The sequence below is a fragment of the Shewanella sp. ALD9 genome, from assembly GCF_002836315.1.
Taxonomy (GTDB): domain Bacteria; phylum Pseudomonadota; class Gammaproteobacteria; order Enterobacterales; family Shewanellaceae; genus Shewanella.
In genome coordinates this window covers 115,343-230,685 of the sequence record NZ_PJCD01000001.1, presented here as the reverse complement: position 1 = coordinate 230,685, position 115,343 = coordinate 115,343, and the positions used below count along the sequence as shown (strand labels likewise).

The 115,343-nt window shown below is 42.6% G+C and carries 110 protein-coding genes and 3 pseudogenes (2 of these 113 running past the window's edge); 60 read left to right on the top strand and 53 right to left on the bottom strand.

The genetic code is table 11. The annotated features are described in order from the left end of the window. The 7 genes from CXF88_RS01130 to CXF88_RS01100 all read left to right on the top strand — a co-directional run. Positions 1 to 1,171, top strand: the end of a protein-coding gene (locus CXF88_RS01130; RefSeq protein ID WP_101084956.1) for an MMPL family transporter. It extends 1,238 nt beyond the left edge of the window; only the last 1,171 of its 2,409 coding nucleotides appear in the window; its start codon lies off the left edge, out of view; it ends in the stop codon at positions 1,169 to 1,171. Next, positions 1,161 to 2,429, top strand: a complete 1,269-nt coding sequence (locus CXF88_RS01125) for an NAD(P)/FAD-dependent oxidoreductase (protein ID WP_101084955.1) — start codon at positions 1,161 to 1,163, stop codon at positions 2,427 to 2,429. The genes CXF88_RS01130 and CXF88_RS01125 overlap by 11 nt, the downstream gene beginning before the upstream one ends. Then, on the top strand, positions 2,419 to 3,039 hold the full coding sequence (locus CXF88_RS01120; RefSeq protein WP_101084954.1) for a DUF3261 domain-containing protein: 621 nt from the start codon (positions 2,419 to 2,421) through the stop codon (positions 3,037 to 3,039). Before CXF88_RS01125 ends, CXF88_RS01120 begins: the two co-directional genes overlap by 11 nt. 90 nt (positions 3,040 to 3,129) lie before the next feature. Next, complete coding sequence (locus tag CXF88_RS01115) at positions 3,130 to 4,332, top strand: beta-ketoacyl-[acyl-carrier-protein] synthase family protein (protein ID WP_101084953.1); 1,203 nt, start codon at positions 3,130 to 3,132, stop codon at positions 4,330 to 4,332. Between the two features lie 4 nt (positions 4,333 to 4,336). Further along, positions 4,337 to 4,828, top strand: coding sequence for a hotdog family protein (locus CXF88_RS01110; protein ID WP_101084952.1), 492 nt, complete (start codon positions 4,337 to 4,339; stop codon positions 4,826 to 4,828). A gap of 63 nt (positions 4,829 to 4,891) precedes the next feature. Beyond that, positions 4,892 to 5,617, top strand: a complete 726-nt coding sequence (locus CXF88_RS01105; protein ID WP_011635828.1) for a 3-ketoacyl-ACP reductase FabG2 — start codon at positions 4,892 to 4,894, stop codon at positions 5,615 to 5,617. Then, a complete protein-coding gene (locus CXF88_RS01100; RefSeq protein WP_101084951.1) occupies positions 5,614 to 6,840 on the top strand; it encodes a beta-ketoacyl-ACP synthase in 1,227 nt (408 codons plus the stop codon). The genes CXF88_RS01105 and CXF88_RS01100 overlap by 4 nt, the downstream gene beginning before the upstream one ends. Before the next feature lie 67 nt (positions 6,841 to 6,907). Here CXF88_RS01100 and CXF88_RS01095 read toward each other — a convergent pair whose 3' ends face one another. From CXF88_RS01095 to CXF88_RS01070, 6 genes are all read right to left on the bottom strand, one after another. Then, the gene (locus CXF88_RS01095; RefSeq protein ID WP_101084950.1) at positions 6,908 to 8,410 is read right to left on the bottom strand and encodes a methyl-accepting chemotaxis protein; all 1,503 of its coding nucleotides are present in this window, start codon (positions 8,408 to 8,410) and stop codon (positions 6,908 to 6,910) included. Between the two features lie 8 nt (positions 8,411 to 8,418). Continuing rightward, a complete protein-coding gene (locus tag CXF88_RS01090) occupies positions 8,419 to 8,973 on the bottom strand; it encodes an SCO family protein (protein ID WP_157822755.1) in 555 nt (184 codons plus the stop codon). A 316-nt stretch (positions 8,974 to 9,289) separates the two neighbouring features. Then, positions 9,290 to 9,883, bottom strand: a complete 594-nt coding sequence (locus CXF88_RS01085) for an FMN-dependent NADH-azoreductase (RefSeq protein WP_101084948.1) — start codon at positions 9,881 to 9,883, stop codon at positions 9,290 to 9,292. 153 nt (positions 9,884 to 10,036) lie between these two features. After that, a complete protein-coding gene (locus tag CXF88_RS01080) occupies positions 10,037 to 10,531 on the bottom strand; it encodes a thioesterase domain-containing protein (RefSeq protein WP_101084947.1) in 495 nt (164 codons plus the stop codon). Between the two features lie 69 nt (positions 10,532 to 10,600). Further along, positions 10,601 to 11,038: a D-aminoacyl-tRNA deacylase gene (gene dtd, locus CXF88_RS01075; protein ID WP_101084946.1), complete on the bottom strand. Its 438-nt coding sequence runs from the start codon at positions 11,036 to 11,038 to the stop codon at positions 10,601 to 10,603. 150 nt (positions 11,039 to 11,188) lie between these two features. After that, a complete protein-coding gene (locus CXF88_RS01070) occupies positions 11,189 to 12,160 on the bottom strand; it encodes a virulence factor BrkB family protein (RefSeq protein ID WP_101084945.1) in 972 nt (323 codons plus the stop codon). A 105-nt stretch (positions 12,161 to 12,265) separates the two neighbouring features. Between CXF88_RS01070 and CXF88_RS01065 the strand changes: the two genes are divergently transcribed. Together CXF88_RS01065 and CXF88_RS01060 are read left to right on the top strand one after the other, a co-directional pair. Beyond that, the gene (locus CXF88_RS01065) at positions 12,266 to 12,490 is read left to right on the top strand and encodes a hypothetical protein (RefSeq protein ID WP_101084944.1); all 225 of its coding nucleotides are present in this window, start codon (positions 12,266 to 12,268) and stop codon (positions 12,488 to 12,490) included. A gap of 63 nt (positions 12,491 to 12,553) precedes the next feature. After that, a complete protein-coding gene (locus CXF88_RS01060; RefSeq protein ID WP_011635819.1) occupies positions 12,554 to 13,201 on the top strand; it encodes a DUF2959 domain-containing protein in 648 nt (215 codons plus the stop codon). Between the two features lie 114 nt (positions 13,202 to 13,315). On the opposite strand, the gene CXF88_RS01055 is transcribed toward CXF88_RS01060, so the two are convergent. The 3 genes from CXF88_RS01055 to glnA all read right to left on the bottom strand — a co-directional run bounded on the left by CXF88_RS01055 (position 13,316) and on the right by glnA (position 15,722). Next, the gene (locus CXF88_RS01055; RefSeq protein WP_101084943.1) at positions 13,316 to 13,786 is read right to left on the bottom strand and encodes an Lrp/AsnC family transcriptional regulator; all 471 of its coding nucleotides are present in this window, start codon (positions 13,784 to 13,786) and stop codon (positions 13,316 to 13,318) included. Positions 13,787 to 13,978: 192 nt separating this feature from the next. Beyond that, the gene (locus CXF88_RS01050; RefSeq protein WP_101084942.1) at positions 13,979 to 14,167 is read right to left on the bottom strand and encodes a hypothetical protein; all 189 of its coding nucleotides are present in this window, start codon (positions 14,165 to 14,167) and stop codon (positions 13,979 to 13,981) included. A gap of 145 nt (positions 14,168 to 14,312) precedes the next feature. Beyond that, positions 14,313 to 15,722 carry a glutamate--ammonia ligase gene (gene glnA / locus CXF88_RS01045; protein WP_101084941.1) on the bottom strand — a complete coding sequence of 470 codons (1,410 nt, stop codon included), beginning with the start codon at positions 15,720 to 15,722 and terminating at the stop codon, positions 14,313 to 14,315. Positions 15,723 to 16,202: 480 nt separating this feature from the next. Here glnA and typA point away from each other — a divergent pair, with 480 nt between their 5' ends. The 6 genes from typA to CXF88_RS01015 all read left to right on the top strand — a co-directional run bounded on the left by typA (position 16,203) and on the right by CXF88_RS01015 (position 23,455). Beyond that, the gene (typA, locus tag CXF88_RS01040) at positions 16,203 to 18,014 is read left to right on the top strand and encodes a translational GTPase TypA (RefSeq protein WP_101084940.1); all 1,812 of its coding nucleotides are present in this window, start codon (positions 16,203 to 16,205) and stop codon (positions 18,012 to 18,014) included. A 404-nt stretch (positions 18,015 to 18,418) separates the two neighbouring features. Then, a complete protein-coding gene (locus CXF88_RS01035; protein WP_011635813.1) occupies positions 18,419 to 18,730 on the top strand; it encodes a pyrimidine/purine nucleoside phosphorylase in 312 nt (103 codons plus the stop codon). A 130-nt stretch (positions 18,731 to 18,860) separates the two neighbouring features. After that, positions 18,861 to 19,385: a DUF4124 domain-containing protein gene (locus CXF88_RS01030; RefSeq protein ID WP_101084939.1), complete on the top strand. Its 525-nt coding sequence runs from the start codon at positions 18,861 to 18,863 to the stop codon at positions 19,383 to 19,385. Positions 19,386 to 19,524: 139 nt separating this feature from the next. Beyond that, positions 19,525 to 20,562, top strand: a complete 1,038-nt coding sequence (gene glnL / locus CXF88_RS01025) for a nitrogen regulation protein NR(II) (protein WP_101084938.1) — start codon at positions 19,525 to 19,527, stop codon at positions 20,560 to 20,562. A gap of 36 nt (positions 20,563 to 20,598) precedes the next feature. Continuing rightward, complete coding sequence (gene glnG / locus CXF88_RS01020) at positions 20,599 to 22,011, top strand: nitrogen regulation protein NR(I) (protein ID WP_101084937.1); 1,413 nt, start codon at positions 20,599 to 20,601, stop codon at positions 22,009 to 22,011. Positions 22,012 to 22,225: 214 nt separating this feature from the next. Beyond that, positions 22,226 to 23,455, top strand: coding sequence for a sensor domain-containing diguanylate cyclase (locus CXF88_RS01015; RefSeq protein WP_101084936.1), 1,230 nt, complete (start codon positions 22,226 to 22,228; stop codon positions 23,453 to 23,455). 116 nt (positions 23,456 to 23,571) lie between these two features. Here CXF88_RS01015 and CXF88_RS22035 read toward each other — a convergent pair whose 3' ends face one another. After that, a complete protein-coding gene (locus CXF88_RS22035) occupies positions 23,572 to 23,997 on the bottom strand; it encodes a hypothetical protein (protein ID WP_242445076.1) in 426 nt (141 codons plus the stop codon). Positions 23,998 to 24,012: 15 nt separating this feature from the next. Further along, positions 24,013 to 24,226 (bottom strand): annotated as a pseudogene (locus tag CXF88_RS22160) (GntP family permease); the annotation flags it as partial. 181 nt (positions 24,227 to 24,407) lie between these two features. On the opposite strand from CXF88_RS22160, the gene CXF88_RS01005 reads away from it, so the two are divergent. Further along, positions 24,408 to 24,920, top strand: coding sequence for a gluconokinase (locus CXF88_RS01005; protein WP_101084935.1), 513 nt, complete (start codon positions 24,408 to 24,410; stop codon positions 24,918 to 24,920). Positions 24,921 to 24,994: 74 nt separating this feature from the next. Here the strand turns inward: CXF88_RS01005 and CXF88_RS01000 are convergent, their stop codons facing one another. Further along, positions 24,995 to 25,864 (bottom strand): cation diffusion facilitator family transporter, encoded by an 870-nt coding sequence (locus CXF88_RS01000; protein WP_101084934.1) that lies wholly within the window; start codon positions 25,862 to 25,864, stop codon positions 24,995 to 24,997. A gap of 201 nt (positions 25,865 to 26,065) precedes the next feature. Then, entirely contained in the window at positions 26,066 to 26,557 is a 492-nt protein-coding gene (locus tag CXF88_RS00995) for a Spy/CpxP family protein refolding chaperone (RefSeq protein WP_101084933.1), read from the bottom strand. A 275-nt stretch (positions 26,558 to 26,832) separates the two neighbouring features. Between CXF88_RS00995 and CXF88_RS00990 the strand changes: the two genes are divergently transcribed. From CXF88_RS00990 to CXF88_RS00980, 3 genes are all read left to right on the top strand, one after another. Then, complete coding sequence (locus CXF88_RS00990) at positions 26,833 to 28,260, top strand: thioredoxin family protein (protein ID WP_242445075.1); 1,428 nt, start codon at positions 26,833 to 26,835, stop codon at positions 28,258 to 28,260. Between the two features lie 116 nt (positions 28,261 to 28,376). Further along, on the top strand, positions 28,377 to 29,063 hold the full coding sequence (locus CXF88_RS00985; protein WP_059745835.1) for a response regulator: 687 nt from the start codon (positions 28,377 to 28,379) through the stop codon (positions 29,061 to 29,063). Then, complete coding sequence (locus CXF88_RS00980) at positions 29,063 to 30,463, top strand: ATP-binding protein (RefSeq protein ID WP_101084931.1); 1,401 nt, start codon at positions 29,063 to 29,065, stop codon at positions 30,461 to 30,463. The genes CXF88_RS00985 and CXF88_RS00980 overlap by 1 nt, the downstream gene beginning before the upstream one ends. Positions 30,464 to 30,722: 259 nt before the next feature. Here the strand turns inward: CXF88_RS00980 and CXF88_RS00975 are convergent, their stop codons facing one another. Beyond that, positions 30,723 to 30,881: a YqaE/Pmp3 family membrane protein gene (locus CXF88_RS00975; protein WP_011635799.1), complete on the bottom strand. Its 159-nt coding sequence runs from the start codon at positions 30,879 to 30,881 to the stop codon at positions 30,723 to 30,725. A gap of 316 nt (positions 30,882 to 31,197) precedes the next feature. On the opposite strand from CXF88_RS00975, the gene CXF88_RS00970 reads away from it, so the two are divergent. The 3 genes from CXF88_RS00970 to CXF88_RS00960 all read left to right on the top strand — a co-directional run bounded on the left by CXF88_RS00970 (position 31,198) and on the right by CXF88_RS00960 (position 33,627). Continuing rightward, complete coding sequence (locus CXF88_RS00970) at positions 31,198 to 32,574, top strand: mechanosensitive ion channel family protein (protein ID WP_101084930.1); 1,377 nt, start codon at positions 31,198 to 31,200, stop codon at positions 32,572 to 32,574. A 250-nt stretch (positions 32,575 to 32,824) separates the two neighbouring features. Next, positions 32,825 to 33,289 (top strand): tRNA (uridine(34)/cytosine(34)/5-carboxymethylaminomethyluridine(34)-2'-O)-methyltransferase TrmL, encoded by a 465-nt coding sequence (gene trmL, locus CXF88_RS00965; RefSeq protein WP_059745837.1) that lies wholly within the window; start codon positions 32,825 to 32,827, stop codon positions 33,287 to 33,289. After that, positions 33,289 to 33,627: a DUF2956 domain-containing protein gene (locus CXF88_RS00960; RefSeq protein WP_101084929.1), complete on the top strand. Its 339-nt coding sequence runs from the start codon at positions 33,289 to 33,291 to the stop codon at positions 33,625 to 33,627. The genes trmL and CXF88_RS00960 overlap by 1 nt, the downstream gene beginning before the upstream one ends. A gap of 29 nt (positions 33,628 to 33,656) precedes the next feature. Here the strand turns inward: CXF88_RS00960 and CXF88_RS00955 are convergent, their stop codons facing one another. The 7 genes from CXF88_RS00955 to CXF88_RS00925 form a co-directional block, all read right to left on the bottom strand. Further along, positions 33,657 to 34,220: a hypothetical protein gene (locus CXF88_RS00955; protein WP_101084928.1), complete on the bottom strand. Its 564-nt coding sequence runs from the start codon at positions 34,218 to 34,220 to the stop codon at positions 33,657 to 33,659. Positions 34,221 to 34,475: 255 nt separating this feature from the next. Further along, on the bottom strand, positions 34,476 to 35,927 hold the full coding sequence (locus tag CXF88_RS00950; protein WP_101084927.1) for a pitrilysin family protein: 1,452 nt from the start codon (positions 35,925 to 35,927) through the stop codon (positions 34,476 to 34,478). Further along, on the bottom strand, positions 35,924 to 37,252 hold the full coding sequence (locus CXF88_RS00945) for a pitrilysin family protein (protein ID WP_101084926.1): 1,329 nt from the start codon (positions 37,250 to 37,252) through the stop codon (positions 35,924 to 35,926). The genes CXF88_RS00950 and CXF88_RS00945 overlap by 4 nt, the downstream gene beginning before the upstream one ends. Before the next feature lie 86 nt (positions 37,253 to 37,338). Further along, positions 37,339 to 38,646, bottom strand: coding sequence for an amidohydrolase (locus CXF88_RS00940; RefSeq protein WP_101084925.1), 1,308 nt, complete (start codon positions 38,644 to 38,646; stop codon positions 37,339 to 37,341). Positions 38,647 to 38,770: 124 nt separating this feature from the next. Then, a complete protein-coding gene (locus CXF88_RS00935; RefSeq protein ID WP_101084924.1) occupies positions 38,771 to 39,415 on the bottom strand; it encodes a class I SAM-dependent methyltransferase in 645 nt (214 codons plus the stop codon). Between the two features lie 43 nt (positions 39,416 to 39,458). Beyond that, complete coding sequence (locus CXF88_RS00930; protein WP_101084923.1) at positions 39,459 to 39,842, bottom strand: hypothetical protein; 384 nt, start codon at positions 39,840 to 39,842, stop codon at positions 39,459 to 39,461. Positions 39,843 to 39,847: 5 nt separating this feature from the next. Next, positions 39,848 to 40,459 (bottom strand): tRNA-uridine aminocarboxypropyltransferase, encoded by a 612-nt coding sequence (locus CXF88_RS00925; RefSeq protein ID WP_101084922.1) that lies wholly within the window; start codon positions 40,457 to 40,459, stop codon positions 39,848 to 39,850. A gap of 101 nt (positions 40,460 to 40,560) precedes the next feature. On the opposite strand from CXF88_RS00925, the gene CXF88_RS00920 reads away from it, so the two are divergent. Continuing rightward, positions 40,561 to 41,526 carry a putative porin gene (locus CXF88_RS00920; protein ID WP_157822754.1) on the top strand — a complete coding sequence of 322 codons (966 nt, stop codon included), beginning with the start codon at positions 40,561 to 40,563 and terminating at the stop codon, positions 41,524 to 41,526. 81 nt (positions 41,527 to 41,607) lie between these two features. On the opposite strand, the gene CXF88_RS00915 is transcribed toward CXF88_RS00920, so the two are convergent. Next, entirely contained in the window at positions 41,608 to 42,813 is a 1,206-nt protein-coding gene (locus CXF88_RS00915; RefSeq protein ID WP_101084920.1) for a multidrug effflux MFS transporter, read from the bottom strand. Between the two features lie 126 nt (positions 42,814 to 42,939). On the opposite strand from CXF88_RS00915, the gene CXF88_RS00910 reads away from it, so the two are divergent. The 4 genes from CXF88_RS00910 (at position 42,940) to CXF88_RS00895 (ending at position 46,015) form a co-directional block, all read left to right on the top strand. Next, on the top strand, positions 42,940 to 43,923 hold the full coding sequence (locus CXF88_RS00910) for a LysR family transcriptional regulator (protein WP_101084919.1): 984 nt from the start codon (positions 42,940 to 42,942) through the stop codon (positions 43,921 to 43,923). A gap of 121 nt (positions 43,924 to 44,044) precedes the next feature. Beyond that, a complete protein-coding gene (locus tag CXF88_RS00905) occupies positions 44,045 to 44,362 on the top strand; it encodes a hypothetical protein (RefSeq protein WP_101084918.1) in 318 nt (105 codons plus the stop codon). A gap of 329 nt (positions 44,363 to 44,691) precedes the next feature. Further along, positions 44,692 to 45,030, top strand: coding sequence for a hypothetical protein (locus tag CXF88_RS00900; RefSeq protein WP_101084917.1), 339 nt, complete (start codon positions 44,692 to 44,694; stop codon positions 45,028 to 45,030). A gap of 346 nt (positions 45,031 to 45,376) precedes the next feature. Further along, positions 45,377 to 46,015 carry an SDR family oxidoreductase gene (locus CXF88_RS00895; protein ID WP_101084916.1) on the top strand — a complete coding sequence of 213 codons (639 nt, stop codon included), beginning with the start codon at positions 45,377 to 45,379 and terminating at the stop codon, positions 46,013 to 46,015. Positions 46,016 to 46,325: 310 nt separating this feature from the next. Here CXF88_RS00895 and CXF88_RS00890 read toward each other — a convergent pair whose 3' ends face one another. The 5 genes from CXF88_RS00890 to CXF88_RS00870 all read right to left on the bottom strand — a co-directional run bounded on the left by CXF88_RS00890 (position 46,326) and on the right by CXF88_RS00870 (position 52,460). Further along, positions 46,326 to 46,736, bottom strand: a complete 411-nt coding sequence (locus tag CXF88_RS00890; RefSeq protein ID WP_157822753.1) for a hypothetical protein — start codon at positions 46,734 to 46,736, stop codon at positions 46,326 to 46,328. A gap of 371 nt (positions 46,737 to 47,107) precedes the next feature. Further along, positions 47,108 to 47,599 (bottom strand): signal peptidase II, encoded by a 492-nt coding sequence (gene lspA, locus CXF88_RS00885; protein WP_101084914.1) that lies wholly within the window; start codon positions 47,597 to 47,599, stop codon positions 47,108 to 47,110. A gap of 485 nt (positions 47,600 to 48,084) precedes the next feature. Beyond that, positions 48,085 to 49,932, bottom strand: a complete 1,848-nt coding sequence (locus CXF88_RS00880; RefSeq protein WP_101084913.1) for an SLC13 family permease — start codon at positions 49,930 to 49,932, stop codon at positions 48,085 to 48,087. A 258-nt stretch (positions 49,933 to 50,190) separates the two neighbouring features. Further along, a complete protein-coding gene (locus tag CXF88_RS00875) occupies positions 50,191 to 51,705 on the bottom strand; it encodes a tetratricopeptide repeat protein (protein WP_101084912.1) in 1,515 nt (504 codons plus the stop codon). Between the two features lie 32 nt (positions 51,706 to 51,737). Then, positions 51,738 to 52,460 (bottom strand): hypothetical protein, encoded by a 723-nt coding sequence (locus CXF88_RS00870; protein ID WP_101084911.1) that lies wholly within the window; start codon positions 52,458 to 52,460, stop codon positions 51,738 to 51,740. Between the two features lie 170 nt (positions 52,461 to 52,630). Here CXF88_RS00870 and CXF88_RS00865 point away from each other — a divergent pair, with 170 nt between their 5' ends. Together CXF88_RS00865 and CXF88_RS00860 are read left to right on the top strand one after the other, a co-directional pair. Then, positions 52,631 to 53,194: a DUF2780 domain-containing protein gene (locus tag CXF88_RS00865; protein WP_101084910.1), complete on the top strand. Its 564-nt coding sequence runs from the start codon at positions 52,631 to 52,633 to the stop codon at positions 53,192 to 53,194. A gap of 125 nt (positions 53,195 to 53,319) precedes the next feature. Beyond that, a complete protein-coding gene (locus CXF88_RS00860) occupies positions 53,320 to 53,769 on the top strand; it encodes a TerB family tellurite resistance protein (RefSeq protein ID WP_101084909.1) in 450 nt (149 codons plus the stop codon). Positions 53,770 to 53,780: 11 nt separating this feature from the next. Here the strand turns inward: CXF88_RS00860 and yjeH are convergent, their stop codons facing one another. Continuing rightward, on the bottom strand, positions 53,781 to 55,064 hold the full coding sequence (yjeH, locus tag CXF88_RS00855; RefSeq protein ID WP_101084908.1) for an L-methionine/branched-chain amino acid transporter: 1,284 nt from the start codon (positions 55,062 to 55,064) through the stop codon (positions 53,781 to 53,783). A gap of 173 nt (positions 55,065 to 55,237) precedes the next feature. Between yjeH and CXF88_RS00850 the strand changes: the two genes are divergently transcribed. After that, the gene (locus tag CXF88_RS00850) at positions 55,238 to 55,666 is read left to right on the top strand and encodes an Lrp/AsnC family transcriptional regulator (protein ID WP_101084907.1); all 429 of its coding nucleotides are present in this window, start codon (positions 55,238 to 55,240) and stop codon (positions 55,664 to 55,666) included. Positions 55,667 to 55,708: 42 nt separating this feature from the next. Here CXF88_RS00850 and CXF88_RS00845 read toward each other — a convergent pair whose 3' ends face one another. Then, a complete protein-coding gene (locus CXF88_RS00845; RefSeq protein WP_101084906.1) occupies positions 55,709 to 56,542 on the bottom strand; it encodes an HDOD domain-containing protein in 834 nt (277 codons plus the stop codon). A gap of 220 nt (positions 56,543 to 56,762) precedes the next feature. Here CXF88_RS00845 and menD point away from each other — a divergent pair, with 220 nt between their 5' ends. From menD to menE, 4 genes are read left to right on the top strand one after another with little or no spacing between them, the layout of a single operon-like run. Further along, positions 56,763 to 58,502 carry a 2-succinyl-5-enolpyruvyl-6-hydroxy-3-cyclohexene-1-carboxylic-acid synthase gene (gene menD, locus CXF88_RS00840; protein ID WP_101084905.1) on the top strand — a complete coding sequence of 580 codons (1,740 nt, stop codon included), beginning with the start codon at positions 56,763 to 56,765 and terminating at the stop codon, positions 58,500 to 58,502. Next, positions 58,484 to 59,314, top strand: a complete 831-nt coding sequence (menH, locus tag CXF88_RS00835) for a 2-succinyl-6-hydroxy-2,4-cyclohexadiene-1-carboxylate synthase (protein WP_101084904.1) — start codon at positions 58,484 to 58,486, stop codon at positions 59,312 to 59,314. Before menD ends, menH begins: the two co-directional genes overlap by 19 nt. Positions 59,315 to 59,316: 2 nt before the next feature. Continuing rightward, positions 59,317 to 60,411, top strand: a complete 1,095-nt coding sequence (gene menC / locus CXF88_RS00830) for an o-succinylbenzoate synthase (protein ID WP_101084903.1) — start codon at positions 59,317 to 59,319, stop codon at positions 60,409 to 60,411. Beyond that, positions 60,411 to 62,003 carry an o-succinylbenzoate--CoA ligase gene (gene menE / locus CXF88_RS00825; RefSeq protein WP_101084902.1) on the top strand — a complete coding sequence of 531 codons (1,593 nt, stop codon included), beginning with the start codon at positions 60,411 to 60,413 and terminating at the stop codon, positions 62,001 to 62,003. Before menC ends, menE begins: the two co-directional genes overlap by 1 nt. 256 nt (positions 62,004 to 62,259) lie before the next feature. Here the strand turns inward: menE and rpoH are convergent, their stop codons facing one another. The 4 genes from rpoH to ftsY form a co-directional block, all read right to left on the bottom strand. Continuing rightward, entirely contained in the window at positions 62,260 to 63,117 is an 858-nt protein-coding gene (rpoH, locus tag CXF88_RS00820) for an RNA polymerase sigma factor RpoH (RefSeq protein ID WP_011635768.1), read from the bottom strand. Positions 63,118 to 63,361: 244 nt separating this feature from the next. Next, positions 63,362 to 64,327: a permease-like cell division protein FtsX gene (ftsX, locus tag CXF88_RS00815; protein WP_101084901.1), complete on the bottom strand. Its 966-nt coding sequence runs from the start codon at positions 64,325 to 64,327 to the stop codon at positions 63,362 to 63,364. Further along, positions 64,324 to 65,013 carry a cell division ATP-binding protein FtsE gene (gene ftsE, locus CXF88_RS00810; RefSeq protein ID WP_101084900.1) on the bottom strand — a complete coding sequence of 230 codons (690 nt, stop codon included), beginning with the start codon at positions 65,011 to 65,013 and terminating at the stop codon, positions 64,324 to 64,326. The genes ftsX and ftsE overlap by 4 nt, the downstream gene beginning before the upstream one ends. 3 nt (positions 65,014 to 65,016) lie before the next feature. Next, positions 65,017 to 66,795, bottom strand: coding sequence for a signal recognition particle-docking protein FtsY (gene ftsY / locus CXF88_RS00805; RefSeq protein ID WP_101084899.1), 1,779 nt, complete (start codon positions 66,793 to 66,795; stop codon positions 65,017 to 65,019). Between the two features lie 181 nt (positions 66,796 to 66,976). Here ftsY and rsmD point away from each other — a divergent pair, with 181 nt between their 5' ends. Together rsmD and CXF88_RS00795 are read left to right on the top strand one after the other, a co-directional pair. Then, a complete protein-coding gene (gene rsmD, locus CXF88_RS00800; RefSeq protein WP_101084898.1) occupies positions 66,977 to 67,576 on the top strand; it encodes a 16S rRNA (guanine(966)-N(2))-methyltransferase RsmD in 600 nt (199 codons plus the stop codon). A 4-nt stretch (positions 67,577 to 67,580) separates the two neighbouring features. Next, positions 67,581 to 67,880, top strand: a complete 300-nt coding sequence (locus CXF88_RS00795) for a DUF1145 domain-containing protein (RefSeq protein WP_101084897.1) — start codon at positions 67,581 to 67,583, stop codon at positions 67,878 to 67,880. Positions 67,881 to 67,961: 81 nt separating this feature from the next. Here the strand turns inward: CXF88_RS00795 and CXF88_RS00790 are convergent, their stop codons facing one another. Continuing rightward, positions 67,962 to 68,525, bottom strand: a complete 564-nt coding sequence (locus CXF88_RS00790) for a NapC/NirT family cytochrome c (RefSeq protein ID WP_101084896.1) — start codon at positions 68,523 to 68,525, stop codon at positions 67,962 to 67,964. Positions 68,526 to 69,246: 721 nt separating this feature from the next. Here CXF88_RS00790 and CXF88_RS00785 point away from each other — a divergent pair. From CXF88_RS00785 to CXF88_RS00760, 6 genes and pseudogenes are all read left to right on the top strand, one after another. Then, positions 69,247 to 70,005, top strand: coding sequence for a PepSY domain-containing protein (locus CXF88_RS00785; RefSeq protein ID WP_101084895.1), 759 nt, complete (start codon positions 69,247 to 69,249; stop codon positions 70,003 to 70,005). Continuing rightward, positions 70,005 to 70,730, top strand: a complete 726-nt coding sequence (locus CXF88_RS00780; protein ID WP_101084894.1) for a PepSY domain-containing protein — start codon at positions 70,005 to 70,007, stop codon at positions 70,728 to 70,730. Before CXF88_RS00785 ends, CXF88_RS00780 begins: the two co-directional genes overlap by 1 nt. A 159-nt stretch (positions 70,731 to 70,889) precedes the next feature. Next, entirely contained in the window at positions 70,890 to 71,336 is a 447-nt protein-coding gene (locus CXF88_RS00775) for a CopL family metal-binding regulatory protein (protein WP_157822752.1), read from the top strand. Between the two features lie 105 nt (positions 71,337 to 71,441). Then, positions 71,442 to 71,657, top strand: a pseudogene (locus CXF88_RS00770) (heavy metal-binding domain-containing protein); the annotation flags it as partial. A 197-nt stretch (positions 71,658 to 71,854) separates the two neighbouring features. Further along, positions 71,855 to 73,363 carry an efflux RND transporter periplasmic adaptor subunit gene (locus CXF88_RS00765; RefSeq protein WP_101085353.1) on the top strand — a complete coding sequence of 503 codons (1,509 nt, stop codon included), beginning with the start codon at positions 71,855 to 71,857 and terminating at the stop codon, positions 73,361 to 73,363. A gap of 11 nt (positions 73,364 to 73,374) precedes the next feature. Continuing rightward, the gene (locus CXF88_RS00760; protein ID WP_101084892.1) at positions 73,375 to 76,509 is read left to right on the top strand and encodes a CusA/CzcA family heavy metal efflux RND transporter; all 3,135 of its coding nucleotides are present in this window, start codon (positions 73,375 to 73,377) and stop codon (positions 76,507 to 76,509) included. A gap of 89 nt (positions 76,510 to 76,598) precedes the next feature. Here the strand turns inward: CXF88_RS00760 and CXF88_RS00755 are convergent, their stop codons facing one another. From CXF88_RS00755 to plsB, 5 genes are all read right to left on the bottom strand, one after another. Then, entirely contained in the window at positions 76,599 to 76,862 is a 264-nt protein-coding gene (locus tag CXF88_RS00755; protein ID WP_059745864.1) for a hypothetical protein, read from the bottom strand. After that, on the bottom strand, positions 76,859 to 77,122 hold the full coding sequence (locus CXF88_RS00750; RefSeq protein WP_101084891.1) for a hypothetical protein: 264 nt from the start codon (positions 77,120 to 77,122) through the stop codon (positions 76,859 to 76,861). The genes CXF88_RS00755 and CXF88_RS00750 overlap by 4 nt, the downstream gene beginning before the upstream one ends. A gap of 215 nt (positions 77,123 to 77,337) precedes the next feature. Next, positions 77,338 to 78,114 (bottom strand): VOC family protein, encoded by a 777-nt coding sequence (locus CXF88_RS00745; protein WP_101084890.1) that lies wholly within the window; start codon positions 78,112 to 78,114, stop codon positions 77,338 to 77,340. Between the two features lie 144 nt (positions 78,115 to 78,258). Further along, positions 78,259 to 79,515, bottom strand: coding sequence for a tryptophan permease (gene mtr, locus CXF88_RS00740; protein WP_101084889.1), 1,257 nt, complete (start codon positions 79,513 to 79,515; stop codon positions 78,259 to 78,261). Next, positions 79,515 to 81,938, bottom strand: a complete 2,424-nt coding sequence (gene plsB, locus CXF88_RS00735) for a glycerol-3-phosphate 1-O-acyltransferase PlsB (protein ID WP_101085352.1) — start codon at positions 81,936 to 81,938, stop codon at positions 79,515 to 79,517. Before plsB ends, mtr begins: the two co-directional genes overlap by 1 nt. Before the next feature lie 264 nt (positions 81,939 to 82,202). Here plsB and lexA point away from each other — a divergent pair, with 264 nt between their 5' ends. The 6 genes from lexA (at position 82,203) to CXF88_RS00705 (ending at position 88,344) form a co-directional block, all read left to right on the top strand. Then, a complete protein-coding gene (lexA, locus tag CXF88_RS00730) occupies positions 82,203 to 82,817 on the top strand; it encodes a transcriptional repressor LexA (RefSeq protein WP_059745867.1) in 615 nt (204 codons plus the stop codon). Continuing rightward, positions 82,814 to 83,320 carry a SulA-like leucine-rich domain-containing protein gene (locus tag CXF88_RS00725; protein ID WP_101084888.1) on the top strand — a complete coding sequence of 169 codons (507 nt, stop codon included), beginning with the start codon at positions 82,814 to 82,816 and terminating at the stop codon, positions 83,318 to 83,320. Before lexA ends, CXF88_RS00725 begins: the two co-directional genes overlap by 4 nt. Positions 83,321 to 83,715: 395 nt before the next feature. Continuing rightward, on the top strand, positions 83,716 to 85,302 hold the full coding sequence (gene coxB / locus CXF88_RS00720; protein WP_101084887.1) for a cytochrome c oxidase subunit II: 1,587 nt from the start codon (positions 83,716 to 83,718) through the stop codon (positions 85,300 to 85,302). Between the two features lie 9 nt (positions 85,303 to 85,311). Continuing rightward, entirely contained in the window at positions 85,312 to 86,907 is a 1,596-nt protein-coding gene (ctaD, locus tag CXF88_RS00715; RefSeq protein ID WP_101084886.1) for a cytochrome c oxidase subunit I, read from the top strand. Between the two features lies 1 nt (position 86,908). Continuing rightward, positions 86,909 to 87,472 (top strand): cytochrome c oxidase assembly protein, encoded by a 564-nt coding sequence (locus tag CXF88_RS00710; protein ID WP_101084885.1) that lies wholly within the window; start codon positions 86,909 to 86,911, stop codon positions 87,470 to 87,472. Next, complete coding sequence (locus tag CXF88_RS00705) at positions 87,469 to 88,344, top strand: cytochrome c oxidase subunit 3 (protein WP_101084884.1); 876 nt, start codon at positions 87,469 to 87,471, stop codon at positions 88,342 to 88,344. Before CXF88_RS00710 ends, CXF88_RS00705 begins: the two co-directional genes overlap by 4 nt. 16 nt (positions 88,345 to 88,360) lie before the next feature. Here the strand turns inward: CXF88_RS00705 and CXF88_RS00700 are convergent, their stop codons facing one another. After that, positions 88,361 to 88,579: a DUF2909 domain-containing protein gene (locus CXF88_RS00700; protein WP_101084883.1), complete on the bottom strand. Its 219-nt coding sequence runs from the start codon at positions 88,577 to 88,579 to the stop codon at positions 88,361 to 88,363. Here CXF88_RS00700 and CXF88_RS00695 point away from each other — a divergent pair. From CXF88_RS00695 to CXF88_RS00675, 5 genes are read left to right on the top strand one after another with little or no spacing between them, the layout of a single operon-like run. Beyond that, positions 88,527 to 89,354, top strand: coding sequence for an SURF1 family protein (locus tag CXF88_RS00695; RefSeq protein WP_101084882.1), 828 nt, complete (start codon positions 88,527 to 88,529; stop codon positions 89,352 to 89,354). The genes CXF88_RS00700 and CXF88_RS00695 overlap by 53 nt on opposite strands. A gap of 56 nt (positions 89,355 to 89,410) precedes the next feature. Next, the gene (locus CXF88_RS00690) at positions 89,411 to 89,962 is read left to right on the top strand and encodes a hypothetical protein (protein WP_101084881.1); all 552 of its coding nucleotides are present in this window, start codon (positions 89,411 to 89,413) and stop codon (positions 89,960 to 89,962) included. After that, positions 89,962 to 90,942, top strand: a complete 981-nt coding sequence (locus tag CXF88_RS00685; protein WP_101084880.1) for a COX15/CtaA family protein — start codon at positions 89,962 to 89,964, stop codon at positions 90,940 to 90,942. The genes CXF88_RS00690 and CXF88_RS00685 overlap by 1 nt, the downstream gene beginning before the upstream one ends. A gap of 13 nt (positions 90,943 to 90,955) precedes the next feature. Further along, entirely contained in the window at positions 90,956 to 91,867 is a 912-nt protein-coding gene (cyoE, locus tag CXF88_RS00680) for a heme o synthase (protein WP_101084879.1), read from the top strand. A 45-nt stretch (positions 91,868 to 91,912) separates the two neighbouring features. Beyond that, a complete protein-coding gene (locus CXF88_RS00675) occupies positions 91,913 to 92,509 on the top strand; it encodes an SCO family protein (RefSeq protein WP_242445085.1) in 597 nt (198 codons plus the stop codon). Between the two features lie 17 nt (positions 92,510 to 92,526). Here the strand turns inward: CXF88_RS00675 and CXF88_RS00670 are convergent, their stop codons facing one another. Then, a complete protein-coding gene (locus tag CXF88_RS00670) occupies positions 92,527 to 93,585 on the bottom strand; it encodes a polysaccharide deacetylase family protein (RefSeq protein WP_101084877.1) in 1,059 nt (352 codons plus the stop codon). Between the two features lie 14 nt (positions 93,586 to 93,599). Between CXF88_RS00670 and dinF the strand changes: the two genes are divergently transcribed. The 3 genes from dinF to CXF88_RS00655 all read left to right on the top strand — a co-directional run bounded on the left by dinF (position 93,600) and on the right by CXF88_RS00655 (position 97,315). Continuing rightward, positions 93,600 to 94,943 carry an MATE family efflux transporter DinF gene (gene dinF / locus CXF88_RS00665; protein WP_101084876.1) on the top strand — a complete coding sequence of 448 codons (1,344 nt, stop codon included), beginning with the start codon at positions 93,600 to 93,602 and terminating at the stop codon, positions 94,941 to 94,943. Positions 94,944 to 95,014: 71 nt separating this feature from the next. Next, a complete protein-coding gene (locus CXF88_RS00660; RefSeq protein ID WP_101084875.1) occupies positions 95,015 to 96,949 on the top strand; it encodes a S9 family peptidase in 1,935 nt (644 codons plus the stop codon). Positions 96,950 to 96,985: 36 nt separating this feature from the next. Beyond that, on the top strand, positions 96,986 to 97,315 hold the full coding sequence (locus CXF88_RS00655; RefSeq protein ID WP_011635735.1) for an FKBP-type peptidyl-prolyl cis-trans isomerase: 330 nt from the start codon (positions 96,986 to 96,988) through the stop codon (positions 97,313 to 97,315). Positions 97,316 to 97,423: 108 nt separating this feature from the next. Here the strand turns inward: CXF88_RS00655 and nfuA are convergent, their stop codons facing one another. Continuing rightward, positions 97,424 to 98,002, bottom strand: coding sequence for a Fe-S biogenesis protein NfuA (gene nfuA / locus CXF88_RS00650; RefSeq protein WP_101084874.1), 579 nt, complete (start codon positions 98,000 to 98,002; stop codon positions 97,424 to 97,426). A 271-nt stretch (positions 98,003 to 98,273) separates the two neighbouring features. Continuing rightward, on the bottom strand, positions 98,274 to 99,080 hold the full coding sequence (locus CXF88_RS00645) for a ComF family protein (protein ID WP_101084873.1): 807 nt from the start codon (positions 99,078 to 99,080) through the stop codon (positions 98,274 to 98,276). A gap of 43 nt (positions 99,081 to 99,123) precedes the next feature. Between CXF88_RS00645 and bioH the strand changes: the two genes are divergently transcribed. Both bioH and CXF88_RS00635 read left to right on the top strand, forming a co-directional pair. Further along, entirely contained in the window at positions 99,124 to 99,930 is an 807-nt protein-coding gene (bioH, locus tag CXF88_RS00640) for a pimeloyl-ACP methyl ester esterase BioH (RefSeq protein WP_101084872.1), read from the top strand. A 77-nt stretch (positions 99,931 to 100,007) separates the two neighbouring features. After that, the gene (locus CXF88_RS00635; RefSeq protein ID WP_101084871.1) at positions 100,008 to 100,514 is read left to right on the top strand and encodes a hypothetical protein; all 507 of its coding nucleotides are present in this window, start codon (positions 100,008 to 100,010) and stop codon (positions 100,512 to 100,514) included. Here CXF88_RS00635 and CXF88_RS00630 read toward each other — a convergent pair. The 6 genes from CXF88_RS00630 to CXF88_RS00605 form a co-directional block, all read right to left on the bottom strand. Beyond that, positions 100,506 to 102,542 (bottom strand): LTA synthase family protein, encoded by a 2,037-nt coding sequence (locus CXF88_RS00630; RefSeq protein ID WP_101084870.1) that lies wholly within the window; start codon positions 102,540 to 102,542, stop codon positions 100,506 to 100,508. The genes CXF88_RS00635 and CXF88_RS00630 overlap by 9 nt on opposite strands. 353 nt (positions 102,543 to 102,895) lie before the next feature. Then, positions 102,896 to 104,332, bottom strand: a complete 1,437-nt coding sequence (locus CXF88_RS00625) for a HAMP domain-containing sensor histidine kinase (RefSeq protein WP_101084869.1) — start codon at positions 104,330 to 104,332, stop codon at positions 102,896 to 102,898. Then, complete coding sequence (locus CXF88_RS00620; protein ID WP_101084868.1) at positions 104,332 to 105,006, bottom strand: response regulator transcription factor; 675 nt, start codon at positions 105,004 to 105,006, stop codon at positions 104,332 to 104,334. The genes CXF88_RS00625 and CXF88_RS00620 overlap by 1 nt, the downstream gene beginning before the upstream one ends. Positions 105,007 to 105,184: 178 nt before the next feature. Further along, on the bottom strand, positions 105,185 to 105,628 hold the full coding sequence (locus tag CXF88_RS00615; RefSeq protein ID WP_242445074.1) for a diacylglycerol kinase: 444 nt from the start codon (positions 105,626 to 105,628) through the stop codon (positions 105,185 to 105,187). A gap of 10 nt (positions 105,629 to 105,638) precedes the next feature. Continuing rightward, a complete protein-coding gene (locus tag CXF88_RS00610) occupies positions 105,639 to 107,306 on the bottom strand; it encodes a phosphoethanolamine--lipid A transferase (RefSeq protein ID WP_242445073.1) in 1,668 nt (555 codons plus the stop codon). Between the two features lie 204 nt (positions 107,307 to 107,510). Then, positions 107,511 to 109,883 carry a Tex family protein gene (locus tag CXF88_RS00605; protein WP_101084866.1) on the bottom strand — a complete coding sequence of 791 codons (2,373 nt, stop codon included), beginning with the start codon at positions 109,881 to 109,883 and terminating at the stop codon, positions 107,511 to 107,513. Between the two features lie 213 nt (positions 109,884 to 110,096). Here CXF88_RS00605 and greB point away from each other — a divergent pair, with 213 nt between their 5' ends. Both greB and CXF88_RS00595 read left to right on the top strand, forming a co-directional pair. Beyond that, on the top strand, positions 110,097 to 110,582 hold the full coding sequence (greB, locus tag CXF88_RS00600; RefSeq protein WP_206780908.1) for a transcription elongation factor GreB: 486 nt from the start codon (positions 110,097 to 110,099) through the stop codon (positions 110,580 to 110,582). Between the two features lie 192 nt (positions 110,583 to 110,774). Further along, complete coding sequence (locus tag CXF88_RS00595) at positions 110,775 to 111,407, top strand: DUF4937 domain-containing protein (RefSeq protein ID WP_197708396.1); 633 nt, start codon at positions 110,775 to 110,777, stop codon at positions 111,405 to 111,407. A 278-nt stretch (positions 111,408 to 111,685) separates the two neighbouring features. On the opposite strand, the pseudogene CXF88_RS21955 reads toward CXF88_RS00595, so the two are convergent. From CXF88_RS21955 to CXF88_RS00575, 4 genes and pseudogenes are all read right to left on the bottom strand, one after another. Next, positions 111,686 to 111,846 (bottom strand): annotated as a pseudogene (locus CXF88_RS21955) (transposase); the annotation flags it as partial. A 49-nt stretch (positions 111,847 to 111,895) separates the two neighbouring features. Continuing rightward, positions 111,896 to 113,842, bottom strand: coding sequence for a MacB family efflux pump subunit (locus CXF88_RS00585; protein ID WP_101084863.1), 1,947 nt, complete (start codon positions 113,840 to 113,842; stop codon positions 111,896 to 111,898). 3 nt (positions 113,843 to 113,845) lie between these two features. Continuing rightward, on the bottom strand, positions 113,846 to 115,069 hold the full coding sequence (locus CXF88_RS00580; protein ID WP_101084862.1) for an efflux RND transporter periplasmic adaptor subunit: 1,224 nt from the start codon (positions 115,067 to 115,069) through the stop codon (positions 113,846 to 113,848). 66 nt (positions 115,070 to 115,135) lie between these two features. Then, positions 115,136 to 115,343, bottom strand: the 3' portion of a protein-coding gene (locus CXF88_RS00575) for a YbhB/YbcL family Raf kinase inhibitor-like protein (protein WP_101084861.1). Its footprint extends 623 nt past the window's final position; the window shows 208 of its 831 coding nt (coding positions 624-831); its start codon lies off the right edge, out of view; it ends in the stop codon at positions 115,136 to 115,138.

Sequence of the window (115,343 nt, the reverse complement as noted above, 5' to 3'; positions counted from 1 at the left end):
TGGATTAACCCTTGCCCAAGGTTATTTGGGGCTATTACAACGTATTTTCACCCCGAATAAATTGTGGCAAAAAATAGCTATAGCGACTCTGATCATTGGTTTGGCGACAATATTGTTTTTCGGTTTGTCACAAACGGATTCTAACGATGATATTCGTCAGCTGCAGCAAAGCCCTGCAGCCATCACCACCGAAGAGAACCAACTACGGCAACTGCTCAGCGGCGGCACCGACAATCAATTTATTTTAGTCAGCGGTCCCAGTGAACAAGCTTTATTACAAACGTTAGAGCAACTGGTACCAGTACTGGATAAAGCCATAACTGATGCTGAGTTAGACCAAGCAATCAGTCTCAGCCGCTTTATGCCCAGCATTGCCAAACAACAACAACACTATCAGTTACAGCAACAGCTTTATGGGCAACATTTAGACGAGATAATCAGTGAAATGGGTCTCGATGACAGTATAAGCACCAGTCTAATGGCACAACTTAATCAAGCCGAATCACAATGGTTAACCCCAACCATGGTACTAGCCCAAGCCAATGATGATTTACAGACGTTATGGCTTGGCGCGATCCCAACAACAGACCAACCCCAGCAATTTGGTGCCATAGTATTACTCGGTGGCATCCACTCATTAGCCTCTCTTGAACAACGATTGACTGAGCATGAATGGCCTTTAGGGCAAGTTCGGTTAATCGATAAGGTCGGTGATATATCCCATTTAATGGGCAAGTATCGCCAACTAACATTACAGCTATTGATGTGGGTATTTGCTTTAGCCAGCCTACTGTTTAGCATTAAATACGGTATTAAGTTGGCATTCGCTATCGTCGCTGTCCCCGCTTTATCAGTACTGCTCACGCTAGCTTGTTTAGGGCTTGTCGGCTCGAGCATCAGTTTGTTTCACGCCTTAGCGCTTATTTTAGTATTAGGCATTGGTATTGATTACAGCTTATTTTTTGCCGAGGCCAAGCACACCAGTCGCGGAGTGATGATGGCAATCTTTATGTCAGCCTGTTCAACACTATTAGCTTTTGGTTTACTGGCGCTGAGTCAAACCCATGCTATTCACTTTTTCGGTTTAACGCTTCTTTTTGGGATCAGTTTTTCATTTTTACTGGCACCGTTTATTTCATTTATTACTAGGAAAACTGTAAATGCCATCTAGTCATTCACATACAGTCAGCAACATGGACGTTGACGTTGCCATCATTGGTGCAGGCCCTTCTGGCGCCATTGCCGCAAGCCTTTTACGCCAACAAGGTCATCAGGTTGTTGTTATTGAAAAACAGCATTTTCCACGTTTTTCGATTGGCGAAAGTTTACTGCCTTGTTGTATGCAATTTCTCGAACAAGCAGGCATGCTGGACGCCGTTAATCAGGCTGGATTTCAATTTAAAAATGGCGCAGCATTTCAACACCAAGGGCGCTGCACCACCTTTGACTTTACCGATAAATTTACCCCTGGCCCTGGGACTACGTTTCAAGTTCAACGGGCGGATTTTGATAAACTTCTAGCCGACACAGCTATCAGCCAAGGGGTTGAGATCCGTTTTGGTCATCAAGTTGATGCGATTGATTTGACTCATAATCCTCGCTTAACGGTAACGAATGACCGAGGTGCACAATATCAAGTGAATGCTAAATTTGTGCTCGATGCTAGTGGTTTTGGCCGAGTATTACCGCGATTACTGAATTTAGAACAACCATCAAATTTACCGCCACGCAGCGCCATTTTCACCCATATTGAAGACAACATTAACGATCCCCATTTTGATCGTAATAAGATCTTAATCAGTGTTCATCCTCAACATAAGGATATCTGGTACTGGTTAATCCCTTTTAGCAATAACCGTTGCTCAATTGGCGTGGTGGCTGAGCCACATTTACTCGAGCATTTATCCGGAAGCCTCGAACAACAATTGTTAGCGGTGATTAATGAAGAGCCAGAGCTACAGCAGTTACTGAGTAATGCCAATATTGTTCAGCCTTGTGCCACGCTCAAAGGTTATTCGGCTAATGTCACCACCTTAGCAACCAATCAGTTTGCTTTACTGGGTAATGCTGGCGAGTTCCTTGACCCGGTATTTTCATCTGGGGTGACAATTGCCATGCAGTCAGCATCAATGGCTGTCGCCAGTTTGAATAAACAACTTAATGGCCAAACAGTTGATTGGGATAGCGAATACTCTGCGCCATTAATGCAAGGAGTTAACACCTTTAGAACCTATGTCCAAGCTTGGTATGACGGACGCTTTCAAGATGTCATTTTCTATCAACAAGCTGACAATAAGATTAAACAAATGATCTGCTCAATTTTAGCGGGCTACGCTTGGGACATGAGCAACCCGTTTGTAAAAGAGTCCGAACGACGCCTCAATACCATTGTTGAATTATGTCAGGAGCCAAAGCCTAATGTTGCTTAATCTGCTGGGGCGTTCTGCGGGGATAATATTGCTTCGCGTGGTGGCGCTATTACTGCTAAGCCTATTAAGTGCTTGCAGCCAACAAATCGAGCGGCAAACTTGTGTCCCACTCGCCAGTGAAGCACAATATTGCCTAAGCTCAGCCTCTGCGCTGTTAACAACGTCACCGCAGCAAGATATCAGCTTAAGCCAAATGGTCAGCTTTACCCATGGGCAAGAAAATCATGAGTTATTAACCCAGCTGGAGCTTAATTCACTACAGATGACGTTAGTGGGATTAGCGCCACTTGGGCAAGCATTATTCACGTTAGTGTACGATGGCCAAACCCTGCAAAGTCAGCAAAGCCTGTTATTAGGTGAGCAATTTAAAGCAGAGTATTTAATGGCAATAATGCAGTTAATTTACTGGCCAACGGAGCAAGTTAATCAACATTTAACCGGCGGTGAATTAGTCACTATGGCATGTGATATGCCGTTATGTAAGCAACTTATCGATGCCAGTGGTGCCTTAATCACGATAACGTATAGCGATATCGACCCGTGGTTAGCGCAAGTGAATGTAGACATCGACGCCGCCGATATTCATATGCAAATAAACCCAATTGACTAACTAATTGACTAACTAATTGAATAACAGATTGATAAACAAGTGCTCCAGCATAACCCAATAAACCGAGATAAATAGGCCATCAAACTAAACATGAACAGTCGCATAGCAATAACTCACATCGGATTGTGTACACCTCTGGGCAACTCGCCAGAAGAGGTGCTGCCGCGTCTCATTAGCGGTGATATCAGTGCTATGCAATGGCGCGATAATTTATTGTTCGATGCGCCTACATTAGTCGGTTGCGTCGATGACAAACGGTTAATAGAAATTGCCGATCATCTGAGTTTATTTGCTTGCCGTAATAATCGTTTATTAAACACAGCCGCCCAGCAACTTGTGCCCGCAATAGAGCAAGCTAAGCAGCGTTTTGGATCGGAGCGGATCGGGGTGGTATTAGGCACCAGCACCTCTGGCATTTCCAAAGGCGAAGCGGCATTAAAGTATCAGCTAGAACATGGCCATTTCCCCCCGAGTTACCATTACTCGCAGCAGGAACTGGGTAGCCCCAGTGATTATTTAAAACAGTTGTTTGAACTGTCAGGCCCTTGTTATACCGTATCTACAGCGTGTTCATCGAGTGCAAAAGTGTTTGCCAGTGCTCAGCGGTTACTCAATGCGAATATGTGCGATATGGTAATTGTGGGGGGTGTAGACAGTTTGTGTCAGTTAACCGTTAATGGCTTTGCCGCATTAGAATCGGTATCCAAAGGCCATTGCAATCCGTTTAGTCGCCATCGTGATGGCATTAATATTGGTGAAGGGGCTGCTTTATTTACTTTAGAGCGTGGCCAAAGTGACGTCATGTTGGTGGGGATCGGCGAGTCTGCCGATGCTCATCATATTTCAGCGCCACACCCGCAAGGATTAGGTGCTATTGCCGCTATGCAACAAGCCCTGGCAGAAGCCAACATTGCTGCCGAAAAAATCGATTATCTCAACCTCCACGGTACCGCTACTCCCAAAAATGATGCCATGGAATCGCGTGCGGTCACTGCAGTATTCAGCCATTCATCACCAGCCTGCAGCTCAACCAAGCCGCTCACGGGCCATACTTTAGGCGCAGCTGGCGCGATTGAAGCTGCCTTTTGTTATTTATTATTAAGCCCACTTAACCATGATAAGCGTTTGCCGCCGCACATCTGGGATGGGCAGCAAGATACTAATGACCCGAATATCGCTCTCGTTAGTGCCAACAACAATACTGGCCTTAGCCAACTCAACTTTATTATGAGCAATTCATTTGCCTTTGGCGGCAGTAATGCAAGCCTGATTTTTTGTCGAAAGGATGCCTAGTTCCATGTCAATAGTCACTGCAACGCCGGCGATGTTAGCGCAAGATATAAGTACTTTTATTCCGCATCGAGCACCGATGATCTTGATTGATAATGTCTTAGAACATCGCCCAGACTGCTTAATCACCGCAACCCATATTAGCCCTAATAGTGCCTATTTCGACGCTCAACTCAATGGCGTGCCTAATTACGTTGGCATCGAGTATATGGCCCAAAGTATTGCTGCATTAGCGGGTGTTGAAGCCTTACTGTGCGACGATGCTATCAGAGTCGGTTTTTTACTCGGCACCCGCAAACTGCAAATGCATATCGACACCTTTACCTTAGGTGAGTCTTATCGCACCCAGGTGACTCGGCTGTACCAGGAAGAGTCTGGATTAGCGGTATTTGACTGCCAAATTTATCATCACCAAACGTTAGTGGCGGCAGCTAATGTCAATGTATTCCAACCACAAGACACCCAAGCCTATATTGATGAAAGCCAAGCTGACGGCTAAGCATGATCAACAAACCTTTTGACACCCCATTGGAGTTCCTCGAATCAATCACGGAGAGACATTTTGAATAATAGAGTATTAGTTACCGGTTCAAGCCGAGGAATAGGCAAAGCCATCGCCATTAAATTAGCCGAGAATGGTTTCGATATTGCGCTGCACTTTCACAGCAATCATGCTGCCGCAGCGCAAGTACAAAAAACCTTATTGGATCTTGGTGTGCAGGTTAGTTTACTGCAATTTGATATTGCCGACCGCCAAGCGGTCAAGCTTGCTATCGAAACGGACATTGCCGAAAATGGTGCCTATTATGGCGTTATTCTTAATGCGGGTATTAATCGCGATACCGCCTTCCCTGCGATGACCGAAGATGAATGGGACAGTGTGATCCACACTAACCTTGATGGTTTTTATAATGTTATCCATCCTACAGTGATGCCAATGGTGCAAGCACGTAAAGGCGGACGTATTATCACCCTAGCCTCAGTGTCAGGCATTGCAGGTAATCGTGGCCAAGTGAACTACAGCGCATCAAAAGCGGGAATTATTGGCGCAACTAAAGCCTTGTCGCTTGAGTTAGCTAAACGAAAAATCACCGTCAATTGTATCGCACCAGGGTTGATTGAAACCGACATGGTCACAGATATTTCAACTGATATTGTCAACCAAATAGTGCCGATGAAGCGCATGGGCAAACCCAGTGAAATAGCCGGGCTAGCTAACTTTTTATTATCAGACGATGCCGCCTACATAACTCGCCAAGTGATCTCCGTTAACGGAGGCATGATATGAAGCGTGTAGTCGTTACCGGTATGGGCGGGATTTCCGCATTAGGCCAAGACTGGCAACAAATTAAAGCCAGCCTATTAGCCAAACACAACTGCGTTATTCGTATGGATGAATGGGATCGTTACCCAGGTCTAAATACTCGACTGGCAGCGCCAGTGACTGATTTTTCTTTACCTGCCCATTATTCACGTAAAAAGATCCGCTCTATGGGGCGAGTATCCATGATGGCGACACGAGCCAGTGAATTAGCGCTTGAAGATGCAGGTTTGTTGAACGACCCCATCCTTAATTCCGGTCAAGTTGGCGTTGCTTACGGTTCATCTACAGGCAGTACCGATCCAATTATGGGCTTTGGCGACATGTTAAAAACGGGCGAAATGTCGGGGTTAACCGCCACCAGTTATATCCGCATGATGGCCCACACTACCGCGGTTAATATTGGGGTATTCTTTGGCCTGCAAGGCCGTATTCACACCACCAGCAGTGCCTGTACCTCTGCCAGTCAAGGCATTGGCTATGCTTATGAAGCGATTAAATATGGCATGCAAACCATTATGCTCGCGGGCGGCGGTGAAGAGCTTTGTCCTACTGAGGCGGTGGTATTTGATACTTTGTATGCCACCAGCACTCAAAATGAAACTCCAGAGCTAACGCCACGCCCATTTGACCAGAGCCGCGATGGTTTGGTTATCGGTGAAGGTGCTTGTACTTTGATATTAGAAGAGCTTGAACATGCTCAAGCCCGTGGTGCAAATATTTATGCTGAGTTGGTTGGTTTTGGCACCAACTCAGATGGCCAACACGTCACTCAACCCAATGCTAATACCATGGAAGTAGCGATTCGTTTAGCCTTAAAAGATGCCCAACTATCGGCACAAGACATCGGTTATATCAGTGCTCATGGCACCGCTACTGATCGCGGTGATATAGCTGAAACTGCCGCGACTCATGCAGTATTTGGCACAGAAACGCCAATATCGTCATTAAAGAGTTATACCGGTCATACCCTAGGAGCCTGTGGTTCATTGGAAGCATGGACTAGTATTAACATGATGAATGAAGGCTGGTTTGCACCAACACTCAATCTTAATGATGTCGACCCAGAATGCGCCGCGCTCGATTACATTAAAGACGATATTCGTCATATCGACACCGACTATATTATGAGTAATAACTTTGCTTTTGGTGGCATTAATACTTCATTGATTTTTAAACGTTGGCGTTAATCATATAAGGGTATAACTCCTTTGCAGCCATATAATGCAGGCGAAAGCGATGCTTTCGCCTGTGTTTTTACACCTTGTAAGCCGCAGCTTTGGCTTGATAGTCTTGAGTAATCCGTTTCATTTCTACCGCGCCACCAGCCAGCTTTTGAACTTGCGCCGATAAAAGTACAACGGCTTGGGCGTTATCCAAAATCTCCGCACCTATTTGAGTCAATCTATCTGCCTGTTGTTGTGTACCATTTGCCACATTGTGGCTCAAGGTAGCCACTTGACCTATTTGAGCAGAACGTTGCTCAAGCCCTTGAGCAATGCTACTGGTGTGGACTACATTTTGCGTCGTACGTTGCTTGCCTTGATCCATCGACTCAACGGTTTTTAGCATGCTGACATTTAAACGACTCAGTACTTTTTCAATACCATCGGTAGACTGACTGGTACGCTTTGCTAAAGTGCGAACTTCATCTGCCACCACCGCAAAACCACGGCCACTCTCACCCGCTCTAGCCGCTTCAATCGCCGCATTCAACGCAAGTAAGTTAGTTTGATCTGAAATACTGCGAATGGCCTGCAACTGTGTGGTAATAGCACTAACATCAGTGGTTAAATCAGTCATTGATTCAGTTACTTCAGTCATATTAGTTTCTAGCGCCTGCATGTCTTTCATAATGCTTAATGCATTCTGGCGATCGCCAAGACTTGAGGTTGCCCCCTCTCTTGCTTGATCCGCTGAAATTTGGCTGTCATGAGCCATTTGCTGAAAACTGTCAATAACATGTTGAGTCGATTCGGCAATCAATCGCGCTTGGTTATTTTGCTGTTGTACCGCATGTTGAGCTTGATCGCTCAGGCTCATTAAGTTGTCGGAAGTACTTGCCATTTTCACAGCAATATCGCGATAGTCGTTAAACAATTGCGACAACTCTTCCAGCATCAAATTAAAGGACATTTCTGCCTGAGTATCGGCTGAAGGTAACCGAATCGATAAATCTTTATGCTGTGAAATATGTTGAATTGCACCAGCAATACGTTGATTGGCAACTGAGTCTGCACGCATAAATAAGGCAATACGAATTAAAATACCGGTTTCAGTTACGGCAAACAGCGCATGAACAATCATGATGCTCCAGCTACACTCGCCAGCAAAAATCATCACTGGCGTATCAAATAGTTCAACACCTTGTAATTGGATATAAGTCATTAAGACGTGATGTATCGCCACGGTCAACAAAGCGGCCACTAACGGCTGCCAGCGCAGGTAAATAAGAAATATCCCCATGGTAGCAAAGATATGAAAGTGCATTTCAATCATGCCCATTTGGCTTTGAACTAATAGTCCCGATACTGTCATCATAATCACAGCAGCCACAATGCCAAACAACTCAGTACCTTTTAGCAAAACATAACTGAGCTGTGATATTACCAATACTGCTATCGCGGCGGTGATACTAAATGTCAGCATTTTAGCGCCGATAAAACCACTCGCTGCTAGCAGTGGAGCCTGCAGCAACAATAATCGATATATATATGAATCATTTTTTTTAAGCAGTGTTACTGTTTGATTATCATTCATACATATCCCTAGTGTTGAGTTGAAATAATATGGTTTAGGTCGATGAGCATTTTGGATGTTGAAAGCTGCTTAGCAGTGTAAATACGCGCGATTTTTCCGTAAGGATCCAACAAAAATAGATTACCTACATGATTTATAGTTGCGAGTTGTCGATTGATATTGTCAGATAAGCGTAACTCAAGTTGATGTAAATCTGACTCGGACAATGACGCACTGACAAAACGTTTAGAGCGTGCATCGATCACCGCTTGGCGCACGGCTAATGTGTCGTTATCAGGATCGATAGTCACAAACATAAATTGAACCTCAGCTTTATTTATCGAAGCATCCTGCTCTATTCGTTGCTCAAGTTGATCTAATTGCTCAATGCGTATTGGACAAATTTCTGAGCACGACAAAAAACCTAAAAATAAGTAGGTATATGTTCCCGCGGACGCAGGGTACTGGTGAACTTGTTGATTAACGTCTTGCCACCGAAAATGAATCTGTTGGCCGTCATTTCCGGTAATGCCATAAGCCTCTGTATCTGAAGCCCACTGATTGATCAGCATCAATATAGGCATAAGACTCAAAGCGAGCAAGATTAATACTGACGCGATGACAATTTTTCTGAGTTTCATAAAAAATAAATGACAGTATGACGGCTTTTCAACGATAAACCCGTAGGCTTTTGTTAATGAAACTACATTTTTGAAAAGTAAAATTGGCATCAATCTAGATACTGGTTGTACTAATTATACGCAGTAAATACTTTTTTGGATTAATAAAATAACAGCAAAACACAAAATAAAAAAACGCTTAATGAACCTTTAAATGTCAAAGGCTCATTAAGCGTTAAGTATGCGAATTCGTGGCGTTATCTAAACATCTATAAAATGATTAGAGTGCTATTGCATCAATATCAAGCTTAGCTTGGCTAATACCTGCTTCGGCTGCATCTGGGCCCATATTTAATGATTCAGCATAAATGGTTTCGACGTTGTTAATTCCAATGAAGCCCAACACAGTTGTTAAGTAAGGTACAACATGATCTGTAGACCCGCCTTTATGCGCTCCACCACGAGTCGTCACAATAATGGCGCGCTTACCTTTGATTAATCCAACGGGTCCGGTATCGGTGTAAGTAAACGTTACACCGGCACGAGCAATAAAATCGATCCAATTTTTTAACGTTGTCGGTATGCCAAAGTTGTACATCGGCGCTGCGATAACAATGGTGTCATGATCGTTAATTTCAGCGACTAATTCATTCGATAGTGCCACTGCAGATAATTGACGTTCGGAAAGGTTATCGCCGCCACGTAAACCAGAAGCTAGCTCACCATCTAACATTGGCAAGGTATTTTTACCTAAATCACGCACTGTAATTTGTGCACCTTTACTGCTCCATTGCTGATTTAAATAATCAACTAATGCTGAAGACTGTGAATAACTGCCTAGAATGCTTGATTTTAAAATTAATACTTTTGCCATTGTTAAGTCTCACCCATATGTTTGTTGGGTCATATGCTATGTGCCTGACCAATGTAGCTAGTATATTGACCTATAAAAAAGAATAATAGCGCAATAATTATGCAATTATATTCGATAAAATCGAAATATATTCACTTGTTCAACGCGAATATGTTAATCAACGCGACCATTTTTTGGCGGTAAAGATACAAATTGGCCGGTAAACGTAGCACACATAATGTCATCACAATATAACGCCACTTCTAAGGTGATTTTGACTCGCCGGCCTCGGTTTAATGGGTTCAAATCAGTATAGGGCCAAATAACTTTGGCATAGGGCTGTTTAGTCACCGGTTTTAAATACCTGACTTTTGCATCAGCTAATACAATATCACCATGGGCTTGTGACAATTGCTGCTGTAACCACACCATTCCCCAGCCTGTTAATGTCATTAAGGTATAAATACTGCCAGCAAACATGGTGTGATGTAAGTTAACGTTGGGCTCTAAAGGTGCAGTGACTTGTAGGCTATCTCCATTAAACAACACTGGTTTAATGCCCATAAATTGACTAACAGGAATCGTACTATGCCAAGTTTCACACAAGGTCTGCAGTAAAGCATTGACCTTGGCATCTGATTGCGCTTCTGTGAATGAAATATCAAACATAACGGCATCCCTCCGATGATGACTGGTTAACCTCTACTGACAATAATAGAATGGTAATAAATTAAGGCCTTATACCTGCAGATTAAAGGTCACTGGGCCATCATTGACCAATTCGACCTGCATATCTGCACCAAATTGTCCTGTCTGTGTCATAACCCCTTGTTGGCGACAATATTCGACAAAAGCCAGATAAAGGCGATCGGCTTGTTCAGGAGTTGCTGCGCTCGAAAAACTGGGTCTTAAGCCTTTGCCGGTATCTGCTGCTAAGGTAAATTGTGACACCACCAATAATTGTCCACCGACTTGAGCCAGATTAAGATTCATTTTTCCGTTTTCATCACTAAACACCCGATAATTAATGACTTTTGTAGCTAACTTAACCATTTTATCAATATTATCTTCGCGCTCTATGCCTAGTAATACTAACAAGCCTTGGTCAATTTTGCCGACTATTGTATTGTCGACCGCCACTGACGCGCGTTTAACTCGTTGAATTAATGCAATCATAACTGCCTTAAACTATGCTATTTGGTGATGCTTATTGAAGAAAATAAAACAAACCCAACTGAGAGACCACAGGTAGCAACATAACTTGCTACTTGTGGCCCATACAGACTAGTTGTTACTGAATACATTGGCGTAGAACACCAATGCCACTTAAGATTTATCAGACGACGAAATGGATTTATCGACCACTAGAGGATCGTGCACATTATTCAGATTCTGGCTTTTAGTCTCAGTCTCTGTAAAAATTTCAGCTTTAAGATCATCCGCGATAACCGCTAAACTTTCCAGATACTCTGGCAGTGCGGCAGTAATTTCTGCACCGAGTAATACAATCATCCACGATAAATATACCCATACAAATAAAATCGGCACTACTGCCAGTGCACCATAAATGGCTTCATAACTCGGAAATTGGGTCACATAAAACGCAAAACCCTTTTTGCCTGCTTCAAATAATACCGCTGCTACAATCGCTCCCAATAGAGCATGTAAAAAATGGATTTTCTTGTTAGGCACGACCATATATAACAGTAATATAGATGCCACAGAAAACAGCAATGGTAGACGCTCAACAATCCACGGGACTAATCCAGACAACTCACTGCCTGTTACCACCTCTAATGAAACAACATAAGAGGTGGCCACTAGACTTGCACCAATGAGTACAGGACCTAGAGTTAACACCATCCAGTACATCGAAAATGACACCACGTAAGAGCGCTTTTCGGTAATTCGCCAAATGTTATTCAATGCTTTATCGATAGCTGAAATCAGCATAATGGCAACAAACACTAACGCAACAATACCGACAAAGGTGCCTTTAGATGCATTAGCGACAAACTCGTTGATATGCACTTGCACCGTATCACCCGCTGCAGGTATAAAATTATTATATATAAAGCCTTCAATATTGCCGCGAATACCTTTAAACACCGGAAAGGCCGATAACATCGACATGGTGACAGCCAACATAGGCACCAATGACAACAAGGTCACATAGGCCAAATGACCTGCTCGTATATTAATTTGGTCTTCAGCAAGCCGTTGTTTGAGATGGAGTAGAAACTGCCAAATCCCACTAAAAAAAGCCGCAATAGGGCTGTAATCAAACTTTTTGGGCATAATAATCCTTATTTCATACCATGTTAGTGGAGATAACATTTGTATTAAGTCACTAACTTCGTACAATGTTATAACATATTAGTCATCGAATAATGGAGCAAATTGATGTCACAACAAGGTTCGGCGGGTAATATACTCGCAGCTGTCGCGAGCTTATTTTTTCCAGGCCTAGGTCAGCTTTTACAAGGGCGTATATTAGCGGCTTTGTTATTCTTCTGCATTACTGCTGTTTGCTATTTCTTTTTTGTGTTGGTCATCCCAGCCATTATCGGTGGTTTATTCCATTTATGGAGCATCATCGACGCAGCAAAATTTAAATCAGGCAGTTAACTCATAAGGTAGTTAACCTCAACGAGGACACTTTTCGCCTCACACAATAAAAGAGACACATTGATGAAAAAATGGATATCACTGGCACTATTAAGTAGCAGTTTACTGTTGAGCGGTTGTCAAAGCGCCTATTACGGTGCAATGGAAAAAGTCGGCTACCACAAACGCGACATTATGGTCGATAGAGTTCAAGAGGCTAAAGAGTCGCAGGAAGAAGCACAAGAGCAATTTAGCTCTGCATTGGAAGAAATGCAGGCGCTTTTGGCATTTGATGGTGGCGATTTAGAAGATGCTTATAATAAAGCGAAAGATGAATATGAGTCAGCTCAATCTGCAGCAGATGAAGTGAGTCATCGCATCGAGAAAGTCGAAGATGTCGCGGATGCATTATTTGACGAATGGCAAACTGAAATCGAAGAAATCAGTAAAGCCAGTTTACGTCGTAACAGCACCAGCAAGCTCAATGAAACCAAGCGTTCATATAAAACGCTAGTGAGAAGCATGCGTCGTGCAGAAGCAAAAATGCCACCCATTCTAACTGCGATGAAAGATAATATGCTGTATTTAAAACATAACCTAAATGCGCAGGCTATTGGTGCAATTAAAGGTGAGTTTGCCAATTTACAGACTGATATCTCTAGCCTGATTAAAGAAATGAACAAATCGATTGCCGAATCGAACAAGTTTATTGCCTCAATGGAACAAGGTTAAACCTTACCTAACCTATCAACTTAACGCCCTTAGCGGTAACCTATGCTGTCATAGTCTATGACGGCCTAGGTGCTGCTTTTGGGTATTTATATGTGCCTATTTGCGTATTTGTGCTTATTCGATCGGTGACTGGTCCACTGGCAATGCCGTACGGCTAAATATTTGCTTCAAAACTACTGTAGTTTCAATGCTGGCGACAAACTTGAGGTTGCCGAGCGATTTTTTGATAAATTGCTCATAAGAAACCAAATCTTTGGCGACTATTTTGAGCATATAATCATAAGATCCAGTTACCACGGCGCATTCCATCACTTGAGGTAATTGTGCCATGGTTGACTCAAATAACGCTGTCGATTGATCAGTATGTTCCGTTAAGCGTATCGATGTATAAACCACAACATTAAGACCCACTTTAAAAGGGTCAACTTGGGCACCATAGCCTAAAATCACTTTATCTTGTTCAAGCTTTTTGACTCGTCGTAAACAAGGAGTATCCGACATATTAACCTTATCGGCTAATTCAGAAACAGCCATCCGGCCCTGACGTTGTAAAATTTCTAATAGCTTGAGGTCTTTCTTATCCATTGAACAAATCGCTTTTTAGTGAGTGATTAACGGTATAAATATCATATTCCTGAGTGAAATCCTCTACAAATTTACGTTAATCACAAATATTTCAAGCAAATGGGAGCCACAAAACAATAAATGCCATAAAGTTAACATGGCATTTGTCTAAAGAGGGTAATTTGAGGTGATACTCGCGAATAACAAGAGCACTTAACACTCGTCAATATCGACGACAACTAACGGTGACTCTCCTGCAACTTGTGGCTGAGAGTATCTGATTTCACATTTATTCGCAGCATAATCCGCATTAGGACGAATACGTAACCCGCTTCGATTATTAACATCGTATGTTGTGATGTTAAATTCACCACCGCTACCGTTGTCGGCAATGTTAATCATCCTGATGATACCTGCTGAGGTATGACGCGGATATCCGTAAGCTAACGTTACTGATTAGTCTCACATCTTTTGAGCAATAAAAAACCCGATAATCAATTATCGGGTTTTTTATTGGTTTGCTTGTTTAAGCAATTGTATTCAAGAATTACAAGCTGTAGTACATCTCAAACTCAAGTGGGTGAGTAGTACGTGCAACACGTTCTGCTTCAGCCGTTTTAAGTTGGATATAAGACTGGATAAAGTCTTCGCTGAATACGCCGCCTTTAGTCAAGAACTCATGGTCAGCTTGTAAATGTTCAAGTGCGTTTTCTAATGACGTTGCAACCTGTGGAATTTCAGCAGCTTCTTCAGGAGGTAAGTCATATAAATCTTTATCCATTGCTTCACCTGGGTGGATCTTGTTTTGAATACCATCAAGACCAGCCATAAGTAATGCTGAGAAACCTAAGTATGGGTTTGCATGTGGATCAGGGAAACGCGCTTCGATACGACGGCCTTTAGGGCTTGGTACCACTGGAATACGAATTGAAGCACTGCGGTTACGTGCAGAATATGCAAGCATTACAGGCGCTTCAAAATGTGGCACTAAACGCTTGTAAGAGTTAGTGCTTGGGTTAGTGAACGCATTCAATGCACGAGCATGCTTAATAATGCCGCCAATGTAATAAAGCGCTAAATCACTCAAACCAGCATACTTATCACCTGCGAATAAGTTTACGCCGTCTTTAGCTAAAGACTGATGCACGTGCATGCCGCTACCGTTGTCACCAACGATTGGTTTTGGCATAAATGTCGCTGTCTTACCATAAGCATGCGCCATGTTATGAACAACGTATTTTAGAATTTGAATTTCATCAGCCTTCTTAGTCAACGTGTTGAAACGTGTTGCGATTTCGTTTTGACCCGCTGTTGCTACTTCGTGGTGATGCGCTTCAACTACTTGACCCATTTCTTCAAGTACTAAACACATTGCCGAACGTAAATCTTGTGAAGAATCAACTGGTGCAACTGGGAAATAACCACCTTTCACCATTGGACGGTGACCCGTGTTACCTTCTTCATAGCTCTTAGCTGAGTTCCATGATGCTTCTTTTGCGTCAATCTTAACAAAACAACCTGACATGTCGGTACCAAAACGGACATCGTCAAATAAGAAGAACTCTGGCTCTGGACCAATCAATACTGTGTCAGCAATACCAGTAGAAATTAGGTAAGCTTCAGCTTTTTTAGCAATTGAACGTGGGTCACGATCATAACCTGTCATAGTACCAGGTTCTAAAATATCACAACGAATAAGCGCTGTTGTTTCTTCTGTGAAAGGGTCTAATACGAAAGTGGTTGGATCTGGCATTAGCACCATGTCAGATTCATTAATGCCTTTCCAACCTGTAATTGAAGAGCCATCAAACATTTTACCGTCTTCAAAGAAATCTTCATTTACTTGATGAGAAGGAATAGAAACGTGCTGCTCTTTACCTTTAGTGTCGGTAAAGCGTAAGTCTACAAACTTAACTTCTAACTCTACAAGTTGTTTTAAAACTGATTCAACTGACATTCTCAAGCCTCCGGTAGGGTAAAGGGTTGTCCCTTAAATAATCTTGCTATTCGCCAGATGATGCACCTGGAAAACGAATCTTTTCATAATTATCAGCAATAAAGCGATATTCATGCCAGATCGCTAACTAATTGATTTTATGAAGATGAGAAAGTTTCCAAATCTTCTAAATCATAACCTTGCACCAACCTCGTGCATCACTATGTTTCATCATGGTGCAAAAGTCCATAATGGTGCGTCATGTTAATGTTGCTGTTTTAGCCAATGTCACAGTTTTGTCTTACACCATGGTTATGCTTCATATATATACGTTTTATGCTGTTTATTAATCCATAGCAAGCGATAGATTTACAAGTGTTCAAAAATAATCCTATCTACAAAAGCTGCTGTGAAGTAGAATGGCACGCTTTTTTACAGTAGCTATAATCTATAACTACTGTTAGATCCTTTTTTTTTATTTGCTGGTTTAGAGGTTTATCCGTGCTAGAGAATTTACGTAACATCGCCATTATTGCCCACGTTGACCATGGCAAAACAACCTTGGTTGACAAAATGTTGGCGCAGTCAGGAACCCTTGCATCTCGTGGAGAAGCTACTGAGCGGGTTATGGATTCTAACGATCTTGAAAAAGAACGTGGGATCACCATTCTGGCAAAGAACACTGCCATCCAGTGGAACGACTACCGTATTAATATCGTAGATACTCCTGGCCACGCCGATTTCGGTGGTGAAGTTGAACGCGTTCTATCTATGGTTGACTCAGTATTATTGTTGGTTGATGCAGTTGATGGCCCAATGCCACAAACTCGCTTTGTAACCAAGAAAGCATTCGCTCAAGGCCTTAAGCCAATTGTTGTTATCAACAAAATTGACCGTCCAAGTGCTCGTCCAGATTGGGTTATTGACCAAGTATTCGATTTATTCGTTAACTTAGGTGCCACTGACGAACAACTAGATTTCCCAATCGTTTATGCTTCGGCATTAAATGGTTTTGCAACGTTAGATCCAGATGTAGCAAGCGATGATATGACGCCGCTATTCCAAACTATCGTTGAGAAAGTAGCTTTCCCAGATGCTGATGCAGAAGCTCCATTCCAAATGCAAATTTCTCAAATCGATTATAACTCATACGTGGGTGTTATCGGTATTGGCCGTATTACTCGTGGTAGCGTTAAGACTAACCAACAAGTGACCATTATTGGCGCTGACGGTAAGACACGTAACGGTAAAATGGGCCAAGTATTAGGTTACATGGGTCTTGACCGTACTGAAGTGCCAATTGCAAATGCTGGTGACATCGTTGCTATTACAGGTTTAGGCGAGCTTAAAATCTCTGATACTATCTGTGCAGTGAATGCAGTAGAAGCAATGCCACCGTTAACTGTTGATGAACCAACACTAACGATGACATTCCAAGTAAACACTTCTCCGTTCGCGGGTAAAGAAGGTAAGTATGTTACTTCACGTAACATTCTTGAACGTTTACAGACTGAATTAGTTCACAACGTAGCACTCCGCGTTGAAGAAACAGAAAGTCCAGACCGTTTCCGCGTTTCAGGTCGTGGTGAATTACACTTATCGATTTTAATTGAAAACATGCGTCGTGAAGGTTATGAATTAGCCGTGTCTCGTCCAGAAGTTATTCTAAAAACAATCGATGGTGAGCTACATGAACCATACGAAACTGTAACAGTTGACGTTGAAGAAGATCATCAAGGTACCGTAATTGAAAAATTAGGTGTTCGTAAAGGCGAAATGAAAGACATGCAGCTTGATGGTAAAGGTCGTGTACGTATCGACTTCGTTATCCCAAGCCGTGGCTTAATTGGTTTCCAAACCGAATTCTTAACAGCAACATCTGGTACTGGTCTAATTTATCATTCATTTGATCACTACGGTCCACACAAAGGTGGCGATATTGGTCAACGCGCTAACGGCGTATTGATTTCAAACGCAACAGGTAAAGCACTAACATTCGCTCTATTTGCTTTGCAAGACCGTGGTCGTATGTTTATTGGTCACGCTGCTGAAGTGTATGAAGGTCAAGTAGTGGGTATTCATGCTCGCTCTAACGATTTGACAGTAAACTGTTTGAAAGGTAAGCAGCTTACTAACATGCGCGCATCAGGTACTGATGAAGCACAAGTATTGACTACGCCTATCACATTGACTCTTGAGCAAGCTCTTGAATTCATCGATGATGATGAATTAGTTGAAGTAACTCCTAAGAACATCCGTGTTCGTAAGAGATTCTTAACTGAGAATGAGCGTAAGCGTAATAACCGCAGTTAATTACCATCAATGAGTGGCAACGTCTGCCACTCATTGAGACCTAAAAAGCCCAGATGCATGCATCTGGGCTTTTTGTTGTCTAGTCTATACAGGAGGCTAAAAATATTGGTAGCAAGCGGTGACGAGCGAAAGAGCCTAGGACGCTGCGCTGCTAGTACGCTCCGCGGCTAGAGGCTATAAAGTCAACAGCTTAGCAGCGAAGCGACTCTAGCAGGACACAGTCCGCCCTAGCAGCAAAGCGACTCTAGCAGGACACAGTCCGCCCTAGCAGCAAAGCGACTCTAGCAGGACGCAGTCCGCCCTAGCAGCGAAGCGACTCTCGTGATACAACATGAAAACATTTAACTAGATATTTTACGTAAACGCAGATAGATTCAAACCAAGATCATTTTTAGGAAAAATATATGAGTATGTTGCAACAGGTAAGCGTCGCTAAAAAAGCCAATGTGTATTTTAACGGTAAAGTGATAAGCAGAAGCGTAGTATTAGCTGATGGTAGTAAACAAACTTTTGGTGTGGTATTGCCTGGTGAATATGAGTTTTCAACGGCTCAAGGTGAAATAATGCAGGTTATTTCTGGCAAGTTTGACGTGTTATTACCGGGTAAAACTGAGTGGGTTGCATATGCTGAAGCAAGCCAGTTTGAGCTTGCACCAAATGTGAGCTTCAGTATCCGAACAGATCAAATTTCAGAATACTGCTGCCAATACATCTAGTGTTGTTGCACCTAAATAAACAATAGCGGTTTAATATTGCCGCTTCGATTCAGCTTAACTAAACAGTTTAAGCTGATTTTTTTTATAAAAACGTCTACTCTATTAAAACTGTCGTTTTATGGAGTACATCATGCGCCTTATCATACTTATTAGTTTGCTATTATTGAGCGCCCAAAGTGTTGCTACCGTATACCGTTGGGTAGATGAAAATGGCAAAGTTCATTACTCGGATGAACAAAAAAATAATGCCGAAGCTGTTGAATTAAATGAAAACACCCAAAACAACATGACGATTGACACCCCAACAAAAATCAATGTCATCCCAACAACAGAAGCATCAATTAACTACACGATTTCGATTACCTCTCCCCAAGAAGAAGCTACTGTGCGTGACAATAATGGCGCATTTACCGTGTCAGTGAGCGTCACCCCTCAATTACCTCGTGGCGTGCTAATGACATTATTAGTCGATGGTATTATCACTGCCCCTGCTCAAGCATCGAATATATTCCAATTAACGGGCATTAATAGAGGTGAACACTCGTTGGTTGTTAACGCTGTAACACAAAGCGGCAAAGTCCTTGCATCAAGCTCTCCTAGAAAGATATTCCTTCACCAAGCATCTGTATTTGGACCTGCAAAAAAGTCTAAATGATTAAGATAAAAATCAGTTTATTCATTAGCTTATGAAATTTTGCGTGACTATTTATCTTACAAAGTGCTTGTGTGTTCCGGGTTGTGATATGCACCAAAGTGGTGCATTATAATGGTGCAACCCTATACTAGGACGGCTAATGGACACAAATAACCTTCTCAATCACTTAGTCACCGCAGTGCTTGTTATTAATAACGAGCTCAAGCCGAGCTATGCTAATGCCGCGGCCGCACAATTATTGGGAGTAGGTAACCATAAGCTACTCGAGCAAACGCTTCCTGAGCTTTATCAACTGATGGGGGTTGAGCCACAATTACTACGCGATGCCATTAATGCCGGCCAGGGACTCACGGTCAATACCGCCGCATTAATCACCCTAGACGGCCAACATCACACCATTGATATCACCTTGATGCCAATTGAAAATGACAATAACCTCAGCATTTTAGAATTACGTCAAGTAGACCAACAACGTCGCATTCATCAGCAGCTTAATATGGACGCCCAACAGCAAGCTGCACAGTTTTTGGTACGTAATTTAGCCCATGAAATTAAAAACCCGCTGGGCGGCCTTAGAGGCGCTGCGCAGTTGTTATCGCGAGAGCTCGACTCGCCCGAATTAAAAGAATTTACCAGTCTGATTATCGAACAAGCAGATAGATTACGTAATTTAGTCGACCGTTTACTTGGCCCACAACGACCAACGCAGCATGCTGAACACAATATCCATCAAGTGATTCAAAAAGTGCTTAAGTTAGTCGAAATGGCACTGCCAGACAATATCTGCTTAAAACGAGATTATGATCCATCGATTCCAGATATTCAGATGGATCCAGATCAAATGCAGCAAGCCGTATTGAATATTGTGCAAAATGCGATACAAGCGTTAGAACATTGTGGTGGCGATATTGTCATTCGCACTCGCACTCAACATCAAGTCACCATTGGAACACAGCGCTATAAAGTGGTACTCGCCTTATCCATTATTGATAACGGCCCCGGTATTCCTGCTGAGTTAATGGATACCCTCTTCTACCCTATGGTCACCGGACGTGACGAGGGTTCAGGGTTAGGATTATCCATTGCGCATAACATTGCCCGATTACACGGCGGTCGCATTGATTGTGTTTCGGCACCAGGGCATACCGAATTTATTATTAACCTGCCATTACAATAACTAGCATGCCCTTTGTAGGCAGAATGAGGTAGTAACATGAACATTAGTGAACAAGTTTGGATCCTCGATGATGATAGTTCGATCCGTTGGGTACTCGAAAAAGCCCTTAAAGGCGCATCACTGTCAACGGCTAGCTTTGCTGCTGCAGAATCCTTGTGGCAAGCTTTAGAAGCATCACAACCTCAAGTCATCGTTTCAGACATCCGCATGCCAGGTACTGATGGCTTAACCTTGCTTGATCGCTTACAACTGCATTATCCACATATTCCAGTGATCATCATGACCGCCCACTCAGACTTAGACAGTGCCGTGAGCGCATATCAAGCAGGTGCATTTGAATACCTACCAAAACCATTTGATATTGATGAAGCCATTAATTTAGTTGAACGCGCACTCACACATGCAACAGAGCAAGCACCACAACCCGTTATTGATACCACCATAAAAACCCCTGAAATTATTGGTGAAGCCCCGGCAATGCAAGAAGTGTTTCGTGCCATAGGCCGATTATCTCGCTCATCTATCAGTGTGCTCATCAATGGCCAATCTGGTACTGGTAAAGAATTAGTCGCTGGTGCATTGCACAAACACAGCCCGCGTAAGGATAAACCCTTTATTGCATTAAATATGGCTGCCATCCCAAAAGATTTGATTGAATCTGAACTCTTTGGCCATGAAAAAGGCGCCTTTACTGGTGCCGCCAACGTGCGCCAAGGTCGTTTTGAACAAGCCAATGGTGGCACGCTATTTTTAGATGAAATCGGTGACATGCCAATCGATGTGCAAACGCGATTATTACGAGTCCTTGCCGACGGCCAGTTCTATCGTGTCGGCGGTCATCAAGCAGTGCAAGTTGATGTACGTATTATTGCTGCGACGCATCAAAATCTTGAGGTGCAGGTGCAAAAAGGCACCTTCCGCGAAGATTTGTTTCATCGCCTCAATGTGATCAGAGTACACTTACCGCCGTTATCGCAGCGCCGTGAAGACATTGCCCAACTCGCTAATCACTTTTTAAGCACCGCAGCGAAAGAGATTGGCGTTGAACCCAAAATACTCACTAAAGAAACCGCGGTAAAATTGGCTAACCTTCCTTGGCCGGGTAATGTTCGCCAACTTGAGAATACTTGTCGTTGGTTAACCGTAATGGCGTCCGGACAAGAAATTTTACCGCAAGATTTACCACCAGAATTGCTTAAAGACCCAGTAGCAACCCAGCAGAAACAAGCTGGAGCAAGTGACTGGCAAACCGCATTAACTGATTGGATTGATGAAAAGCTGGCTGCAGGTGAAAGTGATTTACTCACTGAAGTGCAACCTGAATTTGAACGTATTTTACTTGAAACAGCACTAAGACATACTCAAGGCCATAAACAAGAAGCCGCTAAACGTCTAGGTTGGGGTCGTAATACCCTAACGCGTAAATTAAAAGAACTGTCGATGGACTAAAAACGAAACGACGCAGGGGAGCCATAATGATGTAATAACATTATGGCAATGACACTTTTATGAAAATGCTATGATCTTAACAACGGTAAGTGCGAAGATGATCTCATATTGCCGAGTTTACACATCACATCAGGGTACAAATAACCAAAAGCGCTAGAATATTTATCGAGTAAAAATGCTACATTAAAATATAACATTCAAACAAGGAACGATTTTGGATTTTGATGCTCATTATGGTGTAGTTATTCATCAAGATTTTATACCACTTTATGCCGATGATAATTATGCAAAAATCTTCGGTTATAATACAGCTCAAGATATTTTAGCGCTAAAGAGTGTTCTAGAGTTAATCGATCACGAACTACAGGATGTAGCCACACACACTTACTACGCATTAATGAGTGGTATAGAAAAACCTCAGGTACGCAGCTACGTTAACCGTAACCGTTTAGGTTTGAAACTCAATATATTAGCTATTGAACATATAGTTGAATGGCAAGGACGATCAGCCCTACAAATCACGATTGTGGATTTAACTGAATCTACAACACTTAAACAAGCTTTAGTACAAAGTGAAAGTCGCTATCAGCAATTAGTCAATGGATCTGTACAAGGCGTATTAGTACATCGCAACTTTAGCCCGCTATATTGCAATCAGACATTAGCACAACTATTCGGTTACCCTAATACTCAAAGTATTATGTCACTCGCCTCAATTTTGGATGTGATTGAACCAAGCTATCAAGAACAGCGCCTAGACGCTAACGCTGCGTTACTCGCGAATAAAGTTAAACCTCATCCTGTTGAAATCAAATGCCTACACCTTAGCGGTCGTATCATATGGGTGAAATTAATTGAGACGGTGATCAGTTGGGAGCAGCAACCCGCTATTCAAGTTACCATGATCGATGTCACCGAATCTTATTTATTAAAAGACAAACTCGATAAACAAATCTATGTTGATTACCTCACAAAAGCCCTTAATCGACGAGGGTTAATCCATTTTAGTCAGCAATTAATGACCCATAGCACCCTTGTGCATGAACACCTTTATTGTGTCTTAATGGGTATAGATGACTTAAAGCAAATTAACCATTTGTTTGGCCATGATATGGGTGATAAAGCGTTAATTCACTTTGCTCAGCATTGCCAAAGTAAGCTTGCTGAAACTGACTTAATCGCCCGTTGGAGCGGTGATGAATTTATTGCCATCATTCAAGCTAGCAGCAAAAATATTGCACTAAAAATAGCCGAGAGTATTCGTCATAGTATCGAACATACGGAGCTAATCGAACCAGAAAGCGGTAAGCACATTCGCTTTAGTGCCTGTGTCGGGTTATCTAACTGGCAAGCTGACGACACTATCGACCGCCTTATTTTGCGTGCAGATTCAGCGTTAGAACAAGCCCGATCACAAATCACTAGCCAGCTAGTGTTTGCATAACCTAGAGTCATAAATACACTAAATTAAGCCAATATTCTGGCTAAAAAAAGCCGCTATTGCGGCTTTGTTAGTATTAAAACGTCAATTCGTCACTGTTAATGATAACCGATTGATATTTAAAACAGTATGCTCAAGATACCAACAATGATAAAAGCTATGGTGCCGAGTAAGGTTTCCATCACTGTCCATGTTTTTAACGTGGTTTTCTCGTCCATTTCCATCAAACGCCCTACCAGCCAAAAACCGGAATCATTAAAGTGCGATAACACCGTTGAACCACCAGCAATGGCAATCACAATAAAACATAAATCAGCAGCGCTTAATCCAGCCGTTGCCGCAACCATGGGCGCAATTAATGCAGCTGTAGTGGTTAATGCCACAGTTGCAGAACCTTGCGCCACCCGCAAACAGGTGGCAATAACAAATGCGGCCACAATTAACGGCATACCGGTATCGGATAATGCATCCGCTAATGCTTGGCCTATACCACTGGCACGTAACACACCACCAAACATGCCACCGGCACCCGTGACTAATAGCACCGCCAGTGACCTCTAAAATCTTACCTATCATAGCGCCAAGGCCGACTAATAAGGCAACTGAAGCCAAGGTGCCACCAAAACCCGCCATCATAGTCGGCACTACTTGATCACTGCTAATGCCACTTGCCAGTGCAGTGGCCACGCAGACTAATGTTAACGATACAAAAGCATGCAATTTCATTTTAATAATCAGGATCAATAACGCGATAATGGCGAGTGCAGCTATCATCAACAAGTAGGTCGGGTCTGCGATTTGTACCATTGTGTCCATACTATATTCCAAAGTGATTAATGAGAGTGCTCATTCGAATTCACAAACCTTAATGAGATCAGTAAACTCAAGTTATAAACTGAGTTACGAAAAAATAAGTCTTTAATTATATAAGCTTATATTAAGGAATGGTAAGAGAATGACAGGAAAATGCATTATTGTAATGGGTGTGTGCGCATGTGGTAAAAGCAGCGTAGGTGAACTGTTAGCAAAAATGATGAATGCCACTTTTGTAGACGGTGACGATCTTCACCCCCAGGCCAACATAGAAAAAATGGCCCGAGGAGAACCTCTAAATGATGCTGATAGAGCACCTTGGTTATCGCGTATTGGTGATCTAGCTTTAGAATTTAACAACCAAAATAAAACCGTGATTATTGGTTGTTCTGCACTAAAAAAATCCTATCGGGATCTAATTCGGCAAGGTAATCAACAGGTCGGGTTTTTATATTTGCAGGGTAGCTATGAATTGATTTTGGCACGCATAATAGCCAGAAAAGGTCACTTTATGAAACAAAACATGGTCGACAGCCAGTTTGCCACATTAGAAGAACCCACTAATGAGCCATTAGTGGTGACTGTCGATATTAACGCCAGTATTACAGACATAGTAAAGCAGGCTTTGGCGCAATTTAACGCTCTGGGATTTTAATCTCTATACCTAACCTGTGTCAGCTTAATCGCACGTATTGCTGAGCTGGCATTTGTCATCCCCATTCATCTCTATCACACCGGGTCTTGGTGAATAATCACTTCAGCATCATCAAACGCCGCTTTAATCGTCATACCCGCTTTATCTGCTATTTCATGAGCATCATGCAAAGACAAGTTACCGGCTAATTCCATGTGCAATTGAATAAATGTGGTTTTACCTGCTTGGCGAGTACGTAAATCGTGAATACCTTGAACCCGAGGGTCTTGCTTGGCCAAGGCTTTAATCTTGTCACGAGTCTCGTTGTCTAACTCGCGGTCAAGTAAACTCTGAATTGAACGATAACCTAAACCGAGTGCTTGATTACCAATAAACAATGCAATAAACACCGCAAACAAACCATCGGCCCACCACCAGCCATATTGCGCTAATATTAGCGCAAACAACACCGCTGCATTCAATAACAAGTCAGACTTATAATGCAATGAATCGGCTTCAACCAAAGAGCTATTGGTTTTTTTCAACGCATGTCGTTGCAGTAAAACGAGTGCAAATGTCAGCACAATGGCAATAATCGACACCACGATGCCGCTCATCGCATTGGTGACTGCCACTGGATGAATAAGCTTTTCGCCGCCATACAATAATAATAACGACGCCGAACCTAAAATAAAGGCCGCTTGGGCTAACGTTGCTAATGGTTCAGCTTTGCCATGGCCATAACGATGATCTTTATCCGCGGGAACAATGGCATACCGAATAGCAATAAAGTTAACAATCGAAGCAAGTGCATCTGCAAATGAATCCGTTAATGAGCCCAACATACTGGCCGAGCCAGAGTACAACCAAGCGATTAACTTAATCACAATAAGACACAGCGCAGTAGCTACCGACGCGCGGCTAGCTAATTTGACCCAAAAGTCATATTCAGAAGAGGTACTCATATAAGAATTGTCGGCTCATTTAACTGATGATTTATCTGCTATTACTATAGCAAGTTCATTGCTCGATTAGGATAAAGTTTACTAAAGTCGCTGCTGGTCTTATGCAAAGTGTGACCATTAGCAAACTTGCATGAATAAAAAAGCCATTACCCCAAGGTAATGGCTTTTATCTATTTAACCTGATGTTGTATCAGTTAATCATTAACGGCGCGGTTTGTGGCCTTTGCCTAGCTTAAATTTATCTTGAAACGTTTGTTGCTGTTCAGGCGTTAATAATTGATAAATTTCGTTTTGCATTTTCAAATGCGTCAGCATCTTTTGTAAATGCTTTTGTTGCTGTGCTTCAGCCATTGCAGTTGCTTTTGCTTCGTCAAAACCAGCGGTAGTGATTAACGCTAACATTTCTGTACGGTGCTCAGCGCGCTGCTCTTTAGTTGGGCGCTCAGGACGGTTAGCTTTGTACTTATCGAAGATGGCTTTTACTTGAACTTTTTGGGCATCAGTTAAGTCCAGTTTACGAAGCATTTTATGCATGCCACCTTTGTGACCATGATGTCGGTCACCTTTAGCGGCAACATTTTCAGTTTTTACAGTGTTATCAGCTGCATCAACTGCATATAACTGGCCAGCTAATAAAGCCGAACTTGCCACTAAGGCAACTAAACTCGTTTTGATGATTGATGATGTTTTCATTGTTAAGTACCTCGGTATGAATGGGATTTATTTTCTGCCTTAGCAGATTTGATACTCAGTTTACCGAATGCAATGTCAATGAGGGTTAAGACTGAGTAAACCTATGTAAAGAACGTTTTCATAGCACTTTAGCGCCAGTAATTCATGATCAAGTTGGCATATTGAATGATAAAAATCGCAGTAATGCGAGCCAGTTAACGTAATTCAGACTTGATCCTTACAGTATTCATATTAGGGCATAAAATCTAACTATTAGCGCTTTAATGGAATACATTATGAACCGATTGATTGGCCAATTACTGTTACTTCTTTGTGTACTGATATTGGCACCCAGCTCAATAGCCAGTACCGCGGCCTCAACAGACGACTCACTTTGGTATACTCAGCAAAACCAGCAGCCTGTGGTTAAACTGCATTTCTTTTGGTCTAAAACCTGTCCTCATTGTCGTGAAGCGCATCCTTTTATTGATGCTTTAGGCGAACGTTTTGACTGGATAGAATTACACGACTACGCCATTAGCGAACCCGGCAATGTCGATAAACTCATGGAAATGGGCCAACACACTGGTGTTGAACCTAAATCGGTGCCCTACTTTGCCATTTGTGGCGAGGCCGTTGTTGGCTATAACAGCCATGATGTCACAGGGCGTTACATCCTAGAGCGCTTAGTTAACTGCCATCAACGCCAAGGTGGTAAAGCTGACATTGGTAATAAGCTCGATGATTTCTTAGGCGCTACGCCAGTGGTAAGCGCACCACTATTTGAAACCTGTAGTGACACAAGTGACGACCCAGAAGCCGAAGGTTCGTGTGGCATGTCATTTGACCAAGCCAGTGACATTACCCCTATACCAACTGTTCAGCCTGTCGACATTCCACTCATTGGTGCAGTGCACCCTGAAGAAATGTCATTGCCAGTGCTCACCTTAGTACTCGCTGGTGTCGATGCTTTTAATCCTTGCGCATTTTTCGTGTTGCTGTTTTTACTGAGCATCATGGTTAATGCAGGCAGCCGCAAACGTATGTTATTGGTAGGCGGTATTTTTGTATTCTTCTCAGGCTTTATCTACTTTATATTTATGAGCGCCTGGCTTAACTTATTTCAACTACTTGGCGGCGGTGATGGCGGTATCATTATCACTTGTGCGGGGGTATTGGCATTGATTGCAGCCATAGTGAATATAAAAGATTACTTCTATGGCCGCGGCGACGTTAGCCTTTCAATGTCAGTTGAAAATCGTGGCTCGCTTATTAAGCGTATGGGCAAATTATCTAAAGCCAGCTCGTTACCGACAATGATTTTAGGCTCAACGATTCTGGCTATTTTAGCTAACACTTATGAACTGCTTTGCACCGCTGGTTTTCCAATGATTTACACCTCAGTGTTGTCGTTATCAGATCTCGATACCATGCAACGTTACTTATACCTCATCGCTTACAATGTGGTTTACGTTATTCCACTTGCCGCTATTGTGATTGTATTCTCAATGACCTTAGGTAAACGCAAACTGACCGAAAAAGAAGGCGAAGTACTTAAACTGATGTCAGGTATTATGATGTTAGGTTTAGGCAGCATGTTAGTGTTTAACCCTAACTCACTGCAAAATGCAGTCTTTTCTGTAGGTCTGATTTTGGGGTCTATTGTACTGACCTTTATTATTGCCAGAATTAAACGCTACATAGTGCAAAATAAAGCAGGGTAAATGTAAAACTGTGCAATGTTGATATGATTTAATCTTGGCATAAGATAAGCTTAATTGATCGAAAAATCTGTATGTTAGCTTCAACATACAGATTTTCTTTGTGCCAGAGGAAAGTTATGAATCGTATTTTACTGATCGACGATGATATTGGTTTATCAGATCTACTCAGCCAATTACTTGAGTTGGAAGGCTTTGTATTAACCCAAGCTTATGATGGTGAGCAAGGGCTGATGATGGCGCAACAGCAAGACTTCGATTTAATCCTTCTTGACGTGATGCTGCCTAAACTGAATGGTTTTGAAGTCTTGCGTGCTTTACGCCAACGCAAGCAAACACCGGTATTAATGCTAACCGCTCGCGGTGATGAAATTGACCGGGTTGTCGGCCTTGAAATTGGTGCCGATGACTATTTGCCAAAACCCTTTAATGATCGCGAGTTAGTGGCTCGAATTAGAGCCATATTACGTCGAGCGCAAACCACTCAGCAAGATAGCCAAGCCAATGAAATGATGCAGTTTGGTGATTTACGTCTCGACCCTACCCGCCAAGAAACCTATTGCAATGAGCAACTAATCATTCTCACTGGCACCGAATTTTCACTGCTGTTTCATTTAATCGAAAAGTCAGGCGAACTGGTCACCAAAGAATCATTAAGCGAAAACGTATTAGGCAAAAAGTTAATGCCATTTGATCGTAGCTTAGATATGCATTTGTCTAACTTACGCAAGAAACTACCAGAGCGCCAAGATGGCCGTCCACGCGTCAAAACCCTGCGCGGTAAAGGTTATATTTGGATACCGTAATGCTAAAGAACAATCCATTTAACGGGCTATTTTTTAAATTATTGTTAGGCTTTTGGCTATGCAGTTCATTGATTATTGCACTGGTGTCTTTATTGCCATTACTGCAACAAAATCATGATCGTTCGCCATTACCTGCCAGCCTTGAGCGAGTGCTTAAAAACGTTGCAGAACGGATACAAGAGCAACCTCAATTGCTCGAAGGTAAAAACCTTCAACGTCTGCACCGTAGCCGCAATAAAGAAGGTGATAGAAACCATAATGGCGGCCCATTGCGTTTATATTTAACCGACGGCGAAGGCCAAGTATTAAATACCAAACGAGTCTCGCGTGGATTTAGACGTTTTCAACTCATGGCAGAAGAAGCAGACCAACCGATCAGCCATCAATTTAGAGATGAGCTTATTTTTGGCCCGTATTCTTTTGAGGTCAACAGCAAACCGTATCAATTATTTGGTCGTTTCCCCGATAATCATCCACGGCCGTGGTTCTTCTTCTTTGCCGACAATAAATTACTGACCGCAGGCTTAGCCATATTATTGTCAGGCTTATTATGCGGTTTACTCGCATGGTATTTGGGTAAGCCATTACGTTCGCTAAAACACAGTGCCAATGCCCTCGCTAGAGGTGATTTATCTAGCAGAGTTGATGCAGCTACCGCAAATCGTCGCGATGAAATGGGCCAATTGGCACAGGCTTTCAACGGCATGGCCGATGCCGTACAAACCATGATTAACAATCAGCAAAGATTAATGGGCGACATATCTCATGAACTGCGCACACCACTCACTAGGCTGCAATTAGCCTTAGCGTTAGGCCGTAAAAAAGGGCAGCAAAGTGAAGAGCTAGAACGTATCGGCTATGAAGCCTTACAACTTGAAGCGCTAATAAGCGAGTTGCTCACTCTATCTCGGGTAAGCTTGGCCAGCCATGAAAATAAAGTCGTACTCGAATTAGCAGAATCTTTAAGCCAAGTGTTAGATGACGCCGAATTTGAAGCCGAGCAGCAAGGCAAACTATTACAAATTGATATACCAGAGGCGCTGCTATTACCTTTTCACCCAAAGACACTCTCGCGCGCCATAGAAAATCTGCTGCGTAATGCGATTTACTATGCCAATAGTCAGATAACCATTAGCGCAGCCCAAGTTGGCAAGCACATATTGATAACGGTGGAAGACGACGGTCCAGGTATAGAGCCACAAGAACTCGAAGCTATATTTAAACCTTTCTATCGCCCCGACACTGCCAGAGATAGGCAAAGCGGCGGTTGGGGTTTGGGCTTGGCAATCACTCAAGCCGCCATTACGTTACACCAAGGCAGTATAGTGGCAGAAAACCTTATCGGCCCAACAGGAAAGCGCGAAGGCCTTAAGCTCAGTATCAGTTTACCGGTTAGCTAGTCGATATAAAAAAGACAAACTTCAACCACTTATATTCTAATCGGACTGAGTAATGGCATTGTCCATAACCGCTGCATACGCAGGGAATAAACGAGTATCAATAAACAGCTAGCTCAGCTTAATAGACGACACAGCGTAAAGCACATTATTGATAAACATGTCATTACTAGGTAAAAATTACCCCTAACTGGCAACATTTTCCGATAAATGTGAGCAGCCTGAGCCGCTTCACCATTAGGGATAATCATCTTGGCAGCCACTAGCGCTTAGCAATCACCCATACCGCGTGCACTATCCCAGGAATGTAGCCTAGCAAGGTTAAAATTATATTTAATAATAAGGTCTTACTTAGCCCCACTTGCAGGAAAACCCCAAGAGGTGGTAGTAAGATTGCGATTAAAATACGTAATAAATCCATGATATTCTCCATTTTGAATGTGTTGAGGTTAGCAATCACCCCAGCGTGTATGAACTGATTTGTATTCACTTTCATAATATACAAAGCAATTACCAGACCACTATTTCTAATGTTGCTGTTCTAGATCTTAATCAGCATCGGTTTTTAAGCAACTACACGACCCCATATATTGACCTATTAGTATGCCTTTAGAAGTGAAAAAAGCCCTTTTTGCATACTCTAAAACATTAGCAGATAACACTCACAACCTTTGGTGCCTTTGAAGTTTATTTGCTAATATTGAATAATGACAGGCTAATACCTTGCGGATAATCTTATGATTTGTCGATTTTTTTTAAACAGTTTTCCTCGCTGCAATCAGCGATCATCCCCAAGATTAAGTCGATGGATTCTACTATGGAGTTTAGTCACTGTTGGTTGCCTTACCAACTTTGTATCTACTGATGTCCAGGCTGCGCCTTCGCCCAACACTGTGAAGCAACTGATACAGATTAACGACCCAAGCAGCGCAATAGACATTGAAATACAAGGCTCTGTCGTCAATCTAAACGGCTCTGCCACGGAGCAAGCGAGTAAAGAGCGCATACTGCAAACCATAGCCGCTTTACCTGGTGTAACTCAGGTGGTGGATAATATTCACTTGCAACCTATTGCGCCCTTATCTTTAGCTCCCCTGAAGCAAGATGCTGAGCAATTTTGGGCCAAAGCCTTACTCTATTTACCGCGTTTGGCTTTAGGGTTATCGATTTTTTTACTCCTATTTTGGCTTTCACATCCTTTAGCTCGCTTATTGATTAGTCCCTTAGCTTGGGTGACAAAAAGTGAGTTGATCCGTTTAGTGATGCAGCGCAGCATCAGTGTATTGATCATCTTATTGGGACTGTATATATTTTTGCGCCTCGCTGGCTTAACGCAGTTTGCGGTCGCGATTATTAGCAGCACTGGTGTCATTGGGCTGATTTTAGGTTTTGCCTTTAAAGACATCGCCGAAAACTTTATTTCCAGCTTATTACTCAGTGTGCAGCGTCCGTTCAAATTAGGTGATGTAATCTCCGTCGAAGGGAATTTGGGAGTGGTAAAGCAAGTCACAGCAAGAGCCACCACGTTAGTCGATTACGACGGAAATCATATCCAAATACCCAATGCCACTATCTATAAAAACGTGATTAAAAACCTTACCGCCAACCCGAGAATGCGTGGCAATTTTGTCATTGGCATTGGCTATGATGCAAGTATCCGTAAGGCTCAGGACATCGCTATGGAGATCATGGCCGATCATCACGGCGTACTCGCAGATCCCGAGCCGCAGGTGCTGATAAAAAACCTTGGTTCATCGACGATTAATCTACAAGTGTATTTTTGGGTCAATGCTGAAACTCACAGTGTTCCCAAAGTGGCTTCAATTTTAATGCGCTTGCTGGTGCGCGCTTATGAAGCGAATCAGATAAGCTTGCCTGACGACGCCCGCGAACGTATTTTCCCTCAAGGGATACAATTAGTCACCAATGGACATCAGCAAGGTGAAACACCTCTGAATACGATACAGAGCACTGAGCACAACAGCAACAAAGCCCAAGAGTCATTAGAAGATGCCCATAATGAAACTAGCGATGACATCAGCAGCGATACCGATGATATACGTCAACAAGCGGCACAATCACGAGATCCTGAAAGTGGCGCCAATATTATCTAAGCTCTTATGTTGGTTGAGGAATAAGCATGGAATTTTTATTTCTCGATATGCGAACTATAGCGCGAAGGCATCAATAAAATAGCCAGTATTTTATCAGGTTGTTATTGCCTATGTGTCAGCGCCCAACCAGCAATTATCATCAGGGCTGTATCGCCCATTTTGATAACGTCAGCGTTTATAACGCCTCGCAGTCAAACCTTGGTTAGGGTATAATTTGCCACTCTTTTTATGCTTCGTACCTAAGGTTGCTATGTTTCATATTGCCCTTTATGAACCCGAAATCGCTCCAAATACCGGAAACATCATTCGTCTATGCGCCAACAATGGCTCGCAGTTACATTTGATTGAGCCGTTAGGTTTTGATCTCGAAGAAAAGAAATTACGTCGCGCGGGACTCGATTATTCGGATCTAACCAGTGTGACTCGCCATAAAAACTATGCCGCTTTTTTAGAGGCCATGGCAGGAAAGCGTATTATTGCTTGCACCACTAAAGGTAGCCGTCCTCATACGCAAATTGCTTTCCAAGAAAATGATGTATTATTATTTGGCCCCGAAACCCGTGGGTTACCAATGGATATTATTGATGCGACGCCACTTGCGCAGCGCTTACGTATCCCAATGACCGCCAATAGCCGTAGCTTAAACTTATCCAATTCAGTTGCCATTATTAGTTATGAAGCATGGCGTCAGCTGGGTTTTGCAGGCGCTGAGTAATGAAAAAGACGCTATCACCTGAAACCCAACAAGATGCTTTAGCCATTGCTAAAGCAACCCAAAAACCTGGGCAAGTTAAAGAACAAACCAAGCTGATTGCTGCGGGCGTTGAAAAGGGGATTGCTGAATACAAAAAACGTGAGAAGGCTAAGGCTCGTGAACGAGATAAAGCCCGTAAACAGCAGCAAAAATCTAAAAGCGCGACAAGCTCAAATGATGACGATTCCGATATGTCTTACATTGAACCAGAGAGTCGATTCAACCCTTTAACATGGTCGTTGCTGGGGTTACTGCTATTGAGTTGGGCATTGTTTGCCGCTTATTTGTTTTATCGCTAAGTCACTGTGGGTGTTAAAAAGCACTCATTTTATTCTGTCGGCAGAGTATTCTTTGCCGATGGTTTAAGCAGACTAATGGCTCTAATGACTTGATACTGCTCACTGTCGTCATCCAAATAGTGCGCGCTTTGCTGCCATTGCCATCCTGCTGTTGACGGTTTGGTATCACTCATCATGGGATCGAACTGCAATTGTACTAAGGCCGGACGTTGATTAATTTCCCCCTTGCCTAAAAATGAGTAACTGCCCGCTTGCTCATAAAGCGTTAACTGTTGCGAAATATCATCGGTAATCCCATTGGCATACACCAATAAAATATGATCTTGTTGTTGCCTAAACCACCAAGTTTCACTGTTCGAAAAGCGACTACCACGGCTAACACTAATGTATAAATTACGTTTATCTGCCGAGCACATCACCGAAGTGCTTACCTGCTTAGGCGCAACATTCGGATTGGCTGCACTGCCCTGCCACTCACCCGCTAGTTGGCTACAAAACGTATCTAAGGTTACTTTCGCAGCATAAGATGACGTTGAATGTGTCAGTAACAACATCGCCGTTAGCAGTAATATAAATCGGCATGTATGTATCATTAACCATCCTCTTATCGCAATCGCGTTTAACACTTAACGGATCACAAGCTCAACATAAGCAATTGTACCTGCATCTATTCTGGCTTAGCGAGCTCATTGAATCACTGAGAGACACCATGATATCTAGCCATAAAAATGGCCCACTTATGTGAGCCATCATACGATACTACAGTGCAATTAACAGACTAAGTCATTAATTGAATAAGTCATTAACTGACTAACCATTCAACTAATTAAGCAATTAACCACTGACAACTACTGACCAAAACCCGTCGCAGTGATATCAACTTTAGTCACTTCACCGTATTGCGCCGCAATATCAACAATGTTTTCAGCGTTGCCAATCAACACAAACTGTAGGTTTTGTTGTGGGAAATATTGCTTAATCAAACGTTGAGTGTCTGCAAGGGTAAGTCCATCTACTTTAGCTTGAAATTGATTAATGAAATCATCATTAAAGCCATACAGATACATGTCTGACAATAAACCGGCTAACTGTCCACTCGTCTCATACTTAGGTGGGAACTGGCCTTTAACATAGGCTTTGGCAGAATCTAAAGTGGTTTGATCAATGCCCTTTCCCCATAAACGAGCATAGGTTTTTAAGGCTAAATCAATGGCTTCTTTAGTGGTCGATGACTTAGTAAAAGTACTGATTTGGAATACCCCAGATTGAGCATAAGGGCTAAAACCAGAACGGGCACCGTAAGTTAATCCGGCATTGACGCGTAATTCATCATTTAACCATGAAGTAAAACGACCACCTAAAATGGTGTTCACTACAGTTAACCCAACATAATCAGGATTGTCATAACGGATCCCCACGCCACCAATTAAAAAGGTGGTTTCAATTGCGTCAGGCTTGTCGACCAACAGTACGTGAGGTTGGGTTAATGTTGGTAAATGTTGGCTTAAATCTGGCTGAACCACGGTTTCAGTGGTCTGCCAATCACCAAAGGCTTTATTCAGTTTAGCGGTCATGTCGGCAACATCAAAATCGCCCACCACGTTAATGGTCATGTTGTTTGGTTGATAATAGCCTTTATGAAAAGCACGTAACTCCTCAACAGAAAGTTTACCAATGGTGTCACTATTGCCTGATACCGGATTGGCATAAGGATGATCACCAAAGACTAACTTATTGAAGTAGCGACCAATCACTGCTCGAGGACTTTCTTTTTGCTGTGATAAACCCACAATTTCGCGCTGTTTTAGTTTATCAAATTCAGCGCTATCAAAGTCTGGTTGACGCAATACGTGGCTAAAAATATCGAGCACGGTATCAACATCTTTGCTCATCATATTGGCACGAATATAACTGCCTTCTAAATCAGCGTTGGTGTCTATGCTGGCACCCATAAAATCTAACTGCTGCTCGATGTCGGCCTTTGATTGACCCGCTGCACCCAACATTAAACTTTGTGAGGTAATGTAAGCCATACCAGAAGTCATATCATTGACTGCTCCCGCTCTCACTACGGCATCAATGGTCACTAATGGCACTTCTTTTTGCACCATCAGCTTAACCTTTAAGCCATTGTCTAAGGTAACAGATTGGTAGCTTGGCATAACAAAGCTAGCGGTAACAGGGTTGGCGGAGTCGGCAGTGGTTTTCTGGGTCGTCGCACAACCACTTATCCCTAAGCTACACGCTAATGCAATTGCTGATAACGATATCTTAATACGTGTGTGAGTTACGGTTTTCATTTGTCTGACTCCTCAGTAGCAGCGAGCACACCGACAGTTCGATTCGCTTTAATTAAATAGGTTTGCGCCACACGCAGAATATCAGCAGGAGTGACCTTGTTATAGGCTTCTGGGGCGTTAAACAGTTTTGCATAGTCGCCAAAATACAGCTCGTATGTGCCTAAAGTATTGGCTTTACCATTAATGGTTTCCATCGTGCGGTAAAAGTCCATTAACTTAATATTTTTAACTTTTTCAAGTTCTTGCTGAGTCACACCTTGCTCGGAAATTAGATCAATCTGCTCGATGAGAGCTTTTTCTAAAGTCTCGGCACTGACTCCCGCATTCGCTACACCCAAGATATAAAACAAGTTAGGGTCAAACGACATCGGCATGTAAGTGTCGGCAGCGACAGCTAATTGCTTGTCGACTAGCGCTTTATAAAAGCGTGAGCTATTACCTTCGCTTAACATCGACGTTAATAAATCCAATGCATAGTAGTCTGCATGGCTAGTTGCAGGTACATGATAAGCCAACATAATGTTTGGCGTGCTTACCGATTCTTTTTTAACAAATACCCGACGTTCGCCATTTTGTTGCGGTTCAACCGTGCGTACGGCTTTCGGTGGGGCTTGGGCCGGAATTGGCGCAAAATACTGATTAGCCAGGGCTTTCACTTCGGCTAGCTTCACATCACCGGTAATCACCACTAGCGCATTGTTAGGGGCATAGTAGGTTTTATGGTATTGCTGTAAGTCTGCTAATGTCCAAGCTGCAATGTCTGACTCATAACCAATAACCGACCAGCTATAAGGATGCGCCGCAAAGGCGACACTTTTAAGCGCTTCTTGAATCGTACGCCAGTTAGAGTTTTCAAGCCCTGTGGTACGCTCTGACTGCACCACACCGCGCTCACTCTCAACCATTTCAGGGTTGATGTCTAAATTGGCGATGCGGTCTGCTTCTAAATCAAAAATAGTTTCTAGACCATTGGCTGGAAACCAGTCGGTATATACCGTTAAATCTTCACTGGTATAAGCGTTGTTGGCGCCACCAGCAGCTTCCATCGTGCGGTCAAACATTTTAGGGCCAAACTTTTTAGAACCGTTAAACATCATGTGTTCAAAAAAGTGCGAAATACCGGTAATACCAGGTACTTCATTGCGCGAACCCACTTTCCAAAAAATGTACATATTGGCATTAGGGATAGAACTATCCTCCAACACCATAATCTTCATGCCATTATCTAAGGTAAAACTATTAATATCTTCAGCTTGTGTCGCTGACACATTAGGTGCACTCAGTACACCTAACGTCATCAGCAACGCCATTATCTTGCGGGTCATATCTCGCTCCTTTTGAGCTATCGTCCAATGGTTTATTAAAATTGGTTTTTTAAAAATGGATTATTAAAATTGGTTTTTAAATAGGGCTATTGTGCCGCGCTTAATGCGGTTAAAGCAATTTGGGTCATGGTTTGTACGCCAACCTTAAAGGCACTTTCATCAACATAAAATGCTGGAGAGTGATTACTGGCGACGTTATTGATATCTTGGTCAGCAGGAGTCACTCCTAAGAAAAAGAACATCCCAGGTGTTTCTAATGCGTAATAAGAAAAGTCTTCCGCACCGGTAATCAGTCCTGGCTCAATCAACATATTGTCACCCACTACAGAGGCGATAACCGGGCGCATTTTGCTGACTAACTCTGGGTTGTTAACCGTAACCGGATAACCAGGTTGGATCACGGTTACTGCAGTGGCGCCAACTGTTTTAGCGGCATTAGCTGCCACTTCGGCCAATTTAACTTTAATGTCGGCGCGCATATCTTGATCGAAAGTACGAATAGTACCGATAAGCTCTACTTCATCAGGAATAATATTCGATCGAATACCACCATTAATGGCCCCAAAACTCACTACGGCGGGTGCTTTGGTAATATCCACCTGACGACTAATAATGGTTTGTACACTATTAATAATTTGTGCCGAGGCCACGATAGGATCAACACCACTCCAAGGACGTGAGCCATGGGTTTGCTTACCCATCACTTTAATCGTAAATGAGTCTTCACTCGCCATTGCAGGGCCGGAACGTAGACCAATCATACCTGTAGGCATGCTTGAAGTAACATGCATACCAAACACTTGCTCAGGCTTGCGCTTAGCAAATAAGCCTTGTTTGAGCATTAACTCCGCACCGCCTTGCTCACCTTCTGGCGCGCCTTCTTCGGCTGGCTGAAAGATAAACATTACATCACCGGCTAGGCTGTCTTTTACTTTTACGAGGTTTTCAGCCACGCCCATCAGCATGGCCACATGGGTATCATGACCGCAGGCGTGCATCACACCTACTGTTTGATTTCGATAAGTGTCAGTTACTTTAGAGGCAAAAGGTAAATCAACCACTTCGGTAACGGGCAGCGCATCCATATCAGCGCGTAAACCAATTAATGGCCCAGGCTTGCCGCCTTTTAGTATGGCGACCACACCGGTATGAGCAATACCCGTCTGCACTTCAAGTCCGAGAGATTTAAGATGTTTCTCAATCACTTTACTGGTGCGAAATTCGCGATTAGATAATTCAGGGTGTTGATGTAAATCGCGGCGCCATGCAATGACTTTGCTTTCAACTTGAGCGGTTAGCTCTGCAGCATTGGGCACGCTAGCCACGGTAGTCGTGCTGTAAACACTGGTGGCAAATACACTTGAAAGCAGTAAAGCAACAGACGTCAGGCGCATGTTTATTCCATTTATTATAGTAATTAGTGCAACAAAACTACCTTGAAATGACGCTTTTGTTAAATCTTTTACCGCTTTGCTAACAAGTCAATTGTATCTATTTATTAATACCCAACACTCACGACTAAACTGGCGACTTTGGAAGGTGAAAAAACACCACATCGCTGTCGATAATTTCAAGCTGCCAACCTTGCTGTAATGCTAACCATTGAAAGGTTTCTATAGAGTAGAAATTGATATGAGTTGGGTCAATTTTATAGTACCAATTGTTAAACTTATCTAAGCTGGGTACTTGTTTGGTCATTACTGCCAATATGCCGCCAGGCAACAATAATGTACTTAACTGCGTCATCAACGCCTGCGCATTGGCAATGTGCTCTATCACTTCAGTTAAGCAAACAAAATCATATTGCTGAGAGAGTACTTGAGTATCTGGGTGGTAAAATAAATCATAATTAACCACCTTAATACCTTGCGCTGCAGCCATTTTACTTAACACTGCGCCTTCACCGCAGCCAAAATCTAACCCTGTTGCGTCGGGTTTAATACGGGCGATTAATGGCGTTAAAGTACGAGATAAAAATTGTTGATAACCCACATCGGCAACGTCATTATTGTGGCAATCATAATGGGCTTTTTCAGCTATTTGATCCAAATAAAATGCTGCAGGAACCGATACCAAAAAACATTGCGAACAACGGACATAGGGACGACTTTTATCTTGAGAAAAAGCAACTGTTTCATGGTGACACAAAGGACAAGACGACAAAGCGAACTCCAAAATAAACCGAATGGGTCAATCAACAGCAAGACTAATCAGATTGAACTGGCTCTATACTGGTGTCTTTAGGGATTTTACGGGTTTGAGTAGCGGCCTCTTGCGCCTGTTGTAAATACTTTTGCTGACGGGTTAAACGCTCATCCGATTGAGCACGGGCTTTTTCGAGCTGCTGCGCTTCCCAATCGTTTGGCTGCGACTTAGCTAATACTTCTTGCTCACGTTCCGAGGTAGCCTTGGCTGCCTCACGTGCTTTTTGCAATTGTGTTTGCTCAAGCTCAGCCGACTCTTGTCGTGCTTGCTCGCCCTTTTCAGCCAAGGTCATTTTTTTATGTGGCTTATCAGCCGCTACAGTAACTAACGCCAATGAACTGGCCGTAACGAGCAAAATAAATGAGCCTATCAGCCAATGTTTCATGTTGTCTATCCTTTGATTTTATCGCCGTTATAACGCTCACGAACCAGAGCAGGCATAGCCGTTAACTTATGTTGCACCATTGCGTTAAACACTGCAAATATTGGCGCGATTTCAGCCGCTGGATTTAAGGCAATCAACGTGTGGGCAACCGCTTCCAGAGTCGACAAGCTGTCGCTACGTTTCGCTTTACGAATGATATATTGCGACTCATCTTCACATTCTAGATGCAATGACGGGTAATTAAGTAACCACGGATTGAGCTGCAACATTCGGTATGCTTTACGCCAAGTCCCGTCGACTAAAATAATTATCGCAGCCTCACTGGCTCCAGCCTCGGCTACAGTTTGACTGTGCTCATTTGGATAAACCACATAAATCGGCTTCGTTTGCGCAGCTAAATAATGTTGCAGCTCAATAAAGTCCGCGGCAGATTCACCCACGTAAATTTTTATCTGCGGCATCACCAGTTTCAATAACCTCACGGTGTTCTTAGCATGATCCACTTCAGATGGATGCTGCATCACCACCACCTCGGTATTTGACGTCACCGGTTTGAGCGCATGACACACGCAAGCCGACTGTGGGTATTGGCAATGGATACAATAACTTCTGCTCATTTTTTGTCTTATTTTGTTGCAAATCTGTTGTTGCAAATATGTAAAGTTGAGTTCAATATACTTCGCTCTACACCATAATACCTCAAGGAAGAACCATTACTATGACTAGAACAAAGATGTCTGTGGCATTAATGCTCGCATTGGCCACAATCCCTGCATATGCAGCCCAAGATAATACCTATCACCACGAAGCAGAAATCGGTTTTTTAGACTCATCAGGTGAAGCGGATGGCCTAGTTAACGCCAATTATCGCTATTACTTTAAAGCGGTTGAACAAGCAGATAAGCCATACGCATTGGCGGGATTCTTTAATCAAGGCTCAACTGTTTCTGCCCGTTATGCCACCACTGACTTCCAAGATTTATATCACATCTCTGGAGAATACGTTTTTGACTCAAAATGGTTTTTGGGGGCTGGAGTCAACCAGTTAAATGCAGATGATGCTGTATTTGACATCACAACATACGAGATTAGTGCTGGATATTTTTTTAGCGAACACTCAAAGTTATCCTTGAACTACACGACCAACTCAGAATCAGAATCTAACAATGGCGCATATCTAGAATATGAATTTGAATCATATTTTAGCCAAAACATTGATGCTATCACGTTAACTTACGAACATTTTATTCCATTACAATCAACCGCTGGAGTGTTTATAACTGGGGCTGTAGGTTATCAAAACCCACAATATATCAACAACGAAATGCTCACTCAAGTTGATGGCTCAACTCCGACTATAGTGCAAGATTCTAAAATAAACTTTGAAAATGACATTTATACTGTTGCAGTGTTTGCAGATTGGTATATCAATAACGCATGGTCAGTGGGTGCGACTTACTACCGGACAGATGTAAATACTGATTTAAGCAGCAGTAATATTGATTACTCAAATAAAAGTAGCCACAGCAACAACATCACTGAAACGGGTTTAAATACACGTTACTTCTGGCATTTTTCAGATGTATTCTCGGCTAAGTTTTCACTAGAACATTATTTCGATAATGGTGAGTATAATAGTGATTCAGAAACTAATGTTGGCATAGCAATTAACGCCCGTTTCTAAGTTTCATCATATTGAGGCAAAAAAATACCCGCGGAATGTGGTTAGCATTCTGCGGGTTAAAGGTGATATTACTAAAGCTAATTAGTCATGTTGTAACTGTTCTTGATGCAGATGGCTTAAACGGTTCATTGCCATAATGATCAGCAATACTGCACTAAAGCCCCCCATCACAACCGCTATCGCATAAGGTGCAGGTATATCTGTTAGCTGGATCAACGCCGTCAGTATTGATGCCCCACTCATTTGAATGCAACCTAACATCGCCGTCGCGGTACCAGCGCGCTCACCGAAAGCCGACAACGCCATACTGGTTGCTGGGCCAAGCAAAATAGCAAAGCCAATACATAAAATCATCATCGGAGCCATAAAGGCAATTGCGGCGGCTAATCCTTCTTGAGGGCCAGCAAAGTACATCGCGGCTTCGATAACAGCAGCAATCAACATCAACGATAATGCCACTACTACTCCCGGGCGGTTACCAATACGCTTAACCAACACTGGGGCAGCAAAACATGCGGCAATATTTACCGCAGCATTAAGGCCAAATAAACCGCTGAAAGTTAATTCTGAAATGCCTAAATGACCAATTAACCATACTGGTGAATAAGACACGTAACATAAAATTGATGCCATCGCGATCATGCAACAACTGGCATAAAACATAAAATGAGGGTCGCCAATAACCGGCTTATAGCGGCTCCAACGGTATAAGGGCCCTGTACTGTCGGTATTTAACGGACGTGTTTCCGGAAAACGGAACCCCACCAAAAACAACACAAAAATGGCATACAAAGCCATAAAAATGAAGGTAGAACGCCAGCCAAACTGTAATGCTAATAAGCCACCAAATGTAGGTGCCAGTGCCGGGACCACACAAATTGCACCATTTAGATAACTGTACATCGACACACTTTCTTTGCGCGAATAGCAGTCACGTACCGCACTAAATACCACAATAGAGGTGGAACAAGCCGCTAAGCCTTGAAACACACGGGCAACCTGCAACCATTCAAACTCAACCGCATAAGCCCCTAATAAACTGCTAATGCCATAAAGTACAATCCCAAATAATGCGACAGGTTTACGGCCAAAACGGTCCGCGAGTGGACCAATTAAAATTTGCCCTACGCCCATCGCAAATAAAAATAACACTAAGGTGGACTGTACTTCACTGTTTGATACACCGTACTCCAATGCCATTGCAGGCATAGACGGTAGATAAATATCAATAGCCAACGGGCTCAAAAGCACCATAAACATTAACAGTGGCAATAAGTTACGACGCATAAACTTCTTTCTCTCAAATTTTTAATGCACAAAGGTCACCCTTAATAGGGCGCTATAATAAGTCAAATGGAGGTATGAATGAAAATGATATAAAATCCGAAGTGAATTTCCATTTGAGAATATCACATGAATTTAGACAACCTTGCTCGAATCGATCTTAATCTATTAGTCATTCTACAAGTATTACTTGAGGAGCAAAGCGTCACTCGGGCTGCCCATCGCTTGCATGTGAGTCAATCTGCTGTCAGTAAAAGCTTAAATCGGTTGCGAGAAACATTAGACGATCCACTGTTTCAACGCACAGCACACGGCTTAAAGCCAACCGCACATGCTGATGCATTAAGACAACAACTGCCGTTAGTATTACAAAACTTGTATCAACTCACGCAACCGCCAACTTTTCATCCGGCGACCAGTAACCGCCAATTTTCATTCTCGATGGTCGAAAGTGCTTATGAAACCTTAATTCCCTATTTTATCGGACCATTATTACAACAGGCACCGTTAATAAAATTAGATTCCTATGTTTGGACCGAAAAATCCATGCAAGACCTACAGCAAGGACAAATAGATTTTGGCATTGCAGGTCGAGATATTCTGCCTCAAACCGACGTCAATATTGACAACGTACCTGAAGGCATTGAATCACAAGTCTTATTTAACGACCATCAAGTTTGCTTAGTGCGTAAAAATCATCCTATTTTACAGGCTGTAAAAGATGGTCGCTGGGATCAAGCTCACTACCTTAACATGTCTCATGTACAGGTAAGATGTGAAGGTAACGATTGGTGGGCACTCGATTACCACTTAGCCAACTTGGGCTTACATCGTAACCTATCGACCACAGTGCCAGATTTTTATGGTGCTGCCAGCGTTTGTGCCAATACCGATTTAATTTTTACCTTGCCCTCTAGCTTTGCTAACCATGCACAAAAACTATATTCGCTGGTGCCCATTCCCTTACCCTTTGAGTTTATGCCTATGGCTTATGTGTTTTTATGGCATGAACGAAATAATCAAGAGCCGGGACATCAATGGTTTCGCAATATTATTTTCAGCAGCGTCGATAAAGCCATCGCGAACCAACATATTAGTAAACACAACGGCTGACATTGAGCCTAAATTGAACTTTTAGCTCGCGCAACACTCAAATAAAACGACTAGATGACAAATAATCCATCAAGCCAACCTGATGGATTATGTAATAGGGTAAACCCTCGGAGATCAGAGGATGTTCAGTTCAATTTACACTCACAAAATAATGCAACATCTGCAAAAAATGCGACCATTGGCAGCATTAACAACGGTTGCCACAGTCTTGATCGGCGGCTTGCTATTATTACCGTTAATATTACTGTTTGTGTTTGTAGGTTTTATCGGTATGACACTGTTAAGCCGCCAATACATGCGCCAGCATCATGCTGCATCATCACCCCTTTCAACAGCTAATCCCAAAGATGATATTTATCATAATCATCCAAATATTGAACGAGAAAACTCGAATCAGAAATCTCGTTTGAGTCATGCCAAATCTGCAGGACTATCATAGCTAAAGCAGGGCTACCATAACTAAAGTTGAAAAATAACAGGTTAGTATTGACTCACCTATTGACCATCATGCAGCCGTTATAACATGACAGCGAAAGTAACCATCACTAAAAGCATTTTATAAACAGTATGCCTAAATCGAGTATCGATTAACCCTTTTGCATTGTCTGTGTGGGCAATAACTTTCGCTCTCAAACTTAAAACATTAACTAGGTTTAACGTGACATATTATGTCAAAACGTTGCAAGCTGTATATTAAGTCATCGTTACTAATTTATAAGTAACGTCTTTAGACACCTATTTTCAGACCAAGCGCATTCAGGAGCTACCATGAAATTTAATCAATCATTCCACACTGCCAATTTGAAAAGTCGATTCTCGGCTATGAATCCCATTTTGGCATTACTGATGTTTTTTAGCATCGCATTCACCACGATTGTGCTATTGCCCTTTTTATTGTTACTAGGTTTATTAAGCTTTATTACTTTACAGCTATTAGGTAAAAAAATATTGCAGAGAAACCAGTCACAAGCCCAACAAGGTGATATCTACCAAGACCGCGCTGATGTTCAGCGCGAACAAGCAGCACCTTATGCAGATATGTTTAGCCGACCTAAATCGAATCAAACTGAACACACTGGTCGCACATTTGAGCATCAGGCAGATTAACTAACCGTTAGATGCGTTTAGTGACAACCTTACCGATTCTAGCCATTTGTCCAAATTGGTATTGGCTATGTTTATCTTAAGATTACCGTCATTAGTCGTCATTCCTGCAAGCTATTAACGATATCTAAGCCGGTAAAACCTTAAATATTCGCCAAAAATATCGGCTGGCTATGTTTATTATTTATGTAAAACATAAAGAGCGGCTAAACACTAGTCACCTCTTAGGCATTGAATCGCGCAGATCAAACCCCAATGTTATTAGAAGGCGGGCAAATAGAGTAGCAAACGATGCTGCAACATTTGCCAGTAATATAAGCCAAAAATTCGATACTGAGGAGAAGATAAAATGAACAAGACACTCATTTTAGGCGCAAGCGGACAGATCGGTAACATGGCGACAAAGCAGCTATTAGCAGAAGGCCAATCAGTCATAGCGTTAGTGCGAGATAAAAATAAATTGGCTGATATCGCCAGCGATAAGAAGCTAGACATCGTTGAAGCGGATTTAGAACAGGACTTTAGCCAAGCATTTAACGATTGCGATCAGGTCATTTTCAGCGCTGGCTCAGGTGGTAAAACAGGTGCAGACAAAACTATGCTCATTGATTTATGGGCGGCCTGTAAAGCCATTGATTACGCAAAAGCGGCTAATGTATCACATTTCATTATGGTCAGCTCTATCGGCGCTGACGATCCCGACCAAGGCTCAGAACAAATGAAGCCTTACTTAGTTGCCAAACACATGGCCGATGAATACTTGATCAGCAGTGGGCTTAACTACACTATATTTAGACCGGGTTCATTAACCGATGATCGTGCCACAGGTAAAGTCCAAACCCAACGGCCGAGCAGCAAAGAAAAAATGACCATTCACAGAGAAGATGTTGCTCGCGCACTGACTTACGCTGTAGGAAAACCACAGCTCGGCGGCAAAGTCTTTGAATTATTTAATGGCAGTAAATCCCTCACTGATGTCCTAAATTAATCCATTCAGTAGGCATTCGCCTAACAACGCCATAAACACTTAAACAACATTAAGGCCAGCACAACGCTGGCCGTTTTTTAGGGGGATTACCGATTAATTTAAGATACTGAAATATAGCTAGTTAAATAATTTGCAAAGAGGCTAAAGGAAATTGCTGACTACAGAAAAGTGGTAAATACCAATTACATCAAACAGCGCGTTTTCTCGAACTGTTATTGACATAATAAAGAGTAACATCTCATGTGTGCGGGCTTGTTCAACACTTGGGATAGGACGCGGCTTCGCGCGGCCTATCCTTATTTGATAGGTGCTACTTGTAACCCATCAAGCTTATTTCTATTGATGATACAGAACTAGAATCAGAAAAATCACGGCAGACGACTACTTTTGTGAACGTTTTTTCTGTTTCAATATTATATTTATCTACATCAGAGCTACATCTCTGTAGGAATACTCCCTTTTCATCACGAATTACCACTTCAATCTTATACATTTCAAAATTAGTCATCTGAGTAATCTTGTATTCACCCGCGACGACATAATTAGAACCTTCTAGGCGGCTGACTTTACTAGTTACCTCGAAACTTTCTATTTTTGTAGGATTGTAACTTTGCATTTTCTCATATTCACTTGGATTAACATATTGAGTAATTAAAATGATGATGGTTATTGATAGACCAAAACCTAAACCCCATAAGAATCCATTTTTAAGATTATCCACACGATCTCCTTGTATGCCTAACGTTTTAGTATTTATGCGCTGCGCTGTTTGCATGGCATAAACAGTTTGTTGGACTTGGCCGATACCGAATCCAGATTAATAGGTACACTTTATGCTTTTGGTATTTGCTTTTTTTGATGCTGGCTCTGGGCTACAGAGCCGTTTTTATCAATTGATGTTGAGTAGTAGGTAAGTTTTTCATTGAAATCCCTTTTCATCGTGTTTTCCTTAATTGAAAATGTACAAATTCAACTCTGAAATTGAGGCCGTTGAAGACTCTTTACAACAGAATGTGTGAGCCTGATAGGTCTTCCTCGAACATATCCATGTAGGCTTAACCAAAACCAAATGAATGACCCGTTAGTCGACTTTTACACCGTAGGTTTATGCTTACTTTGAGCAAATATAAGCAGAAAGACACCAAACATTATTGCTATGTCTGCGACATTAAAAATGCCTGTTCGAATCGAGCCTATACCAATATTTAGAAAATCGATAACGGCCCCATTATTAACAACACGGTCGTAGAAATTACTCATACCACCTGAAAACACTAAAGATAATGCAATTAAAGGGACAAGGTGCTGTTTGGCATTTGAAATTAAATAAACCAGTAAAGCCAATAAAAACGTACCAACCAAAACAACAAAAAACCAGAACCGAGCTTGTTCAGACAGATTATTACCTAAGCCTAGAAATGCACCAATATTTTCTGTGTAACCCACTCTAAGAAGGTCATTAAGGTAGCTCGTCATTTGAAATTTAGGAAGATGCTCTGCCGCTAATAACTTCGTACCTTGATCACAACCTACGCATGACAGCGTCACTAAAAAAATAACCAATAATCTTTTCCAAACGTCCATATTTACTTTACACCTTTTCTGGCTACTTACGTTGTAGTATTTGTGCATTGGATTGTTTATAAAGCACAAATCTCTTGTTAAACCTAAACGATTGCTAGCTTAGGTTAATTGGTTTGATTTGCTAATAGGAATTTAATTGTTGATGTGGACTCTGGGTTACCGAGTAAATTTGCAATAACTGATACTGAGTTGTCAGTAAGTTTCTTATTAAAATCCATCGTCATTATTGTGCTCCATCACATCTTTCTCACTCTAGCTGATTCAATCAGCATAATACACTCAACAGAATTCTCATATTGCTCTGTGCTACAGCTTAATTCAACAACTATTAATTCAACAACTAATTGGACGGTTCACTCGATAAAGTCGGCCATTTAAGTTATTGCTCAATATCTTTCATTGCCTAATATCTTATTGATATAAATAATTTATGAACAATAAAAAACACATCACATACATTAAAAATAACTACGCCACTTCAAAGATTACCAGCTAAGCGAATACATGACTGGCAGTAATAGCGATAAACTCACCCAAACGATAATCGTTAGTGGGACGCCCACTCGGACAAAATCGGTAAATTTATAGCCGCCAGCATGCATTACCAGTAGGTTAGTCTTATAAGCCATAGGTGTGGCATAACTCATATTGGCACCAAACAACACAGCAATAACAAAGGGTTCGGGATCAACCTGCAGTTGCTGCGCAATGCTGATAGCAATAGGTGTGCCTATGACTGCAGCAGCATTATTAGACACAATATTGGTCATAATGGCCATTAGCAACATCAGTCCAGATACAATAACCGCCGGAGAAGCCCCTGCAGTTAACGCGACAAAGACTTGTGCTAAATACTCTGCACCACCGGTTTTTAATAATGCCGCTCCCATAGCCAAACTCGCCGCCACAATCAAAATGATCTGAGTGCTTAGCGCCATAGAAGCATGGCGCCAGGTTAAGCAGCGTGTGACCAGCATAAGCAGCACACCCCCTACAGCACTTATCGCAATGGGAACATCCCCAAATGCAGACACAAGAATAATTGCCGCCATAATCAGTAAAGCCGTTACCGCTTTATCCGTGTACGGAAGATCTGCTGTTGCATCGAGCACTAATAGCTCACCAGCACGTTTGATTTCGCCTATGGTATCTTGATCTCCCTGCACTAAAAGAACATCACCAATGCGCAAACGGGCCTGTGCTATTTTTTCACGCAGCGTCTCTACTGAGTTTCCCTCTCGATGTATTGCCAGCACCATTAATTGATAACGATCATAAAAGTTAAGCTGCCTCAAGGTCATACCAAGTAAAGGTGAACCTTGCATGACAACTATTTCGGCAATCTGCTGTCCCTCACCGGATAATGGATGTTCTTCATCAACAGGCGTATCTCCAACATAGAGCATGGCATCCAGAGCACTTTCCAGTTCCTTCAAATTTTCCGGAGTGTCATTCACCATTAACCTATCTCCAGCCTGAATTTGCGCATCGGGCAACGGTACAACATAGGTTCCAGTACCCCGCATAATGCGTGATACTTCCAGCAAACCTGAGCTCTTTTCAATCAGTTCTGTCAATGTCTTACCGACTGCAAAACCGTCTTCCAATATAACCAGTTGGGCAGTAAATATTCTTGGGGAGGTATCGCTGAGTATGGCCTTACGAGTAGGCAGTAAGCGTGGCGCAATCAACCATAAATAAACAATAGCAATAGCGGCAACGATTGCTGCCGGTACAAAAAAATCAAACATCTGCAGTCTTCTTAACCCCATATCTGCAGCAACTGAAACAACTAACAAATTCGTCGAGGTGCCAATACTGGTACTCATTCCTCCGACCAGAGTGGCAAATCCCATTGGCATTAACATCCCCGAAGCTGGCTCTCCGGTTCGCAGCGATACACTGATTAGAATAGGAAGCAGCAGTACGACTATCGGCACATTATTAACAAATGCACTCAGAAAAGCGCCAACCAGCAAGGTCAGCAACATACTCAATGCTGGGCTAACAAGCCATAAGCGTGCCAGAATTCGGCCAAGAGGTACTAGCGCTCCGGTGCGCACTAAACCATTTCCGGCAATCATTAAGGCACACACTGCCACCAGCGCTTCATGGCCAAAACCACTGAAAAACTGCAACGCCTCAAGATGTTGCCCCTGCGAATTGACGTAAGGAAAAACAGTAAAACCGATGCTCAGCATGGCCAGAATAAACAGACTCGACGTCTCAATGGCAATAGATTCTCTGGTAAATAGAAACAGGGCAAGCAACACAAGCAATAACACAGCCAGTGCATGCGCATCAGGAAGCGGTGGCAAAGTCGTTATATTCATTGCTGGCACCTGTCGTTAACCTTTTCTATTGGTATGAGCATGGTAAGGCTAGGCTTGCTGTGAAGTTTTTCCACAAAGCGCTTCAAAGCAGGTTGAGATATGTTGAATATATATCAGTTAAATATTAGGCATTGTTTCTAACTAAAGCGAATTGAAGGTACGCGCGACAAACTTATCTGCGGTAAGCCCTTACTGGCTAATAACCCCCAACGTAAAAACAACCCCAAAGTAAAAAAACCATAATAAAGCAAACGTAATTTACACGAGTAAGCACTTTGCCTGTTGCAAGGTCGCTAACTCATCTTCCGTTGGATTAAGCGCGATAACACTGTCAATTTGCATCAGTAACGACTGCCAAAGCGGTTCGATAACTTGGCGCTGAATCTCGTTGGCGTGCAAATTAGCTTGTTGTAATAAATACGCTGCTTGTACCACATCGATACGGCCTAAAATGCCGTCGGCTAAGGCGACACTCAGTTCAATCATCGCGGTGACATTACGGCCGTATTTAATCACTTCATGTAAATAGTGTTCAGCAATATTAAGTTGCTGTTGGCTAGCAACATCGTCGTGCAAAATATCACTGCCACAACGTAACATCGCATCTAATTGACCTTGTTCGGCGGCTTCTTGCATCCATTGCTGGCTCGTAGCGATATCAACCTGGCAGCCCTCACCTTGTTCAAGCATCAGCGCCAAATGATATTGTGCATGCGGGTAACCGGTTTGCGCGGCTTTATTTACCCATAAGTAAGCTTGTTCAAATTGTTGGTTTTGATAAAACAGCACCCCAAGGTTTGACATTGCTTCAGCATCTTCTGCATTAGCGGCTAATGTCAGCAATGTTTCGGCTTGATTAATATCCACTTCAAATTGATCACTGCCCACCAGATAAAAGAAACCTAATAAGGCCTGCGCATTAACAATACCTTGTGCTGCAGCTTGCGCAATAAACGCCTCGCCCGTCGCAGGATTTGCCGCACCACTATAGCCATGCAGTAAGCTCACGCCATGCTCAAACAATGCCGCTTGATGATGAACTGATGCAATATGAAACCAATGTGCTGCTTGGGCAAATACATCCGCTGACGTTTGCTCAACCGTGGTTGATATAAGGCTTGGAGTGTTTGATTCTGCTGAATTTGAACTTGAACTTGAACTTGAACTTGAACTTGAACTTGAATTTGAATTTGAATTTGCTAAGAGTGAACCGTCTGTGGTTTGCGCCAACGCACGCTCTTGCTCTTGTAGCATTAATCCTTTGGCTTTAAGTGACATCCCCACTAAATACTGTGCTTCGGGGTCATTCTTCATCACTGCGCGATAACATAAGTCGCGGCCAGCATATGAATCAAATGCTTCAAATTGATAGCGCGGAGCAGCACCTTGATGCAGTGAAGGATATAGCTTTGCAATTATTTGCAGAATTTGATGGATCGACTTTTCTGCGATGCTAACAAGCTGAGTTTGAGTTAAATGATATTTTTCAGGATGCGCACCACGATTACCATCACTGCGCAATCGGTGTAACGCCCGCACTGCAGCAACATCAATAACGCGTCGAAGGTTTAGCTGCTCGATACGATCATACAAGTTTGCCGAGGTAAACGTTACATCATGCTGCACCGCTAATTGAGCGGCGAGTTTATGGGTAAAGCTGCGAATGTAAACTAACGCTTGGGTAGGAATATCGCGTACATAGCTTTTAGCTAAACGGTAATCATCGCTCAACTCAACAGAGAAACCATTAATAAACTCAATATCATTTAACAATGGTTTCTCCTTTTAGCATGTTGATTGAATATTTATCCCTCTGCTTTATCGGCATCCGGTGTTTTACGATTAACCATATACAATCTAAATAACGCAATATTAACAAACAAACCTAAGAACGAAAACGTTGCTTCAACCACCAGCTGCAATGGAAAACCAACTTGCATCGCGACTTGTGAAAACATGCCAGCTAATAGAGACAATGGCACGTACAGCATTAATACCGCAATGGTTTTAATCGTTATAGGGCCGCTAAATTTAAAGCTACTCTTAATCGCTTCTAAAGGTGTTAAACGTTCAACCACCACCATAAAGTTCACATAGGCGAGGCGAGAAAACAAGTACAAGCTCACGATTAAGCCAATCAACCATAGTGGGCCAAACGCAGCAAAGATCATCACCGGCGCTAAAATGGCTAAACCAGAAAATACTCCAGCCAGTAATAATGGCGGTACAAAAGGCAAACTAGCCTTTAATATTTGTGCCGGGGCAAGATCATGGCCTTGAGAGCGTAGCTCTAAATACAAAGTTAATGCGGCAATTAAAAACGAAAACACCAACAATAACACCATCATTGCTGCAGCGTGTACTGCACCGAATTGTGGGTTTTCAGCATCAGCCTGTAGCATTTCATTACCTAGCCAAAGTTGAATAGCGACTTGGATTAACAGTAATGGCAGCGTCAGTACGGCAAGCTGACGGATGTGGTTTCGAAAAAAGTTAAATGCTTCAGTCAAAATTGCAAACAATGACATGTGGGTTCCAGTAATCTATTAACAACGAATATTGCGCTTAGGATACCCAAAAAAAATGCATTTTGCACAAGTCTAATGTGTAAAAATCGCGATCATCTGTCGCATTTATGTAAATCAGGGTAAAATGATGCATAAGTTTAGACATTGAGCCACATCAAAGGACACTCATTATGAAATTAGCTTCTGCATTACCGGTACTGTTTACCGTCTTCGTATTCTCAGCGCCAGCATCTGCGGGCTGGTTAGACAACGTGGCTGAAATAACTAAAAAACCAGCAACTGAACAAGCCAAAACCATTGCACTGTCTGAAACAATAGAACAATCTGAAACAACTGAGCAATCAAGTGCTTTAGTGGGTAACGTTATGTCTCAACTTGGCTTATCTCAAACCCAAGCTGAAGGCGGGTTAGGCTCACTACTTAGCTTGGCTCAAACCAATTTAGGTGAAAATGATTTTAGCCAATTAAGCGACAGCATCCCAAATGCGGACGGTCTACTGGCTGCAGTTCCTGCTTTATCATCAGGCAATGGCATGTCAGGATTATTGTCACAAGCAGGTAATTTAGGTTCAGCGTTACAAGGTAGCGCAATGGTATATGATGCTTTTGAAAAGCTTGGTATCTCAAAAGAATATATTACCCCTATGGTTGATATCGCTAAAAACTATCTCCAACAGAGTGGTGGTGACGGTACGGTTGATTTATTAATGAAAGGCTTAGGTTCAGTCTTATAATCATTATTAAGACGGCTTAAAGCTACCCTAACACTCGCGTTAACATTATTTAATCCCAAGCCATTCGCTTGGGATTAGCATTTTTGCTAGCATAAAAATGAATAGTAACATTGGACAGAATAATTATGATCGCCAAACTAAAGCAATTTCTCCAATCGCATACTCAAGAAAGTAGCCCAGAAGAGAAACAGAAAAACCTCAACCTGGCCGCGGCAACCCTATTGCAAGAGGTTGTGTACGCCGACGAAAATTTGGCTGCTGCTGAAGCTGCTTTACTGCCCGAAGTGCTCATCAGCACTTTAGGCATTAACCCAGAAGAAGCGATAACCCTCATAGAAGAAGCAAATCAAAGCCGTAAAAATGCCACGTCTCTATTTGAGTTTACCGCCGAAATCAATGCTCAATTTAGTATTGATGACAAACAAAAATTACTGCTGTCAATGTGGCAATTAGCTTATGCCGATGGTGAATTGTCGCAATATGAAGACCAAATTATTCGCCGCACAGCTGATTTACTGCATTTAAAGCACAGTGAACTGATTCAAATGCGCAATATCGCCATGGAAACTCGCTAAATAATAGCCAATTAGCCTTGGCTATTATTGAGTAAATACTTACGCGTAAGATGAGCTTTTTGCCACCACATAAAAGGGGCGATAACCAACACCAATACAATGGCGTAAATCATATTACTGCCAAGCGCGATGCCCAAACCAACACAAAACAAACAACCTGCAATCACTAATGGTAGATACCGCTTGCTGAGTAACTTAGCTGCAGACAACATCGCCAATAAGTAAATAATCACAAACACGCCATTACTCCAAGCGATTAAGTCTTCTAATTCTTGAGTGCTATAAAAGGTCACGATGATCACCACCGCCATAGCCCCCAAAATGGCAAACAAGGCTCTAAAGGGCACACCGTGTGGGTTTAATTTATCAAAATAGCGCGGTAAAATGCCTTCTTTACTGAAGCTCCACAATAAACGCGCGGCACTAGCAGCATACACATTCACTGTTGCTAACCCGCTAGCGATGCCCAATACTCCGATGATATACGCGCCATATCCACCCAAAAAGGTGTTTGATAACAAATAATCAAATGCCGATATCATCGCTAAGCCGTCACCCTCGGTTGGTACCATTAGCAATAAAAAAGTACAGGCTAAATAAATAACACCCACTAATACGGTGCCCATCATCATTGCAGGCAGCAAATCTTTTTCGGGTTGGCGAAAGTCGCTGGCAAGATGTGTCATGGCCTCAATGCCTAGAAAACTCCAAAAACCAATACCCATTGCTAGCATCACCCCACTAAACTGCGGATGACTGCCATGCGCAAAGGTTTGTAGCTGATCGACATTTAACCCGCTGGCACCAAATAATATTGCGACTACCGATACAATCAACAAGGTTAACGCAAACTGTAATTTTGCCGACACCTGAATACCTTTAATATTCAGCAGCAATAACACAGCCACAATCAATAACTCTGCGACTAATTGACCTAGCCCAGAAATCGATATTAATGCTTCTAAAAATTGAAAGGTCATTAAAATTGCAGCAGGTGCACCAATGGGGATCACTAATAAAAAAATCAGCCCAATTGTTCGGCCTGCTGTAGCACCAAATGCTTTTTCAATAAAGTAAGCTGGACCCGCTGCATGCGGGAATCGACTCGCTAACAAACCAAATACTAATGCGACTGGGATAATGGCTACCGTTAATAACAACCATGCTAATAGCGAACCTGAGCCCGCTACCTCTATGGTCATTTGCGGTAAAATAAATACCCCAGTGCCTAGCAATGTGGTGGCCATTAAGCCAGCGCCTTGCCAGCGTCCTATTGTTGCGGTCATTTGATTCATTATCTTATTCTTACTGTGATATATTGCGATATTATAAGGCCAAACAGTAAAACATTCTGCGGGTTAATGAGCTCAATTTGCTTTGCTAAACCGACAATATGACGGATAAAAAGCAACTTTCCGTCATAATGACAGTATGTAGGTGTGACACACAATTATCGGGATATAAATCATTGGATAAATTTGATAAAGCGATTATAAACGAATTACGCCACAATGCTCGACAGAGTATTTCGTTTATTGCTGAGCAAGTGAATTTATCGCGCAGTGCTGTCACCGAGCGAATTAAGAAATTAGAACAAACGGGTGTTATCCGTGGCTATCAGGTTTTACTGAGTGAGTCGCAAAAACAAGGCGTGTCGGCATACTTTGAAATTCAGCATCGTTGCGCCCGTTGCGCCGAAGTCATCCATATTTTCACCACCATACCGGAAGTGATAACTTGCCAAGGCATTACCGGCGACATGGATTTATTGGTTTATGTGCATGCCAATTCTATGCAACGATTACATGAAATTCGCGAATTTATTGATGCTCAAGCTGACATCGTCAAAATTAAAACCCATGTAGTCATGAGCGAATGGATAAACAACCAAGCATAAAAAAGCTCTGTATAAACAGAGCTCAATGGTTAAGTGCCTTGACTAGGCTAATTGCTTACCTATTTCTAACCCTTTACCTCTTAACTCGATGAGCTTCTCGGCTAGCCCAGCCATATCCATTTTAATAATGCCCGCTTTGTGGTTAGTTATATCTGCCAACCAAGCGGTAAAAGATTCGTCATCTCGTTGATCATCCCAATGTTCAAACACCTCGTGCGACAAATAGATAACGGCAGCCAGCTTAGAAACCGGCTTGGCATTAAGCGGTGCGCGTTGATGCTCGATCCCTTGCACTAATGAAGGAGTAAATTTCCACGCTTTAGCTAATAGAGCACCAACAGAAGGTGAGTCGAAACCTAATAAGCTCGTTTCAAGCTGTTGCTTATCTGCCCCTTCAGCGACAGCGGCTCTGATTTGTGCTGCGACCGAAGGCTCAACAACGGCAATCAGTAAATCACCAATATTGTGTAAAATTGCGCACGTAAAAGCTTCATCTGGTGCAACGCCACAACGTTTGGCTACTTCTTGTGAATACAGGGCGACTTCAAAAGTCTCACCCCAGAATTGGGCGAGATCAATCCCTTCTGCATTAGGAATTGCACCAATAACCGCAGAAGCAATCACTAACGTCCGCAACGTTTGCATACCTAATCGAATCACAGCTTCGTCAATAGAACCCACTTCACGACTGCGACCAAAATGAGCTGAATTAGCTAACCTCAATACTCTAGCGCTAATAAGAGGATCTTGAGCCACTTTGGCTGCAATACTCTTTACGGTGGTATTTTCATTATTAACCGCATCTAACAATTCACTAACCGCTTTGGGTAAGCGAGGTAACTCATCAACTCTTTTTAATAATGCAGCAGATTCCATATTCCGAGAGTCCTTGTTATTATTTTTAATACAATAAATAAATCATATTAATAACATTAGCACAACATAAATAAAGCAAGAGAGGATGAGGCTGATATTTGATTGTAGCCTTAACAACTTATTTCGCAGATTTTGGATAAAAATCTGCGCTAAATCTTAGATATAACGCTAACTTGGCGTTACACTAATATTCGTTTATTTATTTGTAATATGAGCCAATATGCAACAACAGACCAGCGCCGATATGAATTTGTTATGGGGTCAATTGATCTTGGAAGAGCTTGCGCGCTTAGGGGTTAAGCATGTGTGTATGGCACCAGGTTCTCGCTCAACTCCGCTAACATTGGCCGCTGCTAGTCAAACCCAGATCACTCGTCATATTCATTTTGACGAGCGTGGTTTAGGGTTTATGGCCCTTGGATTGGCAAAAGCAAGCAATGCGCCAGTCGCCATCATTACCACCTCAGGCACCGCCGTGGCCAATCTTTATCCAGCCATTGTTGAGGCGTGGTTAACCCATGTGCCGCTGATTATTTTATCTGGTGACAGACCACCAGAGCTGATTGATTGTGGTGCGAATCAAGCGATTATTCAGCCTGCTATTTTTGCTCAATATGCTAAACAAGTTAACTTACCAACGCCTGATCTTGGTTATCCGGCTAATGCATTATTGAGTACTATCGATCATGCTGTAGCTAACCAACACCAGCCGGTTCACATAAACTGTATGTACCGTGAGCCGCTATACCCAACAGAATTGGTGACATTGGCTCACGTAAAAAAAACCGCGAGCTTTACAACTGCAACCTATCTTGCACCATTAAACCAGTGGTTTGAAAACACTAAACCACTGACGCGCTATGCTAGCCTAACGACTGCAGAGTTACCCACTACAGACACCTTAATGCGCTTTGTTCACGGTAAAGGCGTGATAGTGGTTGGTACCTTAGCTCCTGAAGATAATCCACAGCAAATCGTCGCGTTAGCACAGAAGCTTGGCTGGCCAGTATTAGTTGATGCACAATCACAGTTGCGTCAGCATCCAGGCGTAATAGGCCACGTTGACCAGTTATTATTAAACCCGAAAGCCAACAAACAACTCGAGCAAGCTGAGCGGATATTAGTCTTTGGTGGGCGTTTTATTTCTAAACGTTTACTTCAATATATTGCCCAACAACCTTGGCATAGCTACTGGCATGTAGGTAAATACGGCGATCGTTTAGACCCGAGCCATCAATCTAAAGAATTTTATCAGGCAAATGTTCAAGCGGTATGCCAATTACCTTGGCCACGCTCATCACAAGCCAACTGGGCATTACAATTATTACCGCTAAATGAGTCATTGGAGTCGCTGTTTAAACAACAAATCGACAATACAACCTTTGGTGAAGCCCAAGTTGTGCGTGCCATAGCATTGGCTCAAACAGATCAACATATACTGTTTATCGGTAATAGTTTACCTATCAGGCTCTACGATATGTACGCACCAATTGCCACCAATACACCGGCAATTTATACCAACCGAGGGGCATCGGGCATTGATGGATTAATTGCAACCGCTTGTGGCGTAGCCGCAGACAAAAATGCATCTACAACCCTAGTGATGGGCGACCTATCCTGTTTGCATGATTTCAATTCTCTGGCACTGTTAAAACAAATGACTCAACCATTTGTGCTGGTTATTATTAATAATGATGGCGGTAATATTTTTAATCTATTACCTGTACCCAATGAAAGCCTGCGCAATGATTTTTATCGATTAAGCCACGGTTTAGAGTTTGGTTATGGCGCTGCTATGTTTGGTTTAGCCTATCGACAAGCAGATGATATTGAGTCGTTTAATCAAGCGTATCAAGAAGCCTTTGAGTTTAATTGTGCCTCAGTGATTGAAGTCAATGTCAGCCCAACTCAAGCCAGCGACCAAATAGCACAAATCAGTCAATGGGTGAAACAACACTAATGGTAATGATCCGTCGCTTTGGCCAACCACAATTACCAGCATTATTAATGCTGCATGGTTTTTTGGGTAGTAAAGACGACTGGTCTATTTTAATGCCACGTTTAAGCCAATATTTTCATTGTATTTGCATTGATTTACCAGGCCATGGCACTAACGTAGACACTTTAAACTCACCGGGACTACACCAAACGGCAGAGCTTATTGTGAGTAAAATGCATAGCATGGGTTATATGCAGTTTCATGTATTGGGTTACTCACTCGGCGGACGAATAGCGCTGCATATTGCAGATGATTATGCTGATTCGCTCTTGAGCTTAACGCTCGAATCCGCTCATCCTGGCTTGCAAGATGCTCAGCAACAAGCCGCGCGAGCTAAAAGCGATAGTATCTGGGCGAAAAAACTCCAGCATATGCCCATAGCGGACTTTCTCAGTCTTTGGTATCAACAAGCGGTTTTTAATGACTTGAGTCAATCTCAAAAGCAGCAACTTATTGCAATACGCCGCAGCAATGATCCACAACGCTTAACCAATTGTTACATGACAACGTCTCTTAGTTTGCAGCAAGACTGCCGCACTGTACTTGAGTCGCTAACGTGTCCATGTCATTTTATGTATGGGGTTGATGACAAAAAATTTGCTCAGGTGGCTATAGATTGGCAGGCGACACTGGCAGAGTCTGGTTTAGGCACTTTGCAGTTACATCCTTTGCACGCCGCAGGACATAATATTCACAGCCTGCATCCTCAATTGTTTACCGACACCTTACTGGGGTTATTGTGCTTAGATCCGTTAACGGATCCAAAGGAGTAACAATGTCATCAGATAACTCAACGATAACCAGCTGTACTCTGTATCAATATCAAATTGAGCTCAACCCTAGTTTACCTGTAGGCATACAACGAATTGATTTTCGTAAAGGGTTAGTGCTTGCTATCCAGCTCAATAATCAACAAGTGGCTTGGGTTGAAATTGCCCCATTATCAGGCATCGATATTGATAGCCAACCAATAACAGGGTTTAGCCAAGAGTCGCTTGATGAGGTGACATCACAGCTGTTGTCAATATTACCGAGTTTGATCGATCAACCCTTAGCGATTTTAGCCAATATTGCCGAGCAGATGTCGCTGCCATCATTGGCATTCTCATTGAGCTTATTGGATTCAAAACTAACCCATCGATTGCCTGTTCGCATCGAAAATCCACAGACTCAGTTAGCTGTGGTGCCATTACTTTACGATGGAATGTCAGCACACGTTATTACTCAAAAGTTACAGACACTGAGCAGCATCAACAGCGTAAAAATTAAAGTCGCTCAAACCAGTATGGAAAGCGAAATCAAATTTATTTATCAAGTGCTGGCAATCGCACCTCACGTAACATTACGCTTAGATGCTAATCGTGGTTTTAGTCTTGAACAGGCTATCGACTTTTTAGCGTGTTTACCAAAACACAAAATTGAATATATTGAAGAGCCATGTATTAACCCCAGTGATAATGCCCAAATACACCGGCAATTAGGAATAAAATATGCTTTAGATGAGTCATTAAATTCATCTCAATTTGATCTCGATTTAGCATTACAACAACCCGGTTTAGGCGCATTAATTATCAAACCCATGTTATTGGGTTCGCTGGATAAATTGCAAAACATGATTAGCCAAGCTCATCTTGCTGGTGTGCGCGGTATAGTAAGTTCAAGCTTAGAAGCTGACCTCGGTATCAGCGACTTACGCATAGTGAGCCAGGCACTAACACCAGATGAACCACCAGGCCTTGATACATTAAGCGCCTTTGGCAAAACCTTGCTGTTAGCCACCTCTGGGTTATCTCCACGGCTAAATCATCAAGTGTTGCAATTACTGACTCACATCGGCCAACCACAAGACTCAGGCGAGGCTGATATATAATGATGTCACCTTTGCATCAAGCAGCATTAAATCATCCAGATGCTATTGCTATTGAAAGTAGCCATAAAGCCGTCAATCCGAGCATCACTACTGGTAATAAGACTTGCAACAATACTTGCCCCACGACTCGCGTCAGTTATGCTCAGTTAAGTGGTTTAGTTCACTGCGTAGTGCAACAATTGCAATCACAAGGTGTTAAGCATGGCGATATTGTAGCTTGTGTGTCACACAATAATATTGACATGATTTGCCTATATTGGGCATGCATTGATGCGGGATGGATATTTTTACCTTTGTCACCTCGATTGGCTGATGTGCAGATTAATCAGCTTATCAAACGCTTTGATCTCCAATGGTTATGGACCGATAACGTCAGCAGAAAAACCGCAATTGAGATTGCCTACTGGCTCGATATTGAACTGCCTCAAAAAGTAGATCAACTAAGCAACCAAGCTGTTGAGGTATCACCACATCAAGCTTCCAATATTATTCTCACATCTGGTTCAAGTGGAACACCCAAAGCTGCGGTACATTGCTTAACTAACCATTTGAGCAGCGCCAAAGGGGCTGCAACGTTTATTGCTTTAGCGCCGTCTGACGCTTGGCTATTATCGTTACCACTGTTTCATATTGGTGGGTTGGCCATTATTCATCGTTGCACTTTGGCTGGAGCCTGCATTGTATTGCGAGATCCCGCATTGACACTGGCCGAACAGCTAACAAGTAGCCATATCACCCATGTGTCATTAGTGCCAACCCAGGCGATACAGATACTCCAGCAACATCCCGCGGCGTTTACCAATGTAAGCGCATTACTGTTGGGTGGCGGAGCCATAGAACCGGCTCTTATTGATGCACTACAACACCTGCACATTAATGCTTACACCAGCTATGGTATGACAGAGATGAGCTCGCAAATTACCACCGCTAAAGCCAATTTATTAGGCCATCATGGTTGTCCTTTGCCTTCAAGACAACTGAGGTTGAAAGACGGGGTGATTTGGGTAAAAGGTGAGTGTTTATTTTTAGGCTATTTAACCGACCAGGGGTTAAGCTTGCCATTAGATGATCAAGGTTGGTTTTGTACCCACGACAAAGGACTGTTAGATCCAGAAGGACAACTGAGTATTTTAGGCCGCATGGATAACATGTTTATTTGTGGCGGTGAGAACATTCATCCAGAACAACTTGAAGCAGTATTATTAACTCATCCCAATGTCGCGCAAGCGATTGTATTTGCCCTAGACGATACAATTTTTGGCCACTTACCTGCTGCCATTATTGATTATTGTGTCGCAGACAATAGTACTAATGCAATTGAACTCGAAACCGTTAATGCCAATCCAGTTGATTTCGAGACCGTTAACATGGAGGCTGTTGACTTAAAGACTGTTGATTTAAGAGCCATTGATGTCGACAACATTAACCTGCAGCTGAGTCAGTTAGTTGAATCAACACTGGCGCGTTTCAAGCGGCCTAGACAATTTTTTGGTTGGCCAAAAGACGTCGTCACCAGTGGTTTAAAAGTGCCAAGAAAAAGCATCATCAACGCCATTCAAACCCAGATAGACGCAGCAAAAATAGCACCATAATAATATTGATTGCTCAACAACGCTTAACCATCGGTGGCTTCGGCCTATTTGATGGCACTAAATTCGCTTATTCGAAATTTGCCTATACGACACTGGCTAACTCTAAAGTGAATGGGTCTACATTGGATTGATCTCAGTTCAACATCAATGAGTGCTGATAAAGCTTCGCAGCCAAATTATCAAATTATCAAATTCCAGCCATAAAAAAACCTGCCGTAGCAGGTTTTAATCTATCAAAATCGAATACGCTGGAGTGTTACTCCATACAAGATTTAAGCTTGTTCATGGCATTCTTTTCTAACTGTCTGATTCGCTCAGCAGAGACTTCATAAGTCGATGCAAGTTCCTGCAAAGTCACTTTAGTATCATCTAACCAACGCGCACGTAATATATGCTGACTACGTTCGTCTAAGGTTTTAATGGCCGATAATAAACGTGTTTGAGAGTCTGCTTCCCAATTGGCATGCTCAACCTGATCCGCCACATCTGAAGAATGATCTTCTAAATATAATGCTGGGGCAAAATCATGATGATCGTCATCGCTGTCATTGGTTAAGTCGAAGGCCGGATCTTGGGCTGCCATCCGTGATTCCATTTCGGTCACATCAGCTTTCGATACACCTAAATTCTCTGCAACCATGGTCACTTCAGCGTCACTAAACCAACCTAAACGCTTTTTAGACTTACGAATATTAAAGAATAATTTACGCTGTGCTTTCGTGGTCGCTACTTTCACGATACGCCAGTTTTTCAACACGTATTCATGAATTTCAGCTTTAATCCAATGCACCGCAAAAGACACAAGGCGAACACCAACATCTGGGTCGAAGCGTTTAACCGCTTTCATCAAGCCAATGTTACCTTCTTGAATAAGATCTGCCTGTGGTAAACCGTATCCTGAATAACCTTTCGCAACATGCACAACAAAACGAAGATGCGACATAATTAATTGCTTTGCCGCTTGTAGGTCGCCATTTTCTTGTAAACGCTTGGCGATGTCGTACTCTGTATCGGCGTCCAGCATATTGATGCTGGTCACAGACTGGATGTACGCTTCTAGGCTACTAGCATTATGCGGAACCGCCAGCGCCATTGATTGCGTTTGATAAGTCATTCGCTCTCCTACTACATTCAAAAATATATTTCAGCTAACTCGGTACGATGATTCTGTACGATGAATAAGGTCTCTTGGTTCACAACACAAGAGAGCTAACTCGATTTAGCCGATAAACTATCAACTATATGACATCATATGTCAAATAAGGTTCTACTAGATGAACATTTTTACCGCAAGGCTATCGCAATGCAAGTGAACAAACGTTCATTATTAAGGCTTAAGCTTCATTATACGCCTGCAATTATGACGGTTCAATGCTACGTAAGTGTTGTCGTACAGATAAATATGAGCCAAACCAGCCTAAGAATGATGCCAATAACACCAGTTTAATCAACTCTGAAAATGTTAATGACTGGATGGTTAATTCACTGCCATATAATCCCAGTAACTCTGCTAAGGCACCATCGAGATACCACACTAACACATTAATAATGAGCCAAGCCAAAATGCCACCGATGACCCCATACCAAATTCCAGTATATAAAAACGGACGTTGAATAAAGGCTTCGGTTGCACCCACTAGCTTCATTACTTCAATTTCGGTTCGACGGTTCATAATCGCAAGCCGAATGGTATTGCCAATAACTAACACCACCGCAAGAACCAGCAAGGCAGCAATGGCCAACACTGTTTTTTCAAGTAATTTAAGTAATGCCTGCAGACGCTCTAACCATTCAATATCTAAACGACCAAAGTTAACTTCGGATTCACGTTCTAATTTTACCAGTAACTCACGCGCCCCTGTGGGACTAGAATACTTAAGCGAAGGCGTTACCGTAACGACTGCAGGTAGTGGGTTTTCATCTAAATATGACAACGCCTCACCAAAACCAGATAAGCGTTGAAACTCTTCTAATGCTTGATCGCGACTAATATAAGTGACCGATTCAACCTCGCGGAATGCTTTGATACGCGACAACAAACTTTGAATGGATTGCTCACTGCGGCCTTTATTAATAAATAACGAAATTTCAGCGGCACTGTTCCAAGATTGAGTGATGTTTTCAGCATTTTTTACCAGTACCTGCAATGCCGCCGGTAAACTTAAACTCACGCCCAATACTGCCATGGTCATAATGGATGAAACAGGGCTGCGCCAAAGTTCTCCCATACTCGACATGCCTTGTTGCACATGGCGAATAAAAAACATCACAATACGACCGCTTAAAGGTAATTTACTCTGAGTAATATTCACTTTTTTACTCATCGTATTGTCTCCCCACCAGCAGTAGAACGTTCTCCACCGAGCATACGTCCTTCACGCAGAGTAAAAGTGCGATATTTCATGCGCGCAATAAGGCCTAAATCATGGGTGGCAATTAGCACGCTAGTACCCGAGTCATTAAAGGCTTCGAATAAGCGTAAAATATCCATCGATAATTTAGGGTCTAAGTTACCCGTAGGTTCATCGGCCAACAACAGTGGTGGCTTGTTAACAATAGCGCGGGCAATGCCGACTCGTTGTTGTTCACCACCCGACAGCATTATCGGCAAATGCCGTTCTTTGCCATATAAACCCACCATGTCGAGTGCGCCAGCAACACGCTTACGAATTTCGCCATGGGTGAAACCTTCGATCACTAACGGCAAGGCAATATTGTCAAATACGGTTTTATCCATCAACAAGTGATGATTTTGGAAGATCACCCCAATATTGCGACGTAAATAGGGCACATGTTTTGGCCCTACATTGGCAATGTTATGCCCATTAATAGACACCTTACCTGCCGTAGCACGTTCAATAACCGTAATAAGTTTGAGCAAGGTACTTTTACCCGCACCAGAATGGCCGGTTAAAAAAGCCATTTCACCTTGTCGAAGGTGAAAGTTGACATCCATAAGGGCCTTTTGGCCTCCAGCATAGATTTTACTGACCTGCTCAAATTGGATCATAAATTATTGGTCCGTTTTATCCTGGCTAAATAATGCTTCAATAAAGTCATTGGAGTTAAAAGTACGCAAATCATCAATTTGCTCACCGACACCAATATGACGAATAGGAATAGAAAACTTATCGGCAATCGCAAAAATCACCCCGCCTTTGGCGGTACCATCTAATTTACTGATGGTAATCCCCGTCACGCCAACCGCTTCTTTAAACAATTGTGCTTGGCTAATAGCATTCTGACCAGTGCTAGCATCTAGCGTTAGCATGACTTCATGAGGCGAATCTGGGTCGAGTTTTTTCATCACTCGCACGACTTTTTTCAACTCTTCCATTAAGTGACTTTTGTTTTGCAAACGTCCCGCTGTATCTGCAATTAATACGTCTACTTTACGCGCTTTAGCGGCTTGTAAGGCATCGAATATAACTGAAGCACTGTCTGCGCCAGTATGTTGGGCCACGACCGGAATATTATTGCGTTGTCCCCACACTTGTAACTGCTCAACGGCTGCTGCGCGGAAGGTATCACCGGCAGCTAACATGACAGATTTACCCTGGCTTTGGTACTGTTTAGCCAGTTTACCTATCGTGGTGGTTTTACCCACACCATTGACACCAATCATAAGAATGACAAACGGGCCATTGGCGTTATCGGGAACTAAAGGAATGGCTACCGGATCGAGCATTTTTTGCATTTCTTCACGCATTAAATCATAAAGTGCTTCTGCATCTTTAAGTTGCTTACGTGATGCATGCTCGGTCAGGCTTTTAATTAATTTATTGGTGGTTTCGACACCCACATCAGCGATTAACAATTGTTCTTCGAGTTCTTCAAATAACTCATCATTAATTTTTTTACCGCGGAATAAGCCAATGAAACCAGAACCAATATTCTCGCTGGTGCGCATTAAGCCACGCTTTAAGCGGGCAAACATACCCTCTTTTTGTGGTTTAGCTTGCGGTTCATCTTGTTGTGCTAACTCAATAGACTCTATCGGTGCTTGTTGCTCGGCTACTTGTTGTTCTGCTAATTGCTGCTCTGCTAATTGCTGTGCGGCTAGTTCTGTAGCTAAAGCTTCGGTTGCTAAGGCTTCAGCTGCTAACGTTTCTGCAGCAATACGTTCAGCATCGACACGGGCTTGTTCTGCTCGTTCATTGTCGATACGCTCTTGCTCAAGACGCTTCGTTTCTAGATGAAGCTGCTCGAGACGAATCTGTTCAGCACGTTCGGCTTCTAAACGTTCAGTTTCTAAACGCTGAATCTCTTGTGCTTGCTTTTGTTGCTCAGCCTGCTCAGCGGCTAGCTTTTCTGCAGCAATACGCTCAGCATCGATACGGGCTTGTTCTACTCGTTCACTGTCGACACGCTCTTGCTCAAGACGCTTATTTTCTAGATCAAGCTGTTCAAGACGAAGTTGTTCAATACGTTCGGCTTCTAAGCGTTCAGTTTCTAAACGCTGAGTCTCTTGCACTTGCTTTTGTTGCTCTGCCTGCTCAACGGCTAGCTTTTCTGAAGTTAAAACATCAGCAGCTAACTTATCCGCGGCAATACGCCCAGTGTCGATATACGCTTGTTCTGCGCGTTCGCTTTCGAGACGTTCTTGCTCAAAACGCTCAACGTCTAGATGCGCTGTTGCTTCAGTTTGCTTTTGCAGCTCAGCTTGTTGGGTTTGGTCAGCAGACTCTGTTGCAACTTCATTTTCCGCATCAATATCGAGTTGTTGCTGTTCTTCAACTTCAGGGACGGGCTTATCTTTACGAAACCAGGAAAAAAAACCTTTCTTTGCCATGTTTGCTACCAGTATTTATATGCTTAAAAATTCAGTTGAAGCCGTTTGTTGCATCTCTAACCAGTAAAATGATGAATACTCACATTTAATCACAAGTTTGATATAAAATAACGGCGGTTCAGATTGTGGCATAGTCTACCACTTTCTATTTTCTTTGTTCAGGCAAAATCACGAGGGTGAGATGGCTAAAAAAAATACCAGCAGCGGTCAGGTGCGGATTATTTCAGGTCAATGGCGATCTCGTAAGCTACCGATCCATGATCTTGAAGGTTTACGCCCAACAACTGATCGCGTCCGCGAGACCTTATTTAATTGGCTTGCCAACGATATCCGTGGTGCCAGAGTACTCGATTGCTTTGCCGGCAGCGGTGCTTTATGCCTTGAAGCTTTATCCCGTTATGCCAGTTTTGCTACCATAATTGAACTGCAAAAAAATGCTGCTAATCAGTTGAAACAAAACCTTGCCACCCTGCAATGTCAAAATGCACAGGTTATTAATGCCGACAGTTTACAAGTGCTTGCTAAAGGCACACCCAGTGGGTTTGATATTGTGTTTATCGATCCACCGTTTCGTAAAGATTTAGTAAACAAAACCATTGAGTTATTGATGCAACATCAATGGTTAAACCCCAATGCACAAATTTATCTCGAAACCGAATCAGAATTAACCTCAGTCAATGTGCCAGCAACCTGGGTTGCCTTAAAAGAAAAAAAGGCAGGTCAAGTATGTTATCGACTGTACCAATATCAGCCGAACAATACCGAACTATCGTCCGATTAAGTTAATGCCTATATCAATACACGATATTATACTAATTGGTAAAACGGCCACTTTGTCGATGTGGTGTTTGGTGGCTTACGGCTTGTTTATTTTCAGCCCTGATGTATCGCTGTTTATTAATACGTTTGCCTTTATCACCGCGGCAATGCACATGTTATTTGTGCTACTCACACGCTTAAAAAATTTCCGAAACAGTATACCTGCGGCACATTATCGGGCGATTTTGCTGTGGGGAGTATTTGCACTATTTGAGCAACATCATTCACAGTACGCTAGCCCGCTTGTTAACCGCAGCAACAAATAATAAAAATGACGATTATCTGAGACATTGACATAAAAAAACCTCGTTATTTAACGAGGTTTTTTAGTTAATAACATCGGCACATTACTTTTTAGGGTAAGGATGCGCGACACCTTTGTGACAATCGACACAGGTCTTTCTGTCTTCTGGTGCTTTTTTAAAGTTCATACTGTGCATTCTTACGGCCATTTTCTTCATCGTATCTGGCTGATCTTCATAAATACGAGTATGGCAATGCCGACAGTTAGCCGAATCATTACCGCGAAAGTATTCTAATGCTAAATCAGCTTGTTCTTTACGGTTTTCATCTAACCATTCTTGCGTCATAAAGCCATCAATGGTCATCAAGCCAATAATGTCTTTAGAAACAATGATTTTTTTAACTAAATAATCAAATGGGCCATGTGGTAAGTGACAATCTTGACATTGTACTGTGACACCTGCTCTACCACCACCATGGGCTGACGCCATAACCTCTTCTCTTAACGAGTGGTCACGGTGACATGTCATACAAAAAGCATCGCTACTTGTTGCATGTAAAGTTTGTTGTGTTGCGAAATAACCTACGACACCCACAATTACACCAACCACAATAAGGGCAATAATCGAGTACTTCGCGCTTGGTTTAAATAGTGCACGCCAGTTCATTGTTCAATCTCCGTAATAGCAAAAAAGGAATTTCTAATATTTATAAGTCTAGTTTAGGATTATTCGAAATTATAAAATTGATTTTAGTCGCCATTTTGAGAATTGTTTATCTAAAATATGTCTAAAATGCGAGCTAGATCTCGACTTTTGCACATGCCGTACCGAAATAATGATCAATTACTGGATCAGGTCAACGAAGTGGCCAATAAAGATAACGTTGAGTAAAAGAGTGAACTTGTCAGTGTCCAAATTTGTTTTTGATTTTAAATTTGATTTTAAATTTAAGTATTTGCCTTCACCCTTCACTAGTGGCTAACAACACTGAAGAGCAAAAATTAACAACAGCGGTGGTAGATAAATGCACCTTCTTTGATAAAGGCAGGAGATAACATTTATCTCCTGCCAAATATTAGCGAAATAATCACTCACGGCCCGCTAATTGATTCGGCGTTAGCGCTGACGACTAATGTTGAATGTGATGCGACTCCATTGCAGGCATCGCATTGTTAGCCACTAATTGCATGCTAGTGATGCTAGTAATGCTATTAATGCTATTGGCGTACGTTGACAGCTCTGCTTTAACTTCACGATTAACATAAATTGCTGCAAACTATGAGTCACTTAACAGATAATGGTATCTCGATGGTCATTTATAGCTTGATTTACTAACCTAAAACACTTTCTAACTAAACCAATAATAAAAATAATAAGGTTAATTTGAATGCATAAAACCGCAAGAACACTCCATAAATGGTTGATGCTGTTTCTCGGGCTACAGTTTGTGATTTGGTCAGTAACTGGAACATATATGGTGTTTATGCATATTGACTATATTCATGGGGATTCGCTCATCAGTAACCCCCAAACAAAAATCAATCCCGATAAACTGCAGTATTCATTGACAAAACTGTTACAAACTTATCCTGAAGCAGAGCAAATAAGTGTCGGTAAACTGATGCAACAAGACGTATACCGCTTCTCTATCCCGACCATAAATACGACCATAAAATCGACTCAGCAGGTACTGCTAAATGCTCAAACAGGTGAACGTTTATCGCCACTTAATCAAACGGCAGCCATAGCATTAGCGCAATATTATTACCTTGGTAATGAGCCCATTACCGAGGTGAGTTTACTGACCGATAACCCACCTTTTGAACTCAGTACTCGTCACTTACCGGCGTGGCGAATTAATTTCGACCACTTTTCCGCACCATCACTTTATATCTCAGCTGACAGTGGATTATTAGTAGGCAAGCGCCATGCATTTTGGCGTTTATTCGACTGGGTGTTTCGTTTTCATGTGATGGATTATGGCGATGCTGAAGAAATCGATAATCAATTATTATTCTGGATAGCGTTGTTCTCAACTTTAGCTACCGTTAGCGGGTTAATATTAGTGTATTTCAGGGTATTACGTCGTACTAAAAACAAACGCAAACCTATGTTCAGCAAGCGTAAACACAGTGGGGTTGCCTAATGTTTTGGGTCAGAAAACTGCATAAATGGGCATCAGTCATTGTAGGGGTTCAGTTACTCCTTTGGTTAATCAGCGGGCTGTATTTTAATCTTATGGATCACAATAAAGCCCAAGGACTTACCCACCTTAACGACACTCACACTGAAGTGGTAATAGAGACTCATCGTTTGCGTGAACCTAGTACTATTCTGGCCGCCTTTAAACCTAGCATATCGCTTAACATCATTACTTTATTAGATAAACCTTACTACCTATTAACCCATGAAAAAGGCTTATACAATCATCTTAACAATGACTACACCTTGGTTGATGCTTATGACGGTAACCAAGTAATAATTAATACCACAATGGCGCAACAGTTGGCCAAAGCATCTTACTCTGGAGAGGCTGTAATAAGTTCAACTCTCTTACTCACTCCGCCATTGGACGACTTTCCAAAACAGCGCAATGACACTTGGCAGATAAACTTCGCCGATAATATTGGCACCAGTGTTTATATTGAAGCACAGTCGGGTCGACTCGTCGGCCACAGTGATGAACATACACGTTTAGCCGATATATTTTTTATGCTGCACTTTATGGATTACACCAGTGAAGGCAGCTTTAATAACATCCCTATCAAGATTTTTGCGTTTATAACGTTATGGTTAACCTTTAGTGGATTAATTTGGGTGATTGATATGCTCAAGCGCAACAGGTATCGGCCCAAACTAAAGCGCAAATAATGGCGATTTAAACGTAAGTTGACCCTAAATTAATGAAATGGAATGTGTATCACACGATACTGATCATAAAAGCGTTATCATCTGTTATTACTTGAAAGATTTTTACTTAAGTAAAGGTCTGTTAAGCTAACCCCTAATAAACGATTTGGTTAAGGCTAAATGAGAGCAAAGCAGTCAAACTATTGGATCATCGTAATCACTTTGTTCGCACTTGTCGGACAGGGGCTGCTGACGAATGACAGTTTGATGGTGCCAATGGCCCATGCAGAAATGGCTCAAGCAATGTCCGCTCAAACCGACAAAACAACCAACACCACATCAGCCATGTCGCATAAGGCAATGAAGAATTGCCACGATAATATGCAAAATGCCGTCAATGATGTGGGTGAACCTATTGCCGCAAAGTTACCGCAAACCAGCTGTTGTAATGGTTCCGGATTTTGCAGCTTGGATTGTAACCACTGTTTGACTATTTCGTTTACTGCCAACCTAATTGATATTCCATTGGCAACGACCAATATTCCCGTTTACTCTGCACCGCTTGCGATGGTTGTTAACCATGTGTCAATCGCATTCCCTCCTGCGTTCCGCCCTCCTATCGCTTAATTCAATTGATCATTCTTGTGCGTTAAGCACATTCAATACTATTGTTTTTTAGCGTTTATCATCATGCCGGTTATCAGTATTGTCATGATGAATATCGAGGTTATTATGAAAAAACTGCCATTTTTTAATGTGCTATTAAGCGCATTCGTTGGGGTCATCATCCCCGCAGCTCTGACATCAACGGTTGCTTATGGCGCAGAGCACGATCATGCCCAGCATCAGTCGCAAGCCAGTAAAACCTATACCTGCCCGATGCACCCTGAAGTGATCAGCGATAAAGAGGGAACCTGTCCCGTCTGTAATATGTTTCTCGTCGTCAAAGATGAGCAACAAGAGTCCAGTGCTGGCGACACTCAACATCCAATGGCTAACATGCATGGCGCTATTCCAAAAGAACCAAGCCTAGCAGACAAGTTTAATTGATCATTCTTGTGTGTTGAGCACATTCAACATTATTGTTTTTAGCGTTTATCATCATGGCAATCTTCAGTATTGCCATGATGAATATCGAGGTTGTTATGAAAAAATTCCCACTTTCTAGTGTGCTATTAGGCGCGTTTGTTGGGGTAATGATCCCCGCGGCTTTCACATCACCTGTCGCTTATGGCGCAGAGCACGATCATGCCCAGCATCAGTCACAGGCCAGTAAAACCTATACTTGCCCGATGCACCCTGAAGTGATCAGTGATAAAGAGGGAACCTGTCCCATCTGTAATATGTTTCTTGTCGTCAAAGAGGAGGAAGAAGAGTCCACCGTTGACGGCACTCAAGATCCAATGGCAAACATGCAAAGTGCGACTCCTGTAAAACAAAGCCAAGCAGATAAGGTATTTAGCCAACCTAAACCTACATTAATGCCGACAGCAAATCAGAGCGATAGCACCAATGTAAAATATGTCTGTCCAATGCATCCACATGTAGTGTCCGATGCTCCTGGTACCTGCCCTATTTGCGGGATGAACCTAGAGAAAGTCACCGTTACCGATGCAAGCCAAGAAATTGTTGTCGGTGTTTCTGGCGGGATGCAACAAGCTTTGGGTATGCGAAGCCATGTAGTTGAAAAAACCAGTTTGTCGCGCCAAGTGAATACCATAGGCACAGTGCAATATAATGAAAATGCGATTGGCCATGTACATACACGCGCAACCGGATGGATCGAAACGCTCACGGTACATAACGTGGGACAACAGATAAAAAAGGGCCAACTTTTATATGAGCTTTACTCGCCCGAACTCGTCAATGCCCAAGACGACTATTCCCAAGCTCAAGACTACCTTTTGCAAGATAAAAAACGAGGTAGCAGTTTATTACTTAAAGCACGTAAACGCTTAGAGTTGCTTGGCGTCGATACCTCGATAATTGATCGTTTAGAAAAAACCGGTGAAACCATTTTTAAAGTGCCTTTTTATGCCCCACAAGATGGCTTTATCAGTAAGCTAACCGTGCGTGATGGCATGTATATTCAGCCTGGAGATACCTTGTTTGAAATCGTTAATTTAGACAGTGTATGGGTCATTGCTGATGTATTTGAAAATGAACAAAGCTGGCTACAACAAGGCCGTAAAGTCACTGTTAGCGCTGCAGCACAAGGGCTGTTTGATATTGACTCGACAATTGACTATATCTACCCAGAATTAGACCCTGTCACCCGAGCGATGCGGGTGCGGATCAAGCTTAACAATCATAACGACAAACTCAGACCAGGCAGTTTAGTTGATGTGACCTTATTTGGTCTGCCTAAGAATAATGTGCTCACGGTACCAACTGAAGCATTGATCCTTACCGGACGAGAAAACCGTGTGGTGGTGCAACGCAGTGATACCAGCTTTGCTTCCGTGCCAGTCAAAATTGGTATGATGGCAGACGGTAGAGCCGAAATCTTAGAAGGACTGAATGAACATGACAAAGTGGTTATTTCAGGGCAGTTCTTATTGGACTCAGAAGCCAGTATTCAAGGCAGTTTACAGCGTTTAAGTAATGCGCCAACGACCAAAGAATCAACCACTACCGATGCTCACCAGCACTAAGGAGCACGACAATGTTAGCAAAAATTATCAGTGCTTCAATAAAGCAACGCGTTATGGTGTTGATACTCACGGCCGTTATCGCGTTAGTGGGTTATCAAGCCATGCGCATGACCCCACTGGACGCGCTACCTGATTTATCAGACGTACAAGTTATTGTAAAAACCTCTTACCCAGGCCAGGCACCGCAATTAGTTGAAGACCAAATTACCTATCCATTGTCATCGGCCATGCTGGCCGTGCCGGGAGCCAAAACAGTACGTGGCTTTTCAATGTTTGGTGACTCGTTTGTGTATGTCATTTTTGAAGATGGCACCGATATCTATTGGGCGCGTTCACGGGTGCTTGAATATTTATCGCAAACACAAGACCAACTGCCAGCGGGTGTCACACCCAGTATTGGCCCAGATGCATCGGGAGTGGGTTGGATTTTCCAATATGCCTTAGTCGATCGCAATGGACAGTATGATTTAGCCCAACTGCGTTCATTACAAGATTGGTTTTTAAAACTAGAATTACAAAGTGTTGCCGGAGTATCAGAAGTTGCCACCGTTGGCGGTATGGAACAAACATATCAAGTGGTCGTCGACCCACATAAGCTAGCACTGTATAAAATCGACTTAATGACCATTAAAAACGCCTTAGATAATTCCAATAGCTCGACAGGCGGCTCGGTGATTGAAATGGCCGAAGCAGAATACATGATCACTTCAAGTGGTTATCGCCAAACCATTGCCGACTTTGCTGAAATCCCACTGGGCATTTTATCGGAAACTGGTACGCCGGTATTAATGAAAGACGTTGCCCAACTACGAACTGGCCCTGCGGCGCGTCGTGGTATTGCCGAACTCGATGGTAAAGGCGAAGTTGTCGGCGGTATTGTGGTGATGCGCTATGGTGAAAATGCTCTTGAAACCATTAATAATGTTAAGCAAAAACTCAAGGAGATCAGTAATGGATTACCTGATGGGGTCGAATTAGTCACCACTTATGATCGCTCAGAGTTAATCTTACGCTCAGTCGATAACCTTAAGCATAAAGTGCTAGAAGAAATGCTGGTTGTCGGACTTATTTGCCTACTATTTTTACTGCATGCACGCTCAACGTTAGTCGCGATAATCACCTTACCTATTTCGATTTTAGTCAGCTTTATCGCCATGAATATCATTGGTGTCAATGCCAATATTATGAGCTTAGGCGGCATTGCCATTGCCATAGGAGCGGTGGTTGATGCGTCAATTGTGATGGTCGAAAATACCCATAAACATTTGGAACATTATCGCCAAAAACACGGTAAAGCTCCTGAGGGAGAAGACCATTGGCAACTCGTCAGAGAAGCCTCTATCGAGGTCGGCCCTGCATTATTTTTCAGCTTGTTGATTATCACTTTAAGCTTTACGCCAGTATTTGCCCTTGAAGCGCAAGAAGGGCGTTTATTCCACCCGCTAGCCTTTACCAAAACCTTCGCTATGGCGGCATCTGCCATTTTAGCAATCACCTTAATTCCGGTGTTAATGGGTTATTTTGTCCGCGGAAAAATCCCTGATGAGCGTAAGAACCCCATTAGCCGAGTATTAATTGCCATATACCAACCATTGTTAAAATGGGTACTGCATTTTCCTAAAATCACCATCGGATTAGCCATCATTGTGCTATTCAGTGCTTACTACCCATTAAGCCAAATGGGCTCAGAGTTTATGCCCACCTTAGAAGAAGGTGACCTACTTTATATGCCCACCACGCTACCCAGTGTAAGTGCAGGCAAAGCAGCAGAAATATTGCAACAAACTGACCGACTGATAAAAACAGTACCCGAAGTGAAACGAGTATTTGGCAAAGTGGGCCGGGCCATGACAGCAACAGACCCTGCGCCGCTAACAATGCTAGAAACCACCATCATGCTCAAACCGCCTGGCGAATGGCGTGAAGGCGTAACCTTAGAGAGCATTATTGCTGAACTGCAAAAAACCGTGCGTATACCAGGGATGACCAATGCTTGGGTGCAACCGATTAAAACCCGTATCGATATGCTATCTACCGGCGTGAGAACCCCTGTCGGCATAAAAATATCGGGCGCAAATGTTGAAGAACTACAACGTATTGGTGCAGAAATAGAAGCGGTAGTAAACCAATTACCGGGAACTGAGTCGGCATTTTCACAGCGCAGTAGCGGCGGCCGCTATATTGATATCACACCAGACCTTAAAAATGCTGCACGTTATGGCATGACCTTAAAAGATATCCAAGATGTGGTAAAAATTGCCATTGGCGGCATGACCGTTGGTGAATCAATACAAGGTCAAGAACGCTATCCAATCAATATCCGTTACCCGCGAGAGTTACGTGACAACATCGAGAAGCTCAGAAATTTACCGGTACTGACTAAAACGGGTAAGTACTTACCGTTAAGTTATTTAGCCGAACTGAAAATCACCGATGGTGCCCCCATGCTAGCCAGTGAAAATGGTCGCCTTATCTCGTGGGTGTTTGTCGATCTAAAAGACATTTCTATCGGTGAATATATCGTTGCAGCAGAAAAGGCGCTTAAGCAACAAATTACCCTTCCTCCACGCTACAACTATAGTTTTGCTGGACAATACGAGTATATGCAACGCGTAGACGCCAAAATGAAAATGGTGATCCCATTAATGATCGCGGTGATTTTTATGTTGCTGATGATGACTTTCAATTCAGTAATACAAGCATCGGTGATCATGTTAAGTTTACCTTTCTCATTGGTGGGTAGTGCATGGCTACTTTATGGGCTGGACTTTAATTTTTCAGTTGCCGTATCTGTCGGCATGATTGCCTTAGCTGGGGTTGCCGCAGAGTTTGGCGTGGTGATGCAGGTGTACCTTAATAATAGTATTAAGGCCTATAAAGAAGCCGACAACTACCACAGTAAAGCGGATTTAACGGCTGCATTAGTGGAAGGTGCAGTGATGCGAATTCGCCCTAAAGCCATGACCGTCGCAACCATCTTTTTTGGTTTACTGCCGATCATGTGGGGCAGCGGTACGGGTAATGAAGTGATGCAAAAAATTGCTGCACCTATGGTCGGCGGTATGGTCACGGCGCCGCTACTGTCGCTATTTGTTATCCCAGCAATTTACTTACTCATATACGGCCGCAAGTTGCCCAAGCAATAATTCACTTAAATTTATTTACTTTTTATCTCTATAAATAAAAAATCCCAAACGATTAATCGTTTGGGATTTTTTATGTGCTAATCACAGCGTTATTTACGCTTAAGTGACTCATTAAGTTGGTCGGCTTCATCTTGTTTCTTTTTACGGCAAGCCGCAATATCGTCAGGATGCCCATATTTGCATGGATCGCTGGCTAAAATAGCCCTAGGGACATTCAGTATCATGTAATCTGTGTCATTTTTATTGTCATCTGCATTGCCACTATTACCAATATTGATGATATCGGTACCACGGCATCCCGTGAGTATCACTAAGCTAGATAACAAGCTTAATTGGATTATCCGTTTTTTCATTGTTGTAATATTCCTTGTTTTTGACGCGCAAGCAGCATCATGCGGATAATCCCCCATAGCATAATAATCGCACCGATAATCAACATAATAATGATGATCAAAGGGTTGGCTAACATAGGCAAGAAATCTTGGTCAAACCCTACAAGGATACCGTAGAGCCCAAGACCAAATAATATCGTGCCAGGAAAATCGATCAGTGCCACTAACAACATACTGCGATGAATACTGGCTAATGTGATTTGGGTGTTTTCCGGTGTCATTCACTCATCCTTGGTTAAATACACTAACTCTTACCAACAACTGATAATAACATTTTACTAACAACTCACTATGACATTACTTAATAATCAAGGTTCAATCGCCACTCTATGTTAAATCGGCACTCTACATTACACGATACTCTAGCTTCAATCAGCAACACTGCGAATAGAAATAATCAACATTCATTATGTAAAAACATAATTTTCAAATCTATTTATTCTGCAGTAAATAACGCAATAATTGAAAACACCCCACCTTGTGGATCATTGAGTACAGAAAAACGACCTACGTTAGGAATATCAGTTGCAGGCACACAAACTGAAGCCCCCAAGGTTTGTGCTTTAGTCACTGATACATCACAGTCATCAACGGCAAAGTAACTCATCCAGTGGGCAAGAGTATCACCCCATTCTGCAGTCATTTCCATCATTCCGCCAATGGCTTGTTCATCCGCATACCATTCGGTGTATTCAAAATCAGCCACATCATTAAGCTTAGTTTGGTAACCTAATACTTGGCTATAAAACTGTTTCGCCGCAGCGGTATCACGACAAGCAAGCTCAACCCAACACAGGGTATTTGATTCTTGCGATCGCTTAATGCCAATATGGTCTTGGCCTTGCCATAATGCAAATCGACAGCCTTCTGGATCTGTGCATAGCGCCATACGGCCAGCATCTCCAACAGAATGTGGCCCAGCAATAATCTCACCTCCAGCTTGAGTCACAGCCTTAGAGGTAGCATCAACATCATCGACCGCAAAATAAATTGTCCAATGAGTCGGTAAGGCTTCCATTTCTGCTGGCATTGGGTACATTGCAGCAATATCATCACCGTCGATTTGCAGCATAGTATAATGCCCTTCTGGCATAGGCATATCATCTGCTCCCCAGCCAAATAGCGCCTGATAAAATGCTTTACCTGCCGCCCAATCATGAGTTGCTAATTCAATCCAGCAAGGCTGTCCTTGTTGATACTGTTGTACCTTCATTATCCTAATCCTTTATAAAAATAGTTGCCTTGATATAGCCAACATGAAACTTGTCTCATAAGTTAAGTCGATATCAGCAGAAAAGCAAAAAGCCTTCAAACGAAGGCTTTTAGGCTAAAAGTTGTTTCACCGGAATTTTTGCGTCTATTTAAACACCGGCAATATATCGGCCATGGCCAGCAAATGACATGTGGCAGTGATAACTCCAAACAACACCACAATAGCAATTAACGGGGTTCCACCAGGGACTTTAAATCCCTTTGAGTCAGGATATTGTTGTCTTACTTTATAGGCTAATAACGCTGGTACAATAACAGCCCAAATAGTGGCAGCTAGCGCAGCAAAACCAATCGCTAAAATAAATCCATTCGGAAATAACAAACCAAGGATTGTTGGCGGTACAAACGTGACCGTTGCCGTTTTAATTCGTCCTGAGCGCGAGTCGTCAAACCCAAATAAATCAGCAAGGTAATCGAACAAGCCTAGTGTCACACCTAAAAATGATGAGGCGACGGCGAGGTTAGCAAATAGGGTTAACATGTTATCCAGCCATTGGCTGGCAATAACTCCAGACAACGCACCCACTAATACACCTATATTGCCACCTTGAGCAATAATATCGGCAAACTGGCTTCGTTGAATATTACCCATCGTTGCCACTAACCAACATATATAAATCACCAATGCGATAGTGGTTCCGGTAATAATCGCCTTAACGATGGTTTTGGCATCTTTACCATAATATTTGACTAAACTTGGCACATTACCGTGATAACCAAAACTGGCCAATCCAAAAGGGATAGCGGCAAGTAAATAAGGCAGGTAACGCGATTCACCATCAGGCGATACTAGCTTTATGCTATCAATGTCGATTAGTAAGTTACCGATAGCCAAAAAGAAAGTAATCACCATGCCACCAAGCATGATTGTGGTGATACGGTCGACCGCTTTAGTACTAATAAATACCACCAAAGCCAAAACTACCGCAAACACTAATCCGGCTACGCTCTGGGGTAGGCTTACGCCCAATGCAGACAGACTGTGATTCACAATCGAACCACCACCACTGATGTAAGCATAGGTTAAAATATATAACACAAACGCAATCGAAACGCCGTTAATCACCCGCCAGAACTGCCCAAGAGTCACCCGAGTTAAGGTGTCAAAACTGTCGCCTGGTTCAAAATGCAAATTGGCTTCTAATAACAATAAACCCGACATTAGCATGCAAAACCAAACGCCGAGCAACATCGCGATAGAATAGCCAAACCACATTCCAGCACCAACAACGGGTAACGAAAACATGCCCGCACCCACAGTGGTTCCGGCAATAATCATCGCCCCACCCAATACAGATTTACCGCTGGTACGATGCTTGGCAGCATTCATATGATTAGCCATTATTGTCCGTGCTCCGCTTCCACACTATCAACAATGGTTTGTCTTACTAAAGAGCTGAGTAATTTATTAGCGTTATCACGAATTCTGATCACTTCAGCACGATGTTCGTCGCTGCATAAATAACCCAATTCTTTCAGTTTCACACTCAGGGTGTTATATAATTTTTTGTCATAAAATTCTGGTGCGGTAATGCCATGCAGCGCGCCTAATCGTTGGGCTAACAAATGGCTATCGCGTTCCAGTTCTGAGCGCTCAAGATCAGGTTTTATTGCGAGTAAATTGAAGATAATCGCATAACGTTGCAACGTTTCACTGATAGTTTCAGCAAGCAGTAACACTTGGGTAATATGACGAGGCGTTATCTCAAACTGATCGCTACCGGTCAGTAAACCTTGTTCAACCATGAAATCTAAAATGCTATCCACATGTTGAGGTACATCATCAATGCTCATAAATAGCTCAGCTTTAAGTAATGGATAAAAGTCCATTACAATGCCATGAATTCGCTGGCGATCGCACACGTCATAATGCACTAAACAACTGGCAATTAATGACGGCAACGCCATCAAATGAATAATATTATTACGGTAATAACTCATGGTGATGGCAATTTTTTCATCAACTGAAATAATTTCACCAATAAGGTCTTTGGTACTAACAAACTTATTTAACGACAGACAGTGATCAATAATTGACTTGCCATTACCTTCGGCCACAGAGGTGTAATCGGTATAAGGCACTGTTTTAAGTAAGGCTAAATACAAATCAAGCTGACGTTCTAACTGGCTTCTTTCTAACGCATTTTGCTCTGACGCTAATAACACTAAACTAGTCAATGTTACTGAACTGGCTGCGGCCGCTCCATTGATATTAGTCATTACGCGGTTAGCTAACAAATTAACTGAGGGCGTAAACCAAGATGGTTTTTGGTCAGGATCTTTAGCTAGCTCATCACGCCACTCTGGCGCCTGCTGATTTAAGAACTGTTGTAAATTAATCGGCTCACCAAAATTCACATAACCTTGGCCAAAATTGCCTAACTTACGAATAGCACCAAATACCTGCCATACAGATTCTTTTTTCTTTTTCTTACCGCTTAATTCTTTGTGGTACGTCGCCACTTCCATCACATGGTCATAACCTAAATACACGGGTACTAAGGTTACTGGGCGCTCTATCCCACGTAGCACACTGTTAATTGTCATAGCCAACATACCGGTTTTAGGCGCTAACAAACGTCCTGTACGCGAACGACCTCCTTCAGTGAAATACTCGACCGCATAACCCTTAGCAAATAACTGATCTAAATATTCACGAAATACTGCGGTATAAAGTTTATTACCATTAAAACTACGACGGATAAAGAATGCCCCACCACGGCGGAACATCGGCCCTGCTGGCCAAAAATTAAGGTTAATACCGGCAGCAATGTGCGGCGGAACCATGCCCTGATAATACAAAATATACGACAGTAGCAAGTAATCCATATGGCTACGATGACAAGGAACGTAAACAATTTCATGGCCATCATGATGTAACTGTCTTACTTGCTCGGCACCTTTGATATTGATGCCACTGTATAATTTGTTCCATAACCAAGTCAGGAAACGTTCGGCAATACGCACCAAACTATCAGAATAGTCAGCGGCAATTTCATCAAGGTATTCAATGGCGGTTTCACGCGCTTTCTCGACTGTTACTTTCTTATTTGCAGACTCTTCTTCAATGGCTTTTTTGATAGATTCTGATTTTAATAAAGAGGCAAACAACGCTTGTCGATTCGGTAATTGTGGCCCCGTCATCACTTTGCGTTGACGGCGGAAATGCACACGGGCGACTCGGGTCAATTTGTGAGCAATTCTTTTATCAGTACCATGTTCATCGGCCATATGACGAAGCGATAATGCATTAGAAAACTGGACGAAATTATGGCGTCCTAAAAATAAAATCATTAACCATTTACGTAACCACGTAGGGTTTTCACGTTCAAATACTGCAGCTTTCATGCTGTCTTCTTCTTTACCTGGGGTACGTCCCCAATAAAGGCAAACAGGAACCAACTGTATATCTAATTCAGGGCTCTCACTATGAAGTGACAATAAACTGGTAAAATAATTAAGGAATTTGTCACCACTTTCACGTTTACCAAATAGTGGTTTGCGGCCCTCTAAACAGACCACTCGAGGCACGGTTAAGCCATCAAGCTGTAATGGCTCATAAGGACTGGGCAGACCAAAGCCCTCGGTGATTTCGCTCAACGCGGCAATATCGCTAATAGATTCCGTTTTCATTAAATAAACCAAAGGTTTAGTTGGATCTATATTGAGGTCATCAAAAGGATCGTGAGGGACCACAATGGTCTGTACCATCCACTTTTGAATCCATCTTAATGCTCGTAAAAATATTGAATCTGGTTTTGACATGGTTATTTTCGCAACATAAGCCACTGTAATATTGTCGTATAGGATACCAGAAACCACCCTGCTTACACTATCAGACCGATCTATCTTTACGTTTAAGCTCTCACTATCAGAAATAACATAAGACAGAAAATTAGTAATAGTTAATTAAAACATATTGTTGAGTGATACTTAATCAACAAAATACAAAAAATAGTTGGTTAATACTTGCGCGAACACAAACACTGTATATAATGACAGTCACTGTATAAAAAGACAGGAATCATCATGAGACCGTTAACGCCGCGCCAAGCAGAAATTTTAGACTTAATTAAAAACAATATCGCCGAAACAGGTATGCCACCCACTCGTGCTGAAATTGCGAATCGTCTTGGCTTTAAAAGTGCTAATGCCGCCGAAGAGCATTTAAAAGCATTAGCCAAAAAAGGCTTTATCGAGATCATGCCTGGTACCTCAAGAGGCATTCGTTTACCTCATGAAGAACAGGTTGAAACCGGTCTGCCACTCATTGGACAGGTTGCTGCTGGTGAACCTATTTTGGCCCAAGAGCATGTAGAACAATACTATCAAGTCGATCCAAACATGTTTAAACCCGCCGCAGATTTTTTATTGCGAGTGCGTGGTGACAGCATGAAAAACATCGGCATTTTAGAAGGCGACTTACTCGCTGTACATAAAATGCAGCAAGCACGTAATGGCCAGGTTGTTGTGGCACGTGTTGATGATGACGTCACCGTAAAACGATTTGAACAAAAAGGTAATGTGATTTATCTGCATGCCGAAAATGAAGATTACAATCCGATAAAAGTAGATTTAAGTTGCCAAAGCCTAACCATCGAAGGGCTTGCCGTTGGCGTTATCCGTAATGGAGATTGGTTATGAACAAACTAATGGGCATCGCGCCACGCCACCCGGGCTTATGGGTAGATTTAACTGAAACAGAACTGCATGGCACCCAAACCATTCAAACATTACAAACTGTCACCCAAGGTGAAGCTGAACTGAGCCAATTGTGCAGCCAGTTAGCAATATTGAGCCAGCAAGGCAGATGGATTGTATTAATTAGTCCGCCGCATATTGGCTATAAACATATGCTGGCAAGTGCTGGTGTAAGAATGGATCGCATTTTACTGGTGCACACCAAAGATGAAGTCGAAACATTATGGGCCATGGAGAAAGCGCTCACTAGCGGTACATCGAGCGCAGTAGTAACTTGGACAAGCTCACTTGATGCTCGCGATAGTCGCCGTTTAGAAATTGTCGCCAAAAGTGCACGTGCATTAGGGGTGGTAATTGAAGATGTGAATGCTCACTTACCTCACAAACATCAACTTGTTAGCCCTACATTAGCAAATGGAACAAGTAATTTTTGCTCATTTCACTAAGCACGAACCCTTCATTACCAAGCCCTGTATTGAATTCAGGGTTTTTTTTCATCTTTTTTCAGCCTATTAGCCAACAAAGTGATCTTGATCAATGTTTAATCTACAAGTAATGTGGTTAACAAGGATGAAACATTTTTTATCTTTAATTGGACGTGAATGGTAGTAATCAAGATTACTTTCAGACAAATGAGCCAAATCAAAATTGATAAGTTCAGTAGTAGGTACAAGCGTGGTGCACAGCTAACAATAAAACCGTAGACCGTATGTTTACAGCCACCAAAGTACTTTGAGGTCATCAAACTTTTTTCGGGAACCGAAGAGTTTGCATAGAGCAGAGAATTACTGTGTGACTCTTCTTTGTAGTTGCTATTTGCAATTAGCAGAGGAGTAGTCTTGTGAAGCAATGGTTGTATTGTTTACTGGTGGTGTTTGTAGCACTTCCGCTTGGGGCATCAGAAATGCCCCTCAACATGACTCAAGGCGTGACAGATATCAGTGGCAAGGTTTATGACCTCCACATGACGATTCTTTACATCTGTTGTGCAATTGGGTTAGTGGTGTTTGGGATCATGATTTACTCAATGATTTATCACCGCAAATCAAAAGGCGCTGTCGCGGCCAATTTTCACGAAAGTACCAAAGTGGAAATTGCTTGGACCGTCATCCCTTTCATCATCTTAATCGGCATGGCTATTCCAGCCACCAAAACCTTGATTGCTATGGAAGATCCCAGTGATGCTGATCTCACAATAAAAATTACCGGGTCGCAGTGGAAGTGGCATTACAGCTATTTTGATAAAGACATCGAATTTTACAGCACATTATCCACTCCCAGAGCACAAATTGATGGCAGTGAGGCCAAAGGCGAGCATTACCTCCTTGAAGTCGATAAGCCATTAGTACTGCCCATTAACCAAAAAGTGCGCTTCTTGATGACATCTGATGATGTTATCCATTCATGGTGGGTACCCGCGTTTGCCGTTAAAAAAGATGCCAATCCAGGCTTTATCAACGAAGCCTGGACTCGTATTGATAAGCCTGGAACGTATCGTGGCCAATGTGCCGAGTTATGCGGTAAAGACCATGGTTTCATGCCGATTGTGGTGCAAGCATTATCGGAGGCCGATTTTGATAATTGGTTAGTGGAGCAAAAAAAACTAGCAAGCAATGCAGCTGCAGCCGCTGCGGCATCAATGTCTAAAACCTTGTCTATTGAGGAGCTAACCTCACAAGGTGAACAAATCTATATTGCTAGGTGCGCCGCTTGTCACCAACCCAATGGTGCGGGTCTTCCTGGTGTATTCCCATCATTAATTGGCAGCCCTATCATAAAAGGCCCTGTTAACGATCATCTGAATATCGTCTTAAACGGTAAACCAGGTACTGCAATGCAAGCCTTTGCAAAGCAACTTAGCGCCCAAGAAATTGCCGCAGTCATTACCTTTGAGCGTAATGCGTGGGGCAATAATAGCGGTGATGTAGTTCAAGCTGCTGATATAGGCAACTTTTTAGGCAGTAACGAGGCAAGCACCGAACCAAGTAAAGCAGTAACCGATGCAGCAAATACTATTGCAGCAACGACAACTGACATTACCGATGCGGTTACCGACAAAGCCAATCAAGCTGTCGAAGCCTTAGCAGAAGCTGTTGTACCAGAGGATCTGCCCACGTTAACCTTGGAGCAATTAATTGCTGAAGGTGAGCAGGTTTATACTACGACATGTGCTGCATGTCACCAAGCCACTGGCGCTGGTTTACCAGGCGCTTTCCCTTCACTTATTGGCAGCCCTGTTGTTACTGGACCGGTTAGCGGACATATCGATATCGTTATGCACGGAAAACCAGGTACCGCAATGCAGGCATTTAGTAGTCAACTTAGCCCGCAAAAGATGGCGGCTGTGATTACTTATGAGCGCAATGCGTGGGGCAATAATTCTGGCGAAGCGGTGCAACCTGCCGATGTCGCTAGCCATGGACAGTAGGGGAAAACAATGAGCACAACAACGCACGATACACTGGCTACCGCTCATGATGATCATCATCACGGTGCTCCGAAGGGGCTAATGCGCTGGCTACTCACCACTAACCATAAAGATATCGGCTCGCTGTATTTATGGTTTAGTTTCATTATGTTTCTTACTGGCGGTGCGATGGCAATGGTGATTCGAGCTGAATTATTTCAGCCTGGATTACAGCTAGTAGAACCTAACTTTTTTAATCAGATGACCACAGTTCATGGCCTCATCATGGTGTTTGGGGCGGTGATGCCCGCTTTTACCGGGTTAGCAAACTGGTTAATTCCAATGATGATTGGTGCCCCAGATATGGCACTACCGCGAATGAACAACTGGAGTTTTTGGATTTTACCCTTCGCCTTTACCATTTTATTAGGTTCACTCTTTATGGAAGGCGGCGGCCCTAACTTTGGCTGGACATTCTATGCTCCGCTCTCAACCACCTATAGTCCTGACAGTACCGCCCTATTTGTTTTCTCCATTCACATAATGGGAATAAGTTCGATAATGGGCGCAATTAACGTCATTGTAACCATTGTAAACTTGCGAGCTCCTGGCATGACCTGGATGAAGTTACCTTTGTTTGTGTGGACTTGGCTCATTACCGCATTTTTACTGATTGCAGTAATGCCGGTGCTCGCAGGTGCGGTCACCATGGTATTAACCGATAAGTTTTTTGGTACTAGCTTTTTTGATGCTGCAGGTGGTGGCGATCCGGTGATGTTCCAGCATATTTTCTGGTTCTTTGGCCATCCCGAAGTTTACATCATGATTTTACCGTCCTTCGGTATTATCTCCGCGATAGTACCAACCTTTAGCCGTAAAAAGCTGTTTGGTTACTCCTCGATGGTTTACGCCACTGCCAGTATTGCCATTCTGTCATTTTTGGTATGGGCACATCACATGTTTACTACTGGTATGCCTGTTTTTGCCGAATTGTTTTTCATGTATTGCACCATGTTGATTGCCATTCCAACCGGGGTGAAAGTGTTTAATTGGGTCGCCACTATGTGGCGCGGTTCAATGACATTTGAAACTCCAATGCTGTTTGCAGTGGCATTTATCATCCTGTTTACCATTGGTGGCTTTTCGGGCTTGATGCTGGCAATTACCCCTGCTGATTTCCAATACCACGACACTTACTTTGTCGTGGCTCACTTCCATTATGTACTGGTGACTGGGGCGATATTCTCCATTATGGCGGCGGCTTACTATTGGCTGCCTAAATGGACCGGCCATATGTATAACGAAACTTTAGGTAAGTGGCACTTTTGGTGTTCGGTAATATCCGTCAACGTGTTGTTTTTCCCAATGCACTTTCTAGGCTTAGCGGGTATGCCGCGCCGGGTCCCCGACTACGCGGTACAGTTTGCCGATGTGAATCAAATTGTGTCGATTGGTGGATTTGCATTTGGTTTATCTCAGCTAATTTTCCTTGTTGTAGTTCTCAAATGTATCAAGGGTGGCAAACCCGCTGGAGATAATCCTTGGGAAGCAGCCGAAGGCTTGGAATGGTCGATTGCCAGCCCTGCGCCATATCACTCGTTTACCACTCCACCGGAGATTAAATGAGATGACACAGCCAACAAAATCAAATCGTAAGCTATTAATCATCCTGATTGCCGGGTCAATTGGTATGTTTGGGTTTGGTTTTGCGCTGGTACCGCTTTATGACGTGCTCTGCGATACATTGGGGATTAATGGCAAACCCCAAAATAGCGCCAGTAGTTATGAAGCGGTGGTGGTTGATAAAAACCGGACTGTAACCATTGAATTTGTGACTCAAGTTCAATCAGGTATGCCATGGGAATTTAACCCTAAAGTTAACCAAATAAGCGTACATCCTGGGGAGCTCACTCATGCACAATTTTTGGTTAAAAACCTATCGACACGTGACACTGTAGGCCAAGCAATCCCTTCGGTATCGCCAGGGCAAGGGGCTGCATACTTCAATAAAACGGAATGTTTTTGCTTTAATCAACAACCTTTGGCTGCAGCAGCAACAGCAGAACTACCACTGATTTTTTACGTGGACCCTGATTTACCAGCGTCCATTAACACATTGACTCTCTCTTATACCCTTTATGACATCACCGATAGACAGGCGATCGTCATAGAGCAAGGAGCAGCAAAATGACAACAAAGTATCAAACTTATTATGTGCCAACCCAAAGTACTTGGCCAATAATCGGTGCTATCGGTTTATTTTTAATTGCGTTTGGCGCAGGTAATTATGTACAACAATTAACCACTGAAAAAACCTCTGGCGGTTACATTTTAATAACCGGCTTGGCCGTGATTATCTTTATGATTTTTGGCTGGTTTAAGACCGTTATTGATGAATCCATGGCTGGACTGTATTCACCGCAAATGGATCGTTCATTTAGGCAGGGAATGAGTTGGTTTATTTTTTCAGAGATTATGTTTTTTGGGGCATTTTTCGGCGCGCTATTTTATGCCCGAATGATTTCAGTACCTTGGCTTGGTGGCGCATCTAACAATGCCATGACCCATGAAGTGTTGTGGCCTGCATTTGAAGCTATGTGGCCATTGGTTAAAACACCTGATGGCACCGCAACAGAAGCCATGCCTTGGACGGGTTTGCCGTTAATTAACACTATTATACTGCTAACCTCGTCGGTTACCTTGCACTTTGCTCATACCAATCTCGAAAAAGCCAATCGTAAACCTTTGATAATCTGGTTAGCGTTGACGGTCATCCTGGGTATTGCGTTTCTCAGTTTACAGGTTGAAGAATATAGCCATGCCTACCAAGAAATGGGGCTTACGCTCTCTTCTGGTGTCTACGGCAACACCTTCTTTTTGTTAACCGGTTTTCACGGCATGCACGTAACGATTGGCACCCTGTTCTTGATTATTTTATTACTCAGAATTGTAAAGGGCCACTTTAGCCCCGACAAGCATTTCGCTTTTCAAGCTGGGAGTTGGTATTGGCACTTCGTTGATGTGGTGTGGTTATGTTTATTCATTTTCGTATACGTACTATAAAACCACGTATTAACGACTAATAAGGTCTGGGGTTAGGTTGAATGTAACCAAGCCCCAAAGCCATCAGCAATACCATTATAACGACAACAGAAAACAATACGCGCCGGCCGAGAAAACGACTCATTGATTGTTGATGCTCGCCCTTAACCATAATAAATAAGGCCCTACCTAAGTTAAATAATATGAATACAAGCAACGAGACTAAAACTAACTTAACGATGAAAGGTGTTGTCACAGGCAATCCTTTTAAAAGTGTGGGGATGTCTCGGGTATTATTCGTAATCATTACTTTGGTCGTGTTTAGCTTGTTGGTCAAGTTAGGATTATGGCAGTTATCACGAGCAACCTTTAAACAAGAGTGGCAAAGCACACTTATCCAGCGCCAACAGCAACAAGCACTCACTTATGAGGAAATGTTGACAATAGTTGAAACGTCAGAAGCCTCAACAAGCTCTCAACCGGAGACGAGATTACTCACGGGTTATCGTCTGAAGATCTCAGCTAAACCCGTCAATAACATGATGCTGTTATTAGACAATCAAGTGTTTCAGGGTCAAGTAGGATATTTAGCGTATCAAATTTTTGAAATAACCCCTGAACAACCTTGGATAATGGTCGAGCTAGGCTTTGTGCCTGCAAACAAAGACCGTCGAATTTTACCTGAACTAACCCCCTTAAAAACAAATTACTACACACTGTTTGGCCGAGTTTATCAAAAACAACCCAACCCATTAAGTGACCGACTAGATCCAGAGCAATTAGCCGATACTCATGCTCCAGTACGTTTTCAAAATATCAATATACCCGCACTCACTGACATGCTTGGCCATACACTGACGCCTGTGGTGCTGCAACCCGACAATGTTCCAAATTATCACCTGCCTCAACCTTGGATACCCATTCCATTGTCGGCACAAAAACATCAAGGGTATGCCTTGCAATGGTTCACCATGGCAGCAGTATTTTTAGGACTAATGAGTTGGATAGCATTTCGACAATTTCGACGCTAAGCACCGTCGTTCATAATTAACTTAACAATAATATCAAATGATAAAGAGGAGATGGAATGAACTCCCTACCGAAAAAAAGCAATAAAGCACTACTGGTCTTACTGCTGGTATTTATTTTACCGGTTGCCTTAGCCAAATTAGTGTTAAGCCTAGAGCTGTATAACGGAGCAGCAACCAACAAAGGGGCGCTGATCGCTCCCGACATAAACTACACCAACTTAGCCATGGAAAACCCTAAACCTCATGCATGGCAAGTACTGTTTTTTCTACCCGAAACCTGCAATGAGCAATGCCAAGAACGGCTGTACATTTTACACCAAAGCTATATTGCCCTGGGCAAAGATAGGGATCGTGTTACCCCAATCATTGTAGTAAACAGCCACAGTGACACCAAAATTCTCAAGCAATTAAATATCTCATTTGACCAAGCAAACGCCAATGACGCACTTGCTGCACTATTGATCAATCAACAGCTTATTATTGTCGACCCTCTCGGTAGCTTAGTCATGCAATATGACAACGTAATAGGTCACGACGCCAATATTGCTCAGGGCAAAGCCATGATTGCCGATTTACGCAAAATGCTTAAGTTGTCGAGGGTTGGCTAATGGCAATACAGCGATTAATCAAATTCACTTTAGTGTTTACCTTGGCCGTTATTTTAATGGGCGCCTATACACGTCTGTCTGATGCTGGATTAGGTTGTCCTGACTGGCCAGGCTGTTACGGCCATTTAGCGGTGCCGAGTGCAAGCCATGACTTAGCCAATATTGAAAGTCGATTTCCTGATGCTCAAATTGAGCCAGAAAAAGCTTGGCTTGAAATGATCCATCGCTATATTGCTGGTACTTTAGGGTTAATGGTTTTAGCCATTCTAATTATGTGTCTTAAACAGCCGCAAGCACCCAAAAAACTGCCCGTTTTTATTGCGGTACTCATTGTGTTTCAAGCCGCATTGGGAATGTGGACTGTCACCATGAAATTAATGCCTGTTGTAGTAATGGCGCACCTTATAGGCGGTTTTAGTTTATTCGCCTTGTTACTGCTGTTATATCTGCGGCTTAAACCATTAAGGATCCCCGGAGGTGATACCTATGCGCGTAAGCTCATTCCTTTAGCACTAGTCAGTTTTGGTGTATTAGTCATTCAAATTATACTCGGTGGCTGGACCTCATCAAATTACGCCGCGCTTGCCTGTACCACCCTGCCCATATGTGAAGGTAATTGGGTCGATAATTTACGTTTAGCCGATGCTTTTTCACCATTCCAAGGCGATCACCCCAGTTTTGAATTTGGCGTTTTAGACTATTCCACCCGCATGACCATTCATGTCAGCCATCGAATTTGGGCAGTGGTAACCGCCATAACGCTAATCGTACTTGCACTCAAATTACGCTATGCACAATCACATATAATGCGTAACAGTGGTTACTTATTAGTGTTACTGGTCATCGCTCAAGTCGGACTGGGTATTAGTAATGTGGTGATGAATTTACCTTTAGGCATCGCAGTATCACACAATGGAGGCGCAGCCTTATTGCTGCTTACCTTAGTCTTTATTAATTACGCCCTGTTGCGTAAAGCATAAGTGAGGATCAACCATGACAAAACCTCTTACTATTAGTCAGGTTCAACCTAAGATAACTCTACAATGGCGCGCCTATTTTGAAATGACCAAACCCAAAGTCGTAGCACTTATGCTGCTTACAGTGTTGGTCGGCATGTGTTTATCTGTGCCTGGCATTGTACCGTTACAACCTTTGGTTGCGGGAATGGCAGGCATTGCGATGATGGCAGGCTCTGCGGCGGCGTTTAATCACTTAATTGATCGTAAAATCGATGGTTTGATGGCTCGAACTTATAATCGTCCGCTGCCTAAAGGAAAAATCTCCAGCATTAAAGCGGCAACCTTTGCGGTGTCGCTCGGATCACTCGGCTTTGTGGTGTTATATACCTTAGTTAATCCCCTCACAGCTTGGTTAACCTTTGCCAGTTTAATTGGTTATGCCTTGGTGTATACCGCCTATCTTAAACGGGCGACCTCACAAAATATTGTCATTGGTGGATTAGCCGGCGCTATGCCGCCATTATTAGGCTGGACCGCAATAACCAATGAACTGCATGGCTACGCCTTGTTACTGGTTATTATTATCTTCACTTGGACTCCACCGCATTTTTGGGCATTAGCCATTCATCGCCGTAAAGAATATGCCAAGGTCGATATTCCAATGTTACCGGTGACACATGGGGTAGAATTTACCAAAACCTGTATTTTGCTTTACACCATTTTATTAGCCATTGCCTGCCTGCTACCCGTTTTAGTCGGCATGTGTGGTCCAATATATTTGGTGGGTTCAACGTTATTGAGTTGTGGTTTTATCTATAAAGCGTGGCAGTTAAAGTTTCATGACTATCCAGAGCTGTCTATGCAAGTCTTTAAATTCTCAATTTATCATTTAATGGTGTTGTTTATAGTATTATTAGTTGACCATTACTTTTGGGTAAACGCTTAAATTAGAAAGGAAAATATATTGAAAATAATGATAGCGGTAGGGCTAATGTTATTAGCCCTAGTGGGTGGTGTCGTTTATCAACAGACGCAAACAGAGCCTATGCCATTGGCGACCAGTTATGTATTTGAGCAGCAGCGCCCATTAGCACCATTTACATTAGCAGACCAATACGGCAATGCGTTTACTAACCAAACGTTACAAGGTAAATGGAGTTTGTTCTTTATTGGTTACACCGCTTGCCCGGATGTATGCCCTACCACTCTGAATAAACTCGCAGCGGCATATCCACAACTGCAAAAAATAGCCAGCAATGTACAAGTGGTGTTTGTGTCAGCAGACCCTAAACGTGACACTCAAGCTAAACGATTAGATTACATAAATTTTTTCAATAAAGACTTTAAAGCGGTCAGCGCAGAACACACCGACTTATTTCCGTTTAGTCGTGACTTCGGCTTTGTGTATGCCATGGTGGGAGAGGACAGTGATTACCAAGTAGACCATAGCGCATCGTATGTGTTGGTTTCGCCAAGAGGGGAAAAAATAGCAGTATTTAAACCCAAACCACAACCTGGGCAGCTCGCACAAATTCTTAATGCTGAGCTCATTGCTGACTTTAGCCAAATCGTTCAATCTTGGCACTAGCCATTTACGTAATATCGTTACTCTTCGAGCCATTGACCATTATCTTGCGGGCGGATCCACGCTTGTGAAAACCAATAATAGCCCGTTTTTGTTTTGCTGGGCGCTGTGCAGTTATAGCGTGAACGCCCGGGTGCCAAATCTGATGATGCTTGGATAGATAAGCGATTTTCACTTAACCAAATAGGTTTCTTCGGTCCTTGGCCTTGAATAAAACACATCACTTGATGTGGATAAATATCTTGCGTATCAATAGTTAACTCTAATTTAGGTCGCCACTTACCTGATACCAATAATGGATCGCTGATGTTCTGCTTAATCACCGGCATCGGTAAACTGGAAAACTTAACCGTTAAACTCGCTAAATCAGCATAAGCATTGGCAACCGGAAAGCGCGGTAATGCCGTTAGTGAAGCATATTCCCCTGCGGCACCAGATTGCTGACCAAAGCCAACAAAGCCCTGTTTCGTCAAAATTGCTTCTAATTTGTTAGTGTATTCACCATACGGGTAGGCAAACATTTTTACACTTTGGCCAGTACGTTTTAATATTTCAGCTTCTGTCGATAAGATATTATCTTCGACACGGGCTTGCCATTGGGCTTGGGTTTCTTTGCCTTGACGACGAATTAAATGTTCGTGTCCCCAGCTGTGGTTGGCAATCGTCACGCCTTGATCGGATAAGGCAGTAATGTCTTTCCAACTCATCATGCCCTTGAAACCGGCATCGATGGGGGCAACAGAAATAAACACAGTGTACGGAAATTGATGTGAGGCTAGAATGGGCGCAGCATTGTTGATAATGCTGTCATAACCGTCATCGAAAGTAATCACAATACGTCTATCGGCTATTGGCGTGTTATGCTTTATTGAATCAACAGCTTCAGCTAATGAAATCACGGTAAAATCATTATCAGCCAAGTACTGCATCTGTTCAGCAAACTGACTTGGCGTCACACTCGTGCTTTTGGGGGTATTTTCCGACACGTGGTGATATTGTAAAATGACCACCGCATTGGCATCAAAATGCAATACACTCAAGCTGAACAACACCAACAATAAAGCTATTTTTTTAACCATGATTATCCATACCTATGTCAGTTAGCGCATTACTATTAAACCGCCAAAAAAATCGTCAATTATTGGCTTTAGCGACACCAATGATACTGTCGAATATCACCATTCCGCTATTAGGATTAGTTGATACTGCGGTAATTGGTCATCTTGGACAAGCTTACTATCTTGGTGGCGTAGCACTAGGCAGTACCATTATCACCTTAATGATTTGGTTACTCGGCTTTTTACGCATGTCCACCACCGGGTTAGTCGCACAAGCCTACGGTGCTAATGATACCTCAACTCAACAACAATTACTGATACAAGGTTGCAGCCTAGCATTAACCTTGGGAGTAGCTTGTGTAATATTACACTCTCCCATACTTGATTTAGCATTAAGCCTCAGCGATGCCAGCGAACAAGTGATGTTCTACTGCCGCCAATACGTCGAAATTCGAATCTGGTCACTGCCTTTTGCTCTCGTCAACTTAGTGTTATTAGGCTGGTTACTCGGACGCCAAGCGCCGAAAGCAGCCATGTGGCAATTAATTATCGCTAACAGCGCTAATATTATTCTCGATATTGTATTTGTCATCATCTTTAAATGGAATGTCCAAGGCGCTGCATTGGCATCGGTTATTGCTGATATCAGTGCTTTTTCAGTGGCATTGATTATGGTCAAACGCCAGCTAGTACTTACTGGAGGGCTTAATTTAAGCCAAGTTATCGCCCATTTATCATGGCGCGGATATGCTCGTTTACTCACCTTAAACCGTGATATTTTTATCCGCAGTTTGTGCTTGCAAGCCGCCTTTAGTTTTATGACCTTTTATGGTGCCGGTTTGGGCGACAATACGATTGCCGCCAACGCAGTGCTGCTTAATTTACTCATGCTGATATCTTATGCGTTAGATGGTATAGCTTATTATGCTGAAGCCGAAGTGGGCCGCGCATTTGGTCAAAAAAATCCAACATTACTGCATGACAGTGTCGTATTGGCATTTTGCTGGTCGGCAATGGTTGCGGTATTATTTAGCCTGCTTTTTTGGTCGGCAGGACCATGGATAATTCAGCTATTAACCAATATTGAAGCGGTACAAAACGCTGCAAACAACTACTTAATCTGGCTCATTTTTATGCCTATCTTGGCATTTGGCTGTTACCTGTTTGATGGTGTGTATATTGGTGCAGCGCACGGGAATATTATGCGAAACAGCATGATAATTGCTACCTTTGGCGTTTACTTTCCGAGTTGGTACCTATTGCAAGATTGGGGCAACCACAGCCTTTGGGCTGCGATGTCAATATTCATGCTATGCCGAAGCTTGACTCTTGGTTGGCACTATTACTACAAACTCAGATATCAACTGGCGGCCGTATAATATATTGAAGACCTTGATATAAAAATGTAACATCCAAATAACATTTTTATATCGCATTACATGGACCTTTAATGAAACGGATTTTATGGCTTGTTGTTATTAGTTTATGTCTATTTTCGCTTAGCTCATTTGCCAAATCTCTGCCTATAGAAGCCTTTGCCAGCATCCCAGATGTCCGCTTTGTTAGCTTATCTCCAGACGGTAAAAAAATTGCGTCGCTCGTACGAGTCAGTACTAATGAGCTTGAAGGCCAAGTACTCACTATTCGCGATATTCAAACCAATAAAGATATTTATCCATTGCAAACTGACAATCATAAATTTGTCATTTTATCGTTAACGTGGGCAAATAATGATGTCATCTTAATCGAGTCTAAATATCCCGCCATCCGTCGAGGTGTTCCCACAACCGAAACACGGTTAATAAAATACTCACTGAGCGACAATAAAACCTCAAGTGTGTTTTCTAATCGTTCTCTATCGCGTTTTGTCGATTTACCGCAATTACAAGCATCGGTTATTGATTATCTTGACAACGATCCAGATCATATCCTCATGCAAATTCAAGGTTTAGGTTCTAAACCACAATATGAAAGCGTCGTTAAAGTCAGTTTAAAAACAGGCGGTATCAAGACTTTACAACCAGCACGTATGCACATTGGAAACTGGTTAACCGATAGGCAGCACAAAGTGCGTATTGGCATTTATCGCGATGACACTACCTACCGTATTTACGAGCAAAAAGGAGCGGGTGAAGATCTCCGTAAGTTATGGGAGTTCGAGGCTTTAGCAGAAGACGTAATTTGGCCTATCGGTTTTGACCATGATCCTAATATCTTATATATCAGCGCCTATCATCAAGGTTTTAAAGCCATCTTTAAAGTCAACTTAACTGACCCGACATTGACTAAAGAACTCGTTTCTCACAATGAAAATTACGATGTTGAAGGCTGGCTAGTGTATTCCGCGCTAAAACAAAAGGTCATTGGTTTAAGCACCGACATTGAAGGTGAATATCTGTTCTGGGACCAAGATTATATCAAGTTGAACAATGGTCTTACAACTGCATTACCAGAGTCACATAATGTGATCACTCAGTTCAGTGATGATGAACGTCGTTACATCGTTTATGCTACTGGCCCTATTGAATCTGGTGCGTATTACTTTGGAAATAGAGATCAAAAAGCACTTTACCCTATCGCTTACCGTTACAGCCAATTACCACCAGAAGTGTTATCTCAGCCACAAACAGTCCATTATAATGCTCGTGATGGTTTAGCCATTGAAGCCTTTCTCACTACTCCAAAAGACACTGACGCCAAAAACTTACCGACCATAATTTTCCCCCATGGTGGACCTATTAGCTACGACTCAACCACGTTTGATTATTGGGCGCAGTTTTTAGCTAATCGTGGCTATGCTGTGCTACAAATGAATTTTCGAGGATCGTCAGGCTATGGCTTCAATTTCATGAGTTCGGGTCTTAAAAACTGGGGCCTAGAAATGCAAACCGACATTGAGGATGGTACTCACTGGCTTATCGAACAAGGTATTAGCGATCCTAAACGCGTGTGTATTGTCGGTGCCAGTTACGGTGGTTATGCAGCATTAATGGGCGTAGCTATCACCCCCGATCTGTATCAATGTGCCATTAGTGTCGCGGGCGTAACTGACCTTGAATATTTAGTTAAATCATCGCGTCGGTACGACAATAGCAAAATTGTAAAAAAACAAATTGGTGATGATTACGACGATTTGTATCAGCGCTCACCTATTAGCAAAGTAGCCAATATTAACGTGCCGGTATTATTAATCCACGGCACTAAAGATCGCGTGGTGCGAGTGCAACACAGTGAAGAAATGTATGATGCGCTTAAGGATTTACATAAACCCGTAAAGTATATCGAACTGGAAAATGGCGATCATTACTTAAGTAATAATGAACATCGTCTTACAACATTCATTGCAATAGAACACTTCTTAGCGACCAATCTTGGGGTAAAATAACCTCAAATAGCCCAAGTCGTCACATACGAGAATACTATGACTCAAGAATTGATTATTACCGACATTGAAGTTGGCAACGGTAAAACCGCAGTTAAAGGCGCGCTAATTACCACTCGTTATAGCGGTCGATTAGCCGACGGAAGTCAGTTTGACGCTTCAGATGCGTTTCAGTGTGTCATTGGCACGGGCAGAGTCATTAAAGGCTGGGATCAGGGTATTATTGGTATGAATGTCGGCGGCAAGCGACAACTATCAGTTCCGGCTCATTTAGCTTATGGAGAACGCCAGATTGGTGAGCGAATTCCAGCACACTCAGATTTATTTTTTGATATTGAATTACTTGAAGTACTCACTCGAGACGACTAAAGCCACTAGATGGCGAAAACCTAATCGACACCAACAAAAAACGCGACCTCATAATGAGGTCGCGTTTTTGTTTATTAGCTTTGCTAGTAGCAGTAATTCGTCACGCGATTAAGCGTAAGAATGCTCGCCATGCTCATGCTCTGTCACGTCACGAACACCAGTCAATTCCGTTGGGAACATATCTAACAATTGCTTCTCAATACCATCTTTTAAGGTGATATCAACTTGCGAGCAACCGTTACACCCACCGCCAAACTGCAATACTGCAACACCAGCTTCGGTAATTTCTACCAGCATGATGTTACCGCCGTGGCTAGCAAGTTGTGGATTAATCTCTGACTGAATAATATATTCAATACGTTCAACTAATGGCGCATCTCCAGACACTTTGCGCATTTTTGCGTTAGGTGCTTTTAATGTTAGTTGCGAACCAAGCTGGTCGGTTACAAAGTCAATGCTGGCATCATCTAAAAATGGTGCGCTCTTTTCATCGACCATAGCACTAAAGCCATTAAATGGAAGTTCTACATCATCAGCTTCAGCGGCATCAGGTGGACAATAAGACACACCACACTCTGCTTGTGCAGTACCTGGGCTGATAACAAACACACGAATGTGCGTACCTTCCGGCTGGTCGGCCAATAGTTTGACGAAATGGGCCTGAGCTGTATCGGTAATGGTGATCATAAAAACCTGCTCCGTCAGGGAATACCTGAGTAAATTAGTAAGAATTAGACCTATGATACTCTGTGTTGCATTGGCTTTGTAGTGTCAGTGGGATTTGATCTCGAAAAAATGATCCAGTTCAACTTTTTTTTACCCTAAAAAAACTGCAATGCCCCATATACCAAGCGTTACAAGACATATTAATTAATTGTTTTTATTTACAAAAAATCTTGTTATTACTCAAATCGAATTAATCTAACCTCAACCTAGATTAATCTACCCTTAAAAAGATTTAATCTAACAATCCCGGCGCTTCAGCACGCGCAAGGCACCAAGTTTGCACATGGACAAACTGCAGGCTAAATAAACCTGCAATTTCATCTACGGTTGTTCCAGTAGTAACAACATCATCAATCAACGCAACACGCTGATACGTCATGCTTGGTTGTAGTGCAAATGCACCATGGCAGTTTTTACGCCTCTGCTTACCCGCAAGTCCCGTTTGTGGCAACGTATCAACAATCCGAATTAAACAACGGTCATCTAGAGGAATATTCGTTAATAGGCTTAACTCTTTAGCAATGAGCCAAGCTTGATTAAAACCTCGCTGACGTAAACGATTGGGATGTAACGGAACGGGGATTAACACTTGTGGTCGCCTAATAATGCCATGCTTAATTAACAATGCGATTCGACAGGCTAGTTGCTGAGTTATCGCGTTAAGCGGTGCACATTGCTGTTGATATTTAATGGCGGCAATAACAGGTCCCAGCCCTTGATGATAACTACAAGGGGCTACCACCCAATTAGGAGTGTGTTTATTGCATTTACCACAATAAGCCTGCAGCAACGCTATTTCGCGCCCACAACCTAAGCACACTTCGTGCTGATACAAACTTGCCGCTAAACACACTTGGCAAACACCTGTGAGCACTTGATTAGGGAACAATTGCTGATAACCCGTTTGATCTATCCTTTGCTGGCACAGCAAGCAACGGTTGGGTAAACTGCCTAGTAAAATGACCCTGGCACGCTGAAGGCGCTTGACGCATAAACGTAAGATATGGGTGATATCGATTGAATTATTGATTGGCGGCATTGGCTATTCATTCCATTAAATAGACTCAAAAGAGGTGTTAACCGTGAGTTTTCCTGCATTGCATATTGATACCGTAGGCTCACAAGGCCAAGACATCGTGCTATTACACGGTTGGGGTGTGAATAACCAAGTCTTTAGTCCATTAAAAAACGCATTGCACCAGTATAGAGTGCATTATGTTGATTTGCCGGGTTTTGGGTTAAGTCCCAATATCGACGGAGACATAACGCAATGGTCACAAGCACTTGCAGAGCAACTTCCACAACAGGCAATTTGGATTGGTTGGTCGTTGGGAGGGTTAATCGCTAGCCAAATTGCCATCGATTACCCAGAGTCAGTGGCTGCATTAGTCACTATTGCCTCATCACCATGCTTTATGGCCCGCGAAAGTGTTATGGCTCACGAAAAAGACGACTCAACCCTATCTTGGGCAGGTATTCAACCTGATGTATTGGCACAATTTTCAAGTCAATTAAGTCGCGATTTGTCTCGCACTGTTGAACGGTTCCTGGCAATTCAAGCCATGGGAAGTGATAATCCAAAATCTGATATCCAACAAATAAAAAGCTTAGTGTTAAGCAAACCATTGCCGACACAACAAGGCTTATCACAAGGATTGGATATGTTAGCGCAAGTAGATTTACGCGCCACGATCACTCAAATACAGCAGCCATGGTTACGAATTTGGGGAAAGTTAGATAGTTTGGTGCCGAGAAAGATTATCTCGTCATTACCAAGCAGTGACAACATTGAAGATGTGCTGGTCCACAAAGCATCCCATGCACCGTTTATTTCGCATCCCGATGCATTTTTAAACCATTTATTACCGTGGATCACAAAATACCGCTAAAAATATCTTAATAGCACTTTGGCCTTAGCCAAATGTTGTCTATAATTTAGTCAAGGCGTCGTATTGACAAGGTCAACATGATAATTACCACTCATTATCCACAAGTACCGTTAGCAACTTCGAATGTTGCGACGGATCTTGCACGAGTGGACAATCAACAAAAACCGCCGATTATCCCGCCACAAGAACCGACAAAAGAACATGCTGAACGGTCATTAAACCAACAAAATGAACGCGCTACGCCTTACATTGTCGCGGAGAAAAAACAGCAGCAAGAGCAAGCTAAACGACAACAGCAAAGTGTCACACAACAAGCGGTAGAGTCTAAAGCAATTGCCTCGCCAGTCATTCGGCCTCAAGTCATTAGAATCATGGCTAGCCAAACCCCAGCGCTGCAACGTAAAGATATTCAACTAAAAACACAATCGACAAATGCTAAAACAACACCAGAACCCCGTCAACGCCAAGCGCTAGACACTGGCATATCCAAAGCGACCTACCAACAATTCGGTCAACGGATTGGTCAATTTTATCAACAGCAATCCGCCCCAAATAATGAGTCTCAACTACAAATATTAGCGTGATACTTCTTTGGTAGCCATATCAGACAGTGTCGGTTTTACCTCTGAATTAGCCGAACGATACAACATTTTGTTGTACGCTAAACTCCCCCACAATGCCCAACCTAACGCGGCTTCTGCTTGCGGTTCATTCAATGTGGTCGGAGTCAATTTTTCAGTAACAAAATTATAGGTAACACTTTCCGGTGGTAATTCAGGTTGTAAAATAGTCATTTTATTCCCCTCCAATAAACCAAAGTTTTTATCATATTGCATCATTGCTCGACCCGGCCAAGAGTCTGGCATTGTGGTTAAATCACGGCCTAGCATTGGATAGCTATCCGAAATACCCAGCAACGAAATTAACGTCGGCGACATATCAATTTGGCTAACAACACGTGGATCGCGCTTCGCATCAATCCCATCACCTAATATAAGCCCAGGAATACGAAAACGTGACACAGGTATTAGTGCTGCGCCACCCACTCGACTGTCATGATCGGCCACAACGAGGAATAAGGTATCTTTCCAGTAATCTGATTTTTTAGCTTTTTTGAAAAACTCACCCACGGCATAATCGGCATATTTCACCGCGTTATGCATGGTATATTGCGGCTGTTCGTACAACTCAATACGGTCATCTGGGAACTCATACGGATCATGATTACTTGAGCTAAACACTAGACTAAAGAACGGCTTACCCTCTTTGTGCATCCGCGAAAACTCTTCATCCGCTCTAAACAATAAATCCTCATCAGACACCCCCCAAGACGCTACAAACGCGGGGTCTTTATAGTCACCTTGATCAACTATATCGGTAAAACCATTGCCTAAAAAGAAGCTGCGCATATTATCAAAATGGCTTTCACCACCATAAATAAACTGCGTGGTATAGCCATGTTGCTTCAATAAATCAGCAATGGTAAAAAAGCCTGTTTGACTCTTCCCTAGTTTCACCACGGCGCGTGCTGGCGTTGGCGTAAAACCGGTTGTTACCGCTTCAATACCTCTTACCGAACGCGTACCAGTTGCGTATAAATTTTCAAAAAACCACCCTTGTTTAGAGAGTTCGTCAATATTAGGCGTTAACGGTAAACCACCTAAACTCCCCACAAAGCGCGCACCTAAGCTTTCTTGTAAAATGATCACAAGGTTCTTTGGTTTACCGGTATAGCTGGCTTGATTAAATGACAACGTCGGTATGGTTGATGAGGTAAATGCACTCAGTGGCCGACCGCTTTCACGACGCACAATATCGATCACTTTTGCGTCCGCTAACTTGCCATACACTTTCGATGCATCTTCTTCATTACTCATTTGCTTAATCGCAAAGATTAATGAGAAAGAGGAATTCAACACCAAAGAATTAACTAAAGGATCGTCAGAAAATGCCACTAATGAAGGATTAAGTGGTCGATGCCCCAACGATGAACGCGCACCTAGCACCGTAATAGCAATGACGATAACGGCAAGCACTGGACGCCAATACCATTTAGGAAAACGAACATATTGCGTTAATTTGCCACTTAACCACCAGCCACCCCATAAGGTACCCACGGTGATTAGCGCCGATAAAATAAGCTCGCCTTTACGCCCAGCCCATAACATCGATAACACTTCTTTTGGATAAACAAGATATTCAACATATAAACGGTTAGGTCTAAAACCATATTCAGCAATAAATGACGGCGATGACGCCTCAAGAAAAACCACCACCCATAAACCTAGTGTGAGCCATACGCGTAATATCGTCAGCCAAACACGGCCAACTAAATGCTCACCGGCAAACACTACGGTTCCGAGCGCTGCAATACCCCACAACCAACATAAAGAGGCAAAATCTACCCGTAAACCTTGCAATAAAATGTAGCCCCAACCTTGGGCATCGGATACTCGCTCAGCTTGCCATAAAGACATGCCAATACGGCTCAAACTCATAATAAGCAGAGAGATAACACTAAATATAACAATTGCTTGAAATAAATTATGCGAGGTCTTTTGTGTACCGAGTTCACTTGAACTACTACCAAGACCAAAGAAATTGACAGCCATTTATTGCTCCAAAATTATTATTATTTTTAGGCTTCATATGCAATTAAGTCCGCAACAAGCTACCCCAAATGTAATAACATAATTACTGGGTAATAGACTAGTATGTGTATCTTAAGGGCAACTTAAGCTTATCGTGTTACTGAAAACCTTGTTTACTCAACGATTTTAAACAAGATTTTTTGTTATATTTTCAATATCATCATTGTAAACGAGCTACGAGAAGACACAGTAACAAAAACCATCTGAGCCTAAGACCTTAGCGAAGATATTAAGTTCAGGGCGTAATAACATATATTAACATCTTATTTACAGTCGGTTAAATTCTGTTTTTTAAAAAGGTTTTTTGCATCGACTTACACCATCGCCGCATGGTCACTCGGAATCAACACAGTAAACATAATTTTGTCTTCCGAAACCAATTCAAAACTAAACTTAAATCCATTCACTTTGGCAATATTTTCAACGATGGCCAATCCTAATCCATGCCTTTCGCTATTTGATCGCGATTGTTCAGCCTGGAATAACGGTAGCGTAAGTCGCTCTAAATCATTCGCATTAATACTGGTCACTAATTGATTTTCAACACTGAAACTTAATCCTTTATTATCAGAAGCTAACCTTATTTTAATCGATGACTTTGGCGGACTGTAGTACAGTGCATTATCAAATAAATTGGTCAAGATAAGGTGCAAAGAAAACTCATCGACAAGGCAGTTTTGATCCAAATCACTATTTTCAATATTCAAACGAGAATGAATAGTCGAGTACTTAAATGCCAACTCATCAATAACCTGGCCCATCAAGGTTTTGATATTGATATGCTGGCGATGTAGATTAATATTTTCAGATGTGGCTTGTTGCAATAGTAGTAAATTATTGACTATGGTTTTCATCCGTAAACTAATGCTGAGTACATCTTGTTTATAGCTCACGCCAATACGCTGATCATCCGGATAACGAATATAAATTTCACTTAAACTAATCAACTCACTGATTGGCGTTTTCAGTTCATGAGCGATATCGGCAGTAATGCGCTTTTCTGTTTGTAAGTATTGTTGGCTAATTTTGACAAATTTATTCAGTTCATTACGAATTGGTTCAATTTCGAGATAACGTTCAGACTCATTAGACAGTGGGATGTATTTTTTAGTGACATCGACGCTTTTTAGCGACATGTTTAATTCGTTCAACGGGGTCAAACCACGATGAATAACCTTCACTACGGCCCAACGGATCAACACAATCACCAGTAGTAAGCCAATGGCTAAACTAGAGTCGATGATCACCAAAATTTGCGACAAATCTTCAGTGGTAATGGCTATGGTTAACCACATGGGTTCGACTGTATCCATCATTGACCGATTAGTTTTAGGCACTTGCGGCTCAAAATACGACACCATCGCCCTGCCGTCTCGACCATCTGGTAACACCACATCGGCAAAAAAAGCACTGTTGAGTGGAATGTCTTTTTTAAGTAAATCTACACCCTCGAAATTACGCAACGACTCAGAACGTTCAAACACGCTTGAGCCTTGCCACAATTGAAAAAAGCTTGCTTTAGTCGAGATGCCAAATTCAGGCATAAACTCGCCAGCAAAATCAAACTCGGTGCCTTCTGGAGTCACTTTAACTAAGGTCTTTAGGTAGTTAGACTTGTCTGTTAACGCGCTATCAAACTCAACATCGACCCAATTATCGATACTGATATCAATCGCCAAAAACACCAAAATCAACATGGCTGATACCACATAGGTCATGGTATTGACTAAATTGGTGGTTAACGATCTCATTAATGTTCACCCACAAAATAGCCAAAACCACGTTTGTTTTTTATCGGTAGCGTCACCCCTACGGCTTTAGCTTTTTTACGCACGGACGATAAATGAGCCTCGATGGTGTTTTTTGATAAATGATTAAATGAACCCACGACTGCTTCACTGATTTGTTCAGGATTAAGTACTTGCTTAGGGTTACTAAATAAATATTCAACAATTTTGAATTCGTTTTTAGTCAGATCGATATAATGGCCATCTGCATGAAGTGATTTATTACTTGTGTCTAAAACAAAATTAGCAATACAAATAGTTTTAACTTGTTGATTGAGTTCACCACGGCGACCAAGAGTCACGAGTCGGGCTTGTAATTCGTCAAACGAAAATGGTTTACACAGATAATCATCGGCACCCGCCAATAAGCCAGTAACACGATCTTCAGCTTGTGATTTAGCCGATAAAATAATGACCTTAGATTGATTACCTAATTTACGAATACTCTTAAGTAAACTCAGACCATCTACATTAGGCAGCATGAGATCCAAAATAATGAAATCATAAGAATTAGTGAGCGCCATACTTAAGCCCTCAGAACCATCACCGGTTTCATCAACGGTATAACCTAAATGATCCAAACCAACTCTAATGCCGCGACGCAGCGCTTCAGAGTCTTCAATTAACAACACTTTCATTGAGTGTCCTTTATCATAATTGCGCCTATATCCATATTACGAGTGATGCAGTCCAAACGGAAAAAAGTAACCTAAACTCGGGATAACAAACTACCATGAGCAAACTTATCTCTATGCTATCCATAGCGATAAGTTAACAGCCGACACGTTGCGGGCAGATTAACCGTTTACGAGTCAATTATGCCCATAAAACAACCCACCAAACAATCGCTGCCATCAGCATACTGAGAAACACAAATGCAGAAGCAATATCTTTGGCGAGCCCAGATAACTCATTAAACTCCAGGCCAATACGGTCAACCACCACTTCTACAGCAGTGTTAACCAGTTCAGCAAACAATACAAATAGTAACGCCAGCACTAACATGGCAGATTGCGCTGCACTAATATTTGCCATACAAGCAAATACAGTTAATGGAATAAACAGCATTAACTCTTGCTGAAATGCCGCTTCATTACGGCACATCCACTTTAAACCATTAAAGGTATGTTTACAGGTATACAGCAAGCGCATAATGCCATGGCGTTTCACCACAATTTTGGGTTGCTTTGCTGTCGCGTTCTTTGTCACACTCTTTGTAACATTATCATCAGACGTAGACGATGAAACTGAAATTGTCATGAGTATATCCCTAGTTCATTTTACAATCGGTGGTGATATCTAACTTAGGATCACGTACCGAGCTACTGACGCCGTAAAGCCCTAACAATGTATGGAACAAGTTGTCATGTGAGTACGAACCACTTAATGCATGCTCGGCAACACATTCACGGTCAATGTCTTTAGCTTGTGTGTAGTCTTGTGGTAACCACATAAACCAAGGCACATGAGTTTGCTGGCTCGGCGCAATGCTGTAAGGCGTACCGTGTAAATACATTCCACTTTCACCCAATGATTCACCATGGTCAGATAAATACACCAGCGCGACGTTATATTTGTCTTGATATTGCTTAAGTACATTAATCGTTTCTGCCAACACAAAATCGGTATAAGCAATAGTATTGTCGTAAACATTAACAATCTCTTGGTCGCTACAGTTTTCAATGTCGCTGCGGCTACAAGCTGGCGTAAATAACGCCTTATCGGCTGGGTAACGCTGCCAATATGTTGGTCCGTGACTGCCAATAGTATGCAAAGCGATAAATTGGTTATCTAAGCCTTTACCCGACAGTGCACTGGCTTCACTGTCTTGTTGTAATTTTTGGCTGAGTTTTTCAACTAAAATCTCGTCATAACAACTTAAGCCATCACATAATGGATTTGGCTCGCTCGGCGAAATATCAATCTTATTAATGCGGGCTCCTACGTCTTTATCGCCGCCATCGTTTTCAAACCATGTCACGTTAACACCAGCGGCGTTAATCACATCAAGTACGTCATTTCGAGCATCGGCAACTTCACGATTGTAATTATCATGAGTGAGGTTTGAGAACATACACGGTAATGAATGCGCGGTAGCCGTGCCACACGATGACACATTTTGTAAGGCAATCATGTCAAGGTTTTCTGTGTACGGGTTGGTATTACGTTGATAACCGTTATACGCCATATTTTCTGCACGGGCAGTTTCACCGACAACAAGCACCATAAGAGTCGGTTTGCCATTCGTGCTAGGGATTAACTGTGCATCTTGACCAATAGGGTCAAAGGTTAATTTTTCAGTAAAGTAACGGTTGTTTAGGTATTTAACCGTATTATAAATATGTGCAGGAATAATCATCTTATTCAGATAATTATTATTGCGCCCCACTGACGCATAGTCTTTGTAAAAAAACAGCACCATCAACCCGACTAACACCACGCTGAATATTGTAAAGCCAGCGCGACGAAGCACTATTTTGGCCAGTGACGGACCACTCGATAATTTAGTGCGGTATAACAAAACAGAAGGTATTACCCCTAACACCATCACATAGCTAATTGAAGGTAAGCTTATATATGAAAAAGCTTCACCAGAATTGGTTTCAAAAATATTTTCAATCATGCCGTAATCAAACATCACGTTGTACTGCAACATCGCATACATGGCCGCTGACGATGTCAGTAACAACACAATCATCACGGGTTTAAAAACAAATTTAAAAGCAAATAAGCTAAAAATAAGCATAAAACAACTGCTTAATAACAATGCCGGTGACAAAGAAAACAGCACATGACCATCTGCTGATAACTGATAGATTTTACGGATTATCGGAAAATTTAATACCAAGCCAAAATAGACAGCGATAATGCAGGTCATCGCCTCGTAACTGATGCTCTTTGGGGTGATACTGGATAATGTTTTCGTTAGTAATTTCAATTTTGCCACTCGCAATAAACTCGACTGGCGCTGATATTCAACTAAAACACTTAAGATCCACTGAATAAAAACTGAATTATTGCTGTGTGGTTATATTCAGTTTCAAAATATAAAAATGAGCTAAAAAAAAGCCCTTACACATAAGTGCAAAGGCTTTATAATCAATATATTAGCTAAATGTGTTTTACCACACCGTATAATTGATTATTTTTTTATCTTGGCAAAGGCATCAGCAAACGCATTACCCATAGCCGCATTTTGTGGTGCCTTAACCGGTTTACTGGCTGGTTTATTATGACCAGAACTCTTGGTATTGGTTGACGATTTACCCGCAGCAGGCTTTTTCTGGTAACTATTTTGTGGCTTACCTTGCGACTGTCTGGTTGCTTTTTCGGTATCAATTTTTTCATCAAGACGCATGCTTAACGCAATACGACGACGCTCAATATCCACTTCCATCACTTTCACTTTAACCACATCACCGGCTTTAACCACTGTATGAGGGTCACTAACAAACTTGTCGGTTAACGATGAAATATGCACTAAACCATCTTGATGCACGCCCACATCCACAAAGGCACCAAAGTTAGTCACGTTGGTGACCACACCTTCTAAAATCATTTCGACTTTAAGATGCTTCAATTCTTCTATACCGTCTTTAAACGTAGCCGTTTTAAACTCACCACGAGGGTCGCGTCCTGGCTTGTCTAGTTCGGCTAAAATATCATTAATGGTCGGTACGCCAAATGCGTCGGTAACAAAATCGGCAGCATTAATCTGTTTTAACAAATCGCTATTACCAATCAGTTCAGTTAATGGCAATTGCTTAGCACCAGCAATCGACTCAACTAAACTGTACGCTTCTGGGTGAACAGATGACGAATCCAATGGATTATCACCATTACGGATGCGTAAAAACCCCGCAGCTTGCTCATAAGCTTTAGGCCCTAAACGAGCCACACTCAATAGCTGCTTACGATTGGTAAATTGACCATTCGCGTCACGAAAATCAACCACATTTTTAGCTAAGGTTTTGGTTAAACCAGCAACTTGAGCTAATAACGGCGCCGATGCCATATTTAAGTCAACACCTACGGCATTAACACAGTCTTCAACGACGGCATCGAGCGACTGCGATAACTGGCTCTGGCTTACATCATGCTGATACTGTCCTACGCCAATCGCTTTGGGTTCAATTTTTACTAGCTCTGCCAACGGATCTTGTAAGCGACGTGCAATTGATACCGCGCCACGAATTGACACATCAAGATTAGGAAACTCATTAGCGGCAAACTCAGAGGCCGAATATACCGATGCGCCCGCTTCACTCACAATCACTTTGGTCAGCGTCGGATGCGTTTCTTTTACGGCAGCGATTAACTCGCCAGTTAGCTTGTCTGTCTCACGCGAGCCAGTACCGTTACCAATCGCAATAATTTCAACTTTATGCATGGTCACTAAATTACTTAGGGTACGAATCGATTTGTCCCATAAGTTTTGTGGCGCATGCGGGAAAATAGTGGTGTGGGCCACCAGCTTACCGGTGTTATCAACAATCGCGACTTTCACGCCAGTACGGATACCAGGATCGAGTCCCATTGTCGCTTTAGCACCAGCAGGAGCCGCCATTAATAAATCGCCCAAGTTACGGGCAAACACTCTAATGGCTTCTTCTTCCGCGCTTTCACGCATCTTAGCGATAAACTCGGTTTCCATTTGCAAAGCAACTTTAATGCGCCAAGTCGAGGTCACTACCGTTTTCAACCATTCATCAACGCTAGAGTTAGTCAGTTCTAACTTAAAGTGATCGCTAATAATCACTTCACAATAACTGCCTTCTGTCGCTTGAGTATCGGGATCGGCGTTCATCGACAGGCTTAACATGCCTTCGTTACGGCCGCGCAACATGGCTAAAGCACGGTGAGATGGGATTTTACTCATCAGCTCATTATGCTCGAAATAGTCGCGGAATTTAGCGCCTTCTTTCTCTTTGCCTTTTACCATGCGGCTTTCAAGCACAGCTTGCTGTAATAAATGCTGGCGCACTTTACGCAGTAACTCTGCATCTTCAGCAAAGCGCTCCATTAAAATGTAACGCGCACCATCAAGCACTGCTTTAGTGTCGGTAAAACCTGCATCAGGATTAATAAACTCTGTTGCTTTGCTTTCTATATCTAATTGACGATTGGCTAATACTGCATCTACAAGCGGCTCAATACCCGCTTCGATGGCTATTTGGCCCTTGGTACGACGCTTTGGTTTGAATGGCAGATATAAATCTTCAAGACGGGTTTTACTGTCGGCGTCATTAATCGCTTGAGTTAACGCTGGGGTTAACTTGCCTTGCGCATCAATGCTCGACAACACCACTTGGCGGCGGTCGTGTAACTCACGTAAATAACCTAAACGAGAAAACAAGTTACGCAACTGAGTGTCATCTAAACCACCGGTAGCTTCTTTACGATAGCGCGCAATAAACGGCACGGTGGCGCCATCATCTAATAGCGCAATGGTCGCTGTGACCTGTTGTTCACGGACATTAAGTTCTTGAGCGATAATCTGGGCAATATTATGCATAATCAATCGAATTCGACATGGTTTAAAATAAAATTATGCCAAAGATACCATAAAGACCACCAGTTCGCTGCTAGTACGAAAGGCTTTATGATGTCTTTATAGATAATCGATAAAAAGAATGCATCATCGGGCATGAAGTGCTAAAACACAGATGATAATATTACGGCTTATATAAAACCTCACCGTTCTTCGACCACATTAAGAGTAAACCGCGTGAAAACTAAGTTAATCACTTTAGAAGGCTACAATAAGCTCAGAATTGAGCACGACTATCTGTGGAAAGAACAACGTCCTGAAGTCACTAAGATTGTCACTTGGGCGGCAGGTTTAGGTGATCGCTCCGAGAATGCTGATTACACTTTTAATAAACGTTTATTAAGGCAAATTGACCGCCGAGTACGCTATTTACGCAAGCTGCTGCCCGAACTCAAAATTGTCTATTACGCACCAGAGCAAGAAGGCAAAGTGTTTTTTGGCGCCACGGTTGAAATTGAAAACGAAGCCGGCGACATTAAAACCTTTAAAATTGTCGGCCCAGAAGAAATTTACGACGAACGTAAAGACTACATCTCCATCGACTCGCCCATGGCCCGCGCGTTACTCAAAAAACAAGTCGACGATGAAGCGGTAGTGAGCACACCTCAAGGCGATAAAACCTGGTACATCAATAAGATTAGTTACAAACTAGAGCAGAAATAACTTATCCAAGGAAAACGGAATCAAAGGCGTTAATTGCTATGATTTTGTTCCGTTAAAAAGAAGCATTGAACAGTTAAACTTTGCTGCTAGCACTGGGCATGGTGACTCCAACACCACAAAGATATTGTTCCCTGATAGATTCAGCTTTGAAAGACCATGTTGACTCATGAACCATCAATATTAGGAGCCATTTTGACGATAGCAAAATTGATTATGTGCGAGGTTGATGACGGTAAACAGGAGGCTTTTTCACAAAGTCAGAGTGCCTGGAGTCAACTGTCGACGTGTAACGGTTTTGTAGGGCAAACAGGTGGATGGGAAGCATCGTCAAGCACAGCCATTATTTTAGGTTTTTGGGAATCACAGTTTCACGTGAGTGAATTCATGAGCACAACCCACGATGAGATTTATTTAAATAATAAACAACAATCCACTTACCGTCATTGTTCAGTGAATTACTTCGAACTGATTTCAACTATACCTGGCTCAGAGATTGATTTTTCAGGTGCTGGAGTATTAAGAATCGCTTACTGCTCAAGAGTACTGGACATTGATAGGTTTAATCGAGATCAACAGCTGCTCTGGAACCCTCAACTGTCAACGCAACCTGGATTGCTAGGCGGTCACGTTTGGCGCCATGTTGAACACCATGACTGTTACTTGGTGGTAACGCATTGGGAATCACCAGCAGCTCATGAAATATACGCAAACAATGTATTGCCAAAATTACGGAAGATAGCCCACACTTCGGAGTACATTGAACAACTATTAGGTAAGGTTGTTGTTCTCGATACAAAGTGGAACGTCACACCCTATAACGGTTGATCACCACAGATGACATTCCATCTAACCAGTTTAAACCGGCATAATCATATTGTAGTTTCCCCCAATAAAACATTATCAATTCCTGAAGGTTTGCTCACCCGTTTATGGGCGAAAGTGTATTTAAGATATGGCCTTCGGCCACTAATGTCGTGGCGCTTCGCCCACACCAGACCAAGAGAAAATCAACGGCTATTCCTTCTTGAAACTCCCAGTCGCCACATCAAATTTATTTACATTACCTACAAACTGATGGCCAGTTTTACTCATTCACTACATTCTGGGATTAAGCAGTGTAAGTGAATAGTGAGGTTAAAATTTGCCCCCAAGTATGCAGAACCGCCGTGCACCCAAGCTGACTTTGTAAGTGTTTTCGGGTGTTCCAAAATTAACTTAACATTTGCCATACTGCTTCAAACTGTGCGCGGTACAATTACTTCGCTTGTTCATCAAAGCCGATAATTTAGGGGGCCATATTTACTTGGCAGAGGTTAGTCTCTAGCAAGTGCATCAACCGGATTCAATTTAGCCGCATTCCGGGCGGGCAGATAACCAAACACAATACCGATTAAGGTCGAGCAGGCAAAAGCTGCCACTATTGACGTACTCGAATAGATCATCTGAAAACTGCTGCCTGTGTAGGTAAATATCATGCCGATAAGATAAGCAAGTCCAATCCCCAATGCGCCACCACAAAAACATACCAATACAGCTTCAATCAAAAACTGACGCATAATATCGGTTTGCCTGGCACCAACGGCCATACGAATGCCTATTTCGCGCGTTCGCTCTGTTACTGATACCAGCATGATATTCATTACCCCAATCCCGCCCACTAACAAAGAGATAAACGCGATAGCTGATATCAGTAACGTCATGGTTTCAGATGTTTTTTCAATGCTTTTACGTATCGTATCTGTATTAATAGTGAAAAAATCAACTTTGCCGTGGCGCATAGTCAATAAGCTAATAATGCCTTGCTCTGCCACATCGCTTGATACATTGGCATCTATCCTTACGGTAATATCGTTAACATAATTTTGTCTAAGAATACGTCCTGACACCGTGGTATACGGCAACCAAACATTCAGTTCATCACTGTTGTCGGACACACTTTCAATTGGCTTTGTTACGCCAATAACACGAACAGGAAGGCGGCCGAGAAAAATGACGCTACCTAATGCACTGCCATCAGAAAAAAGCGTTTGCTCAGTATTGGCATCAATGACGGCAACCTGTTCTAACGCATCGATACTGTCATCGGCAAAATATTGTCCTTTGGCCAACGCATAACCGCGCACCCGAAAATACTCTGTACCCACGCCTTGAACTGAGCCTGTGACGGTTTCACTTGCATAACGTATGGCAACATTGGTCCTAACGGTTGGGGTAACGCTGTCCACATAGGGCAATATTTTAAGCGCATTGGCATCGTCTGCCGTGAGCGACTTAACCCGTTCAGAGCGGCGATCGCCTCGCCCTGTGCCTGGTTTTATTTCAATGGTATTGGTGCCCATTGAAGCAATATTATCCAAAATAGATTGCTGCGAACCGGCACCTAACGCAACGACGGACACCACTGAAGCAATGCCAATAATAATGCCGAGCATCGTCAGAAACGTACGCAAACGATGATTGGACATGGCAATTAACGCCATTTTTAACGCTTCAAGGTATCGCGACCAGTTTATCTTCATACTTGCTTGGGAAGATTGTCTGTCTGCGATTAACGAGCTCGTTTTTGCTGGGATACGTTTTTGGGTATCGGCAATGATTTCGCCGTCTTTTAGCTCGATGACGCGATCGGCAAATTCGGCAATATGTGGGTCGTGTGTCACCAAAATAATCGTGTGGCCGTCGCGATGCAGTTCTTGAATGAGTTTCATCATTTCTTCGCCGCTACTGCTATCTAAAGCACCGGTGGGTTCATCGGCCAGAATAATATCGCCACCATTGATTAAAGCTCTGGCCACACTGACACGTTGTTGTTGGCCGCCACTTAGCTGACTTGGTTTATGATCTAAACGATCGCTCAACCCCAGACGAGTCAGTAATTTTTTAGCTTTTTCGTGTCGGGTTTGCGGCCCCTCATTGGCATACAATGCCGGTACTTCCACATTACCAAGCGCAGTTAAATCTCCCAAAAGATGATAGCGCTGAAAGATAAACCCAAAATATTCACGTCGCAGGGCGGCCAATTCATTGTCATCCATACTGGATGTGTCCTGACCATTAATGAAATAACTGCCTGTATTGGGTTTATCCAGACAGCCAAGGATGTTCATTAATGTAGATTTACCGGAACCAGACGCGCCGATAATGGCAATCAATTCACCACGACAGATTTGCAGGTTAATGTTGTTAAGTACCGTCAGCTCCTGCTCTCCGGCGGTAAAAGAACGACTAACACCTTTAATATTTAACAGAACGTCAGCCATGGGTTATAACCTCATCTCTTTGCCAAGACCTGGTGTACGTTGTCCAAGCTTATTGCCTGTAGCTAAACCGGTCATCGAAACTGCGCTGTCTTTAGCTGAAGATTGACTAAGCATGATTTGATCACCTTCGTTAAGCCCTGAAAGGATTTGAGCGTAGATTTTATTGTTAATGCCCACTTCAACATCGCGGTATTCAATGTGGTTGTTTATGATCACTGGCACTTGATACGAAGTACTCGAACCTAATTTGGTGACCAATACCTGTGATGGGACCAGCAAGGTATCTTGCGCATTGGCTAAAATAATCGATACCTGCGCTGTCATGCCAAAACGCAGTAGGTTGTCAGGGTTTTCAACATCAAACAGAGCGTTGTAGTAAATCGCTTCATCATCGCCAATCATCAATGAGCTGTCGTCGCCGCTAAGCAAAGTTGGCCCTGGTTCAATGGTGCGTAATACACCACGGTACTTTTTCGCTGTCGCGCCCAAAATACTGAAATACACGTCTTGCCCAGCACTCACATTGATAATGTCAGCTTCAGATACTTGCGCTTTAATCGTCATTACGTCTAATTGCGCCAGCTCAATAATACTGGGGGTGCCTTGATTGTTATTAACGGTTTGCCCCTCTTCGACCGACACATAAATCACGGTGCCATCAATAGGTGAACGAATAGTTGTGTAACCTAAATTGAGCTTAGCGTTATCGACACTGATGATTGCTTTGTCTTTTTCAGCACTGAGTTCATCAAGCTCAGCCAGATAAACCGCCAATATCGATTCTGCCGAGTCAAAATCTGATACCGACGCAGCGCCATTAACCAGCATCTTTTTATTACGAGCATATTCAGACTGTGCGACTTTTATTTGAGCCTGCTTTGCCCGATATTGCGCATCAATACTTTGCAGTGATGCTTGGGCTTCTTTAAGGGCATTTTGTTGAGTTAAGTTATCGATTTGAGCAATCAAGTCGCCCTGTTTTATATTTTGGCCAACGTTCACGTCCATTGTTTCGATTAACCCCGATACTTGAGCACCGACACTGACTAATTTAGACGGATAAAGCACGCCATTGGTCAGTACTACTTTTTCGATGTTGCCGCGTTTAACCACATCGGAGGTAAAGATAGGTTGGTCTTGTTGTGCTTGAGTGTACTTGTATCCTACAACGGCAACGATTGCGCCAAGAGTAAGAAGCAGCAAGGTGTTTTTAATGTTCTTTTTCATGTGGATCTCTTAATGTCTTTTTAGTGACTGATCTGCGCTAACAATCTTGTAATAACGGATTTGCGTTTACTTACTATCAATAACAGCAGAAGTCGTATTCAAAGTGGGTTTACACAATGGCAATGTTGACAGCGGATCCATGCTGTCATTATGTGGCGGTGCTTGTTCCGGATGAGCTTCTTGCGGATGAGCTTGTGGTGAATGAGCCCGTTGCGGCGTTTGACAGTGTCGCTCAAAACTCACTGTCAAAGAGTCTGAGTCCAGTATGAAGCCT

Bases quoted from the DNA above. Each gene is read 5' to 3' on its own strand.
- CXF88_RS01125 (WP_101084955.1), top strand. From the start codon at position 1,161: ATGCCATCTAGTCATTCACATACAGTCAGCAACATGGACGTTGACGTT.
- CXF88_RS01120 (WP_101084954.1), top strand. From the start codon at position 2,419: ATGTTGCTTAATCTGCTGGGGCGTTCTGCGGGGATAATATTGCTTCGC.
- CXF88_RS01115 (WP_101084953.1), top strand. From the start codon at position 3,130: ATGAACAGTCGCATAGCAATAACTCACATCGGATTGTGTACACCTCTG.
- CXF88_RS01110 (WP_101084952.1), top strand. From the start codon at position 4,337: ATGTCAATAGTCACTGCAACGCCGGCGATGTTAGCGCAAGATATAAGT.
- CXF88_RS01100 (WP_101084951.1), top strand. From the start codon at position 5,614: ATGAAGCGTGTAGTCGTTACCGGTATGGGCGGGATTTCCGCATTAGGC.
- CXF88_RS01095 (WP_101084950.1), bottom strand. From the start codon at position 8,410: ATGAATGATAATCAAACAGTAACACTGCTTAAAAAAAATGATTCATAT.
- CXF88_RS01090 (WP_157822755.1), bottom strand. From the start codon at position 8,973: ATGCCTATATTGATGCTGATCAATCAGTGGGCTTCAGATACAGAGGCT.
- CXF88_RS01085 (WP_101084948.1), bottom strand. From the start codon at position 9,883: ATGGCAAAAGTATTAATTTTAAAATCAAGCATTCTAGGCAGTTATTCA.
- CXF88_RS01080 (WP_101084947.1), bottom strand. From the start codon at position 10,531: ATGTTTGATATTTCATTCACAGAAGCGCAATCAGATGCCAAGGTCAAT.
- dtd (WP_101084946.1), bottom strand. From the start codon at position 11,038: ATGATTGCATTAATTCAACGAGTTAAACGCGCGTCAGTGGCGGTCGAC.
- CXF88_RS01070 (WP_101084945.1), bottom strand. From the start codon at position 12,160: ATGCCCAAAAAGTTTGATTACAGCCCTATTGCGGCTTTTTTTAGTGGG.
- CXF88_RS01065 (WP_101084944.1), top strand. From the start codon at position 12,266: ATGTCACAACAAGGTTCGGCGGGTAATATACTCGCAGCTGTCGCGAGC.
- CXF88_RS01060 (WP_011635819.1), top strand. From the start codon at position 12,554: ATGAAAAAATGGATATCACTGGCACTATTAAGTAGCAGTTTACTGTTG.
- CXF88_RS01055 (WP_101084943.1), bottom strand. From the start codon at position 13,786: ATGGATAAGAAAGACCTCAAGCTATTAGAAATTTTACAACGTCAGGGC.
- CXF88_RS01050 (WP_101084942.1), bottom strand. From the start codon at position 14,167: ATGATTAACATTGCCGACAACGGTAGCGGTGGTGAATTTAACATCACA.
- glnA (WP_101084941.1), bottom strand. From the start codon at position 15,722: ATGTCAGTTGAATCAGTTTTAAAACAACTTGTAGAGTTAGAAGTTAAG.
- CXF88_RS01035 (WP_011635813.1), top strand. From the start codon at position 18,419: ATGAGTATGTTGCAACAGGTAAGCGTCGCTAAAAAAGCCAATGTGTAT.
- CXF88_RS01030 (WP_101084939.1), top strand. From the start codon at position 18,861: ATGCGCCTTATCATACTTATTAGTTTGCTATTATTGAGCGCCCAAAGT.
- glnL (WP_101084938.1), top strand. From the start codon at position 19,525: ATGGACACAAATAACCTTCTCAATCACTTAGTCACCGCAGTGCTTGTT.
- glnG (WP_101084937.1), top strand. From the start codon at position 20,599: ATGAACATTAGTGAACAAGTTTGGATCCTCGATGATGATAGTTCGATC.
- CXF88_RS01005 (WP_101084935.1), top strand. From the start codon at position 24,408: ATGACAGGAAAATGCATTATTGTAATGGGTGTGTGCGCATGTGGTAAA.
- CXF88_RS01000 (WP_101084934.1), bottom strand. From the start codon at position 25,864: ATGAGTACCTCTTCTGAATATGACTTTTGGGTCAAATTAGCTAGCCGC.
- CXF88_RS00995 (WP_101084933.1), bottom strand. From the start codon at position 26,557: ATGAAAACATCATCAATCATCAAAACGAGTTTAGTTGCCTTAGTGGCA.
- CXF88_RS00990 (WP_242445075.1), top strand. From the start codon at position 26,833: ATGAACCGATTGATTGGCCAATTACTGTTACTTCTTTGTGTACTGATA.
- CXF88_RS00985 (WP_059745835.1), top strand. From the start codon at position 28,377: ATGAATCGTATTTTACTGATCGACGATGATATTGGTTTATCAGATCTA.
- CXF88_RS00980 (WP_101084931.1), top strand. From the start codon at position 29,063: ATGCTAAAGAACAATCCATTTAACGGGCTATTTTTTAAATTATTGTTA.
- CXF88_RS00975 (WP_011635799.1), bottom strand. From the start codon at position 30,881: ATGGATTTATTACGTATTTTAATCGCAATCTTACTACCACCTCTTGGG.
- CXF88_RS00970 (WP_101084930.1), top strand. From the start codon at position 31,198: ATGATTTGTCGATTTTTTTTAAACAGTTTTCCTCGCTGCAATCAGCGA.
- trmL (WP_059745837.1), top strand. From the start codon at position 32,825: ATGTTTCATATTGCCCTTTATGAACCCGAAATCGCTCCAAATACCGGA.
- CXF88_RS00960 (WP_101084929.1), top strand. From the start codon at position 33,289: ATGAAAAAGACGCTATCACCTGAAACCCAACAAGATGCTTTAGCCATT.
- CXF88_RS00955 (WP_101084928.1), bottom strand. From the start codon at position 34,220: ATGATACATACATGCCGATTTATATTACTGCTAACGGCGATGTTGTTA.
- CXF88_RS00950 (WP_101084927.1), bottom strand. From the start codon at position 35,927: ATGAAAACCGTAACTCACACACGTATTAAGATATCGTTATCAGCAATT.
- CXF88_RS00945 (WP_101084926.1), bottom strand. From the start codon at position 37,252: ATGACCCGCAAGATAATGGCGTTGCTGATGACGTTAGGTGTACTGAGT.
- CXF88_RS00940 (WP_101084925.1), bottom strand. From the start codon at position 38,646: ATGCGCCTGACGTCTGTTGCTTTACTGCTTTCAAGTGTATTTGCCACC.
- CXF88_RS00930 (WP_101084923.1), bottom strand. From the start codon at position 39,842: ATGAAACATTGGCTGATAGGCTCATTTATTTTGCTCGTTACGGCCAGT.
- CXF88_RS00925 (WP_101084922.1), bottom strand. From the start codon at position 40,459: ATGAGCAGAAGTTATTGTATCCATTGCCAATACCCACAGTCGGCTTGC.
- CXF88_RS00920 (WP_157822754.1), top strand. From the start codon at position 40,561: ATGACTAGAACAAAGATGTCTGTGGCATTAATGCTCGCATTGGCCACA.
- CXF88_RS00915 (WP_101084920.1), bottom strand. From the start codon at position 42,813: ATGCGTCGTAACTTATTGCCACTGTTAATGTTTATGGTGCTTTTGAGC.
- CXF88_RS00910 (WP_101084919.1), top strand. From the start codon at position 42,940: ATGAATTTAGACAACCTTGCTCGAATCGATCTTAATCTATTAGTCATT.
- CXF88_RS00905 (WP_101084918.1), top strand. From the start codon at position 44,045: ATGTTCAGTTCAATTTACACTCACAAAATAATGCAACATCTGCAAAAA.
- CXF88_RS00900 (WP_101084917.1), top strand. From the start codon at position 44,692: ATGAAATTTAATCAATCATTCCACACTGCCAATTTGAAAAGTCGATTC.
- CXF88_RS00895 (WP_101084916.1), top strand. From the start codon at position 45,377: ATGAACAAGACACTCATTTTAGGCGCAAGCGGACAGATCGGTAACATG.
- lspA (WP_101084914.1), bottom strand. From the start codon at position 47,599: ATGGACGTTTGGAAAAGATTATTGGTTATTTTTTTAGTGACGCTGTCA.
- CXF88_RS00880 (WP_101084913.1), bottom strand. From the start codon at position 49,932: ATGAATATAACGACTTTGCCACCGCTTCCTGATGCGCATGCACTGGCT.
- CXF88_RS00870 (WP_101084911.1), bottom strand. From the start codon at position 52,460: ATGTCATTGTTTGCAATTTTGACTGAAGCATTTAACTTTTTTCGAAAC.
- CXF88_RS00865 (WP_101084910.1), top strand. From the start codon at position 52,631: ATGAAATTAGCTTCTGCATTACCGGTACTGTTTACCGTCTTCGTATTC.
- CXF88_RS00860 (WP_101084909.1), top strand. From the start codon at position 53,320: ATGATCGCCAAACTAAAGCAATTTCTCCAATCGCATACTCAAGAAAGT.
- yjeH (WP_101084908.1), bottom strand. From the start codon at position 55,064: ATGAATCAAATGACCGCAACAATAGGACGCTGGCAAGGCGCTGGCTTA.
- CXF88_RS00845 (WP_101084906.1), bottom strand. From the start codon at position 56,542: ATGGAATCTGCTGCATTATTAAAAAGAGTTGATGAGTTACCTCGCTTA.
- menD (WP_101084905.1), top strand. From the start codon at position 56,763: ATGCAACAACAGACCAGCGCCGATATGAATTTGTTATGGGGTCAATTG.
- menH (WP_101084904.1), top strand. From the start codon at position 58,484: ATGGGTGAAACAACACTAATGGTAATGATCCGTCGCTTTGGCCAACCA.
- menC (WP_101084903.1), top strand. From the start codon at position 59,317: ATGTCATCAGATAACTCAACGATAACCAGCTGTACTCTGTATCAATAT.
- menE (WP_101084902.1), top strand. From the start codon at position 60,411: ATGATGTCACCTTTGCATCAAGCAGCATTAAATCATCCAGATGCTATT.
- rpoH (WP_011635768.1), bottom strand. From the start codon at position 63,117: ATGACTTATCAAACGCAATCAATGGCGCTGGCGGTTCCGCATAATGCT.
- ftsX (WP_101084901.1), bottom strand. From the start codon at position 64,327: ATGAGTAAAAAAGTGAATATTACTCAGAGTAAATTACCTTTAAGCGGT.
- ftsE (WP_101084900.1), bottom strand. From the start codon at position 65,013: ATGATCCAATTTGAGCAGGTCAGTAAAATCTATGCTGGAGGCCAAAAG.
- ftsY (WP_101084899.1), bottom strand. From the start codon at position 66,795: ATGGCAAAGAAAGGTTTTTTTTCCTGGTTTCGTAAAGATAAGCCCGTC.
- rsmD (WP_101084898.1), top strand. From the start codon at position 66,977: ATGGCTAAAAAAAATACCAGCAGCGGTCAGGTGCGGATTATTTCAGGT.
- CXF88_RS00795 (WP_101084897.1), top strand. From the start codon at position 67,581: ATGCCTATATCAATACACGATATTATACTAATTGGTAAAACGGCCACT.
- CXF88_RS00790 (WP_101084896.1), bottom strand. From the start codon at position 68,525: ATGAACTGGCGTGCACTATTTAAACCAAGCGCGAAGTACTCGATTATT.
- CXF88_RS00785 (WP_101084895.1), top strand. From the start codon at position 69,247: ATGCATAAAACCGCAAGAACACTCCATAAATGGTTGATGCTGTTTCTC.
- CXF88_RS00780 (WP_101084894.1), top strand. From the start codon at position 70,005: ATGTTTTGGGTCAGAAAACTGCATAAATGGGCATCAGTCATTGTAGGG.
- CXF88_RS00775 (WP_157822752.1), top strand. From the start codon at position 70,890: ATGAGAGCAAAGCAGTCAAACTATTGGATCATCGTAATCACTTTGTTC.
- CXF88_RS00765 (WP_101085353.1), top strand. From the start codon at position 71,855: ATGAAAAAATTCCCACTTTCTAGTGTGCTATTAGGCGCGTTTGTTGGG.
- CXF88_RS00760 (WP_101084892.1), top strand. From the start codon at position 73,375: ATGTTAGCAAAAATTATCAGTGCTTCAATAAAGCAACGCGTTATGGTG.
- CXF88_RS00755 (WP_059745864.1), bottom strand. From the start codon at position 76,862: ATGAAAAAACGGATAATCCAATTAAGCTTGTTATCTAGCTTAGTGATA.
- CXF88_RS00750 (WP_101084891.1), bottom strand. From the start codon at position 77,122: ATGACACCGGAAAACACCCAAATCACATTAGCCAGTATTCATCGCAGT.
- CXF88_RS00745 (WP_101084890.1), bottom strand. From the start codon at position 78,114: ATGAAGGTACAACAGTATCAACAAGGACAGCCTTGCTGGATTGAATTA.
- mtr (WP_101084889.1), bottom strand. From the start codon at position 79,515: ATGGCTAATCATATGAATGCTGCCAAGCATCGTACCAGCGGTAAATCT.
- plsB (WP_101085352.1), bottom strand. From the start codon at position 81,938: ATGTCAAAACCAGATTCAATATTTTTACGAGCATTAAGATGGATTCAA.
- lexA (WP_059745867.1), top strand. From the start codon at position 82,203: ATGAGACCGTTAACGCCGCGCCAAGCAGAAATTTTAGACTTAATTAAA.
- CXF88_RS00725 (WP_101084888.1), top strand. From the start codon at position 82,814: ATGAACAAACTAATGGGCATCGCGCCACGCCACCCGGGCTTATGGGTA.
- ctaD (WP_101084886.1), top strand. From the start codon at position 85,312: ATGAGCACAACAACGCACGATACACTGGCTACCGCTCATGATGATCAT.
- CXF88_RS00710 (WP_101084885.1), top strand. From the start codon at position 86,909: ATGACACAGCCAACAAAATCAAATCGTAAGCTATTAATCATCCTGATT.
- CXF88_RS00705 (WP_101084884.1), top strand. From the start codon at position 87,469: ATGACAACAAAGTATCAAACTTATTATGTGCCAACCCAAAGTACTTGG.
- CXF88_RS00695 (WP_101084882.1), top strand. From the start codon at position 88,527: ATGAATACAAGCAACGAGACTAAAACTAACTTAACGATGAAAGGTGTT.
- CXF88_RS00690 (WP_101084881.1), top strand. From the start codon at position 89,411: ATGAACTCCCTACCGAAAAAAAGCAATAAAGCACTACTGGTCTTACTG.
- CXF88_RS00685 (WP_101084880.1), top strand. From the start codon at position 89,962: ATGGCAATACAGCGATTAATCAAATTCACTTTAGTGTTTACCTTGGCC.
- cyoE (WP_101084879.1), top strand. From the start codon at position 90,956: ATGACAAAACCTCTTACTATTAGTCAGGTTCAACCTAAGATAACTCTA.
- CXF88_RS00675 (WP_242445085.1), top strand. From the start codon at position 91,913: ATGTTATTAGCCCTAGTGGGTGGTGTCGTTTATCAACAGACGCAAACA.
- CXF88_RS00670 (WP_101084877.1), bottom strand. From the start codon at position 93,585: ATGGTTAAAAAAATAGCTTTATTGTTGGTGTTGTTCAGCTTGAGTGTA.
- dinF (WP_101084876.1), top strand. From the start codon at position 93,600: ATGTCAGTTAGCGCATTACTATTAAACCGCCAAAAAAATCGTCAATTA.
- CXF88_RS00660 (WP_101084875.1), top strand. From the start codon at position 95,015: ATGAAACGGATTTTATGGCTTGTTGTTATTAGTTTATGTCTATTTTCG.
- CXF88_RS00655 (WP_011635735.1), top strand. From the start codon at position 96,986: ATGACTCAAGAATTGATTATTACCGACATTGAAGTTGGCAACGGTAAA.
- nfuA (WP_101084874.1), bottom strand. From the start codon at position 98,002: ATGATCACCATTACCGATACAGCTCAGGCCCATTTCGTCAAACTATTG.
- CXF88_RS00645 (WP_101084873.1), bottom strand. From the start codon at position 99,080: ATGCCGCCAATCAATAATTCAATCGATATCACCCATATCTTACGTTTA.
- CXF88_RS00635 (WP_101084871.1), top strand. From the start codon at position 100,008: ATGATAATTACCACTCATTATCCACAAGTACCGTTAGCAACTTCGAAT.
- CXF88_RS00630 (WP_101084870.1), bottom strand. From the start codon at position 102,542: ATGGCTGTCAATTTCTTTGGTCTTGGTAGTAGTTCAAGTGAACTCGGT.
- CXF88_RS00625 (WP_101084869.1), bottom strand. From the start codon at position 104,332: ATGAGATCGTTAACCACCAATTTAGTCAATACCATGACCTATGTGGTA.
- CXF88_RS00620 (WP_101084868.1), bottom strand. From the start codon at position 105,006: ATGAAAGTGTTGTTAATTGAAGACTCTGAAGCGCTGCGTCGCGGCATT.
- CXF88_RS00615 (WP_242445074.1), bottom strand. From the start codon at position 105,628: ATGACAATTTCAGTTTCATCGTCTACGTCTGATGATAATGTTACAAAG.
- CXF88_RS00605 (WP_101084866.1), bottom strand. From the start codon at position 109,883: ATGCATAATATTGCCCAGATTATCGCTCAAGAACTTAATGTCCGTGAA.
- CXF88_RS00585 (WP_101084863.1), bottom strand. From the start codon at position 113,842: ATGGCTGACGTTCTGTTAAATATTAAAGGTGTTAGTCGTTCTTTTACC.
- CXF88_RS00580 (WP_101084862.1), bottom strand. From the start codon at position 115,069: ATGAAAAAGAACATTAAAAACACCTTGCTGCTTCTTACTCTTGGCGCA.